We start from the raw sequence: 113,192 nt of genomic DNA on the forward strand, positions 1-113,192 counted from the left end.
AACACGAAGCCGCGCATGTCCTTGTCGACTTCGCCGGCCAGCCAGCCGGTGACATCCATGTTCCACGGGTCCCATTTGCCTTGTGCGCGGCCGGCGTAGTCCTTGTGGCCGATGAGACGGTCGGAGCCGAAGCGCAGCTTGAGCAGGATTGCGGCGCACAGGTTGCGCAGCGCGATGACTTGCACGTCGGGCCAGCGTTCGATGTGCTGGTTGCCGGGTCCGATGCCGGGGGTGACGGGGCCTTCGCATTCGATGCCGATGAGGTGCCAGTTGCCCATGTTGGTCGGCAGCCAGGTGTAGCTGCCCATCCCGGCGTGCCAGGCGACACCGACGCAGATGAGGGTGATGGTGCCGTCGCGTGCGATGTGGAACTGGGACAGTGGGCCAGGCAGGTCGGGGCGTCCGTTGGCGATGGATGCTGCCGATGCCCGGCCACCGGTGTGGTGGACCATGATGCCGCGGATGTCCTTGAAGTCGCCGTGGCCACGGGTCTTCCATCCCGGGTACTCGACAAACTTGGACACGGCGGGCCGCACGACGTCGGCCAGCCAGATCGGGTCTCCGGTCCAACCCATGGGGGTCTCCTGACTTTGATCGGACTTTGGGGTAACTGACAAAGCGGGTTCGGGTTCGCGGGCACCGGTAAGCCGGGTCAGCGGGTTCTGTTTGGCGGCCGGGTGATAGCCGCGGGGCATGTCGGACAGGTGCAGATGTGGTGCGACGTCGGCGTTGGTTCGGCGGTCGGGGTTGATGCGGCCGATGCGTTGGCCGGCGGTCACGTGATCGCCGCGGGCAACCTCGCGGATGATGTGGCCGTATTCGAGGCATCCCCCGCCTTCGGCGTCGGTGCTGTCGATGACGAGCCAGCCGGCGGGGTCGGGTCCGCCGTACCCGCCGGCCGCGCCGGCGAAGATGACGGTGCCGGCTTGGACGGCGTAGACCGGCATGCCGGCCGATCCGCCCTCGCGGCCGAAGTCCGTGCCGGCGTGGAAGCCGTATTCGCGGGGACCGAATGGACTGGTGATGATGCGACCAGCGCCGAGCGGCCAGAAGCGATCGACCATGTGTGATACCGCCTTTCAGGCATGACACATCGCCCTGCCATGGGGAAGTCGGCAGGGTGACGCGAGGTGCGCGGGTTAGAGGTTGTCGAGCGGGATGGCCAGCACCGCGTGCCGGCGGTGCTGCCACTTGATTCGAGAGTCAGGCAGCTCGCCGCCGACGTGGCCGGCTACCGGGGCTCCGCAGACGGGGCAGCGGTCCTCGGGGTGGCCCTCGTTGAAGTCGGGGTCGTCGGTGCCGTAGGCGTCGAGGTGACCGAGAATTCCCATGGCTTAGTGACTTTCGCTCGGATTGTCAGGTCACGGTGTCAGGTCGAAACCGATGCCCCATGCGCCACCGCCACCGGAGATGGAGTGGGTGACGCTGGCAGCCCCGGGAATCTCTTGGACCAGTACACGGTCGGTCCAGCCTGCGATGTCGAGTGACGTTGCTGCCCAACGGGCGGTGCCGTTGGCTGTGGCCGCCGGGTTGTCATTGATGAACAGTCCGAGGGTGGTTCGGCCTGTCCCGGATGCGACGTTGAGGGACCTGGAGCTGGCTCCACCGCCAGCGGCGGTGCCGGACTGCGTGATCGCTGAGCACTTGGCGTAGAACATCGCTCCGGCACCAAGGATCTCGTAGTTCTGCCAGTGTCCGGTGCTGACAGTGAGGACGTGTGTCCCCACTGTCGGATTGACCTTGGCCCACATTTGAGCGCCGCCGTGACTCTCACTGCCGCTGCCAGCCCAGGCGTCGATGGTGCCGTTGGGAACTGCGGTGACGGTGTCACCGAGGCTGCTGGTGACCGAGCGGCTGATTCCGCTCATCGAGACCCAGCTTGAGGAGTTGATCCACATAGGGACCAGAAGAATCCCGCCCGCATAGGGCACGTCGATCGAGACGTTGACGGTGTGGTTTCCAGACCAGACCTGGTGCTGCACTGCTGCGGACTGAGAGACGAAGGTGGGTTCGGTCGGGGCCGGCGTGGACGCGACGGGCAGGTGGATGAGCGACCCGGGCATCAGCTGGTCGCCACTGTCTTCGTCCCGATAAGGGTGACCGAGAGTCCCTTGCCGGGGGTCGTGCCGACCGCAGAGATGTAGGGGCGCAGGATGTCTCCGGCGACCAGCGACTCCGAGAGACCGGTGACGATGATGTCGGTGTCATAGCCCCATTGGTTGGCTGCGGTGATGGTTTTGACCGTCGTGGCCAGCTGAGTGCCGTTCTTGCGGATCTCGACGGTGGTCGAGCCGCTGGCGTCGGCGGTCTCACCTCGGAACACGACACTGGCCAGGGTGAAGGCGCTCGGCACAAGGAAGCCGAGCGTGTTGTCCCCGTAGCCGACGGCGCGGGTGCTGTAGGTGGCGTGGACCTCGTACTCGATGGGGACGATGACGTTGTGGCTGTGGGCGGTCGGTGGGCGGGCATTGGACAGCCTGGCGTCGTTGCCTTGGGCGGCGGTGCCCGCTGTGGTGCCGTAGGCGACGGCCAGGCTCCGGTTGGCCGATAGGTCGCCACCACCGGTCAGGCCTGTGCCGGCCGCGATCGTGGTGGCCTTGTCGGCCTTGCCGGTGATACCAGCAGCGACACGGAGATCAGCACGGGCGTCAGCACGCGCGTTGGTGAAGTACAGGTTCGTCGCGCCCTCGGGGACCGCGTCAGTGGAGCCCGGTGACGGGCTGATCTCGACATACGTCGACCCGGACCACCGGTAGATCTTCGACGGATCAGCTGAAGTGCCTGCGTTGAGTGCGGTATAGATCTTGCCTGTCTCACCGACCGCAGGGAACGCGGCCAGGGTCGCGCGCTCGATAACGTCGTCGACGTAGGACGGCAGGTAGGCGGGCGCGACCGTGCCGTTCTCGTCGAGCGGCGCGACTCCGTTCGCTACACCAACCAGGGACGCGGCCATCGCGCCGAACATCGTCCGAGCCGCCGCGGCGTCGGCAAGCCCGAAGACACCCCGACCGAATCCCGTGGTGTTGACGTAGTTCCACGCCGACCCGCTGTCGCTGAACAGCGGCACCCGCAGCGTCGATCCGGCCACCGGATTGGTCATCGCAGCCAGGGCCGCAAGCGCGGCGCTGTGCGCCTGGACGTCAGTTCCGATGCGTAGGCCCGCGAGCACGCGCAGGGCGGGCGCGTCGGCCAGGGCGGCGACGGAACGGCCGAACGGGCTGAACTCGGTCAGCGACCACGCCGACGGGCCGGTGGCATACGGGAGCCGGTTGGCGACAGTGGGCAGTGCGGCCAGTGCGGTGAGATCGGCGTCTTTTGGTTGCAGTCCGCTAGCGGTGCCGGCCAGCGCGTCCATTACCTCTTGGGCGCCGACGGCGTCGATGGCGGCCCGGGCCTCGGCTTCGGTGCCGCCGGCGGCGATCACATCGGGCTTGCCGAGGATCGTGGACCATTCGGCGGATCCGAATTCGAGTTTCTTCGGGGCGCCTACCGGTGTGCCTTTGACGTAGAACTGCAGCCACCCGTCGATGACTGTGAAGTCGTCGACGGGATCACCTTTTGGGCCGCGCATCACCCCCACGGCCTCGACGGCGGTCACCGCGACGGTCTCGGACAGGTCGACGACCGCGCCGTTGCCGGGGGCGTCGAAGGTCCACGGCAGGATCTCTTGTGCGCCGGCCGGGGTGGGCGCGAGGATGGTCACGGTCCATTGGATGTTGCTGATGCTCAGGGCGTCGTCGTTGGCCAGCAACCGGACGGCGAAACCGTCCTGCAGGATGGAGCCGTCTTCGCCGACGTCGGCGTAGACCTTCGTCGCGGCGCGGTACATGTTGCCCTCGAAGGTGAACAGTCCGTCCACGGGGATGTTGCTGCTGAACACCACTCTGGTCTTGGCCAGGACGGCTGGAGCGAGGACACCCGCGCTGGCGCTGCCGAGGATGGCGTAGAGCTTGGTGGTGGTGTCGATCGTGAAATTGGGAAGCGCCACGGCTGTTTCCCGCCTTTCCTACTGGAAATCCGCTGGGACTTTGAAGACTTTGCGGCGCAGACCGCCGGTGCGCGGTGCGCGGTGCACGCGAGAGCTGATGGTCGGTTCGACGATCAGCGGTTCGCAGGTGGCCACGGTGTCGGCGGCCTGCAACGGGACGACCAGTCCAGCCCAGGGGCCGTCGTTCTGCCGGGTCACGGTCTGACCTTGCGGGGAGCCGGTGCCGGGGGCGTCGCCCATGAGCAGGCCGACGCCGTCGTTGCTCAGGAATCGTTGCGAGCCGTTGTATCCGGACATGCCGCTGCGGGTTCCGAATACCCCGACGATGCGGCCGGCGGCCGTGGCGGTGGCGGTGGCGGTTACCGCGCTGTTGCCGACGCCGGAGGCGATGATCGGTGTACCGATGGAGTGGACACCGGTGTAGGAGACGGTTTGGCAGCGCAGAGCGCGTTGGGAGTTCATTCCGCCCCATACCGCGGCGACGACTTGCGCTTCGCCGGCGGGCACGCCGGCGAGCGCGAAGACCTCGGTCCAGGCGTCGACGGCACCGGGGGCGGTACCGCCCCACTGGATCACGCCGATGGGCTGCATATCGACCCCGCCGTAGCTGACTTTGCGGGTGAGGTCGCCCAGGGTGCTGTCCCAGATGATCCATGGTCCGAGTGCGAGATCGGTGACGGAGTAGGAGATTCCGGCCAGGACGGCGATGTCGCCGCCGTTGGCGACGTGCTTGTGCTCGGTGCGCTGCGAGTCGTAGAACGGGTGCCCGTCGCTTCCGCCTTGTCCGATCGCGTCGAAGAAGACCGCCATTACAGACCGACCACCGGCAGGGCGACTTTCAGCGTGGACAGTTTGAGGTTGTCGCCGTTGAAGACGTTTTTCGGCTTGGCGAACTCGTGGATGATCACGCAGTGACCCGCGGTGCTGGCGTCCCACAGGCTGACGCCCCACAGCTGCTCCGTTGCACTGAGCACGCCCCAGGTGACCGGTGCGGCGAGTTCAAACACGCCGTTGGAGTCCGGGTCTCCGAAGGTGACGGGCTGGCGTGTGGTGTGCACCGAGGCATTCATCGTGCCGTCCCCGGCGTCGGCGGTGTGCAGTTTCCCGTACACCGCACCGGACTTGAGAAGATGAGTCAGCATCTTCGTCTCGCCGTACAGGGTGAATCCGTTTGATCCCATGAGTATTGGCCTCCCTTAATGGCTTTCGCAGCGAACGATGATCGAGTAGTCGTAGACGTCCTCGGCTTCGGTGTAGATCCGGAATGTCACTTCGTACTCGGCGTTGTCGGATCCGCCGCCGAGCTTGGCGGTGGTGTCTTGGCCGGTGAACCAGCAGTCGTGTATGTCGAGTCCGTCAGCGAAGACGTCGCAGTCGAGGATGAGGTCCTCGGTGACGGCGAGCCAGTCCGACCAGTCGACGGTGAACGGGCACACATCATCGGGGTCCTTTTCGGCCCGGTCGGTAATCGTGGCCACTACTGACCACCTTCGTCTTGCGCGGACTCGGCCAGCGCGGTCAGCACGTCGATGGGTACGTCGACCCAGTCGGAGACGTCGGCTTCAGAGGCGCTGCGCGCACCGACATTTGATGTGCCGATCAGCCACGCCATGTTGGTGAACTGCGGGGTGTCGGGGAGTTGGGTCCGGATGGCGAACGCTCCGCTGACCGGATCCCATTTCAGGGATTTCACGGGGTACATATCGGGCAGGTCCTCCCAAGTGTCGTAGTGGTGGGGCGGTTGTCTCAGGTGGACAGGTCGCCGGCGCGGAAGAGGTCGATCGCGGCGGCCCGCTGGAGCGCGAAGTTCCACGTCGCCGCGTTGGATCCGCCCATGGCCCGCCGCCAGGCGACGCCTCGCGGCGAGAGGTTGTCGATGTCGGGCCACTGCGCACCGGCGATGGGTTCGCCGTTGCGCAGGCACGTGTAGGTCGTGTAGTCGAGATCTGGGTCGTGCACTGCTTCGATCCGGAAGCGGTCGCTGGGCAACGCCTGGAATGTGGCGGTGCTGGTGGCGCGGGGCGTGCCGGCCTCGATGATGTTGGTGGCCGATTCGATGGTGACCGTGGCGGGTCCGGTGCCCTGTTGGTGGATGGCCATCACGACCGCGGCGGTGCCTTCGGCGTTGCACCGGACGCCGGCGCGTACGACGGCGCCGTTCCACTCCGCGCTCCAGCCGGCGGATCCGATGACGACCTCGGCGAACATGTTGTCGGTGGCGCATCGGGTGAGTGGTACGAACGCTTTTTTGTAGTCGGTGGCGAACAGCGCTGGTGGCCCGCCGGCCGTCAGTGCGCCGTCGACGATCTCCCACACACCGGTGCCGAAGTTCTTGAAGGCCGGGGAGACCCAGTTGCCGTTGTTGGAGTAGGCGTCGAAGTCGGCGATGAGTGTGACGGGCGTGATGGTGGTGGGGACGGTTTGGCCGACCGAGACCCAGATGCAGTGGGTGGCATCGTGATTGAGGGTGGTCTCCGTGATCGTGGCAGGGAGTGCGGTTTGTCCGGCGAGCAGCTCGGTGGCGCCTTGGGGGTAGATGATGGGGTCTGGCACCGACCGTTGGCGCAGGACCGCTGCGACGGTGAACGATGCTTCCAAGGGCAGGATGCCGACCGCGTAGAGGGCGCCGGCCTCGACGAGCATGTCTCCGGCCATCTCTAGTGCGCATTCGTAGACCAGTGGTCCGGTGTCCACTTCGCCGGAGACGTCGCCGTAGTCGTAGACGAGCGTTTGGTTTCCGGTGATCGGGTCGATGCGGTAGAGGCCGACCAGGACAGGTCCGGTGGGGGTGTCGCCGCCGGCCATGAAGCGGACCATGTTGGCGATCCGGTTCTTTTTCACGCGGATGACCGACAGGGCCAGGGTGCCGGCGGGGATGGTGAATACCGGCTTACTGAGCGTGGGGACGATGGTCACCAGGTGGGTGTGGTTGTTCAGTGGGTTGCGCCAGGCGCTTTCCGTGGCGCCGATGAGGGTTGTTCCGGATGCCGCCATTGAGGCGGTGGTCGCGGTGTAGGTGACCACCGGTTTGAGGTCTCGTCGGATGAACGACACGTCTTCGAACGGGTTGGGAGACTCCCAAAACGGGGCGTTCTCCGGTGCGTTCTGGAGGTCGGCCAGGGTGATTTGCCCGAACTGGAGTTGGCGGGTGGCCCCGAATATGACCTCCATGTCCTCGGCCGAGCCGACCGCGTTCGGCACTCCGGACCATCCGCGGATGGCGGCATTCCAGGTGGCTTGGAGGTTGGCCAGGGTGAGGGCGGCGTTGGTGATGGCGGTTTGGGCTTGGGCGGCGGCGTGGTTGAGGAAGTCGCCGACGCCCTCGATGGTGGTGGCGCCGACGTGGACGATGAAGTTGGCGATCTGGGTGATGGCGTTGACGGCGTTGGTGGCGGCCCCGCTGATCGCAGAGAGCACCATGCCCCAGCCGGCGGCGAGGATGCCGTTGGGGTTCTTCCACGGCGAGGTGTCTGGAAATTTCGAGGATTTGAGGATCTCGACGATGTTGGGTTGGGTCCGGTTGGGCAGATCGGAGATCCCGGTTTCGCTGACACCGAATTCGGCGGAGGGATTGATGCCGCCGGGCCCGTTGGGCATGCTCACTCGATCGAGTCCTCGGGCCCGATGCTGGCCGCGTGGGCGCGCAGTGCGTCACTGCGTTCGAGGATCTGCGGCGAGAGGCGCTGGCCGAGGGCGGCCATCTTGGATCCGTCGCCGGCGGCGGCCGCGGTGGCGGCGTCCTCCAGCTCGTCTGCCAGGCCGGCCAGCTCGGGGATGCGTTGGCCGATGATGCGGATGACGGCGAGCATCTTTCCGCGGTCGGCCGGGGCGGCGGTGGTGGTGGCCAGCTCGGGGTGCACGCGGGCGCCCAGGGCGTAGAACTCCGGGGCCATTGCGATGGGCATGGGCGGCGGGAGCACCATCAGCGCCATAGCCAGAGCGGAGACCTGTTCGATGTCGATCTGTTGGGCCGGGGCTTGGCCCATCGCGACGGCGGCCAGGGTGGCGGGGTCGGTGTTGATGGGCTCCAGGTGCCGAGGTGCCCAGTTGCCCTCGGACTCCGGGCCGTCGCGCACGAGGCGTTTGGTGGCCAGCTCGGGGTGTACGCGGATGCCGTTGGCGGCCAGCTTGGGTGCGAACATCTTGCGCCCGGGCGGCACCATGATCCAGAGCAGGTCCTCCAGGGCGGCGATGTCGGCGGCGGTGGGTTCGGTTGCGGCGGTGGTCATGCGGCGTCCCTTGCGGTGATGGAGGTGATCTGAATGCCTTTGGTGGTCCAGGTCGAGGACCGGTAGAAGCTCAGCGAGAGGTGTCGGTAGCCGATCCCGCGCGGGACGATGTCGGTCTCGTCGGGCCACTGCGCGATCGGTTCCAGCGAGGCGCCCTTGTACAGGGCGACCGTCTTGGTGCCGTGGATGAACCGGATCAGGTAGTAGTCGTTGTTCTCCACGGTGTTGGTGACCAGCGGGGCCCGGTCGATGATCGTCATCGGGTTGGTCAGGGTGCCGATGTGGATGCGCCGGTTGGCGGTGGCTCCGGTCTCGAATCGGACCGAGAAGCCCATCTCGGAGTTGATGTCGGCGCCGAAGTTGACCGACGTCCACGCCGCCTGGTCGGGGTTGCGGTTGAGCAGGCTGACGCCGATCTCGATGCTGGGGGTGGTGAACTCTTGGAAGTAGCGCACCGCGCCGCGCTCGCCTCGGGCGGCCATGCCGATCGGCAGGCCGGCATCGGAGTTGTCGACCATCTCCACCAGCCCGCCGGCCAGCGGCATCCATTTGCGGCCGGTGGCGCTGCGCTGCAGGTTGTCCACCAGCGACAGTGGCGGGATGTTCTGCTGGGACAGTGGTGTGGTGATGGTGACCTCTTGGCGGATCACCGTGCCGTGGCGGATCGGGAAGGTTCCCGAGCGAGTCTCCAGGGTGATGGTGAAGCTGGCGCCGGCCGGGATCTTGTCCATGTCTGCCGGCGACCCGATGAACTCGATCTGATCCGGTAGCACTTTGCCGCGCAGCGTGAACAGCTCCAGGCCCCTGGTGTCGCGGAAGACGCATCGTGCCGACGATCGCTCGGGCCAGCTGGTCAGTCCGTTGGAGTCGGGCAGCAGGTAGGGCGTCTCGCTGGTCGATGGCTTCCAGGTGCCGCCCTTGGACAGCACCACCGCCGCGTAGTGTGATTCCACCCGTTATCTCCAAACCGTTTGTTGTGTCATGTCTTTGGTCACTGCACGAGGTGGAATCCGATGTCAGCGATGCGGTCCATCGCTTTTTTGAACATCCGCGCATTGCGCTCGCCGCGGGTCATGGCGGCTTTGTTCTCCCCCACCTTGACCAGGAACTTGGACTTGCCGCCCTCCTCCAGCTGCAGCGTCATCTCTTTGATCTGCTTGCTGAACGTGACGTCGATGCCCATGCGCTCGAGCACGCCAGCGGTGGCACCGACGCGATCGCCAATGTCGCCGTGCAGGCCCGGAATGAACCATGTCGACTCGTCGATGACCATGGTGTGCGCGGTCTCGGAGTCTGTGGCGTTGACCCCACCCCGGGCGGTGGCCAGCGCCGAGATCGAGTAGGCGTTCTGCTCGGCGCCGGACTGGTAGACCTCCAGCAGGTGGCACCACCCGAGGTTGGTGGCGCGATCGCCGAGCTCGAACTGCAGCCAGGCCGCGATGGTGCCGACCAGGAACGGCATGATGACGTCGGCGGCGATGTCGCCGGCGGAGTCGAAGCCGAACAGGAAGAAGTAGCCGAGCAGGTTGCCGATCGAGGAAATGAGCACCTGGGCCAGCGCGTCGGCGGTCGGGTTGTCACCGCCCAGGACGATTGAGGTGGCGGTGGCCGGGCTGTAGGTGACTTTGGCCTGCAGGTCGTTGACGTAGGAATCGCGCAGCACGATGCCGGGTTTGGCGGCTTTGGTGCCCATCCATGAGGACTGCCAGTACTCGTCGGGGGTGAGCGATTGGTCGTCCTCGACGAATTCGAGGACGCCTTCGAGCAGGTCGGATGTCCAGGTCATCGCCGACCGCAGGAAGCCTTCGGCGGCGTTGCCGGAGAGGTAGGTTCCGGATTCGCGGGAGAATCCGGAGCGGTCCTCGAACTCGAAAACGCATGCGCCGTTGGCGATGTCGTTGTTGTAGAGGCCCTCGACGGTTTCGCCTTCGGCGGTGAAGATGCGTCGGTAGGTGGCCGAAACCTGCGCGTCGTCGAGGGGTTCGGCGATGACGGTGTCAAGGGAGTTCATTCGGGAGACGAACAGGCCCCACAGGGTCGGGTCGCCGCCGAACGATCCGGATTTGACGTGGCACTGCCAGTTGCGGGTGTCCAGGCCCTGGGTCCAGGAGGCGTAGTCGAACGGGTCGTCGGGCAGGGTCCAGATGTTCATGAAGTGCCGGATGAATTGCATCTGGGTGACGGCGGCAGCTCCCCACGCGGTGGGCGCGAAAAGGAAAAAATCCCTGGGGAATTGGAAGACCGGCAGTGGCAGCGCGGGGTTCGGGGGCACGAGGATGTGCTGCAGGATCTGCAGGTCGTCGTTGAAGTGCGGGGTGATGAAGTCCGCGCCGTCGATTGTCTCGGCGGTCCAGTGGTGCATCATGCCCGTCCAGCGCCGGGCGCCGCCGTAGCGGTCGGCGCGCACGACGACCTGTTTGCACTCTTCGGGGTTGTTGGGGATCGAGGCGATCCACTTGCCCATGGGGTGGCGTGCTGGGACGGTGAAGTAGCCCGGTGAGGACACGTTGTCGCGGGACTGGAACTCACCCTTGGTGACGTCGAGGACGTTGACGTTGCCGCGGCGGTGCAGGCCGACCTCGCCGCGGATGTTGCGGTAGAGGCTGATCTCGGTCTGGGCGCGCTGCATGGCGCGGCGTTGCCGGCGGATCTCGTCGGTGATCTCTCGGGTGTGCTCCAGTGATGCTAGGCCGGGCATGTCAGGCCACCAGCGGGGTGCTGAAAGGTGAGTCGTACCAGCGCGGCAGGGTGAGCTTGACTGCGGCGCCGGTCTCGCCGACGCCGATCGCGCGCACGACGCAGCCGAGTTCGGGATCGCTGTATCCGCTGCCTGGGCGGATGGGGTACTCCCAGTCGCGGCCTTCGGCGCGCAGTCCGACCGGGGTTTCCATCTCTGAGATGTAGGTCTCCAGGTTGGGCTGGGTGAAGATGCTGACGTTGCCGTCGCCTTCGACGATGACCGGGGTGCGCACCGTCTTGCCGAGGTCGGACAGGCCGCGGGCCTTCATCTCGTTGTAGAACGAGTAGTCGGGCAGGACGTACTGCGCGCCCCAGGTGACCTCCCACTCTGGCCAGATGTCGACGGTGCCGGGGTTGAAGTAGGGCATTGTCCCCCAGTGGTTTCCGGGGTCCTCGAATTCGAGGGTGTAGACGTCGGGCTTGCCGACGTAGAACGGCAGCTCGGCGGCGGTGATCTGCACGATGGATCCGTAGCTGAACAGGTGGGGGTCGATTCCCTCGAAGTTCTGCGTGGAGAACGATTTTGAGGTGTCGTAGGTTCGCAGTCCGAGATCGCGGACGCCGTCGACCGAGGTGTAGCGCGCGATCGCTTCTTTTTCGGGGTGGAACATGGCTTTCCACCGGGAGGCAATGAGGTGCCAGAGACGGTTGTCCATGGTGAGCCGTGAGCCGGGAACGTCGGGGTTCATCAGGTGGATGGTCCACACGACTTTGCGTAGCTTCGGTTTCCACGACTGGAAGAACTCACCGAAACCGTATGCCGCATAGTTGGTTTGGATCGGCATGTCGTAGAGTCCGGTGGATCCGGGCGCGAGCTCAGGACCCCAGGAGTATCCGGGTGGGGAGATCCGGCAGAAGTCGCCGTTGACCCCGATGATGTCGATGGTGTCGGTGTTGAGCATTAGTTGTACTTCGCCAGGATCGATTGTTCGGCAACGGATTCGCGTAGGTCGAGGCGGTCCATGAGTCTGTTGATGTCACTGATTCCGTTGAAGGTGTTGTTGGTCTGTCGCGGTTGCGATGTGATCGGTGCGTTCTGTGGTGCACGCAGGGTTTGGCCGTAGGCCGGCATTTTCGGGTCGCCGTAGCTGCCCGGGACGCTGCCGACCAGGAAGCTGGATCCGACGTTGACCAGGTCGGTGAGGACCTTGCCGCCCTGCTGGATGGCGCCGGCCGCGTACGGGCCGATCGCGCCGAGTGCACCGAGGCCGGGCACCATGCCACCGCCGGCGCCGGCGCCCAGGCCGATGGCGGTGGAGACGGCTTGACCCAGTGCCGAGGATCCCGAGCTGATCAGGGTGTCGATCGCCTTGAGGTTGTGATCGAGGCTGCCCGGCGCCGGCGCGACACTGCTGATGCCGGTGGTCGGTGCGCCGATCGGTGCGGCGGGGTCGGCCGGAGTCGGGGGCGTCGGCGCGATCGACGGCGGCGGGGTCGGCGTGGCCGGCGCTGGCATGGGCACCGGTGCTGCCGGGGTGGCTTGCCCCGGTGCCGCCGGCGGCCGAACCGCTGCCGCCGCCGGCGGCGCAGTCTTGGTCTGCGTCGGCCGGCTGGGCGCGATGTTGGGCCGCGGAGTCGGAGTCACCAGGCCGGCCGGGACCGGTCCACCGCCGGCGAAGCCCGGCAGCGTCTTCGGGTCCACCATGCCCTGGTTGAGGGCGTGCAGGAACGAGTCCGGCACGGTGGCGCGGCCGCGCGCGGAGATCATGAACTCTTTGGGGTGCACGACGGCCAAGTGGCCACCCTGGGCGTCGACCGGGCCCATGGTGCTCGGGGTGGGGCCGCCGGTGGCCATGGTGGGGACGCCTGCCGCGCCGGGCATCATGAACTCGGTGCCCTTGGTCGGGTAGCCGCCGCCGGTGGTGGCGATGTGGATGTGGTTGTAGTGGTCTTTGGTCTGCCACAGCGTGGCGTCCATGTCGACGCCGAGCGCGTCGGCGTTCGCCGCGACGTAGGAGTAGATCTGGTCGCCGTAGGCCTTGCCGGCCGGAGTGTCCCAGCCGGGGACCATGACGTCGATCGCCAAGCCGTTGGGGTGCCACTTGAGGGCGTCCTCGCGCCATCCGCCGATCTCGGTGATGGCCGGGAACATGGCCGAGACCGCGCGCTTGACCTTGATGGTGTTGACCTGCAGGCCTTTTTCGGAACCGACACCTTTGGGCAGTTTCAGACCAGCGGGCAGCCCGCCCTGGCCGAGCAGCTGCTGCTTCTGCTCGTCGGTGAGGTTCTCCAACCCGCCCATGCCCGACAGCAGCGAGTTCTGGCCGCCGGTGCTGCCGGCGCCGAACAGGGTGCCCAGCGGACCGCCGGCGTCGAGGAAGTACTGCCCGGTGGACGCGACGGCCTGGTTGTAGATGTTGCTCGGCGAGAGGATGGAGTTCTCCAGGCCGAAGAAACCGAGAGCGCCCTGCCAGAGGGTGGAGCCGACCCTGCCGAGGGTGTCCATGCCCCAATTGGCCACGTACTGAGCGGAGTTCGATCCCCACTGCATGAGGTTGCCGACCGGATCCGGGGAGGCCAGTGAGCCGAACAGGCCCCCGAAACCGGGGATGCCGGCGGCGCGAGTGGCCATGTTGCCCAGCGCGGTGCCGTCCTGGGTGGCGCCGCCGATGCCGAACAGGCTGGACACTGTCGGGCTGGCCAGGCCGGCCGTCGGGGTGGCACCGAGGGTGCCCACACCGTGCTGGGATTGCAAGCCAGCGATGCCGGCCAGCCCGCCGCCTGCTGCACCCGCGCCGCCGGTGCCGGGCATGCCCTGCACCACGCCGGGTAGTGCGCTGGCCAGGCTCATGGCGTTGCCGATCGGGCCCTGCAGTCCAGACATAAACTGGCCGAAGATTCCGCCGAGGCCGCCCATGCCGGAGGTCGGGTTCGGCGCCACGGGCGCGACCGAGCCAGGTGCCGGTCCGGGCATCGGGCCGCCCGGGGTGACCGGGTTTCCGTACTGATCGACATAACCGCCGGGCTCGAAGCTACGTCCAGATGTCAACGCCCACAGAGTTTTATCGCCCACCGCCCTGCGGGCGTGCGCGGGCAGCACCCACTCGTCGCCATGTAGCTCCGAGATCCAGCCACCGGTGGGGCCGTTGCCGCGGCCGGAGGGCGTCGGGCCACCCTTGTCGTAACCAGCCAGCAGGCCACCGAGGTCCTCGGGCTCGACGACTGCACCCGAGGGCGTGGTGATGCCTTGCACCTGGGCGCCGGGGGCGAATCCGCCGGGTGCGGGTGCGACGGTGACAGGGCCTTGGGTGGCGCGTGGGTCAGGTGCGGGAGCCGGGGCGGGTGCGCCGAGGATGCCGGCCAATCCGCTCGAATCCGGCTTGGGTGGCAGCTGACTGAGCCCGGGCAGACCGGCATCAATGATGCGCTGGTTGTAGCTCTCTGCGCTCTCGCCCGGCAGCTGCGTGGGCACCTGCGGGATGGGGTTTCGGACGTCGGGGTGGGTCAGGGCGAACGCGGCAGGAATGCCCGCAAGCATGGCGACGATCGGCCCCAGCGCGGAGCCCATCGAAGCGGCGCCAGCGGCTGCCGCAGTGGGCAATCCGACGCGGAGCAAGGTGGTGATGCCGGTCAGGCTGCTGACCAAGCTGGTGACGCCGTCGAGGGTTTTCCACGCCAGGAACGCGGTGGCCACACCCTCGATGAGGCCGGGGTGCTCGGCGAGGAACCCTGTAATTGACTTCAGCGGCGGCAATAGTGCATCCGTCCACTGCTTAGAGGCCTGGTAGACGCTGCCGAGCATGTCGCCGACGTTCCGCAGGATGGGCAGCCATTTGTCGAGCTGCTCGCGGCCTTCGGCGAAGAACCGCGTGAGCATGTCCTGGCCCTCGGTGGAGTTCAGGAATTCCTGCAGTTTCGCGGTGCTCTGTTCGAGGGTGCCGAGCAGGCCGGCGCCGCCGCCGGCGGCCTGGGTGATGGCGGTGAACGATTTGCCGAGGTTGAGCAGGGTGTTGCCGAGATCGGTGAATCCGTCGAGACCTTCGTTGATCCACTTGTCGAGGCGGCCGTCCTTATCGGCGGCGGTGATGAAGTTGTTGAATCGTTCGGTGACGGCGGTGATGCCGTCGGCCAGCCGCGGCAGTGCGTCGGTGCTGCCGGCGAACAGGGTGCCCAGGCCTTGCACGAGCGGGTCGATGGCCGCGTTGAATCGGGTCTGTGCTTCGCCGGTGTTGCCGAGGATGCGGTCCAGTAGGCCCTGGGACTGTTCGGATCCCAGGGAGGCCGTGAGCTGCTTGAGGGTGCCGTTCCAGGCCGTGGCCATACCACCGAGGCCGCGTCGGAGCGTGGGCATGCTGACGTCGGCGAGGGCGGTGATGCTGGTGGCGAGACCGTCGAACATGTTGGTCTGCACGACGCTGGCCTTGAGGTCGTCGAATTGCGGTTTGATGCCGGAGATCGCGGTGACAACTTCGCGGGCCGGGCCCGGGAGGTCTTTCATCGCGTCGGCGGCCTTTTGCAGCGACTCAGGTGTGCCGTCGGCGGCTTCCACCGCGGCGGTGATGGCCTCCCCCATGCCGGAGAAGCCGAGGGCCGCGGTGCCCAACGAGGCCCCCATGCCGGCCAACATGCCGGGCAAGGCGAATCCGGCGCCGACGAGCTGCTGCACCGCGCCGGCGACGTTGGTGATGGCGGTGGCCATCGCGGGCAGGCTGCCGATCGCCAGGGCGCCGGCGTTCCAACCGAGCGCGGGAAGTACTCCCCCGCCACCGCCGCCGGCGGCCAGCGCGGTGCGCATCGCGGCGATCTTGGCCATCGCCGGGGCGGTGTCGACGTCGACGCGGACGTTGACGTCTCGTCCGGACTGTGCGGTGATCCACCGGTCCAGTTCGACTGTGGCACCTGTGGTGTCGGCGGTGACGTCGACGGCGAAGCTGGCGGTGATCCGTCTGAGGTCGGCTTCGAGTCGACGCTTGAAATCCGACGAGTCCGGAACGACGGACAGGCGGGCTTCACCGGCGGAGTACTGGGGCATCTAACCCTCCTGTCCACGTCCGAGCAGCTCGGCGATCTTGTTGAGACCGATCTGCTTCTGGTTGTCCTTGATGCGGTCCAGCGGAGTGGCTGGCCGATCGTGAAATGGCAAGTCCGACTTCGTCACTAAGCGGATGAGCAGCCGGATATCGTCGCCGAGGTCGTGCATGGCGGCGACGAGGGTGGTGTAGCCGATGTCGGTTGGCCGCCCGGGTGGTTGGCCTTTGCGTTGCTCATGCTGGAGCTGAATCTTGGCCAGGTGCCGGGGATCGGCGAGCTGGGCCGAACGCAGCTCGGTGCCGCTGGTGTTGGCCAGCTTGTTGCAGTAGGTCAAGAACTGTGGCCACGGCCGTTCACCACGGATCCAGTCCCGGGCGTCCAGCGCGAAGGGATGGGTGGCGAAATCAACCTCGATCTGATCCCAGTAGTGCTCGATCAGGTCGAGGATGTCGGCACTTTTCCCGCCGCGTCCTCATCGACGATCTGGCCGCAGGTGCGGCACTTGCCGTCCGACGGCGCGGCTGGCAGGAACTCACTCTTGATGTCCTCGACGAACTTGTCCCACAGCAGTGGTTTGTCCTCGAAGAACTCCATGATCGCGTCGTGGGCTTCGCCGAAGAATCCGCGTTCGTAATCGACTGTGGCTTCCGCGATCTGGGCATTGATCGACTCGACGGCTTCGTCGGCGCCGGCGACGAGTACTTCCCATTCACCGCGGGCCTTCGCGTAGGCCAGGACCGTTTCTGCGGGTGCGTCGTCGGCCGGCTTCTCCGGCGCCGGAGTGGACACGCGTGACATCGCCTGTGCCAGGAGGCCGTTGCAGAGGCTGAGCTTGAGCTCGGCGTTGTACATCTGCTTGCGGCGGGTCCGGTTGGGTGGGTACACCACGATGGTGTTGGTGACCTCGTAGGGCTGGGGGTCGTTGGTCTCGGCGTGCAGCGCCATGAGGCGTTCGGACATTGCGCTGCGCGTGGCCGGTGCGGCGGGACGGGTGCGGGCGGTGGTCTGCTTGCTGGGGGCGGCCATCCTGGGCCTTTCTGTGGGGTCGGCGAGTACCCCGGTCGCCGCCTGGGCGGCCGGGGTGCTCGACGGAGGGTGAGGGGGTGGGGGCTGGGGCTAGCTGACGGTGACGGCGCAGGCGGCGGTGAAGCCGTTCCACGCCGCGGTGACGTTGGCGGTGCCGGCGGCCACGGCGGTGATCAGGCCGGAGGTCGAGACGGTGGCCTTGCCGGGGGTGTCGGTGCTGAAGGTGGCCGAGGCGGTGCGGTCGACGCCGTTGGAGTCGGTGACGATCAGCTGCTTGGTGTGGTTCGCACCGGCGGCCACGGTGAGCGCTGCGGTGGTCGGCGAGAGGGTGACGCCCTCGGCTTTCTTGTACAGGCTGCCGTCGGCGGCCGCGGCGGCCAGTGCCTTCACGCCGGCGCCGCACATGCCGAAGATGAACGGCTTGCCCGGCAGCGCCGGGTGGGTCTGGGCGGTCAACGTGACACCGTGGGTGATGACGTCGCTGTCCTTGAGGTCGACGTCGTTGCGCTTGCCCACGATCGTCTTGTTGGCGACCCAGTACTTGATCACGTCGAGGCCGGCGAACGAGGTCCAGGACAGCAGCACCAGCTGCCACTGCAGCTGGGCGGGCAGCTCGGGGATGGCGATCGTGAAACCACCGTGCTCGGAGACCTCCGAGACCGCGTCGGGCAGGAAGCCCCACGCGTTCATCAGGTTGATGAGCTTGAGTTCCTGCGGGGTGTAGGTGATCGACTTCTCGGCCTCCGACGCGATCAGGGCGGTCGGCGATCCCTTGCCGTGCGACTTGATCTCGTTGATGGTCGGGTTGTTGGTCAGCTTGAGGCCGGCCTGCTTGGTCCAGTTGCCGACCGTCTCGAATCCGGATCCGACGCCGATCTTGGCGGCGTCCAGGCCGCCGTCGAGGCTGTCCTCGAGGTTGGTGAGGATCGGTGCGCCGTTGATCGGGCGCAGCAGGACAGCGCAATCGGCGGAGGCCAGTTCGAGGTCGGACTGTCCACCCTGGTATTCGGCGATTCCTGACATGGTGTGTGCCTTTCGTTTAGAGGCCGAGGGCCTGGCGGTACTTGAAATCCCTTGGCTTCCAGGTGTGGAACTCCAAGGTGACGGGCACGAGCCTGCTGTCCTGCAACAGCTCGGGTATCAGCTGCGGGCCGATGACTTCACCGGTGCAGTGCAGTTGGTGCGGGGTGCCGGGAACGACCGCGGCCTTGTCGAACTCTTCGCCGATCTGGCGGATGATTTCGCACAGTTCCCACGAGTCGTCGCGTGAGGGGGTCAGCGCGGCGAACTGGACTTTGGGCTCGTCGCGCTTCTGTTCGCGGTTGATGCGGCCGCCGGTGCGGTAGATCCGCAGATAACCCTTGCCCGCCTGCAGGTGAGCCTGGTACTTGTCCGGTGGGGGCAGCCAGTAGGTCGGTTCGATGTCGGGGCCCAGGCGGGGGGCCAGGAACCCTTTGAGCAGGTTCTCGATGTTGGGGTAGCCGCCCTGCCACCAGTCCGGAAAGGTGATGCTCACAGGAACTCCACGAGGGTCAGCAGCTCCAGGACACGGTTGAGTTCGTGCTCGCCGGCCTGGGCTCCGTGCACCCAGTTCTCGCCGGCGGTGACGCCTTCGCTGCGGCCGCTGCCGAAGTTGTGTGGCAGCACGTACTCGATCGGTCCAACGGTGAGCACGCCGATGTAGCGGTCATTGAGGACCCCGCCGATCTCGGTGGACGGGTGGGCCATGGTGGCCAGCCGGCCGGTGTCGCGGGCGACCTCTTCGCGGTAGAGCGCCTGGCCGTGCTCGACGATCTCATAGAGAATGGACCGCATCTGGGCGGACTTCATCCGTTCTGTCAGTGCGGGATTCGGATACGGGTAGACGTAGGCGTCCATGGGTCTATCCCCCTGCCTGCACTGCGAAGATCACCCAGCCGAAGTCATCACCGGTGACCGGATGGTCGTGATTGCCTTGGGGCCGGCCGAAGACGGTCAGGTACGCACCGTCGAACGGGATCCGGTCACCGTGCTTGAGGTCGTAGCCGCGCGGCACGGCGACGGATCCGGACTGGGTGTAGCGGGAGCCTTTGCCGTCGACGAGTACCGGCTTGTCCAGCGCGATCACGATGCGGGTTTCCGGTAGGTCCTGCCATACCGGGTTGCCGTCAGACCCGTTGTCGCGCTGCGGGATCACTTCGCCTGCGCCTTGTGGATCCAGCGGGAACGGCATCAGTCGACCTGGCTGGAGTTCTGGTAGTTCCACGGGTGCCCTGGCACCCGGGCGTTGGAGGTCGGTGTCAGCGAGAACAGCTGAGTGGATCGGCCGGCCGCCATGGTGTCTTTGAGCCGGGCGATCTCGTCGCGGGTGAGGTACAGGTTGCCCACCGGATTGACGAACTTGTCGGTGCCCGACATGCCGAGCATCTCGGCGTTGTGTTCGATGACACCGTCGCCGCGGCTGAGCATGGCGCGCTTGACCATGTCCAGCGAGACGTGTTCGCAGGCTTTCACCGAGAACGCCGGCTCGCCGTTCTCATCGGCGGCGCCGGGGATCTCGTTGATCAGGGTGGCCGCGCGGCCGAGCAGGGCGGTTGCCCGTGCCTGCTCGGTCGCGCTCAGTGGCTTCCAGTACGTCACCAGCTGTGGGGCGGTGGCGTAGCTGTCGGGCAGAGGCATCAGGAGCTGCTCTGGGCTCCGGTCGCGTCCTTGCCCGCGCCGGCGGCAGCCTGGCCACCGTCGGCGGTGCCAGCGCCGGCAGTACCGGTGCCGGCGTCGGCGCCCGGGGTGGGGCTGGTGTCCTTGCCTGCGGTCTGGGCGCCGGCGCTCTGCGCGCCGCCGGTCTGGCCGCCGGCGGTGCGCTTGGGCTTCTCTTCGACCTCGGTGATGTCGGCGTAGCCCTCGACGTCGCCGTCGATGAGCTTGCGCAGCGCGGTCACCGACGATGCCTTGGTGGTCTCGTATTCGTAGACCACCGGGTCACTGCCGGGCACCTTTTCGAACTTCGCCCAGGTGGTGGCCTCGGTGCCATCCTTGGAGAAGTGGTATCCCTTGTTGGCGCGGAACTTTGCCATGGTGAAACTCCTTGTACGTCAGTCGGATCCGATTGGATTGCTCACAGGTCGACCCCCCTGCCGGGGGAGGTCAGGGGGGTCGACGTGGGGCCACCTAGCGGCGTTAACCCGCTCATGCGGTTCGGTCCCGGCCGGCGGTGTTCCGGGCCTATCAGGGGGGGCGGTGGCTTAGGTGAGGTCCTTGATCCAGCCGTGGTACTGCTCGGGGCCGTATTCGAGACCGACCTCGCCGTAGAGCTGGTACTTCTCCGAGGCGCCGGTCTTGGCCAGCGGTTCGGCGAACATCACGCCCTTGCCCGGGATCTCCAGGAACACCGGCTTGAGCACCGAGAGGTCGATGATGCCGATGCCGCCGGCGGGGAACCAGCGGTTGAGCACGATGCCGAACTCACCGAAGTCGGTGACGATGCTCTGCAGGCTGTAGCCGCCGATGTTGCGTGACTGCACCGGCGCGTTGAGCGGGGTCTGCCCGTAGAGGTCGGACAGCTTGACCTTCTGGCCCGGGCCGACCATGAGCACCGTGGTGTCGTTGGACAGCGGGGCGCCGTTGCCGAACATCGCCGCCAGGGCGTTGTCCAGGATGCTCTTGCTGATGGCGCGGCCGGTGCCGCCGTTGGCGAACACGTTGGTCGATGCGGCGGTCAGCACGCCGCGGGTCTGGCGCGCGGTGGCGTTGTTGGCCGGCTTGGCGTAGACGCCGGCCAGGAACGACTTCTCGATGTCGACGCCAATCTTGCGCAGCTTGAGGTCGATCTGGTGGGACAGCTCGTCGACGACGGGGTTGGATCCGTCGCTGGAGTTGATGCCGTTGTGGATGCCGGTGGCGGCCTGCTTGGTGTAGGAGACCTCGACGGCTTCCTGGTGGATCTCGACGACGTTGGTGACGTTCGAGCGGGACACCTCGCTGGCGGTCGGCGCGGGCGCGCCTTCCGTGCGGGAGTTGTTGGCGCTGGTGGACTCCAGGTCCTCGGTCTGCCACTCGAATTCGGTGCTGTCGGTGCGCTTGCCGTTGCCCAGGCCGCCGATGAGGGATAGCAGCGGGGTGTCCGAGGGTGCGACGGTGAACAGACGGCCGGTGTAGTTGGGCAGGTTGTAGGTGGTGCCCAGTCCGGAAACGGTACCCATGGGGATTCCTTTCGGTGAGAGCTACTTTCGCAGCTCGATGAGTTGCTGTGCTTTGGCGGTGCCGGCGGCCTTCCAGTCCTGCTGGGAATCCGCGTGTGCGGCGACCTGTGCGGTTGTCAGAGGCCCGGTACCTGACTGGCCTTGACCACGATTGGGTTTGAACCCCTGCGGGGCAGGGGCGGCGACCAGTGCCGGCTTGTCGGTGGCGAGCTGGTCGAGTCGCTGTTGGAGCTTGGCGGTGTCGACACCGTCCTCGGTGGCGTAGCCGGATAGGTCTCCGATGAGCGCCAGGGCGGCGTCGGCGTCGATGAACCGGCCGGTGACCATCTCGCGGGCCTCGGCGGCGATCGCGCGATCGCGCCAGGTGTCGCCGCGCTTGGTGGCCTTGGTGAGGTCCTCGCGTGTGGTGTCGAGTTCACCCTGTTCGGCGCGTCGCTGCTGCTCGGCGGCGTCCAGAACTGGTTGTGCGGCAGTCAGTTTGCCCTTGAGGTCGGCGTTCTCGCTGCGCACGTTCTGGATCAGGCTCCAGGCCCGCTCTGGGTCGAACGTCTCGCCGTTGGCCTCCCACGGCGGCTTGGGTGCGTCGGGCGTGGCCGGAGCGGTCGGCGCCGCGGGTGCCGCCGGCGCTGCGGGTGCGGCCGGGGTCGGTCCTGCCGCTGGCGCGGCGGGTGCGGGGCCGCTGGGCTGGGCGCCGGGCATCGAGTTGGGGGTCGGGGCAGGACTGGTCACGGGTTGCCTCCTGGGCATCAAAAAAGCCGCTCCCAACTTGGGAACGGCTCTGAAATGGGTTGCGCGACTTACCGGTTAGTCGGGTACGTCGCCGATCGGCACGAGGTCGGGCGCGGGGTCGCGTCCGAGCATGCCGAAGATCTCTTGCAGCTCGCCGGTGCGCTTGTCGACGAGTAGATCGGGCGCATCGAAGATGGGCCCGTTGGCGCCGGCTACGGCGATGACGAACACGTCGGTGTTCTCCCAGCCGTAGTCGGCGACGGTGTATCCGGGGCCGAAGAATCGGATGACCGACGACGAGGTGGCGACCACCTGGCGGGCCTGCTCGAAGGTGATCATCGGGCTGTCACCGCGACGGTCGGTTCAATCAGGATGTCGTCGGCGTCGGAGGTCATGCGGAACGTCCAGCCGGCTGTGCGCACGAGCTCGGTGAGTCGTTGCGCGGCGAGTCGGACTGGCGTCGGGTCGCCGTTGCGGGCCTGCACGGTGATCATGTAGGGCCAGGTGTCGGCGTCGACGGCGTCGTATTGGATCAGGGCGTAGACGTCGTCGTTGAACTCCAGGATGGCCAGATCGCCGCCGGGCCTGATCTGGGAGGCGCCGGACGGGTCGAGAGTGGTGAGCAGCTCGGCCAACGAGTTCGGGCCGTTGACCTCGATGTAGTCGTTATTGACGATCGCCATTGCTCCACCTCCAATCCATTCCGCCGGCGTTTCCGCGGATCACCCGCACTTGCTGCAGATTGTATCGCCGTCCGTAGTGGGCGACCAGGACCTTTATCCGATCCTCGCTCAGCGATGAGTCGGTGACGTCCAGGACTACCGCGTCGGCCTGCTTGGCCGCGGTGCGCAGGTTGCGCGCGATCGCGTCCTCGCTCGCGCCGGTGATCGCCTTGAGTTCCCAGGTCTCGCCGTCGATCGTGGCGTCGGCGCTGCGGCCGGCGCCGGTCGCGGCGATGAAGGCCACCATGTGCCCGCGGCGGGCGAGCCGGTCGGCGGTGTCGAGCTCGTGCTGGCGCAGCCCGCGTCGGACCTGGCTACGGTCGACGCCCCCACCTCCGTCACTGCCGGCCACCGCGGCGATGACGGGCGCTATCGGGATGTCACTGGCCGGGCTGGTGCGCACCGCGGTGCGGGCCAGCATGCGGGCCTTGTTGGCCGCGAGCTCGACGTCGGTGTCGGTGAGCTCGCGCACCCACTCCATGACCCGAGCGGTGGGTGTGAGGTCGTCGGTGCGCACGATGCGGCACGCTTTGTCGCCGGTGGTGATGCGGTCCCAGTGGCCGCTGGCGTCGACCTCGTTGCTCTGGCCGTCGGTGTAGACGACTTTGCCGCCGCGGTTGGCGACGTTGAAGATGTGCGCCGAGCGCCGGCCTTGCCACTCGACGGTGATGTACCCGCGTGCACCGTCGCCCCATTGCGATACGGCGTCGTCGGCGGCCTTCCTGGCGGCCTTGCGGCCGGCGGGCAGCCAGTCCCACATCCGGGTACCGGTGCCGGCACCGAGGGCCTCCCCGGCGGGGGCTGCGGCGCGTGTGGACATGGCGCCGGGTCCGGATCCGGCGGTGCTGCCATCTGGTGAGAGCCAGCGCTCCAGGATGTGGGTGTAGCCGGCATCGGCGGCGGTGCGGGGTCGCGGCCGTGCGGTCACGTCGTAGCCGCGGGCGCGCAGTTCGATCGTGGTCGCACACCGGGTGCAGTTGATCTGCCATTCTTCGCCGGCGCGGAAGTTCGGGTTGGTGGCAGCCAGGTCGGCAACCGGATCCGGGGCGAGGTCGGCCTTGCGGCGCACGCCGGGCAGCGGATCCGCCACCGCCGGCGCGTCGGGCAGCTGGTCACGGTCGGCCCCACGATCCGGAATGTCGAGGTCGACCGGCGGCGGTTCGACGATCGGCGGATCCGGCCGCGGCGCCGGCGCGGGTGTCGGCTGCTCGCTGTTGAGGATGCGGCGCATCTCGCGCAGGATCTTCTTCGTGTCGCTGTGGGTGCCGGCCGCCGCGGTCGCCTTGTTGTAGACGTCTTTGTAGTCGCCGATGTTCGGGCTGAGATCTTCCAGCGAGTCGTCCGGAAACACCGGCACCGCAACGCAATCGCAGCCCTTGTGATACGTGTTGAACATCGAGCTGCCGTCGATGCCGGCGCTCTGCGATGACCGGTAGGTCATGTCGATGTGCCGGCCGCGGATCACCGCGACGTCACGCGAAGCGAGCATGACGCAGAACGCGCAGGTGCGCTCCCCCGTCGGTACCCGGATCCAGCGTGGCTTGGCCGGGTCCTGGGCGGCGTTGTCGGCGACGGTGTCGCGTCCCGGTTGCAGCACCAGTCGCGACAGCGACTGTTCGAGGCGGGTCTGCACCCGTTGGTCGACGGGCAGTTCGCTGGTGGTCAGATCGGCCGGCAGTTCGTCATCGTCGAGGACGTCGACGCGGACGTGCCCGCGGAAGGCGGACTCGACGATGCTGGAGACCTGCTCGTCGGGTACCGGCGCGGCCGGCGCCGCACGATAGCGGCTTGGCAGGTTGTGCTCGGTGCGCAGCTGGTCGTAGAAACGGGCGGAGACGGCGGCCGCGGACTGGCCGTAGCGGGTAGTGATGGCGCGGTAGATGGTTTGCACCGCGGCGGGGGCATTCGGAGAGCTCCAGTCGACGCGTGGCCACAGTGCGGCCAGCTGGCGTTGCGCCAGGGCGACGACCGCGCTGTTGCGCGCGGACTGGCGTCTAGCCGGCGGTGGCGCCATCGGTGGATCGCTTGGCGGCCAGCGCCGCAAGCGCCTTGGGTTGGGCGCCGTCGCCGGCCTGTCCGCCGGCGGGGGCGGTCTCGCCGCCCCGGTTGTTGAGTCCGTCGAGGGCGTTGTCGAGGTTGGCCAGGCCGTCGAACTTCTCTCGCTCGGCGGCCAGTCGCTTGCGCTGCACCGGTGTCCAGCCGGCCCGGGCGAGCACGTCGTCCGAGGTCGGCGCGACCATGCGGGCCTCTGCCTGGCGGGCCATGGATTCGGTGTCGGCGTAGGGGGTCGGGATGCCGGTGTAGGCCCAGTCGGTTTCGAGCTGCTCGACGCCGGTCCCGGATTCGCCGGCGAGCACCAGGGCGATGCGCATCAGCGTTTCCCACTCGTTGCCCAGCGACACCGACAGGCGATCGGCGATCACCTTGAGGCGGAAGTCCGACATCCGGATGGCATCAGCGGAGGCGGGGTTGCCGTCGGAGAAGATGCCGAGGTACTGCGGGGCCAGGCCGGTGTGGCCGGCCATGATGGCCTGGTCGAGGTTGAGCGCGGTGACGAATCCGTCGGGTGATTGGCCCGGAACGGTCTCGACCTTGGGCAGGTTGCCGAACTTGTCGGCGGCCAGGGTGGAGATGCGGCCGATGAACGTTTCCCAGGCCGTCGCCTTGCTGCCGTCGGGCTTTTTGAACGATTCTTCGGTGACACCGAGTAGGAACGTCTTCATGGTGGCGTAGAACTCGCCGGTGACCTCCATGCGGACCAGGTTTCGGCAGGCCCGGTCCTGGGTGTTGCGCCACATCACACCCATCTCGGATCGCCCGAGACGGTTGTTCAGGGTGGCCCGTGGCGCGAATTGGACTGCGGGCACGAGGTTCTGGTTGTGGTCGTTGCGGTCCTGGACGATCCAGCCTTTTTCGGGGTCTCGGCGCATGTCGATCGTCGAGTTGCGGTGCATCAGCGTCGCGAGCTGCTGGTTGTAGGTATCCGAGGCGGGGTCGAGGTCCATGTAGGTCTGCACGGTGGCCGACAGTGATCGGGTCCGCGGATCCCAGGACCCGATCATGTTCAGCGGCGACTCGATGGTGATCAGCGGCGCACCGCCACCGGGCCGAGGGCCGGCGACACCGTAGGCACGGCCAAAGATCTGCGCACCGTCATGGGCAAGGCCGGATTCGGCGTCGAGGTTGTTCTTCTGCCAGAATTCCTGGACCGTCGAGTCAATCTCGGTCTGTCCGGGCATCCGAAAACCCATGACGTTGAGCCGTTCGGAGCGGGCGTCGACGCCGGCGGCGCACCAGCCAAGGACCGCACGAAGGGGCTCCAGCTCCGGCGGTATCGAGATCCCCAGCGAGGGAACGATATTCAGGCCCTGGTAGTAGAGCTCGGAGAGTTTCATCTCCTGCTGATACTTCGGGTCCATGAGCTGGGCCATCAGCTTGGTCATCATGTGCTTCTCGGACTCGTTGAGCTCGGCGTCCGTGAGGTTGGGTGCGAACAGCACCGGTTGCACGCCATCCGCCAAGGGAGTCGTCGCCGGGGTGAGCATCGCGGTCACGCGTTATCTCCCTTCACCATCCGAATGTTGTTACCGATCCGTCGCCAGGTTCGCGGCCGCGTTGCTCTTGGCCGTTGAAGTAGTGCCACATCATGCGGACACCGATCATGCAGACGCCGGCGTCGATCTTCTTTCGCGATTCGCGGTGTTCCTTGCCGACGCTGATCCCGAATTTGTTGGGCCGCCGGCGCATGTTCAGCACGTGCTGGCGGGCCAGGACGCCGAGCCCGGGTTTGGACGGCGGTGGGCAGTTGTGGAACATCAGCTTGTCTTTCAAGTCGCTGACCGTGCGCTCGGCAGCCTCAGTAAATGCTTTGAGGTGCTGCGCGTTTCGCATGTCCCAGATGACGTGGTGCTGAGCCATGCCGGTTTTCACCGCAGGCAGCCGGCGCAGCTGCGGGCCGTAGTCCTGGGCCCATCCGTCGCAGTACGGTTCCCAGTACCGTTCGCCGGTCTCGTCGTCACGGGCATCCGACGGGTCCCACCAGAATCCCCAGACGTCGTAGTCGTCGAGGTACTGGCGCGCTTTGCGGTCGACGGCGGCGCGGTCGATCGGGATGTTGTACTCGCGGCCGTTTTCCTTGTACGTCCTTGGTGTCCAGATGTCGATCGGGAACGCCATGCCATCAGAGATCCGCACCCCGAAGATCGCGGTGGTGTCGTCGGACTTCGACCCGTCGCCGAACATCAGGATGGCTTCGCCCTTGGCGGGGTGCTCATCTCGGTAGCAGGGATCGAACTCCTGGGCGGTGGTCCACGCGTCGGCCGCGGCGATCGTCTGGTTGTACCACTTCCGCCGGGACTCACTCGGCGAGTTCGAGCCGTTGACGATCGACTCGACCATGGCCGGGATGTCGAGCCAGTGCGAGTCACCGCGCACCGATTCGAGGACCTCGGGGGCAGCTTCGGCGGTCAGCGGTGCCTCGGGGTGCGCTTCCAGGCTGTCGAACAGCATGCCGAACGCCCGTTTGGTGGCCGCACGGTCGGCGGTGGCCTGAGTGGCCTCCCACGCGTGGCGCACCCGTTCGGCAACGCTGTCGTCGCCGGGGCGGAACGCGTTCTCGATGTCGAGAATGCGGCCCTGGCCTCCGGGGATCTTGGTGGAGTTGCCGTCGATAGTGCCGGCGAGCTCGTGGCCTTGATTCGAGCCGTTCCAGTTCTGCGGTTCGTTGCGGATGGCCTCGGTGACCCGGTTGCCCTCCAGGGCCAGATAGTTCGAGCTCGAGGCTTGGATCTGGCGGGTGTCCCCCAGTCCCCAGACGTTGTCGCGGCCAATTTGGATCCCGAAGTGCTGGCGGGCCTCGGCCGAGAGCATGACCGGGAACAGCTTCATGGTGTTGGCGGTCTGGGACTTCGACACCGCGGTGATCTGGACCCAGGCCGAATCGACTTCGCGGCCGATCGGCTGTCCGTCGTCGTCCCAGTCGTCGAACTGGATCGGGCCGAAGGCGTGGGCGCAGGCTTCGCCGCATGCCAGCGGATCTTTGCCGTGGCCTTTCATGCGCTGCAGCACCGCGGTCCGGTAGAGCAGCCGGCCGGTCTCGTCGAGCGAGTGATACCAGAGGAAGAATCGGGCCTGCTCGGCGGTCCATTGCCAGTCCTGGCCGCGGCCGTCCCGTAGCCAGTACCCGGTCCAGCCGAGTAGCTCCCAGCCCATCGAGTGCTCGGGGAACAGCCAGCCGCGCTGTGGATTCCAGTCCCATGTGGGGCCGATCCGCACAGGCTCCCAGCGCGTCGGTTTCGGAGGCGAGACCTTCGGCAGGGTCTCGCGGTACCAGCGGATGATGTGCGAGTAGTCGTGCTGCTTGATCAGCGCCGGCCCGGCCGCCGAGACAGCGCGCGCCATCTATCGCCCGGGGTAGCCGTGTGGCGCGACGGAGTTCACGTACCGGACGATCGCGCCGCCGTTCGGCATCTTCAACGCAGTCCCGAAGATCACCTGCAGGGCAGCGTCGCTGATCGGCACGGCTGCGTCGACGAGCCATCGCTCGGCGCGCAGGCCTTCCAACGTGGCCGCGTTGCGCGAGCTCAGGATGATTGCGTCCTCGATGCCAAGATCGTGGGCCAGCTGCTCGGCGCGGGCCTTGGTGTGCGCAACGATGGCCGTCGTCATCCGGTCTTGCCCCAGCGTGAGTTGGCCGCAGCTCGTGCACCGACCGACCGCGGTTGTCCCGGCGACGAATCGCCGGCCGAGACGTCGAGGTCGGGCAGCTTGAGCTTGCCGAGGTGCCCGGTGAGGGCGGAGTCCTGGGCGCGGATCTCGTCGGTGATCTTGCGTGCGGCCGCGCGCAGCGGATTCTCGATGCGCTGGCCCATCGAGCCCTTCACGAGCATGTCCTCGTACTGCGGGTTGTTCTCCAGCTCGGCCTTTTTGCGGCGCAGCTCGGCGATCGCGTCGTCGCACCGGCACGCGGCGTGCAGGATCCGCAGTTCGTCGGGCCGCAGCACGTACTGGCCGGATCCGGCGATCGACTTCCACAGCCGGCGGCCGGGGCCGTCCTTGCGGCCGTCGCGCGCGAGGTCGTCTGGCGGCGGGATCCGCTTCGGGGTGGTGTCTTCGGTCATGCGGTTGGCCCTCCTGGAACCATCCGTTTCCCGGCCGCTCGCCGGGTGAAAAACGGGATCGGGTCGCGCTCTGACGGGGTGTTTGACAGCCTGTGTTCGTCTCTGCAGGAAGCTTTTTCAGTGCCCGCCGAGATCACATTCCGTGGATTGCTGTAGTGCCCAACGAAAAACGAACTCGTGGATCTCTCGCACGCAGCTGCGCGAGTGCTATGGCATCTCGGGCTTGGAGGGGGTCGAGGGGGGTACCCCCACCCCAGTCAGTCGTCGAAGGCTTGCAGCACGCGGTGGCGGCGCAGGAAGTCGATCTTGCCGACCTCGAACATGGTCAGGCCGGTGAAGTAGTCCGGCACTGCATCGTCCTGGCCGTCGGCCGTGTAGGTCGTCGTGATGATCTGCTGGCCATGCTCATCCATGCCGTAGATGATCCGAACCTCGGCCTGAACGAACGGCACATCCGATTCTCTCACTTGCGATCAGGCTCCGTCTGCGATGTCGGCGCAGTCGATATGGTCACGGACGGCGATGTGCTCGGGGTCTGATGCGAAGTCATCCTCGCGCGATGGAGGCGTTGGCCCAGAACATCGACTCTTCGAGCTTGGTCATAGCCAAGGACTTCTCGCGTGAGGGCGGCATCATGTCGTCGAGCTGGTGGGCTACGGCCTTGTGCAGTTCGCGTACCTGCTCGTGCTTGGCCTTGGTCTCGTCAGTGGTGGCCGGGTGGAATGAGAAGCGGTTCTCGATGTCGGCGAAGGTGGCCGGGGTGCTGTGTGCCATCAGAGGTCTCCTGGGTGTGGTTCGTGGTCGCGGTATCGCTTGGACAGTGAGCCGCGTGTGGCGATGGCATTGGCGATGCCGGCCTGGCGTTGCAGCTCGGTCTTGTGGTCGTGGCACGGTTCGCAGACGCCTTGGACTTCGGAGGCGTTGCGAACGGTGGTGCGCTGCTGGCCTTGGGCAGCGAGGCCGTCGGGGTGATCGAACTCGTCGATACGGCCGGTGCAGATGCCGGGGTACTGGAGACGGCAGGTCTTGTCTCGCCGGCGAACTTGATCCTTGATCCGGCTGGGGATGTTGGATCCCTGGCCCCATGTCATCGGTCTGAGCCACCCGAGTCCGGGCATGGCTCACCGATGCGGGACAGTGTGCACGAGATTCCCCAGGTCGGCAAGTAGCGCGGTTGGAGGCGGCGTGTCATGCGATGCGCTCTCGGCCGCCGTGCTCCAACAGGAACGCGATCTGCGCCCGCTGTTCGAGCGTGAGGTCATCCCACAGGTCAAGCGCTCGGTCACACGTGATCAGGATGACGACGCGGCGGTTGGGGTAGGTGATCCACTGTGGCCGTGGAAACTGTAAGGGCGGGGGCAGTGGTTTCCCGACGGTGCTGATTTCGAGCGTCTGGCCGGCGAGCGCGGTCGCGGTCGGGTTGAGCCACTCGGCGGTCCAGTCGAATGCCAGGGCGGTTTCCGAGGTCTCCGATTCGCTGCACCGCTTCTCGATGAACCGTGCGGCGACTCGCCGCTCCAGCTCGTCGAGGATCTCCGACAACGGCCTTTCGTCATTCGCCTGCATCGGCCACGACCTCCTGCATGATCAACTCGGCAGGTTCACCCTCGACTCCTGAGCAGTACCAGTAGGACTTGACGACCGGCAGCGCCGAGGGATGCGATTTGATGGTCATCGGGTGACTCCCTGCGGCGCTGGGAGGTTGGCGTCGGTGGCGAGCTCCATGAGTTGGTTTGGTGCCCAGTGGTATCCGCAGTTCTGGCAGGTGCAGCCGTATTCGGCGGAGGCTTGCAGGGCGTAGGAGTAGACGATGTTGTTGCCGCCGTCGAGGCGTTCGACGTATTCGACTCCGCAGGCGGGGCACGGGACTGTGATCTCTTTGACGTGGTACTGGTTGATCAGTCGTTCAATGTCTTCCGCGAATCGTCCGAGTTTCCGTGTTATCCATTGGATTTGGCGTATGTCCTCGACTTCCCAGGCGCGGCTGGCGAGGGCGGCGAGTTGGTTGTAGGTGGTGCCGGCGCAGCCGCAGGGCAGGGAGTCGATGAAGATGTCGAGTCGGCGCTTGACCTCCAGGCCCTCGATCAGAACGGGTGGGCGTGATCGTGCGGTGCTGCTGGCGGCCTCGTTGCGGTAGGTGCTCATCGCTTGCCACAGCTGGGCGTAGAGGCCCGGGATTTCCAGGTAGACGTTGTTGACGTAGCTCGGGGTTGGCTCGGTGAGTTTATGGATCGCCTCCTGCAATGCATTGGTGGCCAGCAGTAGGTCGACGGCGGTCTGCCTGCGGGGCGGGCGGGCGGGCGGGTTGATGTGTGCGTGTTGGGCGTTCATCTAGTGCGTCCTCCGCCGGGATGTCCCGATTGTGTCGATGATGGTTCGGATCGTGGTTTCGAGTTGGATGACCTCGGTGAAGTCGAGGGAGACCATGGACGTCGCGACGGCGACGCCATAGTCGAGGGTGAGCTTGAATAGCAGCTCGCGGATGCTCTCGGTGAGCGCGTAGTCGCCACACGTCGCGCACGCCGGTTGGGTGGGCATGTCGGTCGCGAGTTGGTCGTAGATCGGTGTGTTCATCGGGTTCTCCGGCCGCCGCAGGGTGTGATTCGGGGTGTGCCTCCGGGCCGCCAGGTGCCGTGCTGGCAGAACGAGAACGCGGGTGCCTGGCAGTCGGGGCACTGTTCGTCGATGCGGCTGTCGGCGTAGGCCGCGTCGACTGGGCCCTTGGCCGGAGTCTTGCGGCGTCCGGGCCCGAAGTACGGCGGGATGTCGTCGCGGTCGTCGTCGAGCGGTTCAGCTGGCATGTTCGATCCTGGGAACGCCGGGGTGCGTGCACGGGGTGAGGTCGTCGAGGCGGCCGAAGTCGTCGCAGGGACCGCCGGCGGCGTGGCAGGCGTTGATGAGCTGCCGGCGGATCTGACGTTCGCGGTCCTCGGCGGCAGCGATCGCCACGTCGGCGGCGGCGCGGTCGGCTTGCCAGGCGTTGAAAGCCGTTCGGGCGTTTGCGCATTGGCCACACGGCTGGCGTGTGCCTTGCGGGTGCAGGTCGCAGAATCTCGATGGAGCTCGATCGGTGTGTGTGTCCGCGAGCAGCTCGGCTGGTGACGTACCCGACTCACTCACCAACAGTTGGTGATTGGAGGGTGCAGGGAGGGTGGGAGGAACCGCCGTTCCGGTGGTGGCGACGTGGCTGTTCCGGTGGTGGCGCGTGGCTGTTCCGGTGGTGGAGTTATCCACAGGAACCGTTGTTCCGGTGGTGGGTTCATTCACAGGAACCGTCGTTCCGGTGGTGGAGTTATCCACAGGAACCGTTGTTCCGGTGGTGGCGGGCATCGCGAGGCGGTAGACCGCGGCGCGTCCAGCCTTCGGGTTCTCCAGTGCGGTGCGCACAATGAGCCCAAGATCGCGGCCGCGCTTCATCGCGTCGCGCACTGCCCGGGCCGTGAGTCCTGTGTCCGCAGCGAGGTTTTCCTCGCCCGGGTAGGCATTGGTGCCGTCGCGGTAGTCGGCGTAGAGCTCCAGAGCGATCAGGACGGTTTTCTGGGCACCGGTGAGTACCGATCGGTCGTAGCGGAGCACGAGGCGTACCCACCGGCGGCGTTGCTCGGGGTTCATGACGTGGAGACCTCCTGGATCCCGCCGGCCACTCGCCGGCATCTGTATTCGATTTCGCCGCAGGACTTCCAGTACTCCAGCGTGTTGACCACCGCGGCGAAGTCGGCGGCCGTGAGGTCGTCGGTGGATCCGATGGTTCGCCATGTGACGAACTCGCAGACCGCTAGCCGTGCTGATCGGTCTTCCTTGCGGCCGACACCGCCCTCACCGAAGAGGGCGAATGCTTTGCGTTTCAACGCTGGTGATGGCTTCTCCACCGCGCGCTACCTCGACCCGGTCGCGGCTTGGTGGCCCATGGCGGCGTCGTCGAGTCGGGCGAGCTTGTCCCGGGTCATGGTGACGATGTCGTCGCGGGCGTCCAGGGCGAGCGCTTTGGGTCGGGTGTGCAGGTCGGGAAACTGCTTGACGCGGCCGATGAATTTTCCGTCATCGGTGCGCGTGGTGTAGTACTTACAGTCGTCGAGTCTTGGGATGCGGGACATGTTGCGCGATCTCCTATTTCGACTCAGGGGGTTGTGGGCACTTCGGGTGGTGCCCTTGTGTCGGGGGGTGCCATCCGCAGCCGGCGCAGCGGCCGAATGATTTAATCTGCGCCTCGGAGAACAGCACGCGGATCTTCGGATCCGTCATGTGGATCCATTGGTCCGATCAGGCCGGGTCCAGCGGTACCAGCCGAGTGCGTACACCGATCCGTATGCGAATGCGCTGGCGATGAATCCCCACTGCCGGGTGGCGATCGCGTAGGCGATCCAGAGGACCTGTGCGGCCAAGCCCACGACGTAGCCGGCCCACAGCTTGCGGGTCGTCAGGTATATGCCGAGCACTCCGACCACCGTGAGGCCCCAGCTCCACCAGGCGGTCACCGCCAAACCCGATTCTTCTCGATGGCGGCTACTGCGAGAGCTTCGAAGCGGGGCTGAAACCGCATCGCCGCGTCGACCATCTGAGAGAAGGCGAACGTCAATCTGGCAAAGGGGTTGGCCGGGCGGCGGCGGCACTCCTGCCCGTCAGGCCCGATGTCGTAGACCGTGATCGTCGGGTTGACGTTCAGTTCGGCGCGGGCCTCGGCCACGAGTTCGGAAAGCGGGCGCCGGTGAGCGGGTCGACGTCGTCGACGCGCGACCCTCAAGCCGGTCACGACACAACCCCCATCCACTCCAGGTACTCATCAGAGAGGAGGGATTCCTTGGCCCAGTTCGCGCGTGACGTCAAAGACACCTGACATACGCCGGTCCAGCGTGCCCACGAGATCGACCGGACGACCCACTCAACCTCTGCTGTGGACGCCACCGCGAGCATGGCCTGTTCGCGGTGCGGCTTGAGGTGGATCGCGATTGGATGGTCAGGGGGAACGGTGAACTGGGCGTAGCCGTCTCGTTGCTGCCAGTCCTCGACGTAGAAGGCTCCCTCGTAGCTGGGATGGGGCAGCACTCGGACGATGGTTCGCCGCGGTCCGTCCTTGGTCAGCGCGGAGGTGATCGCCGCGGCGCCCGTCGCTGTCGCCGCGGTCATGACGCGGCCCGGCCGAATCGTTGTTGTGCGGCTTGTCGGGTGGTGCCGAGCCGAGTGGCGATTTCAGCCCATGAGTAGCCGGCGTTGCGGAGGCCGTCCACCGACTTGGCGATCGCGGCGTCGACCTCGCCGGCGAGGGCCAGGAGCTCGGGCAGCGCTTCGACGTCGCCGTCACCGACGCGGCGTGCGTAGGCCCGCACGATCCGGCGGGTGAACGCGGCGAACTCCGATGTCTCGGTCACCCGACCTGCACGTTTAGGTGTCAAGGCGTCCTTGACGGTGTTTTCATCCATCAGATGGTCCCGAATAGTCCGAACTCGGGCAGGCATGGCGGGCCGTCAGCGCGGCCCCAGAGATGCAGGGCGTTCTGGTGGATGTTGACGTGTTGCGCGGCCGGCGCGAAGACCTGGTAGGCGTAGCCATCGCCGAACGCGGCACGGTGCAGACGGCCGAGCTCGTCGTAGGTGGGCATCGTTCGATGGTGAGTTCTTTGGCCACTTGGGATCTCCTGTATCTCTCGGCCGGATCTGTCTTTAGGAAAGTTCGACGCCGAGGTCGGCGGCGATGCGTCGGACGGTGCGTTCGGGGATGCTGAGTGCGTCGGCGACTTCGGCGACGGTGCGGCCTTCCATCTCGGCGATGGCTGCGTCGTGGTCGCCTGCGGCCCATGCAGGGGGCGGTGTGCCGGCGGGCACGGTGATGGATGCGGGGGCGGCTGGCTGGCCGACCGTTTCGAGTGCGGGTGCGGCGGGTGTCGGGTGCGGGACTGGTGGGGTCGGATCGTTGGGTAGCGCCGGGATTGATGAACGCGCCGGGGCCGGTGGCTTCCCAGGCTGGGTAGACCTGCCCCAGGTGTGCGGTTTGTCTTTCGGCGCGGCCGGCAGTGCGCCTTTCCAACTGGTCGGCCAGGTGAGGGCGGGTCGGCGGCGGTGCTGGTTGGCGATGGCGATCGCGGTCAGCTTGGCGATGGATCCGACAGTGCCGGCGTCTCGCAGGGTTTGGGCCTGGAGGCGGATCCGGGCGGGCGGTGTCTCGCTGAGTCCGCGCAGCAGGGTGTCGGCGTCGAGGCGGTCGGCGAAGGTGTAGAGCACCATGGCCATGCCGTGCACGATCGGGGCCTCGTAGGCGGTGCGCTGGTGGCCCCAGGCGGATCGGAGCATGGTGAGGGTGGAGCGCAGCAGGTCGATCCCGCCGGCGGACGCGGCGATCTTCTCCAGGGTGGAGATGCAGCACAGGGTGCCGTCTTTGGATGCGCGTTCGCCGACGTCGAAGCCGAGCTCGGTGGCGGCCTGCTCGATCGAGAGCACGAGCGGGTCACCGGAGGTGCGGCGGGCGCGCCAGTGGTCCCAGGGCGAGGTCTGTTTGCGTTGGCGGTTGAGCTTGTCGAACAGGGCTGCTTCTTCGGCCAGAGTGAGGCCGGTGTGGACGTTGGCGACCAGCGTGGGCGGTTGGGCGAGGCACTTGGCGGCGGCCCATCGGTGCTGTCCGTCGAGGACGGCGTAGCGCGGGGTGTGGTCCTCGCCGCGGTCGGAGATTTCGAGGATGCCGGCCAGGCGGCGGTCCCAGGTGCCGGCCATCTTTCGGGCGCGGGCGATATCGCAGATCCGTTGATATGTGGGGTCGGCGAAGATCTCGGTGACGCTCACCGCGGTGACGTAGACATCCACCGTGTTGGGGGCGGCCATCAGAGCAGCAGCCTGGTTACGGGAAAAACCTGATCCGCCTGCTCTTTGGTGCCGAGCCACGGCTTGTCGACCAGTTTGAATCGGTCACGATGCTCGTCATCGAACTTGGCCCACAGATGGTCGATCGGCAGGTCTAGGCGTAGTACTTCATCCTCGTCCAAGGTGTGCGTTAGCCATCGGTTGATCTCGCCGATGAACTCGGTCGCGGGAACGTGCCCGTGTGCCCAGAAGACGTCGCCTGACTCGTCCTCAACGATCGCGAAAGTGATGGCGGTGCCATCGGCATTCTGGTCGTGGGTGACGAATGCATCCGCGGCGGCGGTCGCGGCCGTCGAGCTGTCCGGGGTGGGGCTGTCCCCACTCAGCTCACCCTGGACGGCGACAACCTCGCTGGTGTGAACCAGCTCGCCGTACGGGCCGATCTTCCCGTACAGAACCTCGTCGTCCATCGGCAGCGGATCGCTGCGCATACCTGCCCGGATCGCATACTTCAGCGCGGCCGGGTTACCTTCGGCGAACATCCACGACACCCCATTGACACGGTCCCAGTAGTCCTCGATGCGGCACTCCCGCTCGCCCCTGCCGTCACAAAGGTCGATGACGACCGTTTTCCCGGCGATGGGGGAAGGCTCAGGATGAATGGCCATATCACTTGCCACCGAACAGATTTCCGCCGAACAAGCTTGCGATGTCACCGAATCCGGCCGCATCGCCACCGTTGTTGTCGATGTAGACGTCGACACCCTGGACTACGAGGAGTTCGCCGGCGCGTTCGCCGCGTCCGTCGCGCCGGCGTGCGTTGACGTAGCCGACGGCGACGAGGTCGGGCATGCCGGTAGTGAGGTGGTTCTCGTGCTCGGTGAAGACGAGTGCGCGGTTGAGGGTGCTGGTTGTCATTCAGGTGCTCCGTGGATGTTGGTGTCCCAGATCGGACGTTGGTCGGGGTGACGGGACGCCCAGGCGGGTTGCTGGCCGCCGCGGATGACGGTGCGGCCCTGGGCGGGCTTGTAGGCGAGCTCGGTGGTGATCGGTGCGGGGGTGATGACGCGTTCGATGCCGTAGGGCGGTGTGACGCGCCACATCCTGGTGACCGGCTGGTCGGCGGGTGTCTCGGTCGACTTGGCCAGTCCCCACGCGATGGAGGCCAGGGAGGCGGCTGCCAGGGCGCCGGCGGCCCAGGTGAACTGGCAGGCGGCGAGCGCGGCCATCGTGACACCGAGGGCGATCGCGGTCAGGACGGCGAAGATGCGGGCGGTCATGCGACGACTCGCAAGGCGGGGCGGCGGCGGTGCCAGGCTGGCCGTTCGCGGTGGGGCCGGCGGCGGATATGGGTCGGGACCTCGGGGACGTAGGGCTCGGCGATCGTGAACGGTTCGCGGCTGGCCGGGCACACGTCGAGGTCGACCGAGTCGAAGTGCAGGGCGATGTAGCCATACGTGGCGCGTTCGACGTCTTTCCAGCAGACCGGGCAGCGGTACGCGCACTGCGTTTCCGGTTGCGCCTCGGCCCTTTTCGGCCGGGGTCTGGTTATGGTGGGTGTGCTCACTGCGACCTCTCCTGGTGGTTGGTTGTGGTGGGTGAGGCCGCCGCCCCGGGACAGGGGGTGGCGGCCTACTAACTTCTGGGACCGTTGAGCAGATTGATCAGTCCGACGTTGCGCAGATCTGCCGCTGCGGCTTCGCGCATGGCGCCGCCGGCCCAGCGGACCAGCCGGCCATCAGCGAAGGCTTCGGCGATGAAGTTGCCGAATCGTTCGTTGGCTGTGGGGTGCCCGGCGGCGGGCGCCGTGGTGGCGAGTCCGTCGCTCACCGCCGCCGGGCAGTCTCCTGCCACATCCTCATGGGCAGGAGCGGGGTCACATTCTGGGCAGCTACCCCGCATGGGGGGCACGACCGATACGCGATTGTGCAGCAAGCAGATTCGCAACTCGTAAGAGCCGTGGTGGAGGATGTCCGCCTCGCCGATGCTGGCCGGAACGGAGTACGGGCCGAGGTAGTCGCTGCGGGACATCCCGGTCGCGATCGCGGCGGCGAGCTCGGTGTTGATCGACGCCGGCGCCAGACGCTCCAGGGCACGGTGACCGGCCCGAGCCGCCAGCAGCACGGCGCGGCGCGATATCGCGGCGGCAACGACCGATAGCCGGCCGGGAATCACGAGGATCCCCCGGCCGGCTGTTCGAGCCACCAGGCGTCAGTCGCCCAGTCATCGAGATCGAGAGGGCGGTCGTCGAGGTCGAGCGCCTCGTCGGCGGCCTCGATGACCGCAGCGTCACGCATACCGAGTAGGTGCCGCTGGGCGAAGCTGGAGGCAGCGTCCGCGGCCGTCAGGAGGGCGATGACGCCCGATCCCCCGGGGTCTGGGATGAAACCCTTCACCGGGCATCACCTGGCCAGCGAGACACCAGCAGGAGGGCGCCGGTCATGCTGACGCCGCCATGATCTCCGCGACGGGCACGCCCAGGTACTCAGCGACCTTGTTGAGCTCGTCAACCCGCCACACAACCTTGCCGGCCATTCGGCGGTGGATTGCAGGCTGCGACAGGCTCAGAACCTCTGCAAGGTCGCCCTGACTCGACTTCCGTCGGGCAAGCTCGGCACGGATGACTTCCGCAACGCCGCCCGCACTGTCGTAGCGCGTGGAGTTTTTTCTCACAGAGACATTTCTAGTCGCGCAGAGTGCCCCGGCCAAGTTTTTCGCTCATGCCCGCGTGTCGCGTAGGGAAAATTCTGCCCGTGCTGCTTGCAGCTATTCGCTCACCGGTTAAAGTATTCGGCTATGAGCACTGTCATCGAGTTGACGCCAGACGGCTCGGCCTTTCACCTACAGGTGGCCGGCCGGCTTCGCATCGGGCTTTCGGCACGTGGAATCAAGAAGGGCGACGTCGCCAAGTTCATCGGCATGACGCCGAGCTCGTTTTCGAAGCGACTCCACGGCCATCTGGTGATGGATCTGTGTGAGATCGAGCAGATCGCCAGCGCCACCGGGATGGTGCGCGACTGGCTGCTTACAGGTTCAGGACCGATGCTCGATCCTGAGTGGGTGCGCCCGAAGGGATTCGAACCCCTAACCTTCTGATCCGTAGTCAGATGCTCTATCCGTTGAGCTACGGGCGCCTGGTCGTGCTATTCAATTCGGTACTGCTGGTCAAACTCGGCGGAGGCGAGAGGATTTGAACCTCCGGTCCGCTTTAAGGCGGACAACTCATTAGCAGTGAGTCCCATTCGGCCGCTCTGGCACGCCTCCTGAACGATCTGAGGGTACCGGACCCCCGGAACCGCCGAGCGCAAAGATTACACAGGCCGAGGCTCGGAAGGCAAAGCGCGGGTAAACGCACCCCTAGAATGGCCGGGTGACCGCCCGTCTGCGACCCGAGTTGGCCGACCTCCCTGCCTACACGCCCGGTCGCACGGTGCCCGGCGCCATCAAGATCGCCAGCAACGAAACCGTCGATGGTCCGCTGCCCGGCGTGCTGGATGCCATCAGCGCCGCGGCGGCCGGCATCAACCGCTACCCCGACAACGGTTACCTCGATCTGCGCGATCGGTTGGCCAAGCACCTGGACGACGGGGCGTTCGCCCCGGAGAACATCTCGGTGGGCGCCGGGTCGGTGAGCCTGTGCCAGCAGCTCGTCCAGATCACCTCGACCGTCGGCGACGAGGTGGTGTTCGGGTGGCGCAGTTTCGAGATCTACCCGCTGCAGATCCGCACCGCGGGCGCCACGCCGGTACCGGTGCCGTTGAAGGACCAGACCCACGATCTGGACGCCATGCTGGCCGCCGTCACGGACCGCACCCGGTTGATCTTCGTGTGCAATCCGAACAACCCGACCTCGACCGTCGTCGAACCCGCCGCGCTGGAGGCCTTCGTGGCCGCCGTCCGGTCGGACATCCTGGTCGTCATCGACGAGGCCTACGTCGAGTACATCCGCGACGGCCTGCTGCCCGACAGCCTCGGCCTGGTCAGGCGTTACCCGAATGTGGTTGTGCTGCGAACCTTCTCGAAGGCCTACGGGCTGGCGGGCCTACGCATCGGCTATGCCGTCGCCGACCCGGATATCGTCACCGCACTGGGCAAGGTGTACGTGCCGTTCACCGCGACGACCATCTCCCAGGCCGCGGCCATCGCCTCGCTGGATGCCGCAGACGAGCTGTTGGCCCGCACCGACGCGGTGGTGGCCGAACGTGCGCGGGTGAGTGCGGCGCTGCGGGAGATGGGCTACGAGCTACCACCCTCGCAGGCCAACTTCGTCTGGCTGGTGATCCCGGGACGCACCGATGATTTCACCAACGCCGCCGCCGCCAACCGGCTCCTGGTCCGGCCCTACGGTCAGGACGGGGTTCGGGTGACGGTCGCCGCACCGCATGAGAACGACGCGTTCCTCGCCTTCGCACAACAGTGGATCCGCGGTGAGCAGCCGTGATGCGGGCGACCACGCAGGCGACGAGGCGGGCGACGATGGTGGCGGGCAGCGCACTGATCGCGCTGGGGTTGCTGGCCGGTTGCGGACGCACCACCGAGGGCACCGTCGCGATGACCACCGAACCCGGTCCGCCGCTGACCACCACGACCAGCGCCCGTCCCCCGGTGATCCCCGGGCTGCCGCAGATCCCCGGCCTGCCCGATATCACCATCCCGGGATTCCCCACCCGGGGCTCGAACGTCCCGGATGTCCCGGCGCCACCCGATGCGCTGACGATGACGTGCGCGGACTACAACCAGCTCGACGAGGCCGCCCAGAAGGCGGTCGTCAACGCGATCCTCAAGGGCGAGCAGTCGATCCTCGGGCCGGACAACGTCGAGATCGCCACCTCACTCGCCGACGCGGTGTGCCAGTTCCTGACCGGCAGCACCGTGCGTGAGGTGCTGCTGGGTGGGCCCGTCCCCTAGTCATCCGCGCGCCGGATTAGCCTGCACTCATGGCTTACGAATCCGTGACCGTGGACATCGCCGATCACGTCGCCCGAGTGACGCTCATCGGCCCCGGTAAGGGCAACGCGATGGGGCCCGCCTTCTGGGCCGAGATGCCGGAGGTGTTCGCCGCCCTCGACGCCGACCCAGCGGTCCGGGCCATCGTGCTCACCGGGTCCGGTAAGAACTTCAGCTACGGACTGGACCTGGCCGCGATGGGCGCCACCCTGCCCGGCCTGGACGCCGGCGCCAAGGCCCGGGCCGACTTCCACAAGACGATCCTCACGATGCAGCAGGCCATCAGCGCGGTCGCCGACTGCCGCACCCCCACCATCGCCTCGGTGCACGGCTGGTGCATCGGCGGCGGGGTCGATCTGATCAGTGCCGTCGACATCCGTTACGCCAGCGCCGATGCCAAGTTCTCGGTCCGTGAGGTCAAGCTTGCGATCGTCGCCGATGTGGGCTCGCTGGCCCGCCTTCCGCTGATCGTGTCCGACGGGCATCTGCGCGAACTCGCGTTGACCGGCAAGGACATCGATGCCGCGCGCGCCGAGAAGATCGGTCTGGTCAACGATGTGTACGCCGACGCCGATGCGTCGCTGGCCGCCGCGCACGCCACCGCCGCCGAGATCGCCGCCAACCCACCACTGACCGTGCATGGCGTCAAGGACGTCCTGGACCAACAGCGCATCGCCCGGGTCTCGGAGAGCCTGCGCTATGTGGCGGCGTGGAATTCGGCGTTCCTGCCATCCAAGGATCTCGGCGAGGCGGTCACCGCGATGTTCAGCAAGCGCGCCCCTGCGTTCACCGGGGAGTAGCCGAGCCCTTCACCTGGTCCAGCAGCTGCATGGACAAGAACGTCATCGGGCCCTTGTCCTCGAACTTGTGCGAGACGTTGCCCGCGATGCCACCCTGCACCGCGAGCTCACCGATCAGGTCGAGCTTGAGCTGCGGGCTGCCTGCACCGAAGTCGAGATCAGCCAGATCCACCCAGACGATATTGGGCCGGGTGGTCGACTCGTAGACGTAGCGCCTCCTGGTCAGATCCAGCACCACCTGCCAGATCGTCTGCGACGCATCGGGTTTGCCAGGATCCGGGATCCGGAAGGGCTGGGCGGCATTGCGGATCACCGACAGCATGGCCGCGATCGACTCGACCTGTCCGGCGGGTCGCGGAAGGCGGCTCGCGTAGTAACTGGCCCTGGCGAAGCGGGCGGCGGCCTCGGTGGAGCCGGGCAGCGGCTCGCTCCCGCCCAGTCCGGTGAACGCCTTGACCAGTTCGAGCTGCTGGTCGAAGGTCGGCGAGTTCGTCATCACGCGGTACGCGCGGTCGTGATAGACCTTCGCCTTGCCGTCGATGTACTCGATGATCGCCGAATCGCCGGTGGCGTCGTCGAGCGCCAGATGAATGGCCGGCGGTACCCCACCCGTGGGGTCGTCCATCTGCACGACCTGCACATCGGTCTCGGCGATCCAGGCCACCGCATCGGCGACCGTGGCGAAGTTGTCCAGGAAGTACTGCAACCAGATCGCCTGGCTGAGCTGCGTGCGTCCGGAATCGGGTTGTCCGTAGGTGGATTCCGCCAGCCACAGCACGTGACCGGCCAGACCGGCCTCGTTGAGACCGTCGACGGAGATGATGTCGAAGGCGGTGGCGATGACGCTGCCGTACTTCGAGGTCCAGGTGAGCTTGCCGGTGACGCCGTCGTCACGGGTGACGCCGCGCGGCTGCTTCCACAGGTTGGTCATCAGGTCCTTGTGGAAGTCCATGTTCCGTCCCACCAGGACGGCTCCGCCGGCGTCCGGCCAGATCACTCGGGTGCACATGCGCGACAGCCTAGCCAGCAGCGGGCCGCGACAGTTCAGCCTTGGGTGAGCGCGCCGCGCTCCGGGCGGCCCGGTGTCACAACGACCACCGCGCCGGACATGAGGAGCAGTCACCTCGAGTACACGGGCAGGCGCGCGGAGTCCGGGAGCCGGGCCGCCGAGGTGCAGCGCCGATCACGGCACCGACGGCTCCGATCAGCAAGGTTGCCGCCATCAACCACAGCAATCCGCTGGCTATAGCTGACTGCATCGTCAACGCTCCCGAAAAGTGACTGAACTGGCCATCTGATGATCAACCCGGCGCGTCGGACATTGCCGAGCACATATCAAGATCATTCCCGAAGACCATGACATGCGTGCTGCGCCCGCGTCAATATGGCCCGGCACACAGGAGACGCCTGCGGCAGGAGGGAGCAGGCGCTTTTCGATCCTCACGTCAAGAGACAACCACCTCTTGGACGAACCACTCAAAATGGCGTCATGGCCACAACGCCCTACCTCAAAGCCTGCATCAATGGTGCCCGCACCCCCGACGAGCATGCCGGGCTCCCGGTATCGCCGAAGCAGCTGGCCGCCGCCGCCGTCGCCGCGCAGCGTGCCGGTGCCATGGCTGTGCACCTTCATCCCAAGACTGCCGACGGCATGGATTCGCTGGAACCGGCGACTGTCGCCGCCGCTGTGAGCGCCGTGCGCCAGGCGGCACCGGGCCTGCCGCTGGGCGTGACGACCGGGTTCTGGGCGCTACCGGATGCGGATCGGCGGTTGCGCACCGTGGAGGCGTGGACGGTATTGCCCGATTTCGCCTCGGTCAACTGGGATGAACCCGGCGCCGAAGAACTGGCGCTGTTACTGCTGAGCCGGGGTATCGGGGTGGAAGCCGGGATCTTCCACGCCGCAGCAGCGGAGTCTTGGGCGGATTCTCCCCTGGCTGCCCGCTGCATACGGGTCATGGTCGAGCTGGGGCCCGACGGCGATATCGAGACCGCCGATGATTTGTTGGCTCGTGTGAGCCGGGCCGGGTCGCCCGCGCCGGTGCTGCTGCACGGCCTCGACGACAGCTGCTGGCCACTGCTCGCGCACGCCGGCGCGCGGGGAGTACAAACCCGCATCGGGCTGGAGGACACCGTGCTACTGCCCGACGGGTCGACAGCACCGGGCAACGCCGAACTCGTCGCGGCAGCGTATGAGCTTCTCAGTCGTTAGTCGGTTCCTGGCGAGAACTTGTCGAAAACAGCAGCAGTAGTAAAGATTTCGACCAGCTAGCGAAGGTCTACCGTTCGAACGCACGCGCCGCGGCGGCCCTTGCCACGATACTTCCCGCTCATTCACGCCGCGCATCTGACGATGAATGGTGTGGCATCGATCCGGTCTCACGTCGACATCGATTGCGCCAACGGTGATGTGACAGCATCCCGCCGGGGAGATCCTGGGACATCGCGATTCGACATCTACATGCCGCAGTCGAAAGGCCAGCAGGCCACTGTTGCTCTCGAATCTGGATTCATCCTGGGGAGGGAGCTTCACATGAGGGTTATCGGACGGCTACGCCAAACGGCCTCGATCGCAATGTCCGTGGCGTTCGGCATGTGCCTGATATCGCCGATATCGGCGCACGCGGAACCTGCTGGAGCGACGGTTCTCACGTTGGCACCGGCATTTTTCCCGTTGCCGAGCAACTGGCTGCGCGGCGAACTCTTCGCCGCTCCCAACACCACAGTCAAAGTGCCGTACAACAACTTTCCCGCAGCTGCCAACGTGCACAAGGGTGCCGACCTTCTCGACGACCTGCTGCACTCGACCGCCGGTCCCAAGATCGTCCTGGGCCACAGCGAGGGAGCGCAAGTCCAGGACGATTGGCTACGCCGTTACGGTCCGACAAGCGATATCGACCCCGCTACAGTGCAATTCATCCTCACCGGCGATCCAGAGCACAGGTTCAACGGATGTACGCGCGTCCCCGCGCCCACGCCAACCAACCCAAACAAAATGGTATGCGAATTCATCTACGACAGCGATGACGCCCCCGGTGGCTTCACTGGTCCAGGCTTTCCCGACGACACCCGATACAACGTGACCGTCATCTCCCGCCAATACGACTACTGGTCAGACTGCCCCAACCCGCTCGTCAACGGCTCCCCGGCTGACAAAAACCGGGACGCTGCCAACTCCGTCGGCGGAAAGGGAGAGCTCAAAGCCGTACACCTGGACTACAGCATGATCGGGCTCAACGACCCGAACAATCAGGTGTACGTCGATCGAAACGTCAAGTACGTCCTGGGCTCACCAGCCACCTACTACCTGCCGATGGTGACTCAGAAATGGATTTCGCAAGCGCAGAAGCAAGCTCAAGACCTGGAGCTGCGCCCACAAGTCGAACTGAACTACGGTCGCCGCATGGGATCACCGACGCCGCCGAGCTCATAGCCGGAGGGCACTCGTCGCCGCTAGTGGTCTCGTCGACGTTCGGGAAAGACGAACGAACCCAGGCTTCGCCGGGCTCGGACATCGACCTTGTGGCGGTGGCGGAGGGATTTGAACCCCCGGACGGTGTTAGCCGTCTCTCGCTTTCAAGGCGAGTGCATTAGGCCGCTCTGCCACGCCACCGCTCGACAGCTTAAGCGGTCTACACCCGTCCGAGCTTCGCGGCCCGCCCATCGGCCTGTAGACCGGCGCTGATCCGCCGGCAGTTCTCGCCCATCGCGGTGATCTGTGAGCGCGACAACCGGTTCAGGTAGTGGCTGCGCACCTCGGAGCCGTAGGTCTGCATGGCATCGGCCAACAGGGCGCGGCCCTCGTCGGTGATGGTCGCCAGCACACCGCGCCGGTCATCCGGGCTGGCGACCCGATTGACCAGGTTCAGCTTCTCCAACCGGTGGATCTGCCTGGTGACTCGACTCGGCAGTGACATCAGTCCTTCGGCGAGATCCCCCATCCGCGCCGAACCACTGTCGGAACTGTCCAGAATGTCGAGCAATCGCACGTCGTTGAGCGTCAGTCCATGACTGTCGGACAACGAGCGGTTCAATGTTGCGTACAGCCGCAGCGCCGAGTCCAGAAAGTTTTGCCACGATTTCTGCTCGGCGATATCCAGGCCCGGCATCGAGCTCGCCGTACGCCCCCCCATCAACGCTTCCATCGCCCGATCCTACGTTCGCGCGGCAGCGTAGCCTAGCTCCAATGAAGGCCATCATTGCTGTTTCAACCGAACGTATGACATGGCAAGAAGTTCCTGATGTCGCAGCTCAAGCGGGTGAAGTGGTGATCCGCGTGGCCGCGGCCGGTGTCAACCGGGCCGACCTGCTGCAAGCCGCGGGCAACTACCCGCCGCCGCCGGGCGCCAGCAACATCCTCGGCCTCGAGGTCTCCGGCACGATCACCGAGATCGGCGACGCGGTACGCGGGTGGACCATCGGTCAGCCGGTATGCGCTTTGCTGGCGGGCGGCGGGTACGCCGAGTACGTCGCGGTGCCCGCCGCACAGTTGCTGCCGGTGCCCGACGGCATCGGGTTGCACGAGGCGGCCGCGCTGCCCGAGGTCGCCTGCACGGTGTGGTCCAACCTGATGATGACCGCACGGCTCACGCCGGGTGCCCTGCTGCTGGTGCACGGTGGTGGCAGCGGGATCGGCACTCACGCCATCCAGGTTGCGCGCGAACTCGGGGTGCGGGTGGCCGTGACCGCCGGATCGGCCGAGAAGTTGGCGCTGTGCACCGAGTTGGGCGCCGAGATGGCCATCAACTACCGCGACGAAGACTTCGTCGAGCGAGTGTCCGCAGCCGGCGGTGCCGATGTCATCTTCGACATCATGGGTGCGAAATACCTGGACCGGAACATCGACGCCCTGGCACCCGGCGGACGGTTGGTCATCATCGGCATGCAGGGCGGCATCAAGGCCGAATTGAACATCGCCAAACTGCTCGGGAAACGCGCCGGTGTACTCGCCACCGCGCTGCGCTCCCGTCCCGTGGACGGCCCGGACGGAAAGGGTGCGATCGTCGCGCAGGTCACCGAGAACGTCTGGCCGATGATCGCCGCCGGCCGGGTCCGCCCGCTGATCGGTGCGGAGCTACCCGTCCAGGACGCCGCCGAGGCGCATGCGTTGCTGTCCTCCGGCGATGTCGCCGGGAAGGTGCTGCTGAAGGTGTCCGACGACAGTTAGCCCAGCGAGGCCAGCACCCGGACCAGCTGGTCGACCTCGGCCGCGGTGCTGTAGTGCGACAGCCCGACGCTGATCGCACCGCCGATATCGTTGACGCCGAAAGCCTCCAGCACCCGCGAGTGCTTACTCCTGCTCACCAGCACGCCGTTGTCGGCCAGCCGCTGCATCACCCGCTCGGCGGGCACCCCGTCGACCGCCAGGCTGAGCACCGGGATCCGCTCGACCGGGTTTCCGAGCACCATCACCAGCGGCAACGACCGCAGCGAGGACAGCAGGTAACCGAACAGCCGGTCCAGGTACGCGGCCGAGGATTCCATCGACACCGCGAGGCGCTCCCGGCGCGAGCCGGTGGCGCCCTCGTCCAGGTTCGCCAGGTACTCGATGCTCGCCACCACTCCGCCGAGCAGCCCGAACTGATGGATTCCGGTCTCCAACCGGGCCGGGCCGGTGGCATCCGGATCAAGCGAGACCGAGCTGAACTGATCGATGACGGCCGGGTCGCGGAAGACCAGCGCACCGATCGGCGGACCACCCCAGGCGACGGCGTTGAGCGCCACCACGTCGGCGTCGATGTCATCGATATCGATGAGCCGGTAGGGCGCGGCGGCCGAATGATCGACGATCACCAGTCCGCTGTTCTCGTGGACGAGCTTGGTGACCGGAGTCAGATCGGTGACGGTTCCCAGCGTCGCCGACGCCGAGGTGAGCGCGACCAGTTTGGTCGGCGCGGTGATCAGGCTCTCCCACTGATAGGTGGGCAGCTCACCGCTCTCGATGTCGACCTCGGCCCACTTGACCTTGGCGCCGTACCGGTTGGCCGCACGCAACCAGGGCGCGATATTGGCCTCGTCGTCGAGCCGGGAAAGAACGATCTCATAGCCCAGTCCGACCTTCACCGATGCGGCGTCGGCCAGGGTGGTCAGCAGGACGGCCCGGTCGGCACCGAGCACCACACCGTCCGGATCGGCACCGACGAAATCGGCGATGGCCTGCCGGGCGGCGGCCAGGACCGTCGCGCTGCGGCGAGCCGACGGGTGCGGTCCGGTGGTGATGGGCTTGGAACCTCGGAACGCCGTCGACACGGTGGTGGCCACCGAATCCGGTAGCAGCATCCCGTTCTGGGCGTCCAGATGTACCCAGCCGTCGCCCAACGACGGGTGCAACCCCCGCACCCGGGCAACGTCATAGACCATGTCAGCCACCTTAGAACGTCCGTGAATCGCACAGACGGACACACATCGGGTTACGGGGCCTGCCGCGTTGCAGGGACCCGGCCCGGATCACTTCGGCAGCCATACTAATGCAGGCCCGGCGCGGCCCGTGGTGCCAATCGCCCCCGTTGTTGCTGGTATGCGCGGGAGCAACGCCGGCATGGCCGGGCCGATTCGCCAGGACCGGAAAGGACTAGTGTCGAACACCATGACGATCCACTCCGACGATGACGACAACGTCGAGATCCTCACCGGCGACGATGCCCCGTCGGGCGCGGACGAGGACAAGGCCTTGACCGATCTGATCGAGCAACCGGCCAAGGTCATGCGCATCGGCACAATGGTCAAGCAGCTACTCGAAGAGGTGCGGGCGGCTCCGCTTGACGAGGCCAGCCGCAGCAAGCTCGCCCGAATCCACAGCAGCAGCATCCGCGAGCTCGAGGAGGGCCTGGCCCCGGAGCTTCGTGAAGAACTCGAGCGCCTGACACTGCCGTTCAGCGACGACTCGGTGCCCTCGGACGCCGAGCTGCGCATCGCCCAGGCTCAGTTGGTCGGCTGGCTGGAGGGACTGTTCCACGGGATCCAGACCGCACTGTTCGCCCAGCAGATGGCCGCCCGCGCGCAGCTGGAGCAGATGCGTCAGCTGCCGCCGGGAATGGCGCCACAGGGCCAACGCGGGCCGACCCACCCGGGCACCGGGCAGTACCTGTAGCCGCCCGTGTCCGACAGTCCTTTCATCTCCACTCAGAACGCGTGGGTGGAGTTCCCGATCTTCGATGCCAAATCGCGGTCCCTGAAAAAGGCCTTCCTCGGCAAGGCCGGCGGCACCATCGGCCGCAATGACGCCAATGTCGTGGTCATCGAGGCGCTGCGCGATATCACCATGTCGCTGCAGATGGGTGACCGCGTCGGCCTCGTCGGGCACAACGGTGCCGGAAAGTCCACGCTGCTGCGGTTGCTGTCGGGCATCTACGAACCCACCCGCGGGTCGGCGACGGTGCGCGGCAGGGTGGCCCCGGTATTCGATCTCGGTGTCGGCATGGACCCGGAGATCTCCGGGTTCGAGAACATCATCATCCGCGGCCTGTTCCTCGGTCAGACCCGCAAGCAGATGCTGGCCAAGGTCGACGAGATCGCCGACTTCACCGAGCTCGGCGACTACTTGTCCATGCCGCTGCGCACCTACTCCACCGGTATGCGGGTACGGCTGGCGATGGGTGTGGTCACCAGCATCGACCCGGAGATCCTGCTGCTCGACGAGGGTATCGGCGCGGTCGACGCGGAGTTCATGAAGAAGGCCCGCACCCGGTTGCAGAGCCTGGTCGCGCGGTCGGGAATCCTGGTGTTCGCCAGCCACTCCAACGAGTTCCTCGCCCAGCTGTGCAAGACGGCGATGTGGGTCGACCACGGCACCATTCGGATGACCGGCGGGATCGAGGAGGTCGTCGGCGCGTACGAGGGCCCGGATGCGGCCCGGCACGTGCGTGAGGTCCTCGAGGAGAACGAACGACATGGCTGACGCCGCGACTCAGCAGCGTGTCATCGCGGTCATCGTCACCCACCGCCGTGTCGAGGCCCTGACCGTATCGCTGGCCGCGGTGTCCGGACAGCGCCGCAGGCCCGACCATCTGATCGTCGTCGACAACGACGACGACGCTGCGGTCGCCGAGCTGGTGGCCGCCCAACCGGTACCGACGACCTATCTCGGGTCCCGCCGGAACCTGGGTGGTGCAGGTGGTTTCGCGCTCGGCATGCTGCACGCGCTGGCGCTCGGCGCCGACTGGGTCTGGCTGGCCGATGACGACGGCCGACCTGCCGACGACTCCGTGCTGGCGACGCTGCTCGCCTGCGCCGACAAGCATGCGCTGGCCGCGGTGTCACCGATGGTGTGTGATCTCGACGATCCCTCTCGGCTGGCGTTCCCGCTGCGCCGGGGCGTGGCATGGCGCAGGCATGTGGCGGAACTGAAGGTCGACGCCTCTGACGACCTGCTGCCGGGCATCGCCTCGTTGTTCAACGGCGCCCTGTTCGCCGCAACCACACTGGAATCGGTCGGGGTGCCCGATCTGCGACTGTTCATCCGCGGCGACGAGACCGATGTGCACCGCCGACTGGTGTTGTCCGGTCTGCCGTTCGGCACCTGTTTGGACGCGTCGTATCTGCATCCGGACGGCGCCGACGAATTCAAGCCGATCCTGGGCGGTCGCATGCACACGCAGTATCCCGATGACGCCGTCAAGCGGTTCTTCACCTACCGCAACCGCGGTTATCTGCAGGCGCAGCGCGGGTTACGCCGACTGATACCCCAGGAGTGGGTGCGTTTCGGGTGGTTCTTCCTGGTGACCCGGCGCGATCCGGCGGGTCTGCGGGAGTGGCTGCGGCTGCGCAAACTGGGCAGGCACGAGAAGTTTTCGAGATATCAGGCCGAGGCGGAGAGGCGGGGCGCATGACGATCGTCGACGCGGCGGCCCAGTCCAAGACGATGGCGCGCGCCTGGGGTGATCTGCGGGGCGGGTTCGGCAAGCGCGAACTGTGGCTGCATCTCGGGTGGCAGGACATCAAGCAGCGCTATCGGCGTTCGGTGCTCGGCCCGTTCTGGATCACCATCGCCACCGGGACCATGGCGCTGGCCCTCGGCGGCCTGTACTCCAAGCTGTTCAATCTCGAACTGTCCGAGCACCTGCCGTATGTCACTCTCGGCCTGATCATCTGGAACCTGATCAATGCGGCGATCATCGAGGGCGCCGACGTGTTCGTCGCCAACGAGGGTCTGATCAAACAGCTTCCGACGCCACTGAGCGTGCACGTCTACCGGTTGGTGTGGCGCCAGGTGCTGTTGTTCGCGCACAACATCATCATCTTCGTGATCATCGCGATCATCTTCCCGCAACCGTGGAAGTGGACCGACCTGACGTTCATTCCCGCGCTGTTCCTGATCGTGCTGAACTGCGTATGGGTGGCAATCGTTTTCGGCATCCTGGCCACCCGGTACCGCGATATCAGCCCGTTGCTCTTCAGCCTCGCGCAGCTGCTGTTCTACATGACCCCGATCATCTGGAACGACGAGACGCTGCGCAGGCAGGGTGCCGGCGGCTGGGCGAAGATCATCGAGTTCAATCCGTTGCTGCACTACGTGGACATCGTCCGCGCACCGCTGCTCGGCGCCGATCAGGAGCTGCGGCATTGGATCGTCGTGCTGGTGTGCACGGCGGTGGGTTGGCTCTGTGCGGCGTTCGCGATGCGGCAGTACCGTGCGCGCGTCCCATACTGGGTGTAGCCCCGTCAGCTGACTGATCCGTCGGCGTCATCCGGCGGTCACCCCGACGCCACCGTGCTGTCGGCTGTGCGGCGTTGAATGGCCTCCCATGACCGACACCGTCATCCCCGAGAACACCGAATCCACCGCAGATACCTTCATCGACGCCGAGATCGTGCCGGTGGCCGAATCCGACACCGGTCGTCACGCCGGCGATGTCCTCGAACGGCAACTCGACGCGGGCCAGGATCTGAGCACCCACCTGATCCAGGCCACCACCGACGCCGCCGTTGCGGTGGTCGAGTCGCCCGCCAAGGTGATAGCGGCGATCCGCAGCGGCGCCACGCTGCCCGCCGCGCTCGGTGAGACCAACGAGGCCGTCCAGGAGGCGGTCCTGATGGCGGGCAGCCGAATCCGCACCGCTGTCGGTGCCTATGTCAACCAGCAGGCACCGTTGCCGAACGCCGTGATCGTCGGTGCCGCGGAGGTGGCCGCAGCGACGGTGCGCGGGCAGGGCGAACTGGTGTCCTCGGCGGTGGACGGCGTGTTCGAGGTGGCCGTCACCGTCGGCCGGCGCGGTGACGTGCGCGACGTGATCGACCGGGAGTGGAGCGAGTTCAACGCCACCGCCGTGTCGGTCCGCGAAGCCGTCGAGGCCCGCATCGCGGTGGCCCGCCGGTCGATCCGGGACGCCGTTTCCTGAACAATCGGTGCCTGTGAGCACCACACTGGCAGGACCTGACGGCACCGAACTCGTCGCCGAGGTGACGGGGTCGGGGCCGCCGGTCGTCTTCGTCCACGGATCCAACGGTGATCTGAATTCGTGGGCCGATATCGCCGGCCGCCTCAGCGGCTATCAGCTGATCCGCTACGCCCGGCGTAACCATCCACCCAGCGGGGTCGGTCCGGCGCCGAACAGTTTCGGCGCGGAGGCCGGCGATCTGCAGGCGGTGCTCGAGTCCGTCGGCCGGGCTCACGTCGTCGGGGCGTCCTACGGGGCGACCGTGGCGTTGCATGCGGCGCTGGCCGACAGCAGCCGCATCGCCTCGCTGGCATTGTTCGAGCCGCCGGTGCTGCTGACGGGTCCGCATCTGACGGCCGTGATCGACAGCTATCAGCGACTTTTCACCACGGTGCGGTACGCCGATGCCCTGGAACTGTTTCTGCGCGAGGCGGCGCAGATCCCCGCCGACGTACTGGCCGACGGGCCGCCCATTCCGGATGACCCCGTCGCGGCGATGAGCGCGCTTGCCGATCTGGAGGCGATGGCCGGTGACGACGCACGGGTGGATCGCTGGGCGGCGATCGATGTTCCGGTGTTGCTGATGCAGGGCGGTCGGAGCTGGGCTCCGCTGCCCGACGGGATGGAGGCGTTGGCCGCGGCGCTACCTGCCGCTCAGCGCGTGGTGTGGGCCGAGCACTCGCATTTCGCCACGATGTCCGCGCCAGACCTGATGGCCGCGGCGGTGCAGGAGTTCTTGGACGGGCTGACGTAGGAGACGCGCCTTCGGCCGGCCGACGTGTCATCCTGTTGCCTCATGTCAAGATGCGCGCGTAGGGCTGGTCGTTGCCTCACGTAATCGTGCGCGCTTGTTGACTTGGGGTTGGGCTGTGGGGCCGGCTTTGGCGGTGGCGAGGGTGAACAGCTCGGCGGTCAGGGCGTTCACCTGACGTTGGGTGGCGGCGGGATTGATCATCGAGTACCTGCGAGTCAGGGCCACGATGCGCGCCACGGTCATGGCGGTGTGGTCGATGGCGCGGTGAAATGGGGTGCGGGCCTGGTCGTGCTTCTTGGTGATTTTCGCGCCTTTGCGAACCTTGGAGATTAGTTTCTGCTGTGGGTAGAAGTAGTTGGTCAGCTGGGACTGCAGTTTCCAGATTTCGTTGAGTAACAACACTTCTGCCGCGGTGTCATACCGGTGGTAGCCCACGGTGGTGCGTACCACTGACCAGTTCTTCTGCTCGACGTGGCAGCCGTCGTTCTTGTTGCCTGGCCGTGCCCGGGTGAAGGTGATGTGATGGCGTTGACACCAGGTGAACAGGTCGTCGTTGATGAACTCTGATCCGTTGTCGGAGTCCACGCCCAGGATCGGGAACGGCAGGGTGCGGGCGACCTCGTTGAGGGCGGCCAGCACGCATTTGGCGGTCCTGTCGGGCATCGATCGGTTCTCGGTCCAGCCGGTGGCGATATCGGTGACCGTGAGGGTGAATGCATGGCCCGCGCCTCGAAGACCGCCGTCATGAAAGACCAGATCAATCTCGACAAAGCCTGGCATGGCCTCGTCCCATTCGGCCCAGGTGCGGATGGGGATCTGGGCTTTGAGCAGCGATCCGGGTTTGGTGCCGACCCGTCCTCGCAGCCGGTTCTTGGCCCGCTCAGGGGCTAAACGGCGGTCGATGGTGGCTGGCTGACATCGATATCAGCAGCTCGGCGGTGTCCTCGTCGATCGTGAGCTCGTGGAAATGGCGCAAAACCCCGACCAGTTCACCGAGCATCGGTGCCAGCCGTTTACCGGCCGGCATGCCCAGCACCGTCCAGCACACCACCAACGCGGCGATGACCTCGTCTCCGTAGGTCACCGGCCGAGGGCTACGCGGTGTGATGACCTTGGGCGCCAGCGCCGCTTTCAGCGCTTTGCGCGCATGGTTGCGGTGCCAGCCCGTCGTCGCGCATAGCTCATCGAGAATCCGGCTCTTCTCGCCCTTGCTCGCCAGGATGTAGCGGACCGCGATCGTCTCGGTCACCGCTTTGCGCTCGGCCAATGTCAACCCCATCAATCGGGCCTACGCGCGCATTCTCAATGAGGCAACGAATCACCCATACGCGCGCATTTTTGATGAGTCAACGCGGTCATACCCCGGTGGCATGATCGAACGTATGAGCGAACGATCGGGTGTGGGGGTCCACCTCGATGCCGCGCGCGATCAGCTACTGGCCGAACGGGCCGCGGTGGCGGCCAAGGTGCTCGCGGCGGGCCGGTTCGCCCTGACCCGGATGGCCGAGTTGGGGCACGGGTTGCAGGATCTGATCGTCGATGACTGGGAACTGGTCGCCGCCGAACTGGGTGCCGAGCTCGGGATCAGCCGGGGCCGGGCCTGCACCCTGATCACCCAGGGCCGTGACCTGCTCACCCGACTCCCGGCCTTCGCCGAAGTGTTCGCCGGGGGTGGGGTGGACCTGCGGGTGCTGCGGGTCATCCTGCACCGCTGTGCGTTGATCACCGACCCCGACATCACGGCCGTCATCGACGCCCAGCTCGCCGCGGCCGCACCGTCGTGGAACGCACTGTCGGATGAACGGATCGCCGAGTTGATCGACTGGATGATCATCGAGGTCGACCCCGTCGCGGTCCGCCGCGCCCGCGAGACCCGGCGGCGCCGCCACCTGACCGTGGCACCGGTCGGGGACGGGATGGTCGACATCCACGGCCTCGTCGACGCCGCCAAAGGGGCGGTCTTCGACCAGAGCGTCGACGCCCTGGCCCGCACCGTGTGCCCGCACGATCCGCGCACCCACACCCAACGCCGCGCCGACGCCCTCGACGCACTGGCGCTGCGGGCGACCAGCATCGCGTGCCGGTGTGGACGCCAGGACTGCCCGGCAGCAGGCAACGAAGTGGCCACCGGTCAGTTCATTGTTCACGTGCTCACCGAGCAGGGCAGCATCACCGCCGCACAGACCGAACGCCGCGGCCCGGCGCAGGCATTGATCCCCGGCTACGGGCCCATCACCGCCGACCAACTCGCCGACCTGCTACCCGCAGCCCGGATCCGGCCCGTGCCCGAAGCAGAGGATTTGGGTACCGAACCCGGCTACCACCCGTCGCGGGGGCTGACTGATTTCGTCGGCTGCCGGGACCTGACGTGTCGCTGGCCGGGCTGCACTGTGGTGGTGGCGCGCTGCGATATCGACCACACCACACCCTGGCCGGCCGGGCCCACCCATCCCTCGAACACCAAGCTGTACTGCCGCATCCATCACCTGATCAAGACATTCCACTGCGAGCCCCGCGGCTGGACCGACCAACAACACCCCGACGGCACCCTCACCCTCACCGCCCCCAACGGGCGGGTCTACACCACAAAACCCGACGGCGCGTTGTTCTTCCCGCAGTTCACCGTGGCCACCGCCGACCTCGGCGCCATCGATATCCCACCGCCGACACCGGGCCGAGAACGGGCCGCCCCCAGACGATCCCGCACCCGCGCACAGAACCAGGCCTTCCGAATAGCCCACGAACGCGCACACAACCGCGCGGCCATCGACGCCGACCCACCGCCCTTCTGAAGGGCCGACGGAGCGGCGGCCGGGCGGTGCGATTCAGCGACGAGGGGCGGGCATCCGCGTCGCGACGTTGAAGCGATTCCAGGCATTGATGGTCACGGCCAACGCGATCACTTGGGCGAGTTCCTTCTCGGTGAACACCTCGGCGGCGTTGGCGTACACCGCATCCGGCACATGCCCGTCGTGCAGTGACGTGATGGCCTCGGTCAACTCCAGCGCCGCGCGTTCGCGATCGGTGAACAGATCACCTGCCTCCTCCCAGGCCGCGACCAGCGCCAGTCGTTGCTCGGTCTCCCCCTGTTTGCGCGCATCCGCGACATGCATGTCGAGGCAGAACGCACAGTGATTGATCTGCGAGGCGCGGATCTTGACCAGCTCACCGATCACCGGATCGATGTCCTTGGCCGAAGCTCCGGACAGCTTCATCATGGCGTCATAGATCTCCGGCGACACCTTGTAGATGTTGAGGCGATCGGCGGCGTGGCGATTGTTCAGTGTCTGTGTCATGCCCTCGACGCTACGACCTTAAAGGCCCATGCACATGGTTCAATTCTGCGGTGACTTCATGGGCCAATTCGGGTGCGCGCGATCTGCACCTCGATCTGCGCGCCGCCATCACCCCGCGCAGCCGCGGTGCCAGGGAGGCCCTGGTGCACGCCCTGCGGGACGCCATCCGATCCGGTCGACTGCTCCCCGGCACCATGCTCCCGCCCTCGCGCACCCTGGCCAACGACCTCGGAGTTGCCCGAAACACCGTGGGCGAGGCCTACGCCGACCTGGTCGCGGCGGGGTGGCTCGCCTCCCGCCAGGGTGCCGGCACCTGGGTGGTCAATACGCCCAGCACCGCCGCGCAGGCCCGACCGCGCGGCACCCCGGGCATCCCGACCCACAACCTGATGCCGGGTTCCGGTGACGTCTCACAGTTTCCGCGCAACGCATGGCTCACCTCCACCCGCCGCGCACTGACCAACGCGCCCACCGAGGCACTGCGGATGGGCGACGCGAGCGGGCGCATCGAACTGCGCGAGGCCCTCACCGAATACCTGGGCAGGGTCCGCGGCGTGCGCACCACCCCGGATCAGATCGTCATCTGCGCCGGTACCCGGCACGGCGTCGAGGTCCTCACCCGCGCGTTGGGCGGCCCGATCGCCGTGGAGGCCTACGGCCTGTTCCTGTTCCGCGACGCCATCGCAGCCAACGGCACGCGCAGCGTCCCGATCAACGTCGACGACGACGGCGCGGTGATCAGCGAACTGGACACGACCGCGGCGGCGGCGGTGCTGCTGACCCCGGCCCACCACTTCCCGCATGGGGTGCCGCTGCATCCCGGCAGACGCTCCGCCGTCCTGGATTGGGCGCACCGCACCGGCGGTTATGTGTGGGAGGACGACTACGACGGCGAATTCCGCTACGACCGCCAGCCCGTCGGCTCGGTGCAGGGCCTGGATCCCGACCGGGTGGTGTATCTCGGCTCGGCCAGTAAGAGCCTGTCCCCGGTATTGCGACTGGGCTGGATGGTGCTGCCCGCAGATCTGGTCGAGCCGGTCATCGCCGCGATGGGTGGTCAGCAGTTCTACGTCAATGCGCTGTCCCAACTCACGATGGCCGACTTCATCAGCTCCGGCGCCTACGACAAGCACATCCGCCGGATGCGGATGATCTACCGGCGACGGCGCGATCACCTGGCCACCGCACTGCAACCCCTTGGAATCGGTATCCGCGGACTGTCGGCGGGCCTGCACCTGCAACTCGCGCTGCCGCCGGGCACCGAAGCCGAAGTCATGCGCCGCGCCGGCGAGGCGGGGATCGGACTCTCCGGTCTACACGTCCTGCGCCATCCCGACGCGGGTCCCGACGTCCCCGCAGCCGACGGAGTCGTCGTGAGCTTCGGCACGCCGGCCGAACATGCCTTTCCCGCGGCCGTCGATGCGTTGTGTCGGGTGCTCGCCGGGCTCAGCCGGTGAGGGCGGCCAACTCCGATTCCAGATTGCGCCGCGCCGCGGTCTCCCACAGGCGACGACCCTCGGGCGTGCGATACAACGAAGGTTCGGCGAGCAACGAGGTGATGATCCGGGCCCGGCCCGCCCGGAAGTCGGCGTCGGAGACGTGGCCGTATTCGGCCCGCACCTTGGCGGTGTTGTTGCGGTACTCCTGCGGTTCCAGAGCAAGCACGGCCAGATCGGCATCGGAGAGCACCTGACCGTTGCGATCGGTCTCCGCCGGGTTGTGCTCGGCGGTCATCCGCACCAAGCGGGCCACCTCGGCCACCAACGCCGCGTCGACATCGAGGGCCGCGAGCTCGGACTCGGCCAACCGCGCACTGTTCTCCTCGTCATCGGGCGCGCCCGCGTACACCGCATCGTGGAACCAGGCCGCCAGCCGCACGGCGTCCGGATCATCGGCATACCCGGCCAGCTGGTCGGTGGCGAGCAGCACGCCCTCCAGGTGCCCCTGATCGTGATAGCGCCGGTGCGGCTCCGACCAGCGGGTCAACAGCGCGGCACCGGCCGCGCGGATCTCCGGAGCGGTCGTGTGGCGCCCGAGCAAGGCGTGCCACTGCAGGAGCAGATCGGTCACGCCCCCATTGTTGCCCGTAAGCTGCCCGCGTGACCGCCACCCCGGAAAACGAGCCGCTGAGCCTGCGCGTCCAGGCGACCAGGTTCGTCATCACCGGAGGTCTGTCGGCGATCGTCGACTTCGGTCTCTATGTGCTGATGCTGCAGCTCGGGCTGCACGTCAACGTGGCCAAGACCCTCAGCTTCATCGCCGGTACGACCACGGCCTATCTGATCAACCGCAGGTGGACCTTCCGGGCTGAACCCAGCAGGGCCCGATTCATCGCGGTGATGGTGCTCTACGCGCTCACCTACGCCGTCCAGGTCGGCATCAACTACCTGTTCTACCTGCAGTTCGAGGGCCGCCCCTGGCAGGTGCCGGTGGCATTCGTCATCGCTCAGGGTACGGCCACGGTGATCAACTTCGTCGTACAGCGCACGGTGATATTCCGGCTGCGTTGAACCTGCCCGGGTGACCCGACCGGTATCGTCTGCCACTGACATGACTACCGAACCCCACCTCGTTCCGCGCACCCTGACCGGCTTCGGCCGCACCGCGCCGAGCGTGGCTCACGTGCTCTCGACCCCCGACGTCGAGGTCATCGCCGACACCGTCAAGCGGGTGGCGGACGCCGCAGGCCACACGGGCGCCGCGTCATCCCCGTACACCCGCGGCATCGTCGCCCGCGGTCTCGGCCGTTCGTACGGCGATCACGCCTGCAACGGCGGCGGCATCGTCGTCGACATGACCCCGCTGAACCGCATCCACTCGATATCGAGCGAGACCGCGATCGCCGACGTCGACGGCGGCGTCAGCCTGGACCAGCTGATGAAGGCGGCACTTCCGTTCGGCCTGTGGGTCCCGGTGCTGCCGGGCACCCGCCAGGTCACCGTCGGCGGCGCCATCGGCTCCGACATCCACGGCAAGAACCATCACAGCGCGGGCAGCTTCGGTAACCACGTGCGGTCGTTGGATCTGCTGATGGCCGACGGCGAGGTGCGCACGCTCACCCCGGACGGCGATACGAGCGAACTCTTCTGGGCGACCATCGGCGGAAACGGATTGACCGGCATCGTGATCCGCGCCCGGATCGCCATGACCCGCACCGAGACCGCGTACTTCATCGCCGACGGCGTCGCCACCCGTGACCTCGACGAGACGATCGCGGTGCACACCGATGGCAGCGAGGACAACTACACGTACTCCAGCGCCTGGTTCGACCTGATCAGCGCCCCGCCGAAGCTCGGCCGTGCCGCCGTCAGCCGCGGCAGCCTGGCCAAGCTGGATCAGCTGCCGCCCAAGCTGGCGAAGAACCCACTGAAATTCGATGCCCCGCAACTGCTGAAGGTGCCCGACATCTTCCCGGTGAGTGCGATGAACAAGCTGTCGTTCACCGCGATCGGCGAGGTGTACTACCGTCTCGGCGGCACGTACTCCGGCAAAATCATGAACCTGTCGCAGTTCTACCACATGCTCGACCTCGTCAGCGGGTGGAACAATGCCTATGGCCCAAAGGGTTTCGCGCAACATCAGTTCCTGGTGCCGCCCGATGCGCTGGACGAGTTCAAGGCCATCATCCGTTGGATCCAGACCAGCGGGCAGTACTCGGCGCTCAACGTGTTCAAACTCTTCGGACCCGGCAACCGGGCACCGCTGAGCTTCCCGATGGCCGGCTGGAACGTCGCGATGGACTTCCCCATCAAGGCCGGGGTCAACGAGTTCCTCAACGAACTCGACGACCGCGCAATGGAATTCGGTGGCCGTGTGTACACCGCCAAGGATTCCCGGGTCAGCGCCGAGAAATTCCACAAGATGTACCCGCGCATCGATGAATGGATCGCCACCCGCCGCAAGGCGGACCCGCACGGCGTGTTTGCCTCCGACATGGCCCGCCGTCTCGAACTCCTCTGACCGCGAGCCGCTCCAGAAAGGCGTTACCCCTAGATGATTGACGCGACCGGAAACCCGCAGACGATCCTGCTGCTCGGTGGCACCTCCGAGATCGGCTTGGCGATCGTCGAGCGCTACCTGCGTGATGCCAAGGCCCGGGTGATCCTGGCCGACCTGCCCAACTCGCCACGCAAGGCGGCCGCCATCGCGCAGCTGGAAGCCGCAGGCGCGAAGTCGGTGCAGTACTTGGACTTCGACGCGCTGGATACCGCCGCCCACCCCGCGGTGATCGAGTCCGCCTGGGCCGACGGTGACGTCGACGTCGCGATCGTCGCCTTCGGTATCCTCGGCGATGCCGAGGAACTATGGCAGAACCAGGCCAAGGCCGTGCTGACCGCACAGATCAACTACACCGCCGCGGTCTCGGTCGGTGTGCTGATCGCCGACAAGATGCGCGCACAGGGCTTCGGGCAGATCATCGCGATGTCCTCGGTGGCCGGGGAACGGGTGCGCCGCTCCAACTTCGTCTACGGCTCGACCAAGGCCGGCCTGGACGGCTTCTACCTCGGCCTGGGCGAAGCCCTGCGCGAGTTCGGTGTACACGTCCTGGTGATCCGCCCCGGCCAGGTCCGCACCACCACCACCCTGGAGCACTGGAAGGCCACCGGAGCCAAGGAGGCCCCCTTCACCGTCGACAAGGAAGACGTCGCCGAACTGGCCGTCGCCTCCGCCGCCAAGGGCAAGGAGCTCGTCTGGGCACCGGGGCCGGTGAAGTATCTGATGTCCGTGATTCGGCACATCCCGCGGCCGGTCTTCCGCAAGCTTCCGCTCTGATGACCCTGGCGGCCAGGACGGCCGGCCAGATGCTGGCCGCGGCCGCCACCGCGACGGCGCTGGCCGTGATCGCGCTGTTGGCGATCGCCCGTGTCGAATGGCCCGCCTACAACTCCTCCAACCAGCTGCACGCTCTCACCACTGTCGGCCAATTCTTCTGCTTGGCAGGGGTTTTCGCCGCGGGTGGGCTGTGGCGACGCGGACGACGACTGTTGGCGCGCATCGCATCGGTGGTGTTCCTCTCGGCCTTCTCGGTGGTGACGCTGGCCATGCCGCTGGGGGCCACCCGGCTCTACCTGTTCGGCATTTCGGTCGATCAGCAGTTCCGCACCGAGTACCTCACCCGGCTGGCCGACAGCCCCGTCCTGCACGACATGACCTATATCGGCCTGCCGCCGTACTACCCGGCCGGCTGGTTCTGGCTCGGCGGGCGGCTGGCGGATCTGACCGGCATGCCGGCCTGGGAGATGTTCAAGCCCTGGGCCATCATCTCCATCACCGCCGCGATCGCGGTCGCGTTGGTGCTCTGGACGGCGATGGTGCGCTTCGAGACGGCGCTGGCCGTGACGACCGCGACCGCGGCCGTCACGCTGGCCTACACCTCCTCCGAGCCATACGCCGCCGTCATCACCGTCCTGCTGCCCCCTGTGTTCGTGCTGGCCTGGTCGGGCCTCAAGGGCACCAACCGGGGCGCGCTCGTGGGTGCCGGGCTGTTCCTCGGTGTGGCGGCCCTGTTCTACACGTTGTTGCTGGCGTATGCCGCCTTCACGATCACCCTCATGGCGCTGGTGCTCGCGGCTGCCCGGCGCAGTATCGCGCCGCTGCTGCGGTTGCTCGTGATCGCCGGAATCTCCGGCGCCCTGGCCCTGTTGACCTGGGCTCCCTACCTGCTGGCCGCGCTGCGCGGGGCGCCGGCCGACACCGGAACCGCCAGGCACTACCTGCCCATGGACGGCGCCGAGCTGACCTTCCCGATGCTGGACTTCACCCTCCTGGGGGCGTTGTGCATGCTGGGCACCATCTGGCTGGTGGTGCACGCCCGTAGGTCGTCCACGGCGGGCCCGCTGGCCGTCGGGGTACTCGCCGTCTACGCCTGGTCCTTGTTGTCGATGCTCTACACGCTGTTGGGCACCACCCTGCTGTCGTTCCGCCTGCAGCCCACGCTGTCGGTCCTGCTGGCCGCCGCGGGCACGTTCGGATTCATCTGGCTGACGCAGGCCGCCGTCGCCCGCTACCAGCACCCGGGCCGGCACGTCGTGGCCATCGCGGCCACCATCGGGCTGATCGGTGGGCTGACCTTCAGCCAGGACATCCCCGACGTCCTGCGCACCGATATCAACGTCGCCTATACCGACACCGACGGTTACGGGCAGCGCGCCGACCGCAGACCGCCGGGGGCCGAGCAGTACTACCGGGCGCTCGACGAGCGCATCCGGGAGGTCACCGGCCGCCCACCGAACGAGACCGTCGTGCTGACCGCCGACTACAGCTTCCTGTCCTTCTACCCCTACTACGGGTTCCAGGGCCTGACATCGCACTACGCAAACCCGTTGGCGCAGTTCGAGGCCCGCTCGGCCGCCATCGAGAGCTGGGCGCTGCTGACCACTCCGGACCAGTTCGCCACGGCCCTGGACCAGCTACCTTGGCCCGCCCCGACGGTGTTCCTGATGCGTCGCGGCGGACCGGACAGCTACACCCTGCGGCTGGCCGCCGACGTGTACCCCAACCAACCCAATGTCCGGCGTTACCAGGTGTCGTTGGACCCGGCGATCTTCGACGACCAGCGCTGGGACGTTTCGACCGAGGGACCGTTCGTGCTGGCCATCCGTAAACCACAGGCCAACGGTTGATGGCCGGACAACTACCATCTAGCTCCGTGAACGACACGGCGACCAACCACCGCACCGCCCGTCTGGTCGCCATCGTCGCCGGATTGCTGGGCACCATCCTGGCGATCGCCACCCCGTTCCTGCCGGTCACCCAGACCACCGCCACCCTGAACTGGCCGCAGAACAACAGTCTGGACAGTGTCGACGCACCGTTGATCGGCTACGTCGCCACCGACCTGAACATCACGATCCCGTGTAGCGCGGCAGCGGATCTCACCGGTCAGCGCAACGTGCTGCTCTCCACGGTGCCCAAGCAGGCGCCCAAGGCCGTCGACCGCGGCCTGCTCATCGAGCGGGTCAACAACGAACTTCTGGTCATCGTGCGTAACACCCCGGTCGTCAGCGCGCCGCTGATCGATGTGCTGAGCCCGAGCTGCCGGGAACTGAAGTTCACCGCGCACGCCGACAAGGTCACCGGCGAGTTCGTCGGGCTGACCCAGGCCTCGGATGATCCCGATCCGGGCGAACCCCGCCGCGGCGAACGCGGGGGCTATGACTTCCGACCGCAGATCGTCGGCGTCTTCACCGACCTGTCCGGACCCGCTCCGCCGGGGCTGCAGTTCTCGGCCACCATCGACACCCGGTACAGCAGCTCGCCGACGCTGATCAAGACCCTGGTGATGGTGCTGGGTCTGCTGTTGACGATCGCCTCGCTGATCGCGCTGCACCGCCTCGACATCGCCGACGGCATGCGCCACCGTCGGTTCCTGCCGCAACGCTGGTGGTCGATCACCAAGCTCGACGCCCTGGTCGCCACCCTGATGGTGTGGTGGCATTTCGTCGGGTCCAACACCGCCGACGACGGCTACATCCTGACCATGGCGCGGGTTTCCGAGCACGCCGGTTACATGGCCAACTACTACCGGTGGTTCGGCACCCCGGAGGCGCCGTTCGGCTGGTACTACGACCTGCTGGCGCTGTGGGCGCACGTCTCCACCGCCAGCATCTGGCTGCGACTGCCCACCCTGCTGATGGGTCTGGCGTGCTGGTGGATCATCAGCCGCGAGGTCATCCCCCGGCTCGGTGTCGCGGTCAAACACAGCAGGCCCGCGGCATGGACTGCGGCGGCGATGTTCCTGGCGTTCTGGCTGCCGCTGAACAACGGGCTGCGGCCCGAGCCGATCATCGCCCTTGGCATCCTGCTGACCTGGTGCTCGGTCGAGCGTGGCGTCGCCACCAGCCGGCTGCTCCCGGTGGCGGTGGCCCTGATCATCGGGGCGCTGACACTGTTCTCCGGCCCGACGGGCATCGCCGCGGTCGGTGCGGTCCTGGTCGCCGTCGGACCGCTCAAGACGATTGTGGCCGCGCATGTTTCCCGCTTCGGCTACTGGGCGCTGCTGGCCCCCGTCGCGGCCGCGGGCACCGTCACCCTGTTCCTGATCTTCCGCGACCAGACCCTGGTCGGCGAGATGCAGGCCAGCTCGTTCAAGTCCACCATCGGCCCCAGCCTGGCCTGGTTCGACGAGCACATCCGGTACTCGCGGCTCTTCACCACCAGCCCCGACGGATCGGTGGCGCGTCGCTTCGCAGTGCTGGCCATGCTGCTGGCCCTCGCGTTGTCGATCGCGATGACATTGCGCAAGGGCCGAATCCCCGGGACCGCGATCGGCCCCGCACAGCGGATGATCGGCATCACCGTCATCTCGTTCCTGTCGCTGATGTTCACCCCCACCAAGTGGACGCACCACTTCGGCGTGCTGGCCGGCCTGGCGGGCTCGATCGGCGCGCTGGCCGCGGTGGCCATCGCCGCCGCGGCGATGAAGTCCAAGCGCAACCGCACCGTCGTCACCGCGATGATCCTGTTCGTGACGGCGCTGTCGTTCGCCACCGTCAACGGGTGGTGGTACGTCTCGAACTTCGGTGTCCCGTGGTCGAACGACTTCCCCGCCTTCGGGTTCGGGTTCACCACCATCCTGCTCGGCTTCTCGGCACTCGCCCTGCTGGTCGCCGCCTACCTGCACTTCTCCGGACGCCCAGCTCCTGAGCGGCCGTGGGCCCGCTTCACCGGTGCCCCGCTGGCCGTGATCGCCTGGGCCGTGGTGCTGTTCCAGGTGGTCTCCCTGACGATGGCCGTGGTGACCCAGTACCCGGCGTGGACGGTCGGCAGATCCAATCTCGAGGCGCTGACCGGCAAGTCCTGCGGGCTGGCCACCGATGTCATGGTGGAACAGGATCCCAATGTCGGGATGCTCGCCCCGGTGGATGTCCCGGTCGGTGACGCATTGGGGGCGGTGACCGCCGACGGCTTCCGCCCCAACGGGATTCCGGACGATATCGAAGCCGATCCCGTGATGAACCAGCCCGGCGACAGCAATTTCGCCGATTCCGAGGCCAGCGACGAGACCGGCAGCGAACCGGGCACCGAGGGCGGCACCACCGCCGCGGCCGGCGTGAACGGTTCGCAGGCCCGACTGCCCTACAACCTCGATCCGGCCCGCACTCCGGTGCTGGGCAGCTGGCGCTCCGGACCCCAGCAACCGGCCAAACTGCGGTCGGCCTGGTACCGACTGCCCCCTCGCGATGAACGCGGTCCGCTGCTGGTGGTGGCCGCCGCCGGCCGCTTCGATGCCGGCGAGGTGTTGGTGCAGTGGGCCACCGACGAGCAAGCTTCCGCCGATAAGCCCGGTGGCACAATCGGTTTCGCCGATGTGGGTGCGGTGCCGGCCTGGCGCAACCTGCGCGCTCCGATGTCGGCCATTCCCGGTGAGGCCACCCAGGTGCGGCTGGTGGCCTCCGATGACGACCTCGCACCCCAACACTGGATCGCCGTCACTCCGCCGCGGATCCCCGAACTGCGCACCCTGCAGGATGTCGTCGGATCCACCGATCCGGTGATGCTGGACTGGCTTGTGGGCCTTGCCTTCCCATGCCAGCGGCCGTTCTTCCACAACAATGGCGTGACCGAGGTGCCCAAGTGGCGCATCCTGCCGGATCGCTTCGGGGCGGAGGCGAACTCACCGGTGATGGACTACCTCGGCGGCGGTCCACTCGGTATCACCGAACTGCTGCTGCGCGCGGTGCCGGTACCGACGTACCTGCGTGACGACTGGTTCCGCGACTGGGGTTCCCTGCAGCAGTTGCGGCAGTTCTACCCGAACGCGAAACCCGCAGAGCTGGAACTCGGCACCGCGACCCGCAGTGGGCTGTGGAGTCCGGCGCCGCTGCGGCCGAGCTAGCGAAAGTGTTTCAGCCCCTCTCTTGCACCTGAGATAATCGATCGGTGGCGGCAATCGAGGGATTTCTTTCGACATGGTCGAAGGCTCACGCCACATTCGGTTCAGGCGTGCCTGTGCCAGGAGAGCGATTCGACCAAAGTCAGCAACTGGTTCGGCTCCAGGACATGTTGAACGATGCCGCTCCCGACTCACGCTGGACTGGAAACGCGGCCAGTGCCTACGGTGCAGTCAACGCAGAACAGCAGCGCGTCCTGGGGCAGATCGCAGACCTCGACCGCCGGTTGTCCGCCCATGTCACCCGGTCTGCCGATGTTGTCACCCAAGGTCGCCGAGAACTCGATGAACTGCGCGAGTGGGTTCTAGATGCTGTAGCCGCGGCCCCGGAAGGTGCAGCGGGTGAGCATGTCAAGACCGCGATCGCGGCTCATGGACTGAGCCGCCTTACCGAAATAGTGAACGCTTCAAATTCCGATCTCAACGCCGTCGCGACCGACATCGCCAAGCTGGGACCCGAGTACAGCGCGCTCGGGGACGGTCAGAAATTTGGCACACCAATGGAAGCACCGGCTCTCGCCGACCCCGATCCCGGCGGCCCGGAGCCGCCTCCTTTACCGGTGCCCGGGCAACCCGTGGATTTCAGAAATCCGTTCATCGGAGACGAACGTTTCGGCCAATGGGAGCGAGTCGTTGCTCCGCCGTATACCGGCACCACTCCGCCACCCCTTACAAATCAGTATCGGCCGTTCCCAGAGGGCACTCCGCTGAAAGTCGGGGGCACAACCGGTATGTACGCACCCGGAAAGACCTGGCTCACAGACGATGCAGCGCCATACGCACAATTCAACGAGGCCTACCGGTTCCGAATCGCGGGCACCGAGGCCACCACGTACTCGCGGATGGTCTACGAGAATGGCCAGTGGCATCAAGAACGCTGGGTCCAGAACGTGTACGAGTATCAGCGCAACACTCAGATCGTCCTCGGCGGCGATGTATCGGTGAAAGGAAAGGTCGGAGATATTGGCGGATTAACGCCACCACCCAAGATTGACCATGACTGGAAGCCGATCGCACTCAATCAAATTGCAAGTTTATCTGCCGCGAACATGGGCGTCACCTACTACCTGCCGGATGGGTGCGGCGGTCAGATCACTTACCAAGGCGGTGTACCGGTCGGAGGCATAAGCAACGTACCGTCGGGACCTCCGATCATGACTGCACCGCGATGAAGCAACATTGGCGGGTAGCAGCGGTCGCCGCTGCTGTTTGTGTCGCGTTGATCTCGGCATGCTTCATCCTGTGGGCGAAGGACAATGCACCAAACGATTGCGCCACGGCGCACGCATTGATCGATTACAACAGGCAGTTCAACCAACAAGTGGAAGCCAGCGCCAATTGGGAAAACGACAGCCAGCTCGGCGTAGACGACTACAAGACCTGGGCCCGGAGGATCAATGAGCTTGCGCGCGAGATCCGCGACCCAGCTGTCGCAACTCACGCCGCGAAGTTGGCCCAACTGGCCGACGAGATGGTCCCGGCAGTAGCGCACTACTTGGACGAGTCGGCGACCGCGCCCTCAACGCAGAGCATCGATGAGTTCTCCCGGCTCGGCCGTAAATTCGACGACAGCCTGGCCGGTCTCGACGCAGTTTGCGCTAACCGTTGAACGCTACGTGTTCTTCGGAGGCTCGGTCGGCTCGCCGTCCTCCCAATACGCCCACTCCGGCAACGGCGTCGGCGGGACAACACCCATTTGTGACAGCGATCCCAGATTCGGGTCTGCTTCTGTGCGAAAGTTTGCCGTTTTGCTCTTTCGCACGTAGGTGGCGATGAAGACGATGACCGCTACGCCGATGAAGACGACCAAGGACACCTTCAGAACCGTGAGCAGCATCAGTGCCTACCTACGGCCCTGCAGGATCGCCTCGATATTGCGTTCGGCCAGCGCGGTGATCGACATGTACGGGTTGCAGCCGATATACCCCGGAACGAGCGACGCGTCGTTGACGTAGAGGTTCTCGTACCCGTTGATCCGCCCGAAGGCATCGGTGGCGACACCCCGCACACACCCGCCCAGCGGGTGAACAGTGTTGGGCGCGAATGCTTTCCCCTCGAACAGATCGTCTCGGTAATCCACCCCGTTGGCCTGGGTCACCTTGTCGAAGACCAGCTTGGCCCGCTCGATCAGGCGGTCGGTATTGCTCTGTGGCCAGTCGATGGAGATGGCGTCGGACGCGCGATCATAGCTGATCACCGCGCGGTCGCCGGTGCGCACCATGGCGTAGTAGCCCAGCGCATGGGTCTCCAGCGGCAACGGTAGCGAGAACATGCTGGCGTACACCGGATTGTCCGGATCGTTGCGACCGTCCAGGTTGATCATGCCCAGCAGCGACTGCAGGGTACCCACCGGATCCTGCTCGGCGGTGTTGTGGGCCACCATGATGTCCCCGTTGTTGCCGTAACCCTCACCGACCTCGTCGGACAGGTCGGCAAGATCGCCGTTTTCACGCGCACGCAGCAGCAGCTCGGCCGTCCCGACCACGCCCGCCGCCAGATACAGCTGCTCGCAGCCGATCTCGCTGCGCGACAACTCCTTGCCCCACCGATCGATCTCGCGGGTGGACACCACGTACTCCCCGGAGGGTTCGCGGCGGATACCGGTCACCTCGGTCAGTGGACGCAACGTCACCTTCCCGGTGGCCAGCGCCGCGGCGATGTAGGTCTGGTCGACGCTGCCGAAGCGTCCGTAATTGTTCCCGTACTGGCATTCCCAGTCCAGCGCCGACTTGGGCGACTGGCCGGCCGCCTCGGAGACCATGTAGTCGAACGAATAGGCGCTGCCGTTGTAGTCCACCCCGTAGCCGGCCGACTCGGCATAGCTGCGCCCCACTCGGGCGTACTGGAAGTACGGGGTCTGCTCGAACCAGCCCATATCGCGGTAGCTGATCTTCAAGGTGGACTTGGCGCGCTCGACATAGGTGCCGAGGAACTCGTTGGGGTCGATGTCCGGGAAGGCCGCCCGCACCTGATCCGGCGTCGGTATCGCGGCGATCGCGGCGTTCACCAACGAACCACCGCCGACCGCTATCCCGCGGAAGACGTCGTGGGCGCCATAGGTGATCTTGTCGCAGATGCCCGCCTGGACCGGCTGGGCACCGGGATTCTGGGCCGCGACCGCGTTGACCGATATACCGCCGAACGAGGGCACCAGGCTCGGCGGCACGTCGCGAAACCAACCCGCCCGAGTATCGGCGGGCAACATTTTGCTGAAACGCTTGCCGTCCTCGTCCGGGGTGTCCCACAGCCGACCGCGCTCAAGGATCAGCGTTTCGACGCCGGCTTCCCCCAAGCGCAACGCGCTGACGCCCCCGCCGTACCCGCTGCCGACCACGATGGCCTGGTGAAACGCGCGATCGGCCGGTCGCTCGCCGGACTCGGTCCGCTGGCACGCCACCACTGCGCCGACACCGGCCGCCGCACCGAGCGCGGCCCCCAGGAACCGCCGTCTTGTCAGCAAAACCGGTCCACCCTCACAGCAAAATCCCCCTTCGTTATCGTCCCGTGTTTGCACAGCTCTGAGAACCAGGTTAAATGGTCCAGGAAACTCGTTCACTTTCGAGCTTGCAAGGATACGAAGTGCTCGACCCGCAGACCCGCACAACGCCCAGGTGGCGCGATGCGCAACGGTACTTGTGGCTGCTCGGCGCCGTCGTCCCCGGCCTGGTGGGGTTGGCCTGGGCACTGGTCCAGCTGACCGGTTCCGAGGTCTTCTGGTGGGTGGGTCCCATGATGGCCTTCATCGTGATCCCCATCGTTGACCAGCTAATTGGCACTGACGACGGATACCTCTCCGGCAACGCACTCGAGCACCTCGAAACCGACCCGTTTTACCGGTGGGCGAACTATCTCTATCTGCCAGGGCAATACCTGTCGCTGATCTTTGCCTGCTGGCTCTGGGCGGGCGGCGGTTGGGTCACCATGACGTTGCCGGACAAGCTGGGCCTGATGTTCACCGTGGGCATCGTCGGCGGAATCGCGATCAATGCCGCCCACGAACTGGGACACCGGCGCGACGCGCTGGAGCGCAAGCTCAGCAAGATCGCCCTGGCCCAGACCGGCTACGGGCATTTCTTCGTCGAGCACAATCGCGGGCATCACGTGCGAGTGGCCACTCCGGACGACCCGGCCAGCGCGAGATTCGGCGAGAGCATCTACCGGTTCATCCCCAGGTCCGTGCTGGGTGGGTTGCGTTCCGCCTGGCAACTGGAGACCGCACGGCTGGCGAAGGCAGGCAAGTCGAGGTGGTCACCTGCCAACGACATCCTCAACGCCTGGTTGCTGACCGCGGCGTTGTTCGCCGTACTGATCGTCTGGTTCGGCGCGGTGATCACGCCGTATTTGCTGGGACAGGCCATCATCGGCATCTGCCTGTTGGAGACCGTCAATTATCTGGAGCATTACGGATTGCGGCGCCAGCGGGTAGGGAGCGGACGCTACGAGCGGGTCGGGCAGCGACACAGCTGGAACAGCAACACCCTGATGGCCAATGTGTTCCTGTACCACCTGCAGCGCCACTCCGACCACCACGCCAACCCACAGAAGCCTTACCAGACCCTGCAGCCGTCGGACATCGCCCCGCAACTGCCGACCGGTTACGGCAGCATGCTGGTGCTGGCCTGGTGCCCGCCGCTGTGGCGCCGGGTGATGAATCCGCGGGTTCTTGCCCACTACGGTGGCGACGCCAGCCTGGTCGCCGTCCGTCCAGATTGATTTTCAGCGCGGGTCACGGGCCGGGACACCAAGGCTCGTCGCTTACTGTTGAACCTCGTGCCCACTAGGACCATCCGCCTCGTAGCCATCATCGCGGGCCTCGTCGGCATGGTGCTCTGCGCTCTTGCGCCCTTGTTGCCGGTTCGGCAGAGCACGGCGACGATCCAATGGCCGCAAACAGCCGGCGCCGACGGCTTCATCAGCGATGTCACCGCCCCGCTGGTATCGGGAGCACCGCGCGAACTGGACGTGACCATCCCGTGCCAGGCCATCGCCGCACTGCCCGCCGACGGCGGGCTGGTGTTCTCCACGATCCCGCCGGGCGGTATCGACGCCGGACGCAACGGATTGTTCGTCAACGCCAACGCCGACGTCGTGTACGTGGCCTTCCGCGACACCGTCGCCGCGGTGGCCCCGCGCGATGCCGTCGCTTCCGGGGCCTGCGGCGAACTGCACATCTGGGCCGACGTCGATGCCGTCGGCGCCGATTTCGTCGGTATCCCCGGCGCGCGCGGCGAACTGGACGTGGACAAACGTCCGCAGGTCGCGGGCCTGTTCACGGAATTGCCGGTCGGTCTCGACGCGGGCGTGCGGGCGCGGGTCGACATCGACACCCGCTTCATCACCAGTCCGACCGCGCTGAAACTGGCCGTCATGGTGCTGGGCACCGCGGCGGTGCTGGCCTCGATCATCGCGCTGGCCCTGTTGGATCGCACGACGGGACGCCGCCTACGGGGTTGGGACCGCCGTCGCACCGGCTGGGCGACGTGGCTGGCCGATGCCGGCGTGCTGAGCTCGCTGCTGCTCTGGCATATCGTCGGCCCGCAATCATCCGACGACGGCTACAACCTGACGATCGCCCGGGTATCGGCCGACGCCGGTTACGTCACCAACTACTACCGCTACTTCGGCGCATCCGAGGCGCCGTTCGACTGGTACCAGAGCGTGCTGGCCCATCTGGCCTCCATCAGCACCGACGGAGTCTGGATGCGGCTGCCCGCCACGCTGGCCGCCATGGGCACCTGGTTGATCCTCAGCCATTTCGTGCTCCCCCGCGTCGGCGCCCGACTGGCACACAACCGGATCGCGCTGTGGACCGGTGGCGCGGTGTTCCTGGCCGCCTGGCTGCCCTTCAACAACGGTCTGCGACCCGAACCGCTGATCGCGTTCGGCGTGCTCGTGGTCTGGATGCTCGTCGAGATCTCGGTGGCGCGAAGGATCCTGTGGCCCACCGCGCTCGCCATCGTGATCGCCGTGTTCAGCGTGACGCTGGCACCGCAGGGACTCATCGCGCTCGCCCCGTTGCTCGTGGGTGCGCGCGCCATCACCCGGATGATCGCCGCCCGCAGGCCGGCCCAGGGGCTGTTGGCCCAGCTGGCTCCGCTGGGCGCCGCAGCCGCGGTGTTGTTCGTGGTGGTCTTCCGCGACCAGACGCTGGCCACCGTCGCCGAGTCGGCGCGCATCAAGTACACCGTCGGACCCACGATCGCCTGGTATCAGGAGTTCCTGCGGTACTACTTCCTCACCGTCGAAGACAGCGTCGACGGTTCGATGACCCGGCGGTTCGCGGTCCTCATCCTGCTGCTGTGCCTGTTCGGCCTGCTGATGGTGCTGCTGCGCCGCGGCACGGTTCCCGGCGCGATGAACGGTCCGGTGTGGCGCCTGATCGGCACCGCCGGGATCGGCCTGCTGCTGCTGCACTTCACGCCGACCAAGTGGGCCGTGCAGTTCGGCGCCTTCGCCGGGCTGGCGGGAGCGCTGGGCGCCGTGACGGCGTTCGCGCTGGCGCGGGTCGGCCTGCACAGCCGGCGCAACCTCGCGCTGTACGTGACGGCCCTGCTGTTCGTGCTCGCCTGGGCCACCTCGGGTATCAACGGCTGGTTCTACACCGGCAACTACGGGGTGCCCTGGTTCGACAAGCAGCCCGTGATCCTCGGCTTCCCGGTGACGACGATCTTCCTCGTGCTGGCGATCGTCGGTGGGCTGCTCACCGCCTGGCTGCACTTCCGCATCGACTACGCCGGGCACACCGAGGTTGCCGACACCGGCCGCAACCGGGCACTGGCATCGACGCCGCTGCTGGTGGTCGCGGTGATCATGGTGGTGCTCGAACTCGGCTCGATGGTCAAGGCGACCGTGGGCCGCTATCCCGTCTACACGACCGGGCTGGCCAATCTGTCGGCGCTGCGGTCCGGCCTGTCGGGCACCAGTTGCGCGATGGCCGACCACGTCCTGGTCGAGGCCGACACCAACGCCGGTCTGCTGGAACCGGTCCCGGGTCAGCGCTACGGCCGGTACGGACCGCTCGGTGGCGAGGACCCGGTCGGGTTCACCCCCAACGGCGTCAGCGACACTCTGGAGCCCGCCGAACCCGTCGCAGCGAATCCGGGCACCGTGAACTCCGACGGCCCGGTCGACAAACCCAATATCGGTGTCGGCTACGCCGCCGGTACCGGCGGTGGGTACGGGCCGGAGGGCGTCAACGGGTCGCGGGTGTTCCTGCCCTTCGGCCTCGATCCGGCACGCACCCCGGTGATGGGCAGTTTCGACGAGAACACCGTGGCCGCCAAGGCGACATCGTCGTGGTACCAGTTGCCGCCGCGCACACCGGACCGCCCGCTGGTGAGCGTCGCCGCCGCAGGCGCGATCTGGTACTACGAGGAGGACGGGTCGTTCAAGTACGGCCAGTCGCTGAAGCTGCAGTGGGGTGTCCACCGGCAGGACGGGTCCTACGAGGCGCTCAATGAGGTTCAACCCATCGACATCTTCCAGCAGAAGGCTTGGCGCAACCTGCGTTTCCCGCTGACGACGGCACCCCCGGAGGCCAACGTCGCCCGCATCGTGGCCGATGACCCGAACCTGTCGGAGGACCAGTGGTTCGCCTTCACGCCGCCGCGGGTGCCGGTGTTGCAGACCGCGCAGGAGTATCTGGGCAGTCAGACCCCGGTCATGATGGACATCGCGACCGCGTCGAACTTCCCGTGCCAGCGCCCGTTCGCCGAACATCTCGGCGTGGCGGAACTTCCCGAGTACCGGATCCTGCCGAACTTCAAGCAGATGGTCGTGTCCTCGAATCAGTGGCAGTCCGCCGAGGATGGCGGACCGTTCCTGTTCATCCAGGCACTGTTGCGCACCTCGACGATCCCGACCTATCTGCGTGACGACTGGTATCGCGACTGGGGATCGCTGGAACGCTACGTGCGCGTCGTGCCCGCCGACCGGGCGCCCGAGGCAGCCATCGAAGAAGGGACACAGAACGTGTACGGCTGGAGCCGCGGCGGACCGATCAGGGCACTGCCGTGAGTGAGCGCGCGAACGAACAGAAAGCCCAGCACGGCGAATCGAACCCTGCCGTGAGTACGCCTGAGTCGGAACGACAGGCGCCGGCCCGTGACGTCCAGATCGCAAGGTGGGTCGCGGTGATCGCGGGTCTGCTGGGTTTCGTGATGGCGGTGGCGGTTCCGCTGTTGCCGGTCACCCAGACCACCGCGACGCTCAATTGGCCGCAGAACAACAAGCTGGACAACGTCACCGCACCGCTGATCTCGCAGGCACCGGTCAGCCTGACCGCGACGGTGCCCTGTTCGGTGATCCAGGGCATGCCGGCCGACGGCGGCCTGATCATGGGTACCGCGCCCGCCAAGGGACGGGATGCGGCGCTGAACGCGATGCTGGTGACCGCCGGTGAGGACCGCGTCGACGTCATCGTCCGCAACGTGGTGGTGGCCAGCGTCGAACGCGACCGGATCGGCGGTTGCTCGAGAATCGAGATCGTCTCCGACCACGATGGCACGTATGCCGATTTCGTCGGCCTGACCAAGGATGACGGTTCACCGCAGCGGACCGGCTACCCGGACCCCAATCTGCGGCCGGCCATCGTGGGCGTGTTCACCGACCTCACCGGACCTGCCCCGCAAGGGTTGTCGCTGTCGGCCGATATCGACACCCGATTCACCACACACCCGACACCGGCGAAGCTCGCGGCGATCGTGCTGGCGATCCTGTCCACTTTCATTGCGCTGCTTGCACTGTGGCGGTTGGACCGCACGGACGGCCGACGGATGCGGCGCCTCATCCCGACCCGCTGGCGGACGTTCACCGCGGTGGACGTTTTCGTCGTGGGCGTGTTCTTCCTCTGGTACATCATCGGCACCAACTCCTCCGATGACGGCTACCAGATGCAGATGGCACGTACCGCCGAGCATTCCGGGTACATGGCCAACTACTTCCGGTGGTTCGGTGTCCCGGAGGATCCGTTCGGCTGGTACTACAACGTCCTGGCGTTGATGTCGCAGGTGAGCACCGCAGGCATCTGGATGCGGCTGCCGGATCTGATCTGTTCACTGGTCTGCTGGGTGTTGCTGTCGCGGGAAGTGCTGCCCCGCCTCGGCCCGGCCGTCATCGCCAGCAGGCCCGCGCTGTGGGCGGCGGGCCTGGTCCTGATCGGCGCATGGATGCCGTTCAACAACGGGCTGCGTCCGGAAGGGCAGATCGCCACCGGTGCGCTGATCACCTACGTCCTCATCGAACGCGCCGTCACCTCGGGCCGGCTCACCCCGGCCGCGCTGGCGATCTTCTCGGCCGCGTTCACCCTCGGTATCCAGCCGACCGGGCTGATCGCGGTGGCGGCATTGGTCGCCGGCGGCCGACCCATCCTGCGGATCATCATGCGCAGGCGGCATACCGTCGGCCTGTGGCCGCTGCTGGCACCACTCCTGGCCGCCGGCACCGTGATCCTGGCGGTGGTGTTCGCCGACCAGACGCTCGCGACGGTGCTGGAGGCCACCAGGATCCGGACGGCCATCGGCCCCAGCCAGGAGTGGTATACCGAGAACCTGCGCTACTACTACCTGGTGCTGCCGACCGTCGACGGTGCCATCTCGCGGCGGTTCGCCTTCCTGTTCACCGCGCTGTGCCTCTTCCCGTCGTTGTTCATGATGTTGCGCCGCAAGCGGATCGCGGGCATCGCGCGGGGTCCGGCCTGGCGACTGATGGGCATCATCTTCGCGACGATCTTCTTCCTGATGTTCACCCCGACCAAGTGGATCCACCACTTCGGCCTGTTCGCCGCGGTCGGCGGAGCGATGGCGGCGCTGGCCACCGTGATGGTCTCGCCCGCGATCCTGCGTTCGGCGCGTAACCGGATGGCCTTTCTGGCCTTGGTGTTCTTCGTGCTGGCACTGTGCTTCGCATCTGTCAACGGATGGTGGTACGTCTCCAACTTCGGCGTGCCGTTCAACAATTCGGTGCCCGCGATCGGCGGTGTCACCGTCAGCACGATGTTCTTCGCGCTGTTCGGTGTCGCGGCGCTGTGGGCCTTCTGGCTGCACGTGTCGGGCAAGACCGAATCACGGCTGGTCGATCGGCTCACGGCCGCACCGGTTCCGTTGGCCGCCGGCTTCATGGTCGTGCTCTTTGTCGCGTCGATGGCCATCGGTGTCGTCCGCCAATACCCGACATACTCCAACGGCTGGGCCAACATCCGGGCGTTCGCCGGTGGCTGCGGGATGGCCGACGATGTCCTCGTCGAACCGAATTCCAACGACGGCTTCCTGCGCGCACTCCCCGGCGACTACGGACCGCTGGGCCCGCTGGGCGGCACCGATCCGGCCGGGTTCAGCCCCGACGGGGTGCCCGATCGCATCATCGCCGAGGCGATTCGGTTGAACAACCCGCAGCCGGGCACCGATTACGACTGGAACCGTCCGGTGCGGTTGTCGCGCCCGGGGATCAACGGATCCCGGGTACCGCTGCCCTACGGGCTCGATCCCGCCCGGGTGCCGGTGGCAGGCACCTATTCCACCGGCGCGCAACAGGAAAGCCGACTGGCCTCGGCATGGTACGAACTACCCGCCGCCGACGACGCGCATCCACTCGTCGTCATCACCGCCGCGGGCACCATCACCGGCACCAGCGTGGCCAAGGGACTCACCACCGGCCAGACCGTCGAGCTGGAATATGCGACCGCCGGTCCCGACGGTGTACCCGTGCCCGCAGGCCGGGTCGCCCCCTACGACATCGGACCCACCCCGTCGTGGCGCAACCTGCGTTACCCGCGGGCCCAGATCCCCGCCGATGCCGTGGCAGTGCGGGTCATCGCCGAGGATCTGTCGCTCGGCCAAGGCGACTGGATCGCGGTGACACCGCCGCGTGTGCCGGAGGTCCGCTCGGTGCAGGAGTACGTCGGTTCCACCCAGCCGGTCCTGATGGACTGGGCGGTGGGCATGGCGTTCCCGTGCCAGCGGCCGATGCTGCACGCCAACGGGGTGACCGAGGTGCCGAAGTTCCGCATCTCCCCGGACTACTACGCCAAGCTGCAGAGCACCGACACCTGGCAGGACGGTATCAACGGCGGCCTGCTGGGAATCACCGATCTGCTGCTGCGGGCATCGGTGATGTCGACCTACCTGTCCCACGACTGGGGGCAGGACTGGGGTTCGCTGCGCCGCTTCGACACGATCGTCGATGCGGAGCCCGCCGAGATCGAACTGGGCACCAGCACACACTCGGGTCTGTACTCCCCCGGTGACATCCGGATCGGGCCGTGAGCACGCGCCTGGGCAACGCCGTTCTGAGCCGGGTGGTGGAGACGTCGTTCGCGCCGGGTTTCACGATGTTCGGCGGCACACCGGAACACGCATGGGCCGAGAATGCCGACCTGCTCGCGCCCAGCTTCGTCGACCTGGAGGCCCACACCTGGCGCGTCGCCATCCAAACCTGGGTGCTCGACGTCGACGGGTTGCGCATCCTGATCGACACCGGGGTCGGCAACGGTAAACGGCGCCCGGCGATCCCGGTGCTCGACGGGTTGGACACCGGCTTTCTGGCCGCGCTGGATTCGGCCGGTGTGTCACCCGAGAGCGTCGACGTCGTGGTGAACACCCACCTGCACAGCGATCACGTCGGGTGGAACACCCGAGCCGATGGCGCCGAATGGACGCCGACCTTCCCCAACGCGCGATACCTGATGCCGGAGGCGGACTTTCGGTACTTCGGCCCCGACGGTGCCGGGTGTGACGACGCGACGCGCATCGTCTTCGATGACAGCGTGGCTCCGGTGTACGAGGCCGGGCAGGTCGAACTGTTCGGCGGTGACCATCAGCTGAGCGAATCGGTGTGGTTGCGGCCGGCCGCCGGCCACACGCCCGGCTCGTCGGTGCTGTGGCTGGACGCCGGTGCACCCGCGGTCTTCGTCGGCGACCTGACCCACTGCGCCATCCAGATTCCGCGCCCAGGTGACGCCTGCGCCTTCGATTGCGATGCCGCACAGGCCGTCGCCACCCGCACGCGGGTGTTCACCGAGGCGGCGCGCCGCCGTGCCACCGTCATCCCTGCGCACTATCCCGGCCACGGCGGGGCCACGTTGGTGGCGCGCGGCGATGCCTTCCAGGTGGACGACTGGCTGGATATCGAACCGATCTAGGACCTGAGATAGACGACCCGGCTGCCCAGGACGATGTCCTGCAGTGATCGCCGACGCCTGTCGACGATCACCCACAACAGGCCCAGGGGAAAGAGCACGCAGGCCGCCGCGCGGATGGCCGCGAGCACCGGTGCCAGCCGATCACCGTGACGTCCGGTCACCCGCAGGCCCATGAACGCCGCACCAGCCGTGCAACCCGACACCGTCCAGCAGCCGGCCAGATAGAGCACCGCGACGGTGAACATGACGGCGGTGGAGAACACCGCGTTGACCGTGGGCAGGCTGAAAGAGGTGGGATTGAACATCAGTCGGACCAGGACGAGGCCCACGTACAGTGCGCCCAGCACCACTGCGACGACGACGATGTCCAGGACCGCGGCGGCCCCGCGGCTCACGATGCCCGCCGAGCGAGGCTTGCCGAGCGAACCAACCGACCCCGAGCGAGGCTTGCCGAGCGAACGTCTCGATGTCATCGCACGTCCCGTCCGAGCAGCCGGTCGACGAATCCGGCGACCGCATCGTCGGCACGCTCGCCCTGACTGCGCACATCGGTCATCACCTCGGCGGTGACCGAGTCCGTGGACGTGCGGATGATCGCGGGCAGGTCGATACCATCGACCACCTCATCGGCAAGACCGACCAGGTCCAGTCGGTCGCGGGCCACCGCGTTGAGGTCGATCTGGTCCAGAATCGTCTCGATGCCGGCGGCCACCACCCGTTCGCCCCGTGCGGTCAGTTCGACACGGCTGCGATGCAACCAACCCCCGACGACAGGCAGCCGTTCCGCGGCGCTGTACGCCACGGCCACTCCGTCGCACGCCACGGCGACGGCCCCGAGTGCGACGGTGACCGCCGGATGCACGGCATCGGACATCGTTGCATCGTAGTGCCTGCTAGAGGTGTTGTTTGGCGTCCTCGTAGGAACCGTTCGGTGCCCCATCGTCCTTGGTGTAGACGCAGTGCACCACACCGGTCCGGAATGCGGTCGAACTCAACAGTTTCAATGGCAGCGCGTCCGCGTCGCGGAACAGCCGGGCCCCGGTGCCCACCACGATGGGGTGCACCAACAGATGCAGTTCGTCGAGCAGGCCGGCGGCCAGCAGTTCGCGGACCACCGACACCGATCCGGCGATCCCGATGTCTCCACCCGGCTGCGCCTTCAACTCCCGCACGCCGGTGAGCAACTCACCCTGCAGCTGTTCGGAATTGCGCCAGTCATAGCTCGCCCCGGGCTTGTCCCCCGTCGCTTCGCTCGCCCCGGGCCCGAAACTCAGCCGCTGCCGCGACACCACGATCTTGCGGGTGTCGCCGAGTTTCTTCGCGAACTCGGCGTCCTCACCACCGTCGGCCTCGCGCTGCGGCCAGGCACCGACGAAGCTGTCGTAGGTGGTGCGGCCGAGCAGGATGGTCTCCGCCGAGCCCAGCTGGGCATCGACGGCGGCACCCATCTCGTCGTTGAAGTACGGGAAATGCCATTGATCGGGTGCCTCCACCACGCCGTCGAGCGAGATGAACAGGCCTGCGGTGATCCGTGTCATGCCACATACGACCACCGCCGGCCCGAAAACTCATCGCGCACCGACGGTGGCGTATCGCCGGCGATTACAGCGGGGTCAGACCGTGCTTGCGGAGCACCTTCTTCACGGGCTGCTTGTCGCGCAGCAGCCGCAGCGACTTACGGATCAGCAGTCGCGTCTCGTGCGGTTCGATGACACCGTCGATATAGCCGCGTTCGGCCGCGATCCACGGGGTCGCCAGGTTCAGGTTGTAACCCTCGATGAAGTCGGCACGGATCTTCTGCACCTCGGGCGAAGTCGGATCCGGGAAACGCTTCACCAACAGCTGGGCCGCACCTTCGGCGCCGATCACGGCGATGCGTGCGGTCGGCCAGGCGAAGTTGAGGTCCGCGGAGAGCTGCTTGGAGCCCATCACGGCGTAACCGCCGCCGTAGGCCTTGCGCACGATGATGGTCACCTTGGGCACATCGGCCTCGACGATGGCGTTGAAGAAACGGCCACCGCGTTTGATGATGCCGCCCTCCTCCTCGGCGACACCGGGCATGGCACCCGGGGTGTCGACGACGAACACCAGCGGCAGGTTGAACGAGTCACAGAACCGGATGAAACCGGCCGCCTTGTCCGACGCCTCGTTTCCGACCGCGCCCGACATGTGCATCGGCTGGTTGGCGATCACGCCGACCGGGCGACCGTCGACGCGGGCGAACGCGGTGATCATCGAGGGGCTGCGCTGATCGGAGATCTCGAAGACATCACCGTCGTCGAAGATCCGCAGCAGGATCTCGTGCATGTCGTAACCCATGTTGTCCGAGTCCGGCACGATGGTGTCGAGTTCGAGGTCGTGCGCGGTGATCTCGGGCTCCAGGCCCGGATTGACGATCGGCGCATCGTCGAAGTGGTTGGCAGGCAGGAAGCTCAGGTAATCCCGGACGTACTGGTAGGCCGCGGCTTCGGACTCGACCACCTTGTGGATGTTGCCGCGCCGGGCCTGCACATCGGCGCCGCCGAGCTCGTCGAAGGTGACGTCCTCGCCGGTGACGTCCTTGATCACGTCGGGACCGGTGATGAACATGTAGCCCTGATCACGCACGGCCACAACGAGATCGGTCTGGATCGGCGAGTACACCGCACCGCCGGCACACTTGCCGAAGATCAGCGAGATCTCGGGCACCAGGCCGCGCAGCATCTCGTGGCGGCGGCCCAGTTCGGCGTACCAGGCCAACGATGTCGCGGTGTCCTGGATGCGCGCGCCGGCCGAGTCGTTGATGCCGATGATCGGGCACCCGACCATGGCCACCCACTCCATCAGCTTGGCCACCTTGCGGCCGAACATCTCACCGACCGAGCCCTGGAACACCGTCTGGTCATGGCTGAACACACCGACCGGCCTGCCGTCGATGGTGCCGTGTCCGGTCACCACACCGTCGCCGTAGAAGGCGTTCGGATCGCCGGGTGTGCGGGCCAGCGCACCGATCTCCAGGAAGCTGCCCGGATCCAGCAGCGCGTGGATACGCGCGCGGGCACTGGGAATGCCCTTTTTGTCGCGCCGCGCCTTGGCCTTCTCGTCACCGGGATCCTTGGCCAGCTCCAGCTTTTCGCGCAGCTCGGCCAGTTTCTCCGCAGTGGTCGCGGTCTTCGGCTGTACGGGAGTTTCCGTCACGGGGTTTCCTTCTTCGCTTCGATGCGGTTGAGGGCTTCGCTCATGTGCGCGCCGACCTTGGCGATATAGGGCTCGTCGATGGCCTGGATGTGCTCACCACCGATGGGCACCACCTCGAGATCGTCGACGTAGTCGCCCCAGCCGCCGTCGGGTTTCCGGGTGGCGTAGGCGGGTTCGAAGACGATGGCGTCATCGTGATAGCGGTCGGCGAGATACAGCGTGACGTGGCCGTCGTAGGGCTGGATCTCGATGGTGGCCAGCGCGCGGTTGTCCAGGTACGAGGTGCGCTGGTGCTCGATGATGCCGCCGGGGATCTGCACCCCGCTCTGAGCGACGATGTCGAGCACGTACTTGACCTGGCCCTCGTCATCGAGCTTTTCCAGTTCCTCGTACGGGATTTCCGGGATCTCGACGTTGAAGGTGCGCTCGGCGAACAGGGCGTAACGGTCCCAACGGGCCCGCATCCCCTCCTTGGACTGGTCGATCGGCTCGCCGGGCAGGGCCAGATCGATCAGACCGACGAATCGGACATCGGCACCGGCCCGCTTGAGGCCGATGGCGCAGGCATACGCCAGCGCGCCGCCAAGGGACCACCCGGCCAGCACGAACGGGCCGTCATGCAGCTCAAGGAGTTTGGGCACGTATTCGGCGGCCCGCTCCTCGATGGAACCTTCGACCCGCTCGATGCCGTACACCGGGATGTCGGCGGGCAACCGCTTGATCAGCGGTTCGTAGACCACCGTCGACCCGCCGGCGGGGTGGAAGACGAACAGAGGTAGCGCCTTCGATCCATCGGTCGGCGGGCGCAGGGTCCGCACGAAACCGTCGACGAGTCCGTCCTCGAGCTGGTCGCGAACGTGGGTGGCCAGTTCTTCGATGGTCTTGGCCGACCGCACCTGCTCGACGCTGATCGGACCCTCGGCCCGCTCGGTCAGCCGCGCCGACATCTTGGCCGCGGTCGCCTCGTCGACATCGGGCAGCTCGTTGAAGATGCCGCCAGGGGACTTGCCGGTGACGATCGCCCACGTCGCGAACGTGACACGCTCGGCGGCATCACGTGGGGGCACGTCGGCTCCGAGTGCCTCGGTGACGGCCTCCTGGGTGAGCACCTTCGCCGCGGCTGCGGCGGCGGTCGCCTTCTTGGGCCCGCTCGGATCGGTCGGCGGAGCCGGGACGCCGGCGACATCAGAGGCCGGAGCCGGGATGCCGGCGACATCGGAGGCCGGGGGCGGGATCTCGATCCCCACCTCGGCAAGCGACTCGGTGGTCTCCTTCTCGGTGTCCCCGAGAGGATGTCCCGACTCTGCGAGTTTCGCCTCCAGCTCGGCGACCGTGGTCGCCCCGCCCATCAGCTCGGCCTGCGCGGCCGCGATCTCCTCGGCGGACTGCCCCTTCTGGGCCTCGGCCAGCGCGCTGACCTCGTCGCGGTGCTCGATCGCGTACTGGATCAACTTCTCCACCGCGTACAGGTTCGCGTCACGCACCGCGGTCAGCTGGATCGGCGGCATGTCGAAGTCGTATTCGACCCGGTTCTTGATGCGCACCGCCATCAGCGAATCCAGGCCCAGCTCGATCAGCGGCACCTCCCAGGGCAGATCCTCGGGCTCATACCCCATGGCGCTGCCGACGATGGTGCCCAACCGTTGCCCGACCGTCTCCCCCGATTCGGGGTTCCACTTCGCGAAATCCGAACCCAGATTGGCCCCGGCGGTGAGGTTGTCGGCCTCGAAGGCCGGGCTGTTCTCTTCGGGCTCCTCGACGGGTGCCGGTGCGGCAGCGGCGATCTCGGCGACCGTGCCCACCCCGACTGCCGTCGGCAGCGCGGTCTGTTGACCACCGCGGCTGACGATGGCGTCGTAGACGAGGGTGAAGGACTCCTCGATACGGGCGTGCACCTGCACCGACGCCCCACCGGGATGGCGGGTCAACGTCGTCACCAGCCGGGCGTTGTCCGCGGGCACCGCACGCTGCTCGGCGGCGGTCAACACCGCATCCGGAAGCACCTGTGTCGCAGCGGCCTTCACCAGGCCGGCCAGATCGGCCGCGCCGCTGGGCGCGTACTCCCAGACATGCCTGCCGTCCGGGGTGGCCACATGGGTCCCCGGTGCGACGACCGAGCTGTCCCCGGTGAAGCGGGCGTCGAGCCAGTGCTCCTTGCGCTTGAACCGGGTCAGCGGGATATCGGCGAAGTCCAGCGCACCGGCCAGGCCTCGACTACGACGCGGGAACAGCGACCGCGGATCCATGTTGTGGCCGTACACGTACAGGTGCGCCAGCGCCGTGGTCATCGAATCGACCTCGTCCTGCTTGCGCGCCAGCGTCGCGATCAATTGCGCGTCATGGAGCCCAGCGCTGGCCGTCGTCAGCCCGACCTGCATGAGCGCCACCGGATTCGGCGCGAGCTCCAGGAAGGTGGTGTACCCGTTGTCGACGGCGTTGCGGATGCCGTGGGTGAAGTAGACGCTGTGGCGCAGCCCCTTCTTCCAGTACTCGACATCGTGGATGGGTTCGGCTCCGGCCCGGACGAACTGGCCCTCGTGCACGGTGGAGAAGTAGCCGGTCTGCAGAGGCCGGGCCTCGATACCCTGGATCTCCGCGGACAGCTCGCCGAGCAGCGGGTCCATCTGCTGGGTGTGGCTGGCGCCCTTGGTCTGCAGCTTGCGGGCGAACTTGCCCTCCGATTCCGCGCGCTCGATGATCGCGTCGATCTGCTCGGGCGGACCACCGATCACCGTCTGGGTCGGTGCCGCGTAGACGCACACCTCCAGCCCGGGGAAATCGGAGAAGACCGTTTTGATCTCCTCGGCCGAGTACTCGACCAGCGCCATCAGCCGGATGTACTCACCGAACAGCATCGCCTCACCCTCACCCATCAGGTGAGCGCGCGAGCAGATGGTCCGGGTGGCATCGGCCAGTGACAGGCCACCGGAGAAGTAGGCCGCTGCCGCCTCGCCGAGCGACTGGCCCACCACCGCACCGGGTGTGGCGCCGTGGTGGCGCAGCAGCTCACCGAGCCCGATCTGCAGCGCGAAGATCACGGTCTGGACGACCTCGATCGGGTACTCGCAGGTCTCTGCCGTGTAGTCGATCGCATCGTCGAGGATGAGCTCGACGATCGAATAGCCGCGCTCGTCCTGGATGAGGGCGTCCACCTTGTTGATCCACTCGGCGAACACCTCGTCACGCAGGTAGAGGTCCTTGCCCATCTTGCGGTGCTGGGCACCGAATCCGGCGAACACCCACACCGGGCCGTTGGTGACCGGGCCATCGGCGGCCAGCACCAGCGGGCTCTGCTTGCCATCGGCCAGCGCCCGCAGACCCTTGACGGCCTCGTCGTGGTCGTGGGCCAGCACGACGGCCCGAGAGCGGCCGTGGTTACGCCGCGACAGCGAACGACCGATCGATTCGAGCGAGGAGGCACGCCCGGCCTCGCTGTCGATCCAATCGGCGAGCTCGGCGGCGGTGCTGCGTTTGCGGGAGGTCAAAAAGCCCGAGACGAACAGCGGCACAACAGGTCTGGCGGGCTCGGCGGCGGCGAGCGCGGCGCGGCCCTCCTCGATGAGGCGCTGGGCCTCCTCGGTCAGGCCGGGCAGTTCGTAGTTGTCATCGTCGTAGCTGGGGTACTCGGGCTCGTCCTCGACGAACTCGCCGTATTCGTCCATCCGCCGGCCGCTGAGATTCAGCTGATCGGCAGCATCGGGCGCAGCAGACGACTCGTCTTCGGCGACAGGGCTTTCCGGCTCGGGCTCGACCAGATCTGAGGCCAGCACCTCGCGCAGCACCAGGTGCGCGTTGGCGCCACCGAAGCCGAAACCGGACACCCCCGCGATGGCGTGTCCGCTGTAGCGGGGCCAGTCCGAGACGGTGTCGTTGACCTTGAGGTGTTCCTTGTCGAAGTCGATGTACGGGTTGGGACCCGCGTAGTTGATCGACGGCGGCAGCTTGTCATGCTGCAGCGACAGCGCCATCTTTGCCAGGCTGGCCGCGCCGGCCGCCGATTCCAGGTGGCCCACATTGGATTTCACCGCACCGAGCAGCGCGGGCTTGTCATCGGCTCGGCCGCGCCCGACGACCCGGCCGAGCGCGTCGGCCTCGATCGGGTCGCCCAGGATGGTGCCGGTGCCGTGCGCCTCGATGTAGTCGACATCGCGCGGGTTGATCCCGGCGTCCTTGTAGGCCTTGCGCAGCACCGCCTCCTGGGCATCCGGGTTGGGTGCCAGCATGCCGTTGGAGCGGCCGTCGTGGTTGACCGCACTGCCTGCGATGACGGCGATGATCTCGTCACCGTCGCGGCGCGCATCGGAGACCCGCTTGAGCACCAGCATGCCGCCGCCCTCGGATCGGGCGTAGCCGTTGGCATCCGAGGAGAACGACTTGCATCGGCCGTCCGGGGCCAGCACCCCGCCGACCTCGTCGAAACCGATGGTGACCAGCGGGGTCACCATGGCGTTCACGCCGCCGACGATCGCGACGTCGATCTCACCGGAGCGCAGCGCGCGTACACCCTGGTGCGCGGCGACCAGCGAGGACGAGCATGCGGTGTCGATGGACTCCGACGGGCCGCGGAAGTCGTAGAAATAGGACACCCGGTTGGCGATGATCGAGCTGGCGGTGCCGGTGATGGCATACGGGTGCGCGGTGGTCGGGTCGGCGACGGCGAGGAACATGTAGTCGTTGTTCGAGCTGCCCACGTAGACACCGACATCGCCGCCGCGCAGGCTCGAGGCCGGGATGCGCGCGTGCTCGAGCGCCTCCCAGGTGAGCTCGAGGGCCATCCGCTGCTGCGGATCGATGTTGTCGGCCTCCATCTTCGACAAGGCGAAGAACTCGGAGTCGAAACCCTTGATATCGGAGAGGTAGCCGCCGCGGGTGTGCGCCTTGGCCACCCGCTCGGCGATACGCGGCTCGCCGAGGAACTCCGACCAGCGGCCCGCTGGCAGGTCCGAGCTGGCGTCGCGGCCCTCCAACAGCGCCGCCCACATCGCCTCGGCGCTGTTCATCTCACCGGGGAACCTGGCGGCCAGCCCGACGATAGCGATGTCCTCGACACCGGGGGCGCGGGTCCAGTCCTCGTCGTTGTCGATGACGGGCTCGGGCTCACCCTCGACGATGACGGTCGCCAGCGCCTCGATGGTCGGGTTGCGGAACACCACGGTGGCGGTCAGCGTGACGCCGGTCAGATCCTCGATATCGCTGGCCATGGCCACGGCGTCACGAGAGGACAGCCCGAGTTCGACCACCGGGGCCGATTCGTTGATGGAGTCCGCGGGCTGACCCGTGGCGTTGGCGACCCAGTTGCGCAGCCATTCACGCATCTCGGCAACGGTCATGTCACCACGAGCGGGGGCAACGGCGTCCGATGCCGACCCGGACACCGCGGGCAAGTTGCCGTCGGTCTGCGAATTATCTTGCGCTTCAGTCATTTTCACTGTTCACTTTCGCCGCCGTGCGGCCTGGGTGGCGCGGTGAGGAACTGAATGTGCCTCAGTCCGTCTCGTCGGGGAAATCGTTGGCGATCTTGCCGCTGCGCAGGCTGCCATCGAGATAAGCGGCGCGGCAGGCCCGTCGGCCGATCTTGCCGCTGGAGGTACGCGGGATGGCACCGGCGGGGGTGAGCAGGACATCGCGGACGGTGACACCGTGGCGCACCGCGATGGCGGCGCGGATGTCGTCGATGACCGGTCCGAGCTCCATCTTGTGCGAGCCGGCCGCCCGCTCGGCGACGATGACCAGCTGCTCGGAGCTGTCCTCGGCATCGAACTTCAGACCTGCGTGGGTGTCGTCGAAGACCTCGGCGGGCAACTGGTTGGCCGGTACCGAGAACGCCGCGGCGAAACCGGTGCGCACCGCCTTGGACGCCTCCTGTGCGGAGTACTCCAGATCCTGCGGGTAGTGGTTGCGGCCGTCGATGATCACCAGATCCTTGACGCGACCGGTGATGTAGAGGTCGCCGTCGTAGAAGGCGCCGTAGTCGCCGGTGCGCACCCAGGTGGCGTCATCGGCCGCGCCCTCGGCGTGCGACGGGGTGGTGCGCGATTTCAGCGTGTTCTGGAATGTCTCCACCGTGGCCTCGGGCTTACCCCAGTACCCGGTGCCCATGTTCTGGCCGCTGATCCAGATCTCACCGATCTGGCCGTCGGGCAGCTCGGTCGCGGACTCGGCATCGACGATCACCGCCCACTCGGAGACACCGACCTTGCCTGCCGAGGCCTGCGCGACCGCCTTGGGCGAATCGGCGTCGACCTCGACGATGGTGCCCGTGTTGAGCGCGTCGCGGTCCACGTTGATGATCTTGGGCTCTTCGGCGGCCGGGGTGGTGGACACGAACAGCGTCGCCTCGGCCAGACCGTAGGACGGTTTGATGGCCTTGGCCGGGAAACCGTAGGGACCGAACGCCTCGTTGAAGCGACGCACGGTGGCCGCGGAGATCGGCTCACTGCCGTTGAGGACGGCCTTGACATTGGACAGGTCCAGCGGCGGCTCGCCGTCCTTGGGCAGCCCACGCGCGGCGGCATGGTCGAAGGCGAAGTTCGGGGCCACCGAGATGACGCCACCGGTGTCATCGGGCTTACGTGCCATCTCCCGGATCCAGCGGGCGGGCCGTCGCACGAACGCGGCCGGGGTCATGAAGGTGAAGTGGTGGCCGATCATCGGCGCCAGCAGCGCGGTGATCAGGCCCATGTCGTGGAAGAACGGCAGCCAGGACAGGCCCCGGTCCCCCTCCTCGCCCTCCAGCGCCTCGATGATCTGGACGATGTTGGTGGCCAGGTTGAGGTGGGTGATCTGCACACCGGTCGGGATGCGGGTGGAGCCCGAGGTGTACTGCAGGTAGGCCACGGTGTCGTTCGATACGTCGCGGCGCTCCCAGGTGGCGGCCACATCGTCGGGCACCGCATCGACGGCGATGACGCGGGGGCGCTGGTTGGCCGGACGGGTGCGGAAGAACTTGCGCACACCCTCGGCGGCATCGGTGGTGGTCAGGATCGCCGAGGGCTTGCAGTCGTCGAGCACGGCATGCAACCGGCCGACGTGACCGGGCTCGGAAGGATCGAACAGCGGCACCGCGATACGGCCGGCGTAGATGGCGCCGTACATGGCTACCAGGTAGTTGAGGTTCTGCGGGCTGAGGATGGCCACCCGGTCGCCCTCGGCGGTGACCTGCTGCAGGCGCGCGGCAACGGCCCTGTTGCGGGCGCTGAACTGCGACCAGGTCAGCTCACGCGCAACACCGTCGCGCTCGGTGGAGAAGTCCAGGAAGCGATAGGCCAGCTTGTCACCGCGTACCTTCGCCCAGCGCTCGACGTGGGCGACGACACTGGCGCTCTCAGGGAACTTGATCTGTCCGTTCTTGATGAACGGATTGTGAAACGGCATCAAATACTCCTGTCACGCACACTTCTCATGGTCGCCCCCGAACGTGGGAAAGCGTACCGGTGGAGCGTGTTCGAGCCTGCGCCCGACGACACGCCACTCTTAGTTTTCTCTTAATGTTAATTGTTCGATTCGCGCAGGCCAAATCTGGTTACCGGCGAGTCGGCTCCAAGGCGGGCGAAGCGACGGGGATGTGGCCCGACCGGTATCTCGGCTCAACCGTGCTTGGGCTCCGGCGCGTTCTGCAGCAGATCGCGCGCCCAGCCGAGCGTCCACTGGGTAGAGGTCTGACCGTCCATCTGCCAGAACTGCGGTGTGTTGTAGAGCGCGTGTACCGGGCCCGCGGTGCTGCCGAGCAGGGTGTTGATCGTCGCAGGCAGGTTCACGATCGAGAACGCCGATTCCGGTGCCGCGCAGATCAGGTCACCGTTGGCGCAGATCTGATAGGTCCGGTTGTCCAGCTCGCCGAATCCACCGTCGCGCGGTCCGGTCATCGCCAGGCCCATCGCCGCGAGCATCGGCACCTCGTGCAGGGTGATCTCGGCACCCTGGCCCGGGGCATTGGGCTGCAGGTTCTGCCCCACCCCCTCCTGCCGCCGGCCGTCGGCGATCAGGGTCACCCCGAGCACCAGATCCTGATCGACCGGCCCACGACCGTTGCCGATATCGCTGGCCAGATCGCCGGCGATCACCGCGCCCTGGGAAAAACCGACCAGGACGTAGCTGGTCAGCGGGCAGCGATTGTTCATATCGGTGATCGCCCGCACCGCGGCGTCCTTACCCTCGGTCCGGCTGTCGTTGTAGGACATCTGACCGTCCGCCGAGAACGGATTGTGGAACTGCGCGGTGTAGGGGACCGTGTAGATCTCGACGCGGTCGGCGCCGAACTCGGCGCGCAGCGGGTTGGTGACATTCAGCAGCAGCGCGATCGGGAACTGCACCGGGTTGAGCGGGTCGAGCTGACGTGACGACTCCCAAGTACCCGGAATCGACACCAACTGGACATCCGGGCAGCTCGCATCCTGGAACTCGGGCCGCGGCTTGCCGGTCGGCGGTACCGCGGTCGGCACGTCGGTCGGCTGTCCCGGGGTTGCCAGCGGCGGAGTATCCGGCTGGCGCAGCCAGACCACGACACCGGCGACCACCACCGCCACCAGGACTGCGACCGCCGCAGCGGCAATCAGTGCCAGGATGCGGTGCCGCTTGCGTCGGCTGTTATTGGCCATGCGTCATTAACTCCAGAGGTCCGTGCGCTGCCTCAGCAGAGCCGTTCGGTTGCGATGCGAATGTAGTCAGCGGTCGCGGCGTCGACGTCACCGACCTCCGGCATCATCGAGCTGGAATGGGCGTCATGCAGATCGTTGCGCACCAGTGGCAACACGAAATCCCACACCGCCTGCTCGGACTGTTTGGCCGCCCGCGCCTGGCAGACATAGGCGCCGATGCTCAGCGCCATCAGGTCATCGGACGGGTGTACACCAGAGTCGACGAGGGCATCCAGATAGGACTGCTGGCGCGGCGTCACCGTCAGGTGCTCGCTGGGCCCACCCGAGCGGGTCGCACCCATCATCCCGTCGGTGCGGGCCATCGAGGACTCCTCGGCGGGCATACCGACCGACGCCAACGTGGTGTCCCCCGCGGTACAACCGCATGAGAGGGCCCCGACCGCCGTCGTCGCCACGGCCAGCAGCAGGGGCGTCAGCCGCAGGGTCGGCCACTTTGCCAGACCCGCACTGAACCGTCCGTTGCGCTGCACCATTCCACGGTACCGGCTGTTCGGTCGGTGCCATCGAACGTGATCAAACCGTCAGCGGATGGCCGCTGCCAGGTCACCGGACAGGGCCGCGAGCTGACCGGCCCAGCTACCCCAGTCGTGCTGGCCGTCGACCGGGAAGTCGAAATGCCCGTTACGTCCGCCGATGGCGCGGTAGTGGGAGTAGAAGGTGCGGTTGCTGCCTTGGGCCTGCGCACAGTCGTTGATCATCGCGACCGGGTCGCTGCAGGTCGTGGTCTGCGGGCTGAAGATCCACAGCCGGGTGTTGTTGTCCACCAACAGCTGGGCGTGCACATCCGGGTCATGCCACTTCCACCGGCCGAACTGCACCGGACCCCACATCCGCTGGGTGTCCACCCCGCCGTACTGCGCCATCCCTGCGGTGATCGCGCCGTTCTCGAAGGTGCGCGAGGGGGTCAGGAAACCCGAGAGCGAGCCGGCATAGCGGAACCTGTCCGGGTGGAAGGTGGCCAGCATCAGCGCACCGGTACCGCCCTGCGAGGCGCCGACGACACCGTGCCCACCGGGGGCCAGTCCCTTGTTGGCGGCCAGCCAGTCCGGCAGCTCGGTGGCCAGGAAGGTCTCCCACTGCTTGGAACCGTCCTGCTCCCAGTTGGTGTAGAGGCTCCAGGCCCCACCGGCCGGAGCGGCCACCGAGATGCCCTTGCCCGCCAGGGTGTTCATCGCGTTGCCCGCGGTCACCCAGTTGCTGACATCGGGTGCGGCGTTGAAGGCATCGAGCAGGAAGACCGCATGCGGCCCGCCGCCCTGAAACGCCACCGGGATGGCCCGGCCCATGGCCGCGGAGGGAACCATCAGGTACTCGACGCCGTCGGCACGCGCGGCCGGTTCCGTCGTCGCCGACACCGTCCACAGGCCCAGCGCCATCAGCACCGCATACGCAAGAGCCTGCAGCCTCATGTCCCACCTCGTCTTCGATCGTGTGTTTGCCCCGCCGCCGCGTTGTAGTGAATCACATCACCACAGCGGCGGTCGGCGCAACGACCGGCAACGACCCGCGGTCCGGAGCTACCCGGCGGCGGGCGCCACACCCAACACGCGCTGGATGTCGGGCTTCATGGCCTGCAACTGCGAACCCCAATAGCCCCAGCTGTGGGTGCCGTTCTCCGGGAAGTTGAACACACCGTTGCTGCCGCCGTTGGCCAGGTAGGTGTCGCGGAACGTCTTGTTGGTCCGCAGCGTGAATCCCTCGAGGAACTTCGCGTTGAAGAGATTGCCCGCGCTGGCGCCGGCGTCGAGGTCCGACGGTTTGCCGTTACCGCAGAAGATCCAGATGCGGGTGTTGTTGGCGATCAGCTTGTCGATGTTGACGTACGGATCGTTGCGCTTCCAGGCCGGATCGCTGGACGGGCCCCACATGTCCTCGGACTTGAATCCGCCGGCATCACCCATCGACAGTCCCACCAACATCGGCCACCAGCCCTCGGACAGGTTCAGAAAGCCGGACAGTGACGCGGCGTAGGGGAACTGCTGGGGGTGGTAGATGGCCAGTGTCAACGCCGCCGAGCCGGCCATCGACAGCCCCACCACGGCGCTGCCCGTCGGCTTGACGGCCTTGTTGGACTGCAGCCAGGCAGGCAATTCCTGGGTGAGGAAGGTCTCCCACTTGTAGGTGTAGGTGCCGTTCTTGCCCTTGGCGGGCTTGTACCAGTCGGAGTAGAAGCTGGACTGGCCGCCGACGGGCATGACCACCGAGAGTCCGGAGTTGTCGTACCACTCGAATGCCGCGGTGTTGATATCCCAGCCGTTGAAGTCATCCTGGGCACGCAGACCGTCGAGCAGGTAGACCGCCGGCGCATTCTCGCCGCCACTCTGGAACTGGATGCGGATATCCCGGCCCATCCCGGCCGACGGCACGTCCAGATACTCGACCGCGAGACCCGGCCGCGAGAAGGCGGCGGCAGTCGCCGAGTCGCCGACGACGCTCACCAGACCCGGTAGCACCGCGGCCGCGGCGGCCGCGATGGTTACTTTGCGGGTGGCACCGCGCATCCACTCGGCGAAAGTCATATGTATTGGGATCCCGTCTGTTGTGGCCCGGACTCGAAGGCCCGTGTAGTCAACCACAATTGACTGGGACGTCCCGCTCAGCGAACGAGGGTGGCGATCAGATCCGGCTTGAGCGCTTGCAATTGGGCACCCCAGTACACCCACGAATGATTGCCCGCCGCAGGGAATTCGAAGGTCGCGTTGGTTCCGCCGGCAGCGGTGTAGCGCTCTTGGAACTTCTTGTTGCTGCCGATCGCCAGGCCCTCCAGGCTGTCGGCGTTGAACTTCTGGGCCGGGTCGCCGTTGACGTCCATTGGCGTGGAACCGCCTGGCGCACAGTAAATCCACAGCCGAGTGCCAGCGGCCACCAGTTTGCCGACCTGTTCGACGGGGTCGTTGCGCTTCCACGCCGGATCCCAGGGTGGTCCCCACATGTTGTCGACGTTGTAGCCGCCGGCATCGAGCATGGCGACCCGGATCGCCTGCTTCATGAAGGCGGTCGACGGGTTGAGGAATCCCGACAGCGATGCCGCGTAACGGAATTGGTTCGGATGGTAGGCCGCGAGGATCAATGCCGCGCCGCCGGCCATCGACAGGCCGACCACGCCGTTACCGGCGGACGAGATCTGCTTCTCGGCCGCCAGCCACTGCGGAAGCTCGCTGGTGAGGAACGTCTCCCATTTGTAGGTGTACTGCTGGCTGTTGAACGACGACGGGGAGTACCAGTCGCTGTAGAAGCTGGACTGTCCGCCCACCGGCATCACCACCGACAGGCCCGAATCGTGGAACCACTCGAAGGCCGGGGTGTTGATATCCCAACCGTTGTAATCGTCCTGGGCACGCAGCCCGTCGAGGAGGTAGACCGCATTCGGCCCGCCCGGCTGGAACTGGACCCGGATGTTGCGGTTCATGGCGGTGGAGAACACATCGAGGTACTCCACCGGCAGGCCTTCCCTGGAGAAGGCCGCAGCCGTCGGCGCGGGCACCGCGGCCACGGTGGCGAGCGCGACCATCGTGGCCAGCGCACGCGAGAGCAAAGTCAGGGTCCTACGCATGCTGTGTCTATCCGTCCATCTCAGCGGTGACGCCACCCGCCGAGTCACCAGGTGGTGGCGCGTTGCGGGCGTTACGGGCCACGCTCATCTATCGGCACAACATAACCGCGGCGTTACCGCAGCTGCAAAACCCTTGTTAGCTGGGTCACGGTCCGGTGGCGGGCAATCCGGTGTACGGGGGTGTCTTCGGCGGAGGAGCATCCAGCTTGCAGCGGTACAGCTCGTAGAGCGGAACGCGGTCGATGCGATAGCTGCCGAACTCCATCGCGTGGAAGAAGTTGGAGAGGAACCGCCGTGGTCCCATCGGTCCGCGCACCGAAGTCAGGATGGCCTCGGTGTCGGGGCACCTCAGAGCGACCTCGGCCTGGGCGATCCAATCCTCGTCGAGGTACTGCGGGATGTAGGGGCGCTGCTTGAGGAAGGGCCCCTCGGCCACCGCCCAGTCCGGGAAGAGGTTCTTGTCGTGCCCGATCCGGGCGTCCTCCAAGCGCTCCGTGTGCGCGGCCAACGGATTGGTCAGACCGATCTGGTCGATCACCCGCACATCGAGCCCGACATTCATCCCGAGCATGCCCATGTTGGTGAAAAAGACTGTGTGCGGCCCCGTTTGACCCGGCGGACGCGGCTTGTCCGGCGGTGGCGGAATGGCCGGGACGACATCCCAGACGTCGTAGTTGCCCGAGGGCAACAGCAGTGCGCCGTCGGGTGTGTTGCGCAGCGCGACGAGCACTGCGCGCATCCGGGGGTAGTCCAGGTAATCCGCGGCGGTCAGCGGGTGAGCGTGCCCGGTGGCCTGAGCGTAGAACCGGCGTTCGTCGACGATTCCGGAGTAGGTGACCCGGGTGGCGTCGGCCCCCATGCCCGGCGAATTCGCCGCCCACAGAGCCCATCCCGCGACGCCGAGCCACAGCAGGCTCGCCGAACCCGTCAGCAGATACACCGAGCGCCGCGCCACCCCGGCCCGCTCCGGCACCGTGATCGGCACCACCGCCACCGGTGCCAGCATCAGGAACAGCGCGGTCAGCAGGACCCGGCCATGCATGAAGTCGCCACCTTGGCGCACCCAGTAGACCGCCTGGATGATGCCGCTGACGACCACGAAAACGACTACGGCGGTGGGATTTTGAACCAGCCGCGCAAGCCGGGATCCGGTCGGCTCGGATGCGGGTTGCGGCGCCCGGTCACGGATCAGCACGAGAACGAGCACCACCGCGAGCGCGACCAGGAGCACCAGCGGGATCAGGAGCAGATAGGGCGCGTTGAAGTTGCCGAGGTAGAGCAGGCCCTGGCTCCACTTCGCACCCGAGGCGTCCTTGGCCACCGCGGTCTGGGGCACCAACAGTCCGTAGTAGCCCATCCGGAAGATCTGGTAGGCCACCGGAAGTGCGCCGCCCGCCCCGATGATCAGCAACCGTCGGCCGCGGCCCGGCGCGGCCAGCACCATCATCACCAGTGCGACACCGCCGACCAGTGCCAGCTCCGGGCGGACCAGCACGCTCAGGCCTGCGACGAAGGCCAATACCGCAGTCAAGCCGGCACCGGTGTGCGCCCGGGCCTGCGCCCAGCGCACCATCAACCACCACAACAGGCCGATATAGGCCAACACCAGTCCGTTTTCCAGGCCCGATGACGCGAAATCCCGTGCCGGCGGGACCGCGATGTAGACCAGTGCACCGGCGGGTAGGAGCAACGCTCGCCGGCCGACGAGCGCTGGTGCGTACAAGCGGGCGGTGCCCAGCATCACCAGCACCACGCCTGCCACGCTGAGGCCCAGCGCAAGCGCCAGTGCGACATACTCCAGCCGCACCGGACCGGCGACCCAACTCGTCGCGGTGATCAGGTAGGTCCACAACGTCGAGGTGTTGGACTCGACGCGCTCACCGACGTTGAAGACCGGGCCGTTGCCCGCCAAGAGGTTCCGCACCGTGCGCAGGACGATCAGGCCGTCGTCGGCCATCCAGCGGCGCTGCCAGGCACCCCAGCCGAACAGCACGGCGACCACCACGACCGACAGCCACAGGCTGGCCCGAGCCGGGGCGCTGTAGCGCACGACCGGTCTGTTGCTCAGCCGTGCGGCGGTCGCGGCGGCGAGCCGATCAACTGAAGTAGGCAGCCGCACCGACGGTACCGATCAAGGCCAGGGCGAGCACCTGCAGCACCCGATCGCCAAGGGCGATCTCCTCGGGTTCGCCGGCGTGCCCGCCGTCGATGTCGACCGCATAGCGCAGGATCGCGATGGTGAACGGGATGATCGATATGGCCCACCACGATGCCGAACCGCCGTCGCGCTCGAAGGCGAACAGGGCGTAGCACAGCACCACCGCGGTGGCGGCCAGCGTCCACACGAAGCGCAGGTAGCCGCTGGTGTAGCTCTCCAGCGACTTGCGGATCTTGGCACCCGTGCGCTCGGCCAGTTGCAGCTCGGCGTAGCGCTTGCCGGCCGCCATGAACAGCGAACCGAAGGCCATCACCAGCAGGAACCACTGCGAGAGTTGGATTCCCGCGGCCACACCGCCCGCGATGGCGCGGATCAGGAACCCCGAGGACACGATGCAGATATCGATGACGGGCTGGTGCTTGAGGCCGAAACAGTAGGCCAGCTGGATGACGATGTAGACGCCGATCACCACGGCGAGGTTGGCCGAGACGAACCAGGAGATGACCAGGGCGGCCACCCCGAGCACGACGGCCAGGATGTAGGCGAGGGATTCGGGAACCACACCGGCCGCGATCGGCCGGAACCGTTTGGTGGGATGCGCCCGGTCGGCTTCCACGTCACGTGCATCGTTGACCAGGTACACCGACGAGGCGGCCAGGCTGAACACCACGAAGGCCACCAGCACCTTGACCAGGACGTCGCGATAATCGTCGACGACGAACCGGTCGTCGCCGAGGGCGGCCACCGGGGCGGCGAAAACCAAGACGTTCTTCACCCACTGCCGCGGGCGCAGCGCCTTGACGATTCCCGCCGCCAGGTTCTTCGGTGGCGCGTGAGTCGGGTGCGGTTCTTCGCTCACAGTCCTGATTCCTTTCGGCCCGCCGTGCGGTCCGCGACAGCGTCCACGGTTCTGGCGACCGCCGTGCCGACCACAACGCCGGTCAACACGTCGGTCGGGTAGTGCACGCCGAGGACCAGGCGCGACAGCGCCATCGGCGGAATCAGCAGCCACGGCAACGGGAGTCCGGTGACGCGACCCAACAGGATGGCCGCGGCGGTGGTCGACGTGGCGTGTGCGGAGGGGAAACTCAGCTTGCTCGGGGTGCCGACGTTGACCGCGATGGCCGGATGGTGCGGACGTTTGCGCTTGACGACCCGCTTGATCACCACCGCGGCCGCGTGCGCGGCGAATGCGCCGATACCTGCGGTGAGCCAGGCGCGGCGGCGTTGCGGCTGCAGCACGGCGCCCAATACGGAGACGCCGACCCAGCCCGCGCTGTGCTCACCGAAGTGCGAAAGGGTTCGCGCGGTCGTCAATACCCCGGGCCGACCGGCCAACGCGGACTGAACCGCGACGAGTGCCGCCTCTTCGGGCGCCAGATCCGCAGCCACGTCAGGCCCGCTCCAGCGCCGACTGGTTCAGGACGGCCTCCCAGCGCCGAGGGCTGGTGAGCTCGGGCTGCGCGGCGCGGTACACCTTGCGCATTCTGTCGAACTTACGGGCCAACAGCAGTTGCCGTTTGAGCGACTCGCGCAGCAGCCCGAACATCTTCTCCCGGTCGCGCTGTCGGTACACCACACCGCGACCGTCGGCGGTGGTCACGGTGACCCCGTCGACCGTGCACAGCGAGAACCACCGGGCGTCCTGGGTGGCGACGTTGATCTGCGGACGCACATGGTGCGCCGGATCGTGCGGTGAGAGCTGGTGGGCCACACCGCGTGTCAACCGGGACACGATGGACACCGGGTTGGTCGGGATGGCGACCTTCTTGCGCCACCTCTTGTCCGACGGGGCAGGCAACGCGGTGGCACTCTCCAGCACCACGGCGTCCGGGAACTGCTGGCGCATTGCGCGGACTTCCGGCAGCGCGGATTCCAGGATCGAGAAGATGTGCTCGGGCCCGGCGAGGAAATCGTCCATCGCCTTGTTCTGGATGGCGACCGTCGAGTATTCAAGGCAGAGCAGGTGTTTCAGAGTCGCCTTGAGATGGCTGGCAACCAGACCACCGATCTTGCCGTCCCAGTGCAGGGCCGCCACCACCAGCCGGTTGCGCAGGTGGAAGTAGGCCTGCCAGTCGATGGCATCGTCCTTGTCGCTCCAGGCCATGTGCCAGATGGCCGCACCCGGCAGCGTGACCGTCGGATAGCCGTGTTCGCTCGCGCGCAGCCCGTACTCCGAGTCGTCCCACTTGATGAACAGCGGCAGCGGCTGGCCCAGTTCCTCGGCCACCTTGCGCGGGATCATGCACATCCACCAGCCGTTGTAGTCGACATCGATGCGGCGGTGCAGCATCCGGCTGCGCTCGTGCTCCTCGGAGTTCAGCGGGTACTTGGCGAAGTTGTGGTCGTATTCGGTGTTGACCGCGCCGGTCCACATGAAGTTCTCGGAGTCGATCATCTCGCCCATGACGTGCAAGTGGCTGGGCTCCTGCAGGTTGAGCATCTGCCCGCCGACGAGCGTCGGCACCTTGGCGAATCGGTTGAAGGCCAGTGCCCGCAGGATGGAGTCCGGCTCGACGCGGATATCGTCGTCCATGAACAGGATCTGTTCGCACTCGGTGTTCTTCAACGCCTCGTACATGACCCGGCTGTAGCCCCCGGACCCGCCGAGGTTGGGCTGGTAGCGAATCATCAAGCGGTCACCGAGTGCGTCCGCCGCGGCCGCGAATCCGGGATGGTCCTTGGCCTTGTTGTTGCCCTGATCGGAGACGATGACCGTACTGATCACCTTGTCGACCAACGGATCCGATGTCAGCGCGGCCAGCGCGCTCACGCAGTCGGCCGGCCGGTTGAAGGTCGGGATGCCGATGGCCACATCGGCCCGGCCGGGCGCCTGCACCGGGGCGTACCACCCGGCGCTGTGCACCGTCACCGTGGTGTCGGTGGTGATGTCGAACCAGATCCAGCCGCCGTCCTCGAACGGGGCGAGTTCGACCTCGAACTCGACGACCGCGGGCGCCTCACCGACACTGGACGCCTCGGTGCCGCCGACGGTGATCCGAGCGCCGGTGGCCTTGGAGCGGTAGAGGTCGATGCGGGCGGTGCCGGTCAGTTCGACACGCAACACCACCGACTGCAGAATCGACCAACGCCGCCAGTAACTGGCCGGGAAGGCGTTGAAATAGGTGGCGAACGACACCTCCGACTCGGCACCGATCTCCAGGGTGGTGCGGGTCGGCGCATGCGCACGTCGGGCGTTGGTCTCGGATTCCTCGATGTAGAGCTTGCGGACATCGAGCGGTTCGCCGGGTCGCGGCAGGATGATCCGCGACAGCAGGCTCACCGCACGCGACTCGGTCGAGTCCAGTGCTCCGGATGGGATGTCGCTCATGATGGGTTGCTGCCTTCGTCGTTGGCGTTCAGCGCAGCACCGTCGCGCAGGTGCGGCGCCAGAATGTTGTCGTACATGTTGAGCGCGCTGGCGATCGCCATGTGCATGTCGAGGTACTGATAGGTGCCCAGCCGTCCGCCGAAGAGCACGTTGGCCGTCGCGGTCTCGGCCTTTGCCCGCTCGCGATACCCGGCCAGCAGACGCCGGTCGGCGTCGGTGTTGATCGGGTAGTACGGCTCGTCATCGGCCTCGGCGAAGCGGGAGAACTCCCGCATGATCACCGTCTTGTCGCTCGGATAATCGCGCTCGGGATGGAAGTGCCGGAACTCGTGGATGCGGGTGAACGGCACGTCGGCGTCGTTGTAGTTCATGACGGGTGTGCCCTGGAAATCACCGGTGGGGAGCACCTCGGTCTCGAAATCCAGCGTGCGCCAGCCGAGGCGGCCGTCGACATAGTCGAAGTAGCGATCCACCGGGCCGGTGTAGACCACCGGGGCAGCCGGGCTCTGCGCTCTGAGCTCGTCGCGGACGTCGAACCAATCGGTGTCCAGTCGCACCTCGATACGCTCGTCGGCCGCCATGTTCTGCAGCCAGGCGGTGTAACCGTCGACCGGCAGCCCCTCATAGGTGTCGTTGAAGTACCGGTTGTCGAAGTTGTAGCGCACCGGCAGCCGATTGATGATGGCGGCGGGCAACTCGGCGGGGTCGGTCTGCCACTGCTTGGCCGTGTAGTGCTTGACGAAGGCCTCGTAGAGCGGACGACCGATCAGCGAGATGGCCTTCTCTTCCAGGTTCTGCGCATCGGCGGTGTCGATCTCGGCGGCCTGCTCCTTGATCAGCGCGCGCGCCTCGTCGGGGCTGAAGTACCGCCCGAAGAACTGCGAGACCAGACCGAGTCCCATCGGGAACTGGTAGGCCTGGCCGGCATGCAGGGCGAACACCCGGTGCTGGTAGCCGGTGAAGTCGGTGAAGTTGCGTACGTAGTCCCACACCCGCTTGTTGGACGTGTGGAACAGGTGCGCGCCGTACCGATGGATCTCGATACCCGTGTCGGGGTCCGCCTCCGAGTACGCGTTACCTCCTATATGGGAGCGTCGCTCGACGACGAGCACGCGCTTGCCGAGCTGGGTGGCCGCGCGCTCGGCGATCGTCAGGCCGAAGAATCCGGATCCCACGATGATGAGGTCAAAGCGGTCGGAGGCCAGGCCAGGAGATTGATCGGTCATCGGCAGCAAGGGTATCCGACCGGGCCCCGCCGACCCGAAACGTGTGACATGCCCGGTCGAACGGCAGGTCGCGATTCGCTCACGATTCCGCATCGTCACTCTAGACCCAGTAGTCACAGCAGTACCATCAAACGCGTTGGCAGCTCGACGGTTACCGGGGCACGAGAACCGTCGCAACGCCAACCGTGTCACCCGAGCAACACCCGAAAAACACACGTAGTCCATGTATTGAGGAGACTTCCGTGCCGAACCGACGTCGACGCAAGCTCTCGACAGCCATGAGCGCAGTCGCCGCCCTGGCCGTCGCAAGTCCAGTTGCCATTGCCGCCGTATCCGAGATGTCCGAGGCGAAGGAACCGCAGCATCGCGAGTTCGTGCACGCCGCGATGATCACCGACCTGCCGATGGAGCTGTTCTCGGCGCTATCGCAGGGCCTGTCGCAGTTCGGCGTCAACATGCCCCCGATCCCCACCGGCCTGTTGTCCGGTGCCTCGGCGGCGAGCCCGACGCTGACCTCCCCCGGCCTGGCATCGCCGGGGCTCACCTCGCCCGGTCTGACCTCTCCGGGCCTCACCTCGCCGGGCCTGACCGCGCCGGGGCTCACCACCCCGGGTCTGACGACCCCCGAACTGACCACGCCCGGTCTGACGACCCCAGGTCTGACCACGCCCGGTCTGACCACACCCGAGCTCACCACGCCCGGGTTGACGACACCGGGGCTTACGACACCGGGGTTGACCACGCCAGGCTTGACCACGCCGGAGCTCAGCACACCCGGCCTGAGCATTCCGCCGGTAGGCGCTGCCGGACCATCGCTGTCACCGGGCGCACTGTCGCCGACCTCGCTGACCGCTCCCGGCCTGACCAGCCCCGTGGGCCTGACCGATCCGGGTCTGGGCGGCGTGGGGCTGCCGGGTGAGATCCCGATCGCCGCGCCGATCGGCCTGGATCCGATGGCGGGTACCTACCCGATCCTCGGAGCCGAGCCGTCGCTGGCGGCGCCGATCGCCGCCCCCGGTAGCGGCGGACTGCTGGGCACCATCAACAGCGCCGCCGAACAGCTCGGCGCCGGGCAGGCGATCGACCTGCTCAAGGGCATGGTGATGCCGGCGATCATGTCGGCGGTCAAGAGCGCGGCCCCGGCAGCTGCTCCCGCAGCCGCGGCAGCCCCGGCCGCAGCGGCGCCGGCACTCGGTGCGGCAGAGGCCGCCACGGGCGCGGCCGCGGCCGCGGCATCGGCCGCCGGAGCGTAATCGGCCCGCAAAGCCTGTCACCTGACGGCACCGCAGAAGCCAGCGTGGCTCTGCGGTGCCGTTATGTGCAGGCGTGTCGCAACACTGGTAACACCAAGCACATACGTAACATTTGCTTGTGCCGCGTCGCCGTCCAACACCGTCGCTACTGCTGTCCGCAGTGCTCGGTACGGTCGCGATCCTGCCCTGGGCCATCACCGGCCTCCCCGGCGACGATGCATCCACGAAAACATCGGCGACCGCCATCACCCAGCAACCGTTACGCGATCTGGGTACCGGTGAGACGATTCGCGAGATCCGGCAGGACACCCCGTTTTCGCTGGTGGCGCTGACGGCAGAGGATCTTGAGGGCACCAGTGCCCGGGTCCGGGCGCAACGCGCCGACGGCAGCTGGGGCCCCTGGTACACCGCCGAGGCGCTCGACGGTATCGGCCCCGACGCACAGGCCACGCACGGCACCGAACCGGTTTTCGTCGGCCGTACCAATGCGGTGCAGATCGCGGTCACCCATACCCCCGCACCGGAGCCGAAACCGACGGCGGATCTGGGCTACATCCCGGCCAATGTCGCACACCCGCTGCCGCAGAACGTCAACGCCGTCCTCATCAGCCCGCCCGAGGCGCCGGTCGACATCCAGATCCCGCCGCCCGCGGCGGTCACCGTGCCGGGCCAGGCGCCGCAGATCATCTCGCGGGCGCAGTGGGGAGCCGACGAGTCGCTGCGCTGCGGCGCACCCATCTATGACCGCGGTATCCGCGCTGGGGTGGTGCACCACACCGCGGGCAGCAACGACTACACACCGGAGGATTCCGCCGCGATCGTGCGGTCGATCTACGAGTACCACGCCCGCACGCTGGGCTGGTGCGATATGGCCTACAACGCGCTGGTCGACCGGTACGGCCAGGTCTTCGAGGGGCGCGCCGGCGGGATGGACCGCGCCGTACAGGGCGCGCACACCGGAGGATTCAACACCGATACCTGGGGTGTGGCGATGATCGGCGACTTCAACGCCGAACCGCCGACACCGATCCAGCTGCGCACCACCGGACGGCTGCTGGGCTGGCGACTGGGCCTGGATCGGGTCGACCCGCGCGGCACCGTCGCACTGACCTCCGCGGGCGGCAGCTTCACCCTGTTCCCGCGCGGCGCCACACCGACCCTGCCCACCATCTTCACCCACCGCGACGTCGGCAACACCGAATGCCCCGGTGCCGCCGCCTACGCCCAGATGGGATTGCTGCGCGATATCGCGGCACGTTTCAATGCCCCACCCGGACAACAGGATCTGGTCGACGCACTGCGCGGCGGCGCCATCTTCGCCAAATGGCAGTCCGAGGGCAGCGAGAAGGGACCGCTGGGCATGCCGACCTCACCGGAGTCCTCCGGGTTCGGAACAGCCCGTTACGCCACGTTCGACCACGGGGCGATGTACTGGTCTCCCGAATCGGGTGCCCAACCGGTCACCGGCGCCATCTATGACGCTTGGGGCACACTGGGATTCGAACGCGGTGCACTGGGCTTGCCGACCAGCGGCGAGATCGAGGAACCGCTGTGGATCAAGCAGAACTTCCAACACGGAACGCTGAACTTCGACCGTGAGCACGGCACCGTCACCCGAGTCATCGACGGTGTCCCCCACGAGGTTCCGGCCGCCGAGCATTCACCGGTACAGCTGGAGCGATTCACCCCGATCAGCGCCGGAAAGCTATAACCACCAGCGTTCCAGGACCTGGGCCAGCCCGTCTTCGGTGTTCGGGGCTGTGACTTCGTCTGCCGCGGCCTTGGCCTCCGGATGAGCGTTACCCATCGCCACCCCGAGACCAGCCCACTGCAGCATCGGGATGTCATTGGGCATATCGCCGAAGGTGATGATGTCGCCTGCCGCGATTCCCAGCGGTCCGGCCACCTCGGCAACACCGGTGGCCTTGCTCAGACCGCTCGGAAGCACCTCGATCAGGCCGTTGTTCGTCGAGTACGTGAGGTCACCCTCGCTGCCGACATACGGTGCCAGCGCCTCGGCCATGTCCCCCGACTGCGCGCCGGCCTTGCGGATCAGCAGTTTGACCGCAGGCGCGCTGAGCAGATCCTCAAGGGACACCTCGGTGTTGTCCGGGTTCAACCAGGCGTGCTCGTAACCGGGAGAGCTGACGAACTGCGGGGTCGCCGCATCGTGGGCACTGCGCCCCACCCGCTCGACGGCAAGACCGGCGCCGGGGATCACCCGTGCCGCGATATCGGCCAGCCGCGCCAGCGCCTCGACCGACAGCGTGCGTGCCGAGAGGATGCGATCGGTGGCCGGGTCGTAGATCACCGAACCGTTGGCGCACACCGACATCGGCGCGAAACCGAGCTGCTCGACCACCGGCGGGATCCAGCGCGGCGGCCGGCCGGTGGCCAGCACGAACCGGACGCCGGCATCCACCGCCGCGCGGACCGCGGCGGCCGTCCGTGGGGTCACCCGTTCGTGCTGGTCGAGCAGCGTGCCGTCGACATCGGTGGCGATCAGGGCGGGCAGCATCACCGGCACCCCGCCCGACCCGCGACGGGGCATGGGTGAGATGGGTGGTCTCGGTGCAACACAGCGGTCATCGCCATCCTCAAAACTCGAACGTCATAGGTGGGAACGCGGGCTCGCCTACTCCGGCGACTCACCGCGCTCCCGCGCCGCGCGTCGGGCTGCCTTCTCGGCGGCTTCCTCCATGTCCATCCGGTCGGCCTCGGCCAAGGTCGGGGCGCCGCCGCCCAACCGGTGCGGCACCCAGAACTCGCCGGCCGGATACGGACCGTAGTCATCCTGAACCTGCTCGAGCAGATGCTGCATACGGTGGCGCAACAACTCCGTGAGCTCGGCCGGCGGCAACGTCGGGTAGATCGGCTCCCCCACCGCGACCGAGATCGGCACCTTGGGCCTGCGCATGTTCTTGGGATGCCCCTTGGTCCAGATGCGCTGGGCTCCCCAGACGATGTGCGGGATGATCGGCACATCGGCGTCGATGGCCATGCGGGCCGCACCGGACTTCAGCGCCTTGATCTCGAAGCTGCGGCTGATGGTGGCCTCCGGGTACACACCCACCAGTTCACCGGCCCGCAGCGCCGCACAGGCCGCCGTGAAGGAGCCGGCCCCGCTGTCCCTGTCGACTTCGATATGGCGCAGCTTGCGCATGATGGGTCCACCGATCTTGTGATCGAAGACCTCTTTCTTGGCCATGAAACGCACCTTGCGGCCGCGCCCCTGTTTGTAGGCGGGTAGACCGGCGAAGGTGAAATCGAAGTAGCTGGTGTGGTTGACCGCGATCACCGCACCACCGGTGACCGGCAGGTTCTCCACCCCGGTGACAGTGAACTTCAAGCCCTGCAACCGCCACACCAGGCGGGCGGCTTGAATGACAGTCCCGTATACCGGCTCCACGGGAGTAAGCGTAGCCACTCGCTGTGCGCCGAGGCGGAAGAGCATCCGCGCTGGCGGTAAACTCGTCATCGGGTAACGGACCACCAAAGGGGCTATACGTGCAGGTCACAAGCATCGGACACGCCGGTTTCCGGATCGAGACGGAGGCAGGCAGCATCCTGTGCGACCCCTGGGTCAACCCCGCCTACTTCGCCTCGTGGTTCCCCTTCCCGGACAACTCCGGACTGGACTGGGACGCCCTCGGCGACTGCGACTATCTCTACGTCAGCCATCTGCACAAGGACCACTTCGATCCGGCCCTGTTGCGCGCGCACGTCAACAAGGACGCCACCGTGCTGCTGCCCGACTACCCGGTGCCGGATCTGCGTCGGGAGCTCGAAGCCCTGGGCTTTCACACCTTCTTCGAGACCACCGACTCCGTCAAACACCGCGTCAGCGGTGTTAAGGGTGACCTCGACGTGATGATCATCGCGCTGCGGGCACCCGCCGACGGCCCGATCGGCGACTCCGGACTGGTGGTCTCCGACGGCACCACGACCGCCTTCAACATGAACGACGCCCGGCCCATCGACCTGGATGTCCTGGTGTCCGAATTCGGCCACATCGACGTGCACATGCTGCAGTACTCCGGTGCCATCTGGTACCCGATGGTCTACGACATGCCCGCGCGCGCCAAGGAGGCCTTCGGCGTCCAGAAACGGCAGCGGCAGATGGATCGTTGCCGCCAGTACATCGCACAGGTGGGTGCCAGCTGGGTGGTGCCCTCGGCCGGGCCGCCGTGCTTCCTGGACGCGGAACTACGCGATCTCAACGACGACCATGGCGATCCCGCCAACATCTTCCCCGACCAGATGGTCTTCCTCGACCAGATGAAGAGCCACGGACACAACGGCGGCCTGCTGATGGTTCCCGGCTCGACAGCCGATTTCACCGGCCCGGAACTGAATTCGTTGACCCACCCGATCGACGATCCCGAGTCGGTGTTCACCACCGGCAAGGCCGACTACATCGAGGCCTACGCGCAGCGCCAGGCCCCCGTCCTGGCGGCCGAGAAGGCGTCCTGGGCGCCTGCCGAGGGCGAGCCGCTGCTGGAACCGTTGCGCGCGCTGTTCGAGCCCATCATGCTGGCCTCCGATCAGATCTGCGACGGCATCGGCTATCCGGTGGAACTGCGCATCGGCCCGGAGACCGTGGTGCTCGATTTCCCCAAACGCGCTGTGCGCGAGGCGATTCCCGACGAGAAGTTCCGTTACGGATTCGCGATCGCACCAGAGCTGGTGCGCACCGTCGTCCGCGACAACGAACCGGACTGGGTGAACACCATCTTCCTGTCCACCCGGTTCCAGGCGTGGCGGGTCGGCGGATACAACGAGTATCTGTACACATTCTTCAAATGCCTCACCGATGAGCGCATCGCCTACGCCGACGGCTGGTTCGCCGAGGCGCACGATGACAGCGCCTCGACCACCCTTGCCGGCTGGGAGATCCAACGGCGCTGCCCACACCTCAAGGCCGATCTGTCCAAGTTCGGTGTGGTCGAGGGCAATACACTGACCTGCAATCTGCACGGCTGGCAATGGAACCTGGAGAACGGCCGCTGCCTGACCGCCAAGGGCCACCCCCTGCGAACCGCGCGATTATGACCGCGCCGCAGTCGGATTCCCCGGTCTACGACGACGGCATGGTGCTGCTGGATCGCCAGGCGATCACCTTGCGGCGCTACCACTTCCCGTCGGGGACCTCGAAGGTGGTCCCGCTGCGCGCCGTGCGCTCCTACCGGGCCGAATCCCTCGGCCTGATCACCGAGCGTTTCCGGATCTGGGGAAGTACCGATCCGCGTCGGTGGATGCCGCTGGACATCTGGCGGCCCATCAAGTCCACCCTGGTGATCCTGGACGTGCCGGGCACCCAGCCCGCGCCGGCGTTCACACCGTTGCGTCCCGGTGAGTTCGTCAGCGTCCTCGACGAACTGCTCGGCGGCTAGCGCACCCGCAGCACCGTCTGCTCCAGCAGCCACTGCCCGGCCCTGGTGGCCGACCGGGTGACGCTCATGGTCGCCCGCTGCAGCGCGGTCGGCGGTTCGGCGGCGTGCACGTGCACTTCGTCGCCGACGCTCAGCACACCGGGAGTCCGCACCTCGATGTACACCCCGAGGAACCGGTCGGTGCGCTCGGCCAGCGCCCGGGTGATGGTCTTGTCCAGCTCGATACCGGGTTGCGGGCGGGTCGGCACGACACATCGGATGGTCGGCATGGTCACCTTGAGCCGGGCCGAGCCGATGCTCAGTTCGCCACCCACCCAGTCAGATTCGGGGAACGAGCGTTCGTCGCCGGCGAGGTCGATCAGCACGTTCGGACGGAACCTGCGCACATCGAGCGCTTCGGCACCGCCGGTGAGGTTCCGCAGACTGGCGGTGCTCATCAGATGCAGCGGGGCGAGGTCGACGAAGGTGCCCGGCGGCGTGGAGTAGCGGGCCAGGGTGATGATGTCCCTGGCCGGGAACACCGAGGTGTCCGGTAGCGGTTCGCCGTCGGCGAGCCCGAAGTCCTTGCGCACCTGCTCGGGACGATAGTTGTCCAGCGAATCGACCATCTTCATCCGGTGGGCACTGGTGTCCCCGACCGGCGGAAGGGCGGTCAACCGAACCTGGCGGCCCGCCATCTCCGAGAGTGCCGCGTGGATCCCCGGGTCGTCGCTGGTCAGCTCACGCCCGTCGGGGAAGGTGACGGCCACCGCGGGGACACGGCCGGGGCCGGCCTGCTCATCCGGTTCGACGAGATAGCGCGCGGTGCAACCCAACAGCGCAGGGATGCGACGGGCCGACGCCGTCACACCCTTGTCGACATCGCGGACCGCCCACAATCGGTCGGCGTGCACGCCGCGCGCGTCGACGGACACCCGATCCACCCGGCAGCCGCCCATCGACTTGACCGGAAAGCGCCACAGCTCGGCCACTTTGGGCACAGCGGGCTGGACGGTCACCGCGGCCTATCCCGAAACCGTTTGGCGCAGTTCGGATATGGCGTCGGAAGCGGTGTCATAGACGCGCACCACGGCCTGATCACCCGCGGTCAGGTACGTCGACTCCCCCAGCGCGGTGTACTTGGTGGCCCCGATGCCGATCAGCACATTCTCCGGATGTCCGGAGGCCACCATGAGCGCACCGACGTCCTCCAGTGGAGTGTCCTCGGAGCCCTTCTGATTGGCCAGCCGTTCGGTGATCCAGTCCAGCAAGACCTCGCCGTAATAGGAGTAGCCCAGCAACGGGCTGTCGACCCCGTACTCCCGCTCCTGACCGTCGGCACCGCGCAGGAAACACACCAACCGCAGGGTGGCCGTCGGACCGTCGGGGGTCAGATCACTGATGTCGTAGAACCGCCGTGCCACACCCTTGGATGCCGGGCCCCAGTTCTTCTTGTCGCTGATCTTGCGGGCACCGGGGCGTCGGATCGAGCAGTCGTTGAACGCGCCGAGCGCGAACGGTTCCAGCCTGGCGACTGTGTCGCCGTTCCAGTGCACCCGGCAGGCCAGACCCACCTCGGGCTCGATCTGCAGGTTCAGCGGTTCGTCGCTGGCCGGCAGGGTGATGGAGTCGTGCGAGAGCGGGAACTCACCGAGGAAACCGTCGGCCCCCGGGGCGTACCACGGGAAGATCCCCTTGGGTGCGGCGCCGTGGCTCTGCACATTCGCGAAATCGACTGCCTCGCCGGCTTGTTCGAGATGCCCGGCGAAGTTGCCCGCCACCCCGAAGCCGAACCACGAGCGCAGCTCCTCGATATCGATGTCGATCACGGTGTCAGTACCTCCGCACCTACGTAGGGCACCAGCGCCGGGGGCACCCGGACACTGCCGTCGGCGCGCTGATGATTCTCCAGGATCGCCACCAGCCAGCGCGTGGTCGCCAGTGTGCCGTTCAGGGTCGCGGCGATCTGCGGTTTACCGTTCTCGTCGCGGTAGCGGGTCGACAACCGGCGGGCCTGGAACGTCGAACAATTCGATGTCGAGGTCAGCTCGCGGTAGGTGCTCTGGGTGGGAACCCATGCCTCACAGTCGTATTTGCGCGCCGCGGACGAGCCCAGGTCGCCGGCGGCGACGTCGATCACCCGGTAGGGCACCTCGATGGCCGCCAGCATCTCCCGCTGCCAGCCCAACAGCCGCTGATGCTCGGCCTCGGCGTCCTCGGGGCGGCAGTAGACGAACGCCTCGACCTTGTCGAACTGGTGCACCCGGATGATGCCGCGGGTGTCCTTGCCGTAGCTGCCGGCTTCCCGACGGAAACACGATGACCAGCCCGCGTAGCGCTTGGGACCGTCGGAGAGGTCCAGGATCTCGTCGCTGTGATAACCGGCCAGCGGCACCTCCGAGGTGCCGACGAGATAGAGGTCGTCATCGTCGAGGTGGTAGATCTCGTCGGCGTGCGAGCCCAGGAACCCGGTGCCCGCCATGACCTCAGGGCGCACCAGCACCGGCGGGATCATCAACGTGAAACCGTTCTCGGTGGCCAGCCGGACCGCCAGTTGCAGCAGACCCAGCTGCAGGAGGGCGCCGCGGCCGGTCAGGAAGTAGAACCGCGAGCCCGAGACCTTGGCACCGCGTTCCATGTCGATCAGCCCCAGCGCCTCACCCAGCTCGAGGTGATCGCGAGGGCTTTCGATCTCCGCCGGTGTTCCCACGGTGTCGAGGACCACGAAATCGTCCTCACCCCCGGCGGGCACCCCGTCGACGATGATGTTGGAGACCGCCATGTGTGCGGCGGTGAACGCCGCCTCCGCCTCCGCCTGGGCGGCTTCGGCGGCCTTGACCTCGTCGGCCAGCTCCTTGGCGCGGGCCAACAGCGCGGGACGTTCCTCCGGCGAGGCCTTACCCACCGACTTGCTGGCTATCTTCTGATCCGCGCGCAGCGTATCGGCGGCGGATACCGCCGCGCGCCGGGCGACGTCGGCGGCCAGCAGAGCGTCCACCAGGCCCGGGTCCTCCCCACGCGCACGCTGTGAGGCACGGACCCGCTCGGGATCGTCACGGAGCAGCTTGAGGTCGATCACGGCGGTAACCCTACTTGCGCCGTACGCAGCCAGAAATCGCGGGCCACAACCACATAACATTACAACTGCATCACTTGTCACATGTCGTGACACGCCTGTCACAATGGGAGGCGATGTCGCACCCACCCGAGGACGAGCCCGCCGCCGCGGAACCGTTTCCGACCGAGGCCCAGCCCTCGTCGAAGCCGGATTCCCGCTGGCGCCGCGCGCTGTCGCTGAGCAACCCGTTGAGCCCGACTCGACGGGCACTGCTGCTCACCGCACTCGGCGGCCTGATGATCGCCGGCGTCATCACGGTCCTTCCCGACACCGCCGCCGGTGGCCGGCTGGCCGGCTTGAACACCGGGACCGGTGCGCTGGGCCTGCGCAGTAACAGCACGTTCGAGAAGGCCAAGGGCGGCGACTGCCTGAACTGGCCCGAACGCACCCCCGACGCCGCCCAGATCGTCGACTGCACCACCGAGCATCGCTTCGAGGTGGCCGAGTCCGTCGATATGCGCACCTTCCCCGGCACCGAGTACGGCCCGGACGCCGCGCCGCCGTCACCGGCCCGCATCCAACAGATCAGCCAGGAGCAATGCCAGAGCGCGGTGCAGCGATATCTCGGTGATCGCTTCGACCCGAACGGGCGGTTCACCGTCAGCCTGCTGTGGTCGGGCGAGAAGGCCTGGCGCCAGGCCGGCGAGCGGCGCATGCTGTGCGGTCTGCAGTTGCCCGGCGCGAACAACCAGCAGCAGGCCTTCCAAGGCAAGGTCGCCGATATCGACCAGTCCAAGGTGTGGCCCGCGGGCACCTGCCTCGGCATCGACCCGGCCACCAACCAGCCCACCGACATCCCGGTCGACTGTGCGGGCCCGCACTCCCTTGAGGTCACCGGGTCGGTGAACCTGGCCGACAACTTCCCGCAGGGCCTGCCCGCCGAGGCCGATCAGGACACCTTCGTCAAGGACAACTGCGCACGGGTCACCGAGGCATACCTGGCACCGCTGGAACTGCGGACGACCACCTTGACGCTGGTCTACAGCACCATCGCGTTGCCGAGTTGGTCGGCGGGCAGCCGGCAGGTGTCCTGCAGCATCGGCGCGACGCTGGGCAACGGCGGCTGGTCCACATTGCTCAACAGCGCCAAGGGGCCCCTGATGATCAACGGCCGGCCACCGGTGCCGCCGCCGGACATCCCCGACGAACGGCTGAGCATCCCGGCCATCCCGATGCCGCCGGTGGATACCTCGTCGCAGATCACCTACGACCAGAGCGACAGCGGTAGCGGGTCCGGCAGTGGCTCCGGCGGTGGGTCGACCGCGGATCAGACGCAGTCCAACGAGCACCTGCCCGGTCAGCAGACCCAGGAGGCCACCCAGGCTCCGGCGACGGAGACACCCGCCGGCGGGAACACCTTCCTCAACGGTCCGCCGGTGCCCGCACCGGCACCGCCGCCACCGGGCGCGCCGGTCGACGGCGCCGTGCCCCCGCCTGTTGTGCCTGAGCCCGTGATCGGGCCGCCGCCCGGACCGCCGATCCCCTGACCGCGTGCCGGTAACGATGAGCGTCCGGCGCTTCGAGGAACTCGTCTCCGATGCGCTCGACCTGATTCCCGCCGATCTGGCCAGGGCAGCCAACAACGTGGTGTTCCTTGTCGAAGACCGCCACCCAGAAGAACCCGATCTGCTCGGCCTCTACGAGGGCATCGCGTTGACCGAGCGTGACTCGACCTATGCCGGCGCCCTGCCCGATGCGATCACGATCTATCGCGACGCGTTGCTGGAGATGTGCGCTTCGGAGGACGAGGTCGTCGAGGAGGTGGCCATCACCGTGGTCCACGAGTTGGCCCACCACTTCGGGATCGACGACGAACGGCTGCACGAATTGGGCTGGGGCTAGCGTGGGAACCGCCCGCTGTCGGTGGCCGGTGGGACACTGGTCAGATGAGCGGGATCTGTCGTGACTGCGAAGCAGAACATGAGCACTGCCACGGCACCGTGATCGTGCACATCGGCCTCCGCCCGGAATGCACGGAACCGGATTGCCGCAGCCCGGAAGTGGCGCACACCTTCACCATCGACTGTTTCGCCGTCGGTTGCGAATGTGTCGAGGACCGCGCCGCTCAGCCCATCGGGCCGGCGTCGGCCTCGGCTTCCTGAGCGTCCGGCTGCGCCGCCACGGTGAACGGCGGCGTCGCCGTGCCCCACTGCACGCAGCTCCAGCGGCCGTCGGTGATGGGGCTGAGCACCACGCATTCGGTGTTGCTCAGGTGATTCTCCAGGGCGAAGGTCGGGTCGACACCGGCCAGGGCCGCCGCCACCAGCCGGATCGCGGCCCCATGGCTGACCACCAGGATGTCCTCGGTCCGGCGCCGGTCGTCGAGGTGGCGCAGCCGCAGCTCCGTGAGCACCGGGACCATCCGGTCGAGCACCTGCCTGCCGGTCTCGCCGCCCGGCACCGGGACATCGAGATCGCCGTCGTGCCAGCGCCGGTACACCGCCTCGAACGCGTCGATCGCGGCATCGTCGTTGCGGTTCTCCAGGTGGCCGACCTGCACCTCGTGGATACCGTCGAACTGATGGGTCGGCACTGCCAGTCCGGCGGCGATACCGGCCGCGGTCTCGCGGGCTCTGGTCGCCACCGAATGCGCCACCATTCCCACCGGCTGTGACCAGCTCTGGCCGAATCTGCGCGCCTGCTGATGCCCGAGGTCGGTCAACGCGGCCCCCGGCGGACGGGTGTCCAGGCGGCGCTCGACGTTTCCATGGGACTGGCCGTGCCGCACCAGCACCAGGCGCCCCGTCATGCCGATCCTCCCGTCCGAAGTTGTGCCAGCCAGCGACCTGCCTCGTCCGCCTGCGGGGGCAAGGCCCCGACCGCGGCACCGGTGGGCCAGGAGCCCAGGAACCGCACCTCGGCGCAGCGCCGGTGCAATGCCATGAGGGCATCGCCGACGGCCTCGTCCTCGAGGTGTCCCACCCAGTCCAGGAAGAACTTGTAGGTGCCCAATTCGGTGCGGGTGGGCCGTGATTCGATGCGGGTCAAGTCGATGTCGCGGACCGAGAGCTCGGTCATCGCCGCGACGAGCGCACCGGGGACGTTGTCCAACCGCAACACCACCGAGGTCCGGTCGGCGCCGGTGCGCGCCGGTGGCGGGCCCGCAGGCCCGACGAGGACGAAGCGGGTCCGCGCATTGGGCTCGTCGACCACACCCGCGGCGAGTTCGGCCAACCCATAGCGGCGGGCGGCCAGAGCCGTGCTGACCCCCGCATCGGCGTGACCGCCGGCGACGTCCTTGGCTGCCGCGGCGTTGGAGTTGGCTGGCACGATCTGGGCGTCGGGCAACTCGGCGGACAACCAGCCGCGCACCTGGGCCGCCGCCACCGGGAACGCCGCGACGGTCTTGATCTGCTCGACGGAGGTGTCGGGTCGGGTGACGATGCTGAACGCGACGTCCAACGTGTGCTCGGCGAATATCTGCAACGGCGTGCCGACGGCCAGACCGTCCAGCGTCGGCAACACCGATCCCTCGATCGAGTTCTCGATCGGCACGCAGGCGTAGTCGGCGACACCTTCCCGAACGGCCTCCAGCGCGGCGGCGGGGCTGGCCTGGGGCATGGGCTCGATATCGCCGGGTATGGCGCCGGACCCGGCCAGCGCGAGCAGGGCCGCCTCGGTGAACGTCCCCTCCGGACCGAGGTAGGCGATGCGTGG

The 113,192-nt window shown here is 66.9% G+C and carries 119 protein-coding genes and 3 tRNA genes (2 of these 122 only partly in view); 32 read left to right on the plus strand and 90 right to left on the minus strand.

All coding sequences use genetic code 11. From position 1 onward, the window contains the following. The 55 genes from FBY28_RS11760 to FBY28_RS12025 form a co-directional block, all read right to left on the minus strand. Nucleotides 1-1,064: the 5' portion of an N-acetylmuramoyl-L-alanine amidase gene (locus FBY28_RS11760; RefSeq protein WP_141866918.1), read on the minus strand. It extends 322 nt beyond the left edge of the window; the window shows 1,064 of its 1,386 coding nt (coding positions 1-1,064); its start codon is at nt 1,062-1,064; its stop codon lies off the left edge, out of view. A gap of 75 nt (nt 1,065-1,139) precedes the next feature. Further along, nucleotides 1,140-1,331 carry a hypothetical protein gene (locus FBY28_RS11765; RefSeq protein WP_141866920.1) on the minus strand — a complete coding sequence of 64 codons (192 nt, stop codon included), beginning with the start codon at nt 1,329-1,331 and terminating at the stop codon, nt 1,140-1,142. A 30-nt stretch (nt 1,332-1,361) separates the two neighbouring features. Next, nucleotides 1,362-2,063 (minus strand): hypothetical protein, encoded by a 702-nt coding sequence (locus tag FBY28_RS11770; RefSeq protein ID WP_141866922.1) that lies wholly within the window; start codon nt 2,061-2,063, stop codon nt 1,362-1,364. Continuing rightward, a complete protein-coding gene (locus FBY28_RS11775; protein ID WP_141866924.1) occupies nt 2,063-3,988 on the minus strand; it encodes a hypothetical protein in 1,926 nt (641 codons plus the stop codon). Before FBY28_RS11775 ends, FBY28_RS11770 begins: the two co-directional genes overlap by 1 nt. A gap of 18 nt (nt 3,989-4,006) precedes the next feature. Beyond that, entirely contained in the window at nt 4,007-4,798 is a 792-nt protein-coding gene (locus FBY28_RS11780) for a hypothetical protein (protein WP_141866926.1), read from the minus strand. Then, the gene (locus FBY28_RS11785; protein ID WP_141866928.1) at nt 4,798-5,169 is read right to left on the minus strand and encodes a phage tail fiber protein; all 372 of its coding nucleotides are present in this window, start codon (nt 5,167-5,169) and stop codon (nt 4,798-4,800) included. Before FBY28_RS11785 ends, FBY28_RS11780 begins: the two co-directional genes overlap by 1 nt. 15 nt (nt 5,170-5,184) lie before the next feature. Further along, nucleotides 5,185-5,466, minus strand: coding sequence for a phage fiber-tail adaptor protein (locus FBY28_RS11790; protein ID WP_141866930.1), 282 nt, complete (start codon nt 5,464-5,466; stop codon nt 5,185-5,187). After that, nucleotides 5,466-5,690 carry a hypothetical protein gene (locus FBY28_RS11795; RefSeq protein WP_160145476.1) on the minus strand — a complete coding sequence of 75 codons (225 nt, stop codon included), beginning with the start codon at nt 5,688-5,690 and terminating at the stop codon, nt 5,466-5,468. The genes FBY28_RS11790 and FBY28_RS11795 overlap by 1 nt, the downstream gene beginning before the upstream one ends. A gap of 44 nt (nt 5,691-5,734) precedes the next feature. Then, nucleotides 5,735-7,591 (minus strand): hypothetical protein, encoded by a 1,857-nt coding sequence (locus tag FBY28_RS11800; RefSeq protein WP_160145477.1) that lies wholly within the window; start codon nt 7,589-7,591, stop codon nt 5,735-5,737. Beyond that, complete coding sequence (locus FBY28_RS11805) at nt 7,588-8,217, minus strand: hypothetical protein (RefSeq protein ID WP_141866936.1); 630 nt, start codon at nt 8,215-8,217, stop codon at nt 7,588-7,590. The genes FBY28_RS11800 and FBY28_RS11805 overlap by 4 nt, the downstream gene beginning before the upstream one ends. Then, complete coding sequence (locus FBY28_RS11810; protein ID WP_141866938.1) at nt 8,214-9,170, minus strand: hypothetical protein; 957 nt, start codon at nt 9,168-9,170, stop codon at nt 8,214-8,216. The genes FBY28_RS11805 and FBY28_RS11810 overlap by 4 nt, the downstream gene beginning before the upstream one ends. Before the next feature lie 38 nt (nt 9,171-9,208). Beyond that, nucleotides 9,209-10,915 (minus strand): Gp37-like protein, encoded by a 1,707-nt coding sequence (locus FBY28_RS11815; protein WP_141866940.1) that lies wholly within the window; start codon nt 10,913-10,915, stop codon nt 9,209-9,211. 1 nt (nt 10,916) lies between these two features. Further along, a complete protein-coding gene (locus FBY28_RS11820) occupies nt 10,917-11,858 on the minus strand; it encodes a hypothetical protein (protein WP_141866942.1) in 942 nt (313 codons plus the stop codon). Next, complete coding sequence (locus FBY28_RS11825) at nt 11,858-15,928, minus strand: VldE C-terminal domain-containing protein (protein WP_141866944.1); 4,071 nt, start codon at nt 15,926-15,928, stop codon at nt 11,858-11,860. The genes FBY28_RS11820 and FBY28_RS11825 overlap by 1 nt, the downstream gene beginning before the upstream one ends. Continuing rightward, nucleotides 15,929-16,261: a hypothetical protein gene (locus FBY28_RS11830; protein ID WP_141866946.1), complete on the minus strand. Its 333-nt coding sequence runs from the start codon at nt 16,259-16,261 to the stop codon at nt 15,929-15,931. It lies immediately after the preceding gene. Between the two features lie 101 nt (nt 16,262-16,362). Further along, nucleotides 16,363-16,953: a hypothetical protein gene (locus tag FBY28_RS11835; RefSeq protein ID WP_141866948.1), complete on the minus strand. Its 591-nt coding sequence runs from the start codon at nt 16,951-16,953 to the stop codon at nt 16,363-16,365. A gap of 90 nt (nt 16,954-17,043) precedes the next feature. Next, on the minus strand, nt 17,044-17,976 hold the full coding sequence (locus FBY28_RS11840; protein WP_141866950.1) for an Ig-like domain-containing protein: 933 nt from the start codon (nt 17,974-17,976) through the stop codon (nt 17,044-17,046). A 16-nt stretch (nt 17,977-17,992) separates the two neighbouring features. After that, the gene (locus FBY28_RS11845) at nt 17,993-18,469 is read right to left on the minus strand and encodes a phage tail termination protein (protein ID WP_141866952.1); all 477 of its coding nucleotides are present in this window, start codon (nt 18,467-18,469) and stop codon (nt 17,993-17,995) included. After that, complete coding sequence (locus tag FBY28_RS11850; protein WP_141866954.1) at nt 18,466-18,831, minus strand: hypothetical protein; 366 nt, start codon at nt 18,829-18,831, stop codon at nt 18,466-18,468. The genes FBY28_RS11845 and FBY28_RS11850 overlap by 4 nt, the downstream gene beginning before the upstream one ends. 4 nt (nt 18,832-18,835) lie before the next feature. After that, on the minus strand, nt 18,836-19,165 hold the full coding sequence (locus FBY28_RS11855) for a hypothetical protein (RefSeq protein ID WP_141866956.1): 330 nt from the start codon (nt 19,163-19,165) through the stop codon (nt 18,836-18,838). After that, the gene (locus FBY28_RS11860; protein WP_141866958.1) at nt 19,165-19,611 is read right to left on the minus strand and encodes a Gp19/Gp15/Gp42 family protein; all 447 of its coding nucleotides are present in this window, start codon (nt 19,609-19,611) and stop codon (nt 19,165-19,167) included. Before FBY28_RS11860 ends, FBY28_RS11855 begins: the two co-directional genes overlap by 1 nt. After that, nucleotides 19,611-20,006 carry a hypothetical protein gene (locus FBY28_RS11865; protein ID WP_141866960.1) on the minus strand — a complete coding sequence of 132 codons (396 nt, stop codon included), beginning with the start codon at nt 20,004-20,006 and terminating at the stop codon, nt 19,611-19,613. Before FBY28_RS11865 ends, FBY28_RS11860 begins: the two co-directional genes overlap by 1 nt. Before the next feature lie 168 nt (nt 20,007-20,174). Further along, complete coding sequence (locus FBY28_RS11870) at nt 20,175-21,131, minus strand: SU10 major capsid protein (RefSeq protein WP_141866962.1); 957 nt, start codon at nt 21,129-21,131, stop codon at nt 20,175-20,177. Between the two features lie 21 nt (nt 21,132-21,152). Next, nucleotides 21,153-21,860, minus strand: a complete 708-nt coding sequence (locus FBY28_RS11875) for a hypothetical protein (RefSeq protein ID WP_141866965.1) — start codon at nt 21,858-21,860, stop codon at nt 21,153-21,155. A 75-nt stretch (nt 21,861-21,935) separates the two neighbouring features. Continuing rightward, nucleotides 21,936-22,199: a hypothetical protein gene (locus FBY28_RS11880; RefSeq protein ID WP_141866967.1), complete on the minus strand. Its 264-nt coding sequence runs from the start codon at nt 22,197-22,199 to the stop codon at nt 21,936-21,938. Then, nucleotides 22,196-22,543 carry a hypothetical protein gene (locus FBY28_RS11885; protein ID WP_141866969.1) on the minus strand — a complete coding sequence of 116 codons (348 nt, stop codon included), beginning with the start codon at nt 22,541-22,543 and terminating at the stop codon, nt 22,196-22,198. Before FBY28_RS11885 ends, FBY28_RS11880 begins: the two co-directional genes overlap by 4 nt. Next, nucleotides 22,527-24,596: a VG15 protein gene (locus FBY28_RS11890; RefSeq protein ID WP_141866971.1), complete on the minus strand. Its 2,070-nt coding sequence runs from the start codon at nt 24,594-24,596 to the stop codon at nt 22,527-22,529. The genes FBY28_RS11885 and FBY28_RS11890 overlap by 17 nt, the downstream gene beginning before the upstream one ends. Further along, entirely contained in the window at nt 24,577-26,127 is a 1,551-nt protein-coding gene (locus FBY28_RS11895; RefSeq protein ID WP_286178496.1) for a phage portal protein, read from the minus strand. The genes FBY28_RS11890 and FBY28_RS11895 overlap by 20 nt, the downstream gene beginning before the upstream one ends. 22 nt (nt 26,128-26,149) lie before the next feature. Then, nucleotides 26,150-27,982: a terminase gene (locus FBY28_RS11900; RefSeq protein ID WP_141866975.1), complete on the minus strand. Its 1,833-nt coding sequence runs from the start codon at nt 27,980-27,982 to the stop codon at nt 26,150-26,152. Next, on the minus strand, nt 27,983-28,249 hold the full coding sequence (locus FBY28_RS11905; RefSeq protein ID WP_141866976.1) for a hypothetical protein: 267 nt from the start codon (nt 28,247-28,249) through the stop codon (nt 27,983-27,985). After that, entirely contained in the window at nt 28,246-28,701 is a 456-nt protein-coding gene (locus FBY28_RS11910) for a hypothetical protein (protein ID WP_216847637.1), read from the minus strand. The genes FBY28_RS11905 and FBY28_RS11910 overlap by 4 nt, the downstream gene beginning before the upstream one ends. Nucleotides 28,702-28,958: 257 nt before the next feature. After that, nucleotides 28,959-29,153 (minus strand): hypothetical protein, encoded by a 195-nt coding sequence (locus FBY28_RS11915; RefSeq protein WP_141866978.1) that lies wholly within the window; start codon nt 29,151-29,153, stop codon nt 28,959-28,961. A gap of 94 nt (nt 29,154-29,247) precedes the next feature. Then, entirely contained in the window at nt 29,248-29,475 is a 228-nt protein-coding gene (locus FBY28_RS11920; RefSeq protein ID WP_141866979.1) for an Acb2/Tad1 domain-containing protein, read from the minus strand. After that, a complete protein-coding gene (locus FBY28_RS11925) occupies nt 29,475-29,792 on the minus strand; it encodes a hypothetical protein (protein WP_141866981.1) in 318 nt (105 codons plus the stop codon). Before FBY28_RS11925 ends, FBY28_RS11920 begins: the two co-directional genes overlap by 1 nt. A gap of 97 nt (nt 29,793-29,889) precedes the next feature. Then, nucleotides 29,890-30,267 carry a hypothetical protein gene (locus FBY28_RS11930; RefSeq protein ID WP_141866983.1) on the minus strand — a complete coding sequence of 126 codons (378 nt, stop codon included), beginning with the start codon at nt 30,265-30,267 and terminating at the stop codon, nt 29,890-29,892. Continuing rightward, nucleotides 30,254-30,376, minus strand: a complete 123-nt coding sequence (locus tag FBY28_RS26205; protein ID WP_286177969.1) for a hypothetical protein — start codon at nt 30,374-30,376, stop codon at nt 30,254-30,256. Before FBY28_RS26205 ends, FBY28_RS11930 begins: the two co-directional genes overlap by 14 nt. Beyond that, complete coding sequence (locus FBY28_RS11935; RefSeq protein ID WP_141866985.1) at nt 30,373-31,032, minus strand: DUF7341 domain-containing protein; 660 nt, start codon at nt 31,030-31,032, stop codon at nt 30,373-30,375. The genes FBY28_RS26205 and FBY28_RS11935 overlap by 4 nt, the downstream gene beginning before the upstream one ends. Continuing rightward, nucleotides 31,033-31,275 (minus strand): hypothetical protein, encoded by a 243-nt coding sequence (locus FBY28_RS11940; protein ID WP_141866987.1) that lies wholly within the window; start codon nt 31,273-31,275, stop codon nt 31,033-31,035. Next, entirely contained in the window at nt 31,272-31,502 is a 231-nt protein-coding gene (locus FBY28_RS11945) for a hypothetical protein (RefSeq protein WP_141866990.1), read from the minus strand. The genes FBY28_RS11940 and FBY28_RS11945 overlap by 4 nt, the downstream gene beginning before the upstream one ends. After that, entirely contained in the window at nt 31,492-32,313 is an 822-nt protein-coding gene (locus FBY28_RS11950; protein ID WP_141866992.1) for a helix-turn-helix domain-containing protein, read from the minus strand. Before FBY28_RS11950 ends, FBY28_RS11945 begins: the two co-directional genes overlap by 11 nt. Beyond that, entirely contained in the window at nt 32,310-32,549 is a 240-nt protein-coding gene (locus FBY28_RS11955; protein ID WP_141866994.1) for a hypothetical protein, read from the minus strand. The genes FBY28_RS11950 and FBY28_RS11955 overlap by 4 nt, the downstream gene beginning before the upstream one ends. Before the next feature lie 27 nt (nt 32,550-32,576). Beyond that, the gene (locus FBY28_RS11960) at nt 32,577-32,795 is read right to left on the minus strand and encodes a hypothetical protein (protein ID WP_141866996.1); all 219 of its coding nucleotides are present in this window, start codon (nt 32,793-32,795) and stop codon (nt 32,577-32,579) included. Nucleotides 32,796-32,939: 144 nt separating this feature from the next. Further along, nucleotides 32,940-33,176 carry a hypothetical protein gene (locus FBY28_RS11965; RefSeq protein ID WP_141870181.1) on the minus strand — a complete coding sequence of 79 codons (237 nt, stop codon included), beginning with the start codon at nt 33,174-33,176 and terminating at the stop codon, nt 32,940-32,942. Further along, nucleotides 33,173-33,385, minus strand: coding sequence for a hypothetical protein (locus FBY28_RS11970; protein ID WP_141866997.1), 213 nt, complete (start codon nt 33,383-33,385; stop codon nt 33,173-33,175). The genes FBY28_RS11965 and FBY28_RS11970 overlap by 4 nt, the downstream gene beginning before the upstream one ends. Nucleotides 33,386-33,447: 62 nt before the next feature. Further along, nucleotides 33,448-33,825, minus strand: coding sequence for a hypothetical protein (locus FBY28_RS11975; RefSeq protein ID WP_141866999.1), 378 nt, complete (start codon nt 33,823-33,825; stop codon nt 33,448-33,450). Then, entirely contained in the window at nt 33,822-34,067 is a 246-nt protein-coding gene (locus FBY28_RS11980) for an AsnC family protein (protein WP_216847638.1), read from the minus strand. The genes FBY28_RS11975 and FBY28_RS11980 overlap by 4 nt, the downstream gene beginning before the upstream one ends. A 50-nt stretch (nt 34,068-34,117) precedes the next feature. Next, the gene (locus FBY28_RS11985) at nt 34,118-34,297 is read right to left on the minus strand and encodes a DUF7694 domain-containing protein (protein ID WP_141867003.1); all 180 of its coding nucleotides are present in this window, start codon (nt 34,295-34,297) and stop codon (nt 34,118-34,120) included. 61 nt (nt 34,298-34,358) lie between these two features. Then, nucleotides 34,359-35,510 carry a DUF6551 family protein gene (locus FBY28_RS11990; RefSeq protein WP_141867005.1) on the minus strand — a complete coding sequence of 384 codons (1,152 nt, stop codon included), beginning with the start codon at nt 35,508-35,510 and terminating at the stop codon, nt 34,359-34,361. Then, nucleotides 35,510-36,220, minus strand: a complete 711-nt coding sequence (locus FBY28_RS11995; RefSeq protein ID WP_141867007.1) for a hypothetical protein — start codon at nt 36,218-36,220, stop codon at nt 35,510-35,512. The genes FBY28_RS11990 and FBY28_RS11995 overlap by 1 nt, the downstream gene beginning before the upstream one ends. After that, nucleotides 36,159-36,407 carry a hypothetical protein gene (locus FBY28_RS12000; RefSeq protein WP_141867008.1) on the minus strand — a complete coding sequence of 83 codons (249 nt, stop codon included), beginning with the start codon at nt 36,405-36,407 and terminating at the stop codon, nt 36,159-36,161. Before FBY28_RS12000 ends, FBY28_RS11995 begins: the two co-directional genes overlap by 62 nt. Further along, nucleotides 36,404-36,769: a hypothetical protein gene (locus FBY28_RS12005; protein WP_141867010.1), complete on the minus strand. Its 366-nt coding sequence runs from the start codon at nt 36,767-36,769 to the stop codon at nt 36,404-36,406. The genes FBY28_RS12000 and FBY28_RS12005 overlap by 4 nt, the downstream gene beginning before the upstream one ends. Continuing rightward, nucleotides 36,766-37,056: a hypothetical protein gene (locus FBY28_RS12010; RefSeq protein WP_141867012.1), complete on the minus strand. Its 291-nt coding sequence runs from the start codon at nt 37,054-37,056 to the stop codon at nt 36,766-36,768. Before FBY28_RS12010 ends, FBY28_RS12005 begins: the two co-directional genes overlap by 4 nt. A 68-nt stretch (nt 37,057-37,124) precedes the next feature. Beyond that, nucleotides 37,125-37,664, minus strand: coding sequence for a hypothetical protein (locus FBY28_RS12015; RefSeq protein WP_141867014.1), 540 nt, complete (start codon nt 37,662-37,664; stop codon nt 37,125-37,127). Next, complete coding sequence (locus FBY28_RS12020; protein WP_141867016.1) at nt 37,661-37,885, minus strand: hypothetical protein; 225 nt, start codon at nt 37,883-37,885, stop codon at nt 37,661-37,663. Before FBY28_RS12020 ends, FBY28_RS12015 begins: the two co-directional genes overlap by 4 nt. Nucleotides 37,886-37,928: 43 nt before the next feature. Continuing rightward, entirely contained in the window at nt 37,929-38,162 is a 234-nt protein-coding gene (locus FBY28_RS12025) for a helix-turn-helix domain-containing protein (protein WP_141867018.1), read from the minus strand. A gap of 123 nt (nt 38,163-38,285) precedes the next feature. Between FBY28_RS12025 and FBY28_RS25760 the strand changes: the two genes are divergently transcribed. After that, the gene (locus FBY28_RS25760; protein ID WP_160145478.1) at nt 38,286-38,585 is read left to right on the plus strand and encodes a helix-turn-helix domain-containing protein; all 300 of its coding nucleotides are present in this window, start codon (nt 38,286-38,288) and stop codon (nt 38,583-38,585) included. Here FBY28_RS25760 and FBY28_RS12030 read toward each other — a convergent pair. Together FBY28_RS12030 and FBY28_RS12035 are read right to left on the minus strand one after the other, a co-directional pair. Beyond that, a tRNA-Arg gene (locus FBY28_RS12030) sits at nt 38,551-38,623 on the minus strand. The two genes, FBY28_RS25760 and FBY28_RS12030, sit on opposite strands and share 35 nt — an antisense overlap. Nucleotides 38,624-38,664: 41 nt before the next feature. Continuing rightward, nucleotides 38,665-38,753, minus strand: a tRNA-Ser gene (locus tag FBY28_RS12035). 106 nt (nt 38,754-38,859) lie between these two features. On the opposite strand from FBY28_RS12035, the gene FBY28_RS12040 reads away from it, so the two are divergent. The 3 genes from FBY28_RS12040 to FBY28_RS12050 are packed head-to-tail and all read left to right on the plus strand — an operon-like array spanning nt 38,860 to nt 41,236. Further along, nucleotides 38,860-39,930 carry a pyridoxal phosphate-dependent aminotransferase gene (locus FBY28_RS12040; protein ID WP_141867020.1) on the plus strand — a complete coding sequence of 357 codons (1,071 nt, stop codon included), beginning with the start codon at nt 38,860-38,862 and terminating at the stop codon, nt 39,928-39,930. Further along, nucleotides 39,930-40,397, plus strand: a complete 468-nt coding sequence (locus tag FBY28_RS12045) for a DUF3558 domain-containing protein (RefSeq protein ID WP_141867022.1) — start codon at nt 39,930-39,932, stop codon at nt 40,395-40,397. Before FBY28_RS12040 ends, FBY28_RS12045 begins: the two co-directional genes overlap by 1 nt. 29 nt (nt 40,398-40,426) lie before the next feature. Continuing rightward, the gene (locus FBY28_RS12050) at nt 40,427-41,236 is read left to right on the plus strand and encodes a crotonase/enoyl-CoA hydratase family protein (protein WP_141867024.1); all 810 of its coding nucleotides are present in this window, start codon (nt 40,427-40,429) and stop codon (nt 41,234-41,236) included. Here the strand turns inward: FBY28_RS12050 and FBY28_RS12055 are convergent. After that, on the minus strand, nt 41,223-42,245 hold the full coding sequence (locus FBY28_RS12055; protein ID WP_141867026.1) for a bile salt hydrolase: 1,023 nt from the start codon (nt 42,243-42,245) through the stop codon (nt 41,223-41,225). The genes FBY28_RS12050 and FBY28_RS12055 overlap by 14 nt on opposite strands. 480 nt (nt 42,246-42,725) lie before the next feature. Here FBY28_RS12055 and FBY28_RS12060 point away from each other — a divergent pair, with 480 nt between their 5' ends. After that, a complete protein-coding gene (locus FBY28_RS12060; protein WP_141867028.1) occupies nt 42,726-43,448 on the plus strand; it encodes a 3-keto-5-aminohexanoate cleavage protein in 723 nt (240 codons plus the stop codon). Nucleotides 43,449-43,598: 150 nt separating this feature from the next. Continuing rightward, on the plus strand, nt 43,599-44,669 hold the full coding sequence (locus FBY28_RS12065) for a PE-PPE domain-containing protein (RefSeq protein WP_216847639.1): 1,071 nt from the start codon (nt 43,599-43,601) through the stop codon (nt 44,667-44,669). Nucleotides 44,670-44,759: 90 nt separating this feature from the next. Here the strand turns inward: FBY28_RS12065 and FBY28_RS12070 are convergent. Further along, nucleotides 44,760-44,849 (minus strand) — tRNA-Ser (locus tag FBY28_RS12070). 19 nt (nt 44,850-44,868) lie between these two features. Beyond that, nucleotides 44,869-45,381 (minus strand): MarR family winged helix-turn-helix transcriptional regulator, encoded by a 513-nt coding sequence (locus tag FBY28_RS12075; RefSeq protein ID WP_141867030.1) that lies wholly within the window; start codon nt 45,379-45,381, stop codon nt 44,869-44,871. Nucleotides 45,382-45,422: 41 nt separating this feature from the next. Between FBY28_RS12075 and FBY28_RS12080 the strand changes: the two genes are divergently transcribed. Further along, nucleotides 45,423-46,403, plus strand: coding sequence for an NAD(P)H-quinone oxidoreductase (locus FBY28_RS12080; RefSeq protein WP_141867032.1), 981 nt, complete (start codon nt 45,423-45,425; stop codon nt 46,401-46,403). Here the strand turns inward: FBY28_RS12080 and FBY28_RS12085 are convergent. Continuing rightward, nucleotides 46,400-47,596, minus strand: a complete 1,197-nt coding sequence (locus FBY28_RS12085; RefSeq protein WP_019510906.1) for a cysteine desulfurase-like protein — start codon at nt 47,594-47,596, stop codon at nt 46,400-46,402. The two genes, FBY28_RS12080 and FBY28_RS12085, sit on opposite strands and share 4 nt — an antisense overlap. Before the next feature lie 226 nt (nt 47,597-47,822). Here FBY28_RS12085 and FBY28_RS12090 point away from each other — a divergent pair, with 226 nt between their 5' ends. From FBY28_RS12090 to FBY28_RS12115, 6 genes are all read left to right on the plus strand, one after another. Continuing rightward, nucleotides 47,823-48,326 carry a bacterial proteasome activator family protein gene (locus FBY28_RS12090; protein ID WP_141867034.1) on the plus strand — a complete coding sequence of 168 codons (504 nt, stop codon included), beginning with the start codon at nt 47,823-47,825 and terminating at the stop codon, nt 48,324-48,326. 6 nt (nt 48,327-48,332) lie between these two features. After that, the gene (wzt, locus tag FBY28_RS12095) at nt 48,333-49,133 is read left to right on the plus strand and encodes a galactan export ABC transporter ATP-binding subunit Wzt/RfbE (RefSeq protein WP_141867036.1); all 801 of its coding nucleotides are present in this window, start codon (nt 48,333-48,335) and stop codon (nt 49,131-49,133) included. Then, nucleotides 49,126-50,064, plus strand: a complete 939-nt coding sequence (glfT1, locus tag FBY28_RS12100; protein WP_141867038.1) for a galactofuranosyltransferase GlfT1 — start codon at nt 49,126-49,128, stop codon at nt 50,062-50,064. Before wzt ends, glfT1 begins: the two co-directional genes overlap by 8 nt. Then, nucleotides 50,061-50,891: a galactan export ABC transporter permease subunit Wzm/RfbD gene (gene wzm / locus FBY28_RS12105; RefSeq protein ID WP_019510910.1), complete on the plus strand. Its 831-nt coding sequence runs from the start codon at nt 50,061-50,063 to the stop codon at nt 50,889-50,891. The genes glfT1 and wzm overlap by 4 nt, the downstream gene beginning before the upstream one ends. Nucleotides 50,892-50,979: 88 nt before the next feature. After that, nucleotides 50,980-51,573: a hypothetical protein gene (locus FBY28_RS12110; protein ID WP_141867040.1), complete on the plus strand. Its 594-nt coding sequence runs from the start codon at nt 50,980-50,982 to the stop codon at nt 51,571-51,573. A gap of 13 nt (nt 51,574-51,586) precedes the next feature. Next, the gene (locus tag FBY28_RS12115; RefSeq protein ID WP_141867042.1) at nt 51,587-52,366 is read left to right on the plus strand and encodes an alpha/beta fold hydrolase; all 780 of its coding nucleotides are present in this window, start codon (nt 51,587-51,589) and stop codon (nt 52,364-52,366) included. A 45-nt stretch (nt 52,367-52,411) separates the two neighbouring features. Here the strand turns inward: FBY28_RS12115 and FBY28_RS26025 are convergent, their stop codons facing one another. Together FBY28_RS26025 and FBY28_RS26030 are read right to left on the minus strand one after the other, a co-directional pair. Continuing rightward, nucleotides 52,412-53,146 carry an integrase catalytic domain-containing protein gene (locus FBY28_RS26025; protein WP_216847640.1) on the minus strand — a complete coding sequence of 245 codons (735 nt, stop codon included), beginning with the start codon at nt 53,144-53,146 and terminating at the stop codon, nt 52,412-52,414. A 100-nt stretch (nt 53,147-53,246) separates the two neighbouring features. Then, on the minus strand, nt 53,247-53,645 hold the full coding sequence (locus FBY28_RS26030; RefSeq protein ID WP_216847641.1) for a hypothetical protein: 399 nt from the start codon (nt 53,643-53,645) through the stop codon (nt 53,247-53,249). 103 nt (nt 53,646-53,748) lie between these two features. Here FBY28_RS26030 and FBY28_RS12125 point away from each other — a divergent pair, with 103 nt between their 5' ends. Beyond that, nucleotides 53,749-55,158 (plus strand): HNH endonuclease signature motif containing protein, encoded by a 1,410-nt coding sequence (locus tag FBY28_RS12125; protein WP_141867044.1) that lies wholly within the window; start codon nt 53,749-53,751, stop codon nt 55,156-55,158. Nucleotides 55,159-55,191: 33 nt separating this feature from the next. On the opposite strand, the gene FBY28_RS12130 is transcribed toward FBY28_RS12125, so the two are convergent. Further along, a complete protein-coding gene (locus FBY28_RS12130) occupies nt 55,192-55,662 on the minus strand; it encodes a carboxymuconolactone decarboxylase family protein (RefSeq protein WP_141867046.1) in 471 nt (156 codons plus the stop codon). Nucleotides 55,663-55,712: 50 nt separating this feature from the next. Here FBY28_RS12130 and pdxR point away from each other — a divergent pair, with 50 nt between their 5' ends. Beyond that, a complete protein-coding gene (gene pdxR, locus FBY28_RS12135) occupies nt 55,713-57,119 on the plus strand; it encodes a MocR-like pyridoxine biosynthesis transcription factor PdxR (protein ID WP_141867048.1) in 1,407 nt (468 codons plus the stop codon). Here the strand turns inward: pdxR and FBY28_RS12140 are convergent. After that, nucleotides 57,109-57,732, minus strand: coding sequence for an HD domain-containing protein (locus tag FBY28_RS12140; protein WP_141867050.1), 624 nt, complete (start codon nt 57,730-57,732; stop codon nt 57,109-57,111). The genes pdxR and FBY28_RS12140 overlap by 11 nt on opposite strands. A gap of 29 nt (nt 57,733-57,761) precedes the next feature. Here FBY28_RS12140 and FBY28_RS12145 point away from each other — a divergent pair, with 29 nt between their 5' ends. Genes FBY28_RS12145 through FBY28_RS12175 form a run of 7 tightly spaced genes read left to right on the plus strand, consistent with a single transcriptional unit; the run spans nt 57,762 to nt 67,163 of the window. Beyond that, nucleotides 57,762-58,172, plus strand: a complete 411-nt coding sequence (locus FBY28_RS12145) for a GtrA family protein (protein WP_019510916.1) — start codon at nt 57,762-57,764, stop codon at nt 58,170-58,172. Between the two features lie 40 nt (nt 58,173-58,212). Continuing rightward, nucleotides 58,213-59,622 carry a decaprenylphosphoryl-beta-D-ribose oxidase gene (gene dprE1 / locus FBY28_RS12150; RefSeq protein ID WP_141867052.1) on the plus strand — a complete coding sequence of 470 codons (1,410 nt, stop codon included), beginning with the start codon at nt 58,213-58,215 and terminating at the stop codon, nt 59,620-59,622. Nucleotides 59,623-59,655: 33 nt separating this feature from the next. Then, nucleotides 59,656-60,435, plus strand: a complete 780-nt coding sequence (gene dprE2, locus FBY28_RS12155) for a decaprenylphospho-beta-D-erythro-pentofuranosid-2-ulose 2-reductase (RefSeq protein WP_141867054.1) — start codon at nt 59,656-59,658, stop codon at nt 60,433-60,435. Further along, nucleotides 60,435-62,285 (plus strand): galactan 5-O-arabinofuranosyltransferase, encoded by a 1,851-nt coding sequence (locus tag FBY28_RS12160; protein WP_174241612.1) that lies wholly within the window; start codon nt 60,435-60,437, stop codon nt 62,283-62,285. Before dprE2 ends, FBY28_RS12160 begins: the two co-directional genes overlap by 1 nt. Before the next feature lie 26 nt (nt 62,286-62,311). Further along, entirely contained in the window at nt 62,312-65,500 is a 3,189-nt protein-coding gene (locus tag FBY28_RS12165; protein ID WP_286177990.1) for an arabinosyltransferase domain-containing protein, read from the plus strand. 44 nt (nt 65,501-65,544) lie between these two features. Further along, on the plus strand, nt 65,545-66,726 hold the full coding sequence (locus FBY28_RS12170) for an EspA/EspE family type VII secretion system effector (protein ID WP_141867058.1): 1,182 nt from the start codon (nt 65,545-65,547) through the stop codon (nt 66,724-66,726). Beyond that, the gene (locus FBY28_RS12175; RefSeq protein ID WP_141867060.1) at nt 66,723-67,163 is read left to right on the plus strand and encodes a hypothetical protein; all 441 of its coding nucleotides are present in this window, start codon (nt 66,723-66,725) and stop codon (nt 67,161-67,163) included. The genes FBY28_RS12170 and FBY28_RS12175 overlap by 4 nt, the downstream gene beginning before the upstream one ends. A 3-nt stretch (nt 67,164-67,166) precedes the next feature. Here FBY28_RS12175 and FBY28_RS12180 read toward each other — a convergent pair whose 3' ends face one another. Beyond that, nucleotides 67,167-67,391 carry a hypothetical protein gene (locus FBY28_RS12180; RefSeq protein ID WP_141867062.1) on the minus strand — a complete coding sequence of 75 codons (225 nt, stop codon included), beginning with the start codon at nt 67,389-67,391 and terminating at the stop codon, nt 67,167-67,169. Between the two features lie 6 nt (nt 67,392-67,397). Continuing rightward, nucleotides 67,398-69,014: a GMC oxidoreductase gene (locus tag FBY28_RS12185; protein ID WP_141867064.1), complete on the minus strand. Its 1,617-nt coding sequence runs from the start codon at nt 69,012-69,014 to the stop codon at nt 67,398-67,400. 119 nt (nt 69,015-69,133) lie between these two features. On the opposite strand from FBY28_RS12185, the gene FBY28_RS12190 reads away from it, so the two are divergent. From FBY28_RS12190 to FBY28_RS12205, 4 genes are read left to right on the plus strand one after another with little or no spacing between them, the layout of a single operon-like run. Further along, nucleotides 69,134-70,267 (plus strand): alkane 1-monooxygenase, encoded by a 1,134-nt coding sequence (locus FBY28_RS12190; protein ID WP_141867066.1) that lies wholly within the window; start codon nt 69,134-69,136, stop codon nt 70,265-70,267. A gap of 57 nt (nt 70,268-70,324) precedes the next feature. After that, a complete protein-coding gene (locus FBY28_RS12195; RefSeq protein ID WP_141867068.1) occupies nt 70,325-73,570 on the plus strand; it encodes an arabinosyltransferase domain-containing protein in 3,246 nt (1,081 codons plus the stop codon). 50 nt (nt 73,571-73,620) lie between these two features. Continuing rightward, nucleotides 73,621-76,815 carry an arabinosyltransferase domain-containing protein gene (locus FBY28_RS12200; RefSeq protein ID WP_141867070.1) on the plus strand — a complete coding sequence of 1,065 codons (3,195 nt, stop codon included), beginning with the start codon at nt 73,621-73,623 and terminating at the stop codon, nt 76,813-76,815. Next, the gene (locus FBY28_RS12205) at nt 76,812-77,690 is read left to right on the plus strand and encodes an MBL fold metallo-hydrolase (protein WP_141867072.1); all 879 of its coding nucleotides are present in this window, start codon (nt 76,812-76,814) and stop codon (nt 77,688-77,690) included. The genes FBY28_RS12200 and FBY28_RS12205 overlap by 4 nt, the downstream gene beginning before the upstream one ends. Here FBY28_RS12205 and FBY28_RS12210 read toward each other — a convergent pair. From FBY28_RS12210 to glf, 16 genes are all read right to left on the minus strand, one after another. Next, nucleotides 77,687-78,085 carry an RDD family protein gene (locus FBY28_RS12210; protein WP_216847642.1) on the minus strand — a complete coding sequence of 133 codons (399 nt, stop codon included), beginning with the start codon at nt 78,083-78,085 and terminating at the stop codon, nt 77,687-77,689. The two genes, FBY28_RS12205 and FBY28_RS12210, sit on opposite strands and share 4 nt — an antisense overlap. A gap of 74 nt (nt 78,086-78,159) precedes the next feature. Beyond that, entirely contained in the window at nt 78,160-78,564 is a 405-nt protein-coding gene (locus FBY28_RS12215) for a hypothetical protein (protein WP_141867074.1), read from the minus strand. 19 nt (nt 78,565-78,583) lie between these two features. Then, entirely contained in the window at nt 78,584-79,228 is a 645-nt protein-coding gene (locus FBY28_RS12220) for a dihydrofolate reductase family protein (RefSeq protein ID WP_141867077.1), read from the minus strand. A 64-nt stretch (nt 79,229-79,292) separates the two neighbouring features. Beyond that, a complete protein-coding gene (locus FBY28_RS12225) occupies nt 79,293-80,867 on the minus strand; it encodes an acyl-CoA carboxylase subunit beta (RefSeq protein WP_141867079.1) in 1,575 nt (524 codons plus the stop codon). After that, nucleotides 80,864-86,290 (minus strand): polyketide synthase Pks13, encoded by a 5,427-nt coding sequence (pks13, locus tag FBY28_RS12230; RefSeq protein WP_286177993.1) that lies wholly within the window; start codon nt 86,288-86,290, stop codon nt 80,864-80,866. Before pks13 ends, FBY28_RS12225 begins: the two co-directional genes overlap by 4 nt. A 61-nt stretch (nt 86,291-86,351) precedes the next feature. After that, nucleotides 86,352-88,241 (minus strand): long-chain-fatty-acid--AMP ligase FadD32, encoded by a 1,890-nt coding sequence (gene fadD32 / locus FBY28_RS12235; RefSeq protein ID WP_019510931.1) that lies wholly within the window; start codon nt 88,239-88,241, stop codon nt 86,352-86,354. Nucleotides 88,242-88,453: 212 nt separating this feature from the next. Further along, on the minus strand, nt 88,454-89,464 hold the full coding sequence (culp6, locus tag FBY28_RS12240; RefSeq protein WP_141867081.1) for a carboxylesterase Culp6: 1,011 nt from the start codon (nt 89,462-89,464) through the stop codon (nt 88,454-88,456). Nucleotides 89,465-89,496: 32 nt separating this feature from the next. Next, nucleotides 89,497-89,994, minus strand: coding sequence for a hypothetical protein (locus tag FBY28_RS12245; RefSeq protein ID WP_216847643.1), 498 nt, complete (start codon nt 89,992-89,994; stop codon nt 89,497-89,499). Between the two features lie 51 nt (nt 89,995-90,045). Then, a complete protein-coding gene (locus tag FBY28_RS12250) occupies nt 90,046-90,933 on the minus strand; it encodes an esterase family protein (RefSeq protein ID WP_141867085.1) in 888 nt (295 codons plus the stop codon). Between the two features lie 108 nt (nt 90,934-91,041). Continuing rightward, nucleotides 91,042-92,043 carry an esterase family protein gene (locus tag FBY28_RS12255; protein WP_141867087.1) on the minus strand — a complete coding sequence of 334 codons (1,002 nt, stop codon included), beginning with the start codon at nt 92,041-92,043 and terminating at the stop codon, nt 91,042-91,044. Nucleotides 92,044-92,120: 77 nt separating this feature from the next. Further along, entirely contained in the window at nt 92,121-93,077 is a 957-nt protein-coding gene (locus FBY28_RS12260; RefSeq protein WP_216847644.1) for an esterase family protein, read from the minus strand. A 145-nt stretch (nt 93,078-93,222) separates the two neighbouring features. Further along, complete coding sequence (gene aftB / locus FBY28_RS12265) at nt 93,223-95,127, minus strand: terminal beta-(1->2)-arabinofuranosyltransferase (protein WP_141867089.1); 1,905 nt, start codon at nt 95,125-95,127, stop codon at nt 93,223-93,225. 46 nt (nt 95,128-95,173) lie between these two features. Then, complete coding sequence (locus FBY28_RS12270) at nt 95,174-96,094, minus strand: decaprenyl-phosphate phosphoribosyltransferase (RefSeq protein ID WP_019510938.1); 921 nt, start codon at nt 96,092-96,094, stop codon at nt 95,174-95,176. Beyond that, the gene (locus tag FBY28_RS12275) at nt 96,091-96,627 is read right to left on the minus strand and encodes a phosphatase PAP2 family protein (RefSeq protein ID WP_141867091.1); all 537 of its coding nucleotides are present in this window, start codon (nt 96,625-96,627) and stop codon (nt 96,091-96,093) included. The genes FBY28_RS12270 and FBY28_RS12275 overlap by 4 nt, the downstream gene beginning before the upstream one ends. Before the next feature lies 1 nt (nt 96,628). Continuing rightward, nucleotides 96,629-98,566 carry a glycosyltransferase gene (locus FBY28_RS12280; RefSeq protein WP_141867093.1) on the minus strand — a complete coding sequence of 646 codons (1,938 nt, stop codon included), beginning with the start codon at nt 98,564-98,566 and terminating at the stop codon, nt 96,629-96,631. Next, on the minus strand, nt 98,563-99,792 hold the full coding sequence (gene glf / locus FBY28_RS12285; protein ID WP_141867095.1) for a UDP-galactopyranose mutase: 1,230 nt from the start codon (nt 99,790-99,792) through the stop codon (nt 98,563-98,565). The genes FBY28_RS12280 and glf overlap by 4 nt, the downstream gene beginning before the upstream one ends. 242 nt (nt 99,793-100,034) lie before the next feature. Between glf and FBY28_RS12290 the strand changes: the two genes are divergently transcribed. Both FBY28_RS12290 and FBY28_RS12295 read left to right on the plus strand, forming a co-directional pair. After that, a complete protein-coding gene (locus FBY28_RS12290; protein ID WP_174241613.1) occupies nt 100,035-101,045 on the plus strand; it encodes a YML083C domain-containing protein in 1,011 nt (336 codons plus the stop codon). A gap of 118 nt (nt 101,046-101,163) precedes the next feature. Further along, nucleotides 101,164-102,756 (plus strand): N-acetylmuramoyl-L-alanine amidase, encoded by a 1,593-nt coding sequence (locus FBY28_RS12295; RefSeq protein WP_141867099.1) that lies wholly within the window; start codon nt 101,164-101,166, stop codon nt 102,754-102,756. On the opposite strand, the gene FBY28_RS12300 is transcribed toward FBY28_RS12295, so the two are convergent. Both FBY28_RS12300 and FBY28_RS12305 read right to left on the minus strand, forming a co-directional pair. Next, complete coding sequence (locus FBY28_RS12300; RefSeq protein WP_216847645.1) at nt 102,751-103,596, minus strand: HAD family hydrolase; 846 nt, start codon at nt 103,594-103,596, stop codon at nt 102,751-102,753. The genes FBY28_RS12295 and FBY28_RS12300 overlap by 6 nt on opposite strands. A gap of 84 nt (nt 103,597-103,680) precedes the next feature. Continuing rightward, nucleotides 103,681-104,454 carry a lysophospholipid acyltransferase family protein gene (locus tag FBY28_RS12305; RefSeq protein ID WP_141867101.1) on the minus strand — a complete coding sequence of 258 codons (774 nt, stop codon included), beginning with the start codon at nt 104,452-104,454 and terminating at the stop codon, nt 103,681-103,683. Between the two features lie 98 nt (nt 104,455-104,552). Between FBY28_RS12305 and FBY28_RS12310 the strand changes: the two genes are divergently transcribed. Together FBY28_RS12310 and FBY28_RS12315 are read left to right on the plus strand one after the other, a co-directional pair. Then, entirely contained in the window at nt 104,553-106,097 is a 1,545-nt protein-coding gene (locus FBY28_RS12310; RefSeq protein ID WP_141867103.1) for a Rieske 2Fe-2S domain-containing protein, read from the plus strand. After that, nucleotides 106,094-106,438 carry a hypothetical protein gene (locus FBY28_RS12315; protein WP_141867105.1) on the plus strand — a complete coding sequence of 115 codons (345 nt, stop codon included), beginning with the start codon at nt 106,094-106,096 and terminating at the stop codon, nt 106,436-106,438. The genes FBY28_RS12310 and FBY28_RS12315 overlap by 4 nt, the downstream gene beginning before the upstream one ends. Here FBY28_RS12315 and FBY28_RS12320 read toward each other — a convergent pair. The 3 genes from FBY28_RS12320 to serS are packed head-to-tail and all read right to left on the minus strand — an operon-like array spanning nt 106,435 to nt 109,496. After that, on the minus strand, nt 106,435-107,436 hold the full coding sequence (locus FBY28_RS12320) for an MOSC domain-containing protein (RefSeq protein ID WP_141867107.1): 1,002 nt from the start codon (nt 107,434-107,436) through the stop codon (nt 106,435-106,437). The genes FBY28_RS12315 and FBY28_RS12320 overlap by 4 nt on opposite strands. A gap of 6 nt (nt 107,437-107,442) precedes the next feature. Beyond that, on the minus strand, nt 107,443-108,246 hold the full coding sequence (locus FBY28_RS12325; protein ID WP_141867109.1) for a DUF5718 family protein: 804 nt from the start codon (nt 108,244-108,246) through the stop codon (nt 107,443-107,445). Beyond that, nucleotides 108,243-109,496, minus strand: a complete 1,254-nt coding sequence (gene serS, locus FBY28_RS12330; RefSeq protein ID WP_141867111.1) for a serine--tRNA ligase — start codon at nt 109,494-109,496, stop codon at nt 108,243-108,245. Before serS ends, FBY28_RS12325 begins: the two co-directional genes overlap by 4 nt. 113 nt (nt 109,497-109,609) lie before the next feature. Here serS and FBY28_RS12335 point away from each other — a divergent pair, with 113 nt between their 5' ends. Both FBY28_RS12335 and FBY28_RS12340 read left to right on the plus strand, forming a co-directional pair. Continuing rightward, complete coding sequence (locus FBY28_RS12335) at nt 109,610-111,022, plus strand: septum formation family protein (protein WP_141867113.1); 1,413 nt, start codon at nt 109,610-109,612, stop codon at nt 111,020-111,022. A 16-nt stretch (nt 111,023-111,038) separates the two neighbouring features. Continuing rightward, nucleotides 111,039-111,377, plus strand: a complete 339-nt coding sequence (locus FBY28_RS12340) for a metallopeptidase family protein (RefSeq protein ID WP_216848079.1) — start codon at nt 111,039-111,041, stop codon at nt 111,375-111,377. A gap of 223 nt (nt 111,378-111,600) precedes the next feature. On the opposite strand, the gene FBY28_RS12350 is transcribed toward FBY28_RS12340, so the two are convergent. Then, complete coding sequence (locus tag FBY28_RS12350; protein WP_141867117.1) at nt 111,601-112,284, minus strand: histidine phosphatase family protein; 684 nt, start codon at nt 112,282-112,284, stop codon at nt 111,601-111,603. Beyond that, nucleotides 112,281-113,192: the 3' portion of a prephenate dehydratase gene (gene pheA / locus FBY28_RS12355; protein ID WP_141867119.1), read on the minus strand. The gene runs 3 nt beyond the window's last position; only the last 912 of its 915 coding nucleotides appear in the window; the start codon falls outside the window, past its right edge; its stop codon occupies nt 112,281-112,283. Before pheA ends, FBY28_RS12350 begins: the two co-directional genes overlap by 4 nt.

Origin of the sequence: Arthrobacter sp. SLBN-53 (genome assembly GCF_006715585.1) — a bacterium.
Taxonomy (GTDB): Bacteria; Actinomycetota; Actinomycetes; order Mycobacteriales; family Mycobacteriaceae; genus Mycobacterium; species Mycobacterium neoaurum_A.

Coding starts and splice junctions, on each gene's coding strand:
- FBY28_RS12060 (WP_141867028.1), top strand. CDS start 42,726: ATGGCCACAACGCCCTACCTCAAAGCCTGCATCAATGGTGCCCGCACC.
- FBY28_RS11855 (WP_141866956.1), bottom strand. CDS start 19,165: ATGCCGTTCCCGCTGGATCCACAAGGCGCAGGCGAAGTGATCCCGCAG.
- FBY28_RS25760 (WP_160145478.1), top strand. CDS start 38,286: ATGAGCACTGTCATCGAGTTGACGCCAGACGGCTCGGCCTTTCACCTA.
- FBY28_RS11985 (WP_141867003.1), bottom strand. CDS start 34,297: ATGCCCACCTACGACGAGCTCGGCCGTCTGCACCGTGCCGCGTTCGGC.
- FBY28_RS26030 (WP_216847641.1), bottom strand. CDS start 53,645: ATGGGGTTGACATTGGCCGAGCGCAAAGCGGTGACCGAGACGATCGCG.
- FBY28_RS11825 (WP_141866944.1), bottom strand. CDS start 15,928: ATGCCCCAGTACTCCGCCGGTGAAGCCCGCCTGTCCGTCGTTCCGGAC.
- pks13 (WP_286177993.1), bottom strand. CDS start 86,290: ATGACTGAAGCGCAAGATAATTCGCAGACCGACGGCAACTTGCCCGCG.
- FBY28_RS11785 (WP_141866928.1), bottom strand. CDS start 5,169: ATGGGATCAAACGGATTCACCCTGTACGGCGAGACGAAGATGCTGACT.
- wzm (WP_019510910.1), top strand. CDS start 50,061: ATGACGATCGTCGACGCGGCGGCCCAGTCCAAGACGATGGCGCGCGCC.
- FBY28_RS12055 (WP_141867026.1), bottom strand. CDS start 42,245: ATGTGCACCCGAGTGATCTGGCCGGACGCCGGCGGAGCCGTCCTGGTG.
- fadD32 (WP_019510931.1), bottom strand. CDS start 88,241: ATGCCGTTTCACAATCCGTTCATCAAGAACGGACAGATCAAGTTCCCT.
- FBY28_RS12260 (WP_216847644.1), bottom strand. CDS start 93,077: ATGCGTAGGACCCTGACTTTGCTCTCGCGTGCGCTGGCCACGATGGTC.
- FBY28_RS12110 (WP_141867040.1), top strand. CDS start 50,980: ATGACCGACACCGTCATCCCCGAGAACACCGAATCCACCGCAGATACC.
- FBY28_RS11780 (WP_141866926.1), bottom strand. CDS start 4,798: ATGGCGGTCTTCTTCGACGCGATCGGACAAGGCGGAAGCGACGGGCAC.
- FBY28_RS11765 (WP_141866920.1), bottom strand. CDS start 1,331: ATGGGAATTCTCGGTCACCTCGACGCCTACGGCACCGACGACCCCGAC.
- FBY28_RS12050 (WP_141867024.1), top strand. CDS start 40,427: ATGGCTTACGAATCCGTGACCGTGGACATCGCCGATCACGTCGCCCGA.
- FBY28_RS12180 (WP_141867062.1), bottom strand. CDS start 67,391: ATGCTGCTCACGGTTCTGAAGGTGTCCTTGGTCGTCTTCATCGGCGTA.
- FBY28_RS11880 (WP_141866967.1), bottom strand. CDS start 22,199: ATGATCACCTTCGAGCAGGCCCGCCAGGTGGTCGCCACCTCGTCGTCG.
- FBY28_RS12220 (WP_141867077.1), bottom strand. CDS start 79,228: ATGACACGGATCACCGCAGGCCTGTTCATCTCGCTCGACGGCGTGGTG.
- FBY28_RS12350 (WP_141867117.1), bottom strand. CDS start 112,284: ATGACGGGGCGCCTGGTGCTGGTGCGGCACGGCCAGTCCCATGGAAAC.
- FBY28_RS11860 (WP_141866958.1), bottom strand. CDS start 19,611: ATGCCTCTGCCCGACAGCTACGCCACCGCCCCACAGCTGGTGACGTAC.
- FBY28_RS11930 (WP_141866983.1), bottom strand. CDS start 30,267: ATGCAGGCGAATGACGAAAGGCCGTTGTCGGAGATCCTCGACGAGCTG.
- FBY28_RS12045 (WP_141867022.1), top strand. CDS start 39,930: ATGCGGGCGACCACGCAGGCGACGAGGCGGGCGACGATGGTGGCGGGC.
- FBY28_RS12315 (WP_141867105.1), top strand. CDS start 106,094: ATGACCGCGCCGCAGTCGGATTCCCCGGTCTACGACGACGGCATGGTG.
- FBY28_RS11840 (WP_141866950.1), bottom strand. CDS start 17,976: ATGTCAGGAATCGCCGAATACCAGGGTGGACAGTCCGACCTCGAACTG.
- FBY28_RS11850 (WP_141866954.1), bottom strand. CDS start 18,831: ATGGACGCCTACGTCTACCCGTATCCGAATCCCGCACTGACAGAACGG.
- FBY28_RS12080 (WP_141867032.1), top strand. CDS start 45,423: ATGAAGGCCATCATTGCTGTTTCAACCGAACGTATGACATGGCAAGAA.
- FBY28_RS12075 (WP_141867030.1), bottom strand. CDS start 45,381: ATGGAAGCGTTGATGGGGGGGCGTACGGCGAGCTCGATGCCGGGCCTG.
- culp6 (WP_141867081.1), bottom strand. CDS start 89,464: ATGGCCAATAACAGCCGACGCAAGCGGCACCGCATCCTGGCACTGATT.
- FBY28_RS11895 (WP_286178496.1), bottom strand. CDS start 26,127: ATGCTCACCCCGGCGACGACTCCCTTGGCGGATGGCGTGCAACCGGTG.
- FBY28_RS12000 (WP_141867008.1), bottom strand. CDS start 36,407: ATGACAACCAGCACCCTCAACCGCGCACTCGTCTTCACCGAGCACGAG.
- FBY28_RS11795 (WP_160145476.1), bottom strand. CDS start 5,690: ATGTACCCCGTGAAATCCCTGAAATGGGATCCGGTCAGCGGAGCGTTC.
- FBY28_RS12175 (WP_141867060.1), top strand. CDS start 66,723: ATGAAGCAACATTGGCGGGTAGCAGCGGTCGCCGCTGCTGTTTGTGTC.
- dprE1 (WP_141867052.1), top strand. CDS start 58,213: ATGACTACCGAACCCCACCTCGTTCCGCGCACCCTGACCGGCTTCGGC.
- FBY28_RS11815 (WP_141866940.1), bottom strand. CDS start 10,915: ATGCCCGGCCTAGCATCACTGGAGCACACCCGAGAGATCACCGACGAG.
- FBY28_RS11835 (WP_141866948.1), bottom strand. CDS start 16,953: ATGGCCGCCCCCAGCAAGCAGACCACCGCCCGCACCCGTCCCGCCGCA.
- FBY28_RS11890 (WP_141866971.1), bottom strand. CDS start 24,596: ATGGCGCCACCGCCGGCTAGACGCCAGTCCGCGCGCAACAGCGCGGTC.
- FBY28_RS12335 (WP_141867113.1), top strand. CDS start 109,610: ATGTCGCACCCACCCGAGGACGAGCCCGCCGCCGCGGAACCGTTTCCG.
- FBY28_RS11945 (WP_141866990.1), bottom strand. CDS start 31,502: ATGCCAGCTGAACCGCTCGACGACGACCGCGACGACATCCCGCCGTAC.
- FBY28_RS12215 (WP_141867074.1), bottom strand. CDS start 78,564: ATGTCCGATGCCGTGCATCCGGCGGTCACCGTCGCACTCGGGGCCGTC.
- FBY28_RS12340 (WP_216848079.1), top strand. CDS start 111,039: ATGAGCGTCCGGCGCTTCGAGGAACTCGTCTCCGATGCGCTCGACCTG.
- FBY28_RS12085 (WP_019510906.1), bottom strand. CDS start 47,596: ATGGTCTATGACGTTGCCCGGGTGCGGGGGTTGCACCCGTCGTTGGGC.
- FBY28_RS11820 (WP_141866942.1), bottom strand. CDS start 11,858: ATGCTCAACACCGACACCATCGACATCATCGGGGTCAACGGCGACTTC.
- FBY28_RS26205 (WP_286177969.1), bottom strand. CDS start 30,376: ATGACCATCAAATCGCATCCCTCGGCGCTGCCGGTCGTCAAGTCCTAC.
- FBY28_RS12250 (WP_141867085.1), bottom strand. CDS start 90,933: ATGAGGCTGCAGGCTCTTGCGTATGCGGTGCTGATGGCGCTGGGCCTG.
- FBY28_RS11900 (WP_141866975.1), bottom strand. CDS start 27,982: ATGGCGCGCGCTGTCTCGGCGGCCGGGCCGGCGCTGATCAAGCAGCAC.
- FBY28_RS11990 (WP_141867005.1), bottom strand. CDS start 35,510: ATGGCCGCCCCCAACACGGTGGATGTCTACGTCACCGCGGTGAGCGTC.
- FBY28_RS11925 (WP_141866981.1), bottom strand. CDS start 29,792: ATGACATGGGGCCAGGGATCCAACATCCCCAGCCGGATCAAGGATCAA.
- FBY28_RS12160 (WP_174241612.1), top strand. CDS start 60,435: ATGACCCTGGCGGCCAGGACGGCCGGCCAGATGCTGGCCGCGGCCGCC.
- FBY28_RS12280 (WP_141867093.1), bottom strand. CDS start 98,566: ATGAGCGACATCCCATCCGGAGCACTGGACTCGACCGAGTCGCGTGCG.
- glf (WP_141867095.1), bottom strand. CDS start 99,792: ATGACCGATCAATCTCCTGGCCTGGCCTCCGACCGCTTTGACCTCATC.
- FBY28_RS11805 (WP_141866936.1), bottom strand. CDS start 8,217: ATGACCACCGCCGCAACCGAACCCACCGCCGCCGACATCGCCGCCCTG.
- FBY28_RS11960 (WP_141866996.1), bottom strand. CDS start 32,795: ATGTCCCGCATCCCAAGACTCGACGACTGTAAGTACTACACCACGCGC.
- FBY28_RS11935 (WP_141866985.1), bottom strand. CDS start 31,032: ATGAACGCCCAACACGCACACATCAACCCGCCCGCCCGCCCGCCCCGC.
- FBY28_RS11940 (WP_141866987.1), bottom strand. CDS start 31,275: ATGAACACACCGATCTACGACCAACTCGCGACCGACATGCCCACCCAA.
- FBY28_RS11920 (WP_141866979.1), bottom strand. CDS start 29,475: ATGGCACACAGCACCCCGGCCACCTTCGCCGACATCGAGAACCGCTTC.
- FBY28_RS11870 (WP_141866962.1), bottom strand. CDS start 21,131: ATGGGTACCGTTTCCGGACTGGGCACCACCTACAACCTGCCCAACTAC.
- FBY28_RS11950 (WP_141866992.1), bottom strand. CDS start 32,313: ATGAACCCCGAGCAACGCCGCCGGTGGGTACGCCTCGTGCTCCGCTAC.
- FBY28_RS12130 (WP_141867046.1), bottom strand. CDS start 55,662: ATGACACAGACACTGAACAATCGCCACGCCGCCGATCGCCTCAACATC.
- FBY28_RS11995 (WP_141867007.1), bottom strand. CDS start 36,220: ATGCGGCCGGATTCGGTGACATCGCAAGCTTGTTCGGCGGAAATCTGT.
- FBY28_RS12125 (WP_141867044.1), top strand. CDS start 53,749: ATGAGCGAACGATCGGGTGTGGGGGTCCACCTCGATGCCGCGCGCGAT.
- glfT1 (WP_141867038.1), top strand. CDS start 49,126: ATGGCTGACGCCGCGACTCAGCAGCGTGTCATCGCGGTCATCGTCACC.
- FBY28_RS26025 (WP_216847640.1), bottom strand. CDS start 53,146: ATGCCAGGCTTTGTCGAGATTGATCTGGTCTTTCATGACGGCGGTCTT.
- FBY28_RS12090 (WP_141867034.1), top strand. CDS start 47,823: ATGACGATCCACTCCGACGATGACGACAACGTCGAGATCCTCACCGGC.
- FBY28_RS11975 (WP_141866999.1), bottom strand. CDS start 33,825: ATGACCGCGGCGACAGCGACGGGCGCCGCGGCGATCACCTCCGCGCTG.
- FBY28_RS11865 (WP_141866960.1), bottom strand. CDS start 20,006: ATGGCAAAGTTCCGCGCCAACAAGGGATACCACTTCTCCAAGGATGGC.
- FBY28_RS12255 (WP_141867087.1), bottom strand. CDS start 92,043: ATGACTTTCGCCGAGTGGATGCGCGGTGCCACCCGCAAAGTAACCATC.
- FBY28_RS12300 (WP_216847645.1), bottom strand. CDS start 103,596: ATGCCCCGTCGCGGGTCGGGCGGGGTGCCGGTGATGCTGCCCGCCCTG.
- FBY28_RS11885 (WP_141866969.1), bottom strand. CDS start 22,543: ATGGCGATCGTCAATAACGACTACATCGAGGTCAACGGCCCGAACTCG.
- FBY28_RS12005 (WP_141867010.1), bottom strand. CDS start 36,769: ATGACCGCCCGCATCTTCGCCGTCCTGACCGCGATCGCCCTCGGTGTC.
- dprE2 (WP_141867054.1), top strand. CDS start 59,656: ATGATTGACGCGACCGGAAACCCGCAGACGATCCTGCTGCTCGGTGGC.
- FBY28_RS11770 (WP_141866922.1), bottom strand. CDS start 2,063: ATGCCCGGGTCGCTCATCCACCTGCCCGTCGCGTCCACGCCGGCCCCG.
- FBY28_RS11905 (WP_141866976.1), bottom strand. CDS start 28,249: ATGACGACGGCCATCGTTGCGCACACCAAGGCCCGCGCCGAGCAGCTG.
- FBY28_RS11910 (WP_216847637.1), bottom strand. CDS start 28,701: ATGACCGAAGACACCACCCCGAAGCGGATCCCGCCGCCAGACGACCTC.